The following is a 115,343-nucleotide window of genomic DNA, read 5'->3' as shown; positions in this document are numbered from 1 at the left end:
GGTATATCCTGAGGAATTTCAACCTTCAGATAGCCGCCTTCTATTTCGTTTAATTCTAAGTTCGGTTCGTAGCCTGCGAATTTCTCAACTGAATTGACAAAATTAATGGCGAGCGTCGAAACGGACGCACATACGACATCAAAGCCGTATTCACCACTCGCGGCGTGACCTGTGATTTCTGCACGCCTCAGTTCGCCATCTTCGGCTCTTTCAAAGACTGCTTGTATCATTTAATCTCCTTAAAATTAAGCGTTGATAGCGTTGATGACAACTTTTGTATATGGTTGACGGTGACCTTGTTTACGATGGCTGCCTTTTTTAGGTTTGTACTTGTAAGTAACAACCTTCTTTTGCTTGCCTTGTTTTTCAACAGTTCCGACAACAGAAGCTCCAGCAACAAGCGGAGTTCCGACAACAGTGTTTTCACCACCAACAAGAACAACTTCGTCAAAAGTAACGTCTTGACCAGCTTCAGCGTTCAACTTTTCAACGTAGATTGCTTGACCAACTTCAACTTTAACTTGTTTTCCGCCAGTTTTAATGATTGCGTATGTGCTCATTATGCACCTCCTATGATTTTTAGGGTTTCCCCGAATTTTGTGAAGACTCGCCTAGCATCGTGGGACGAACCACTTAAGAGAAGAGCTCTAAGTATAACAAAGAATAAACTAGGAATTGAGCCGAAGGCATAACTTGTGTTAGGCAAGGCGATAATGACGAAGTTTAAATTTGTTATACGACGAGCAACGATGATCGTGCGGTTGCACAGGAATGTGCATAGTCAACTCTATAAGTATAGCACTTCTGCAGCTCTTTAGCAAGCTTTTTCATCTCATGAAAACGGATTTTCAAGGATTATCTTTAAATTTTATCTACTAATGAACAAAGACTATTTCACCCTTACTATTTACATGAACGGAAATATTTGTTGGCGTTTCAAGATTTTCTTTTAAAAATTCTGCCTCATACTGTGTGGCATCGGAAATGTTCACTTTACGAGTCCCTTCTTTTGTTTCAACTATGAAGATAAGATTACTAAATATCTTTCTTCCATACCTACCAGTCGTAGTATGTATATCTATATCAATTAAGCGAACAATATCAGCGTGCACGTTTTGTTCTTTGAAATATTTATAAACATGTAGAGCTTCTATAGGTCTATGAACTTCATGAAAAACAAGAACAAGAATCGTAATTGGTAAACCAAAACCAAGAACTAATACAGATTTAACTGGGTTCTTTTGATATTCTTTGCTAATAAGAGCTTTCCAAGAACCTGCTTTTAATTTAGCAATATTTAAACCATAAAAAACAAGAAAAGTAATCAATACGGCTAACAAAGAATGCGAGAAGACACCTAACAAATATGATTCCCCTGGCACGTCTCTTAACAAAGCATTGTCATAGCCGTCTTTCCAAGAAAATGATTGAAGCAAGCCTCTCGAAAAATAATCCCAATATCCCATCTCAAACTCCATCTAGTATTAATTTTGTTACAAATCAGATAAATAGTATTTCTATTGTTATCCGCTAACCGCCTTGTTAAATAATGATTAGATAAAAAATTTCTAAATATAACGCCGCACCCTATCTTGATATTCTTGATAAGATTTCCCGAATTTTTCAAGACACCAGCGCTCCTCAGAGAGGATAATCCAGTGGGCCGCAGTCTGAAACATGACTAGAATCAAAATGAAAATCATTGACTTGGTCAAAAAAGCTATTCCCAAAAAACAAACAAGGTAAGCTACATACATGGGATTACGGGAATAGCGATAAAGCCCCTTTGTATTCATACCGTTTTCATCTGGTCTAGCGAAATCCCTCATACTGATAGCACACAAAACCAAACCAAGCAGGTAAATAGCTATACCAGCATAAAAGAAAACAGAAAAATCAAACTTAATTTCAAGCAAAAAAGGAGTTATGAACAAGGCTAGATTGCTCAATTGATAAATCATATAAGCTATCTTTTCTTTTCCTTGGACTGGTGCAAAATAAGCTGCGCGTGACAAAGCATTTTTGCCAAAATGACTTAATAAAGGAAAACGAATCAGCAGAAAAGGAATTAAGAGAAAAACAGCAAGCATAAACGTCACCTTCTCTAGCTTTTACAAGAGCTCCTCAATCAGCTCATCAACTTCGTCGGTCTCAGCTTCTGGTGTGATTTCTGTAATCATAATGCCTGCAACAGCGCGCTCAACCAAGCCTTCAACATCTAGGTAAGTTTCGTACTTCTCAGCATTCTTGATTTTTGGATTGGTCTTAGGACGGTCTGGAGCAAAAATAGTACAGCAGTCTTCAAATGGCTGAATAGAGATTTGGAAAGTATCGATTTTTTCAGCAATGTCAATGATTTCCAGCTTGTCCATGGTCACGACAGGACGTATAATCGGTGTATTGGTTACAGCGTTGATAGCCTGCATACTCTCAATCGTTTGACTTGCCACCTGACCAAGACTTTCTCCGTTGATAATGACTTGAGCGCTCCGCTCCTCTCGAATCCGGTCCGTAATACGCATCATAAAGCGACGGGTCAGTGTCATGAGATAGGCTTCTGGAGCCTTGGCCTTGATTTCCTCCTGAATCTCTGTAAAAGGCACTTCAATAAACTTGATATTGCCGCCAAACTTGGTTAATTTCCGAGTCAGATCCTGAGCTTTTTTCAACGCACCTGGACTGGTGTAAGGCGGACTTGCAAAGTGAACCGCCTCGATATCTACCCCCCGCTTGAGAGCCAGATAGCCCGCCACCGGTGAGTCAATGCCGCCAGACAGCATGAGCATACCCTTGCCCGAAGTACCAACTGGCAACCCACCAGCACCACGAATCGTCTCGTAAGAGATATAGGCCGCTTCTTCACGGATCTCGACACGAAGCTCAATATCAGGCGCTTTCATCTTGACCTGAACATTGGGAATGGCCTCAAAAACAGCATCCCCCAATGTCTGATTGAGCTCGCGGCTATCCAATTCAAAGCTGTGATCACTGCGTTTGCTGGAAATCTTAAAGGTCATGCCCTCTTGATAGACTTCCTTCATGATAGATTGGACAGCTTCGATTAGGGCCGGTACAGATTTTTCAATTTTGTAAGACGGCGAGAAATTCTGAATCCCGAAGATCTGCTTGAGTGACTCAGCGACTGGCTGATAGTCTGTACCGTGCAGATAAACATGGGTCCGATCACGGTCAGCCTTGACATGGACCTGCGGATAGACTGACAAGACAGCCTGGATATTGCGTTTAAGTTTGTTGATAAAGCGCATGCGGTTCTTCCCTTTGGTTGAGAGCTCACCATAGCGCACCATAATTTCTGAATATTGCATTGTTTACCTTACTTTTCTGGTTTTTTCGTAAATAATTTTAAAAGTTGTTAAAAACTGCTCCATCTGACTCATATCGTTGTCAAGATCCAAACTGATACGGAAAGCAGTTTGAGCCAGAGACTTTTCGACGCCCATAGCGATTAGGGTTCCCGCTGGCTTACCGGCCTTAGAAGAGCAAGCACTAGTAGTCGAGATATAGATCTCGTAGTCTTCAAATGCATGGACGACAACTTCACCCCGCACTCCCTTGATACCAAAGGTTAGTATATGGGGCGCAAAATTTTCCATGTCTGAGAAAATTACCACATCTGGATACTTCTGCAGCTCTTCAAGGAGAATTCTCTTCATCTGAGCCGTCCGCTGGGCAAATGATTCTTGCTTTTCCATGGACAAACGCAGTGCTTTGGCCGTCGCTGCAATGCCAGCTAAATTCTCCGTCGTTGAGCGCTTGTCTGACTCCTGACCACCGCCAGTTAAGAGGGGGCTGATTTTCTTGCCAGACTTGATATAGACAAATCCTACGCCCCGGACACCGTGAAATTTATGACTGGAAAATGTCGCAAAATCCACGCGATCCGTCAGATAAGAAGCTGTCGGAATCTTCGTAACAGCCTGTACAGCGTCCACATGAAAGGAAATAGTCGGCTTGTCTGCTAGTAGTTCGGATATTTTCTGAATGGGCTGAATACTGCCAATTTCATTATTGACAGCCATTACCGAGACCAGAGTGGTGTCTGGTCGAATCAGCTTCGCCAGCTTCTCTACATCAACAAAACCTACCTTGTCCACTGGCGCAAAATCTATTTCAAAGCCTTGATTCTGCAGCCAGAGGGCTGATTCTTTAACCGCGGGATGCTCAATGTTGGATACGATGATGTGTTTTCCAAAGGGAATCTTTTCAAAAGCAACTCCTTTAAGCACCCAGTTGTCTCCTTCGGTCCCTCCAGAAGTAAAAAAAATCTCCGACGAAGACTTACCTAAAAGCTCTGCTATTTGCCTGCGTGAAGCTTCTAAGAGCCGGGTTGCCTGACTGCCTAAACTGTGCAGACTGGATGGATTTCCCCAGATTTTAGAAGCTACTTCTGTGTAAGCGGCCAAAGCCTCGGGATAAGGCTTGGTTGTCGCTGAATTATCTAAATAAATCATGTTCTTTCCTCAAAATTTCAATACTCCTATTGTAACATGAAAGAGAAACTGGAACAAGAAAGAAAAAGCCCTAAATTCTGCTAAAACTTAGGGCTAAACTTCACCGGTCATAAAACTCATGTAATAAGCCAAAGAGTTCCTGTTGTTGAGCTAACAAGCTCTGACCGATGGTAGTAGATTTGATGAGGGTTCGTTCCTCTACATTTTCAATCACCTTTTTCAGGGAGGTTTGAGCAAACGGCGATTCAACGACTTTTTGAGCGTTTTGGAAAGGCTGATGGGTCACCAACTGGAAGCCATAGGAATTATTGAGCAGTGAATAGCCAGCCGTTCCAGTCTTCTTCTGATAGGCCTTGCAGAGGCCACCATCAATGACAAAGAGTAGACCGCCCCCACGGATAGGAGACTCTCCCTTGCTCGTCTTTACCGGAGTATGACCGTTGACCATCCTAGACTCTTGAGAAAAGAGGCCGAATTCTTCCAAAATCAGCTGGCAGACTTTTTCAGAATTACGATAAGAAAAATAAGAATTTTCTACTTCCTTGTGGGTGTCCTTATCTTCAATGAAATAGCGCTCCAAGGTGGTCATCTTTTCTTTGCCAAACAGGGGCGATAACTTACCTTTCCAGCAATACCAAATCAAATCAGTCGACAAATCATCGCCCACTTCCTTGTTCTTAGCCGACTGCCGGATATGATACTCAAAGAAATCCAGCAATTCCTTGCCTGCATAATGGGCTTGATTGAGAATGAAAGGCTGGAATTCTCCTGACGGCTCCAGAGGAATGCAGCCGTGAAAAAGCAAGTGCTGGTTGTAAATCTTATACATAGAGCCCTTGTTCATCAGAAGACTCATATGCTCCGCCATCTTAAGAGAACTTTGGAACGAGGCCAGCATACTGTCTACAGCTTGATTTTCTTCTGGTGTTAACGCTGACGGATTTTCTGGATTGATAGTTTGGAAACAGGTGCTGACTAGGGCATGCTTGGTATCGTCAATCGTAACACTTTCTTCCCAATAGTCAATCTTATCCAGCATCACATGGTCCTGCATCTGGAACTCAGGCCGTCGTTTGATGAGTTGATTTTCCAGCTTGAACTGCATAATGGCTAAGGCTTGGTGAACCTTTTCCAGCTGCAGAATTTCCTCATCTGAAAACTCCTGATCTCTGCCGCCTAGAATAGGCCTAAACTTAGGATTAGACTGGTAAGTCTTGTCCGCAAAAAGAGTCAAGGAGCGCAGGTTTAAACCATAATCTTTCTCGATATCCCAGAGATAGCCATAGCGAGCTGCGATGCGCAACACATTGAGCAAGCAGGCCTTAGAGCCAAAAAATGCTCCCATCCAGATAATGTCGTGATTGCCCCACTGAATATCGAGCGAGTGAAAATGCTGCAGTTCATCCATGACCTGAGCACTGCCAGCTCCTCGGTCAAAAATATCTCCAACAACATGCAGATGATCAATCAACAACTGCCGGATACTTCGGGCCAAGCCTAGGATAAAAGGCACAGCTTCCCGCAATTCAATCACATAAGTCAGGATATTCTCAAAATAGGACTTTTTATCAGCCAAAGCCCTGTCGCTATAGAGCAACTCCTCGATAATATAGGCATATTGAGGCGGCAAGGCCTTTCTGACCTTGGATCGACTGTATTTGGCACCCGCAAAAGCCAGCAAGTTCAAGAGCTGAGGAATGGTTTCCTGATACCAGTCTTTTCCCTTAGTTTCTTCCCCCAGCACAAGCTCAGGATAGGATACCAACGCTGACAGGCGGTCTTTGTGAGCTTCTGACAAGCAGTCCCCAAAACAGTCCTTGATCTTCTCATTGAGGATACCTGCACAGCTTCTCAAAATATAGTCAAAAGCAGCAAACTCCCCATGAATGTCACTGATATACAGCTCCGTTCCTTTGGGCAAGTTCAAAATTGCCTCTAGGTTGGTCAGCTCTGTAATGACCTTCTGCCGACTGTCAAATTCTTTCAGTAAAATACGCTTATATTGCTCCATCTTCAGCCCTCACTCTATAACCGCTTTCTCAATCTTCTCTCTTATCTCAATTTTTTCAAATGATCTTCAATCAAGAAAGCTGTCTCCTCAATTGATTTATCCGTGATATTGATGACATGTGCCCGATACTTTTTAAAGACTTCTTTTGAGTAGTCCAGTTCTTCGTATATTTTTTCCAGATCTGTATAGCTGGTTGACTGGGTCAATCCCAGAGAATTCAAACGATTACTGCGTATCTTAGACAGTTTTTCTGGCTCACATAAGAGGCCGATAATCCGCTCCGGATCAACCTTATCCAAGACCTGAGGCAGAGGGACTTCTGGAATCAAAGGCAGGTTAGAAACCTTGTAGCCTTTATTAGCCAGATAAATACTGAGGGGTGTTTTAGAAGTACGTGAGACGCCCAGGAGGACCAAGTCTGAATCTAAAAATCCTTGTGGTGCCTTGCCATCGTCGTATTTGACTGCAAACTCAATAGCGGAGATTTTATTAAAATACTCAGTGTCCAGCCGGTGCAAGGTACCCGGCACCTCTATAGGACTGGTGCCCGTCTTTTCTCTGATAATCTCAAAAAATGGATGCATCAAATCCAGATAAGCAAGGCCATTGGCCTGACTGAACTCTCTAGCTGCAGCTGCTAGCTTGCCATCAACCAGAGTACTAATAACAAGGGCATCGTCCTTGATGGCATCGCGCAGAATATCCAGCAATTCTTCTTCTTTGTTGATAAATGGAAAACGATAGCTGTTATTAAAAATAATATCTGGGTACTGGGCTGTCACCGCAGACAATAGCTTCTGCGAAGTCCCCCCTAAAGAATCTGAAATGCTGTAAACAATAATTTCTTTCTTCATGTTTATTCCTCTTATCTATTAACCTCAGCGCTTCTGGCCTCTTGAATAATATAATCCAGCAGGACTGACTTGGTCACAGTTCCTAAAATTTTACGCACATTATCCTCATCGACTACTGGCAGCGAATCAATTGCAAAATCCTGCAAAACTGCTGCCGCTTCCAAAATATTCATATCCTTGTAGCAAGTTTTAATATGGGGCATTCGGGTCATGCAAACCGCTACGGGTGTGCTGTCAATGTTGGTATTGAGCGAGGCCCGCAGCAGGTCCTTACGCGACAAAATCCCCAAGAGCAGCTTATGCTCATCAATGACATAGAGAACATCCGCATCATACATAAATAAGGTAATAATGGCATCTTGAATAAAGGAATCATGAGATACCAAAACAGGAGATGTCATAATTTCCGCCACTTCCTTTCGAAAGGTATCGAAAAAGAAAAGCGTCTCTAAATCTGAGCCCGAGTATGTGTAACCAACTTTAGGCGTAGCCTTCAAAATCCCAACCAAGGTCAGAAAAGACAAATCCGAACGCAAGGTCGCCCGAGAAATATCGAGTAATTCTGAAATTTTCTCACCGCTGAGTGGCTGGTGTTCTTTTACAATTTCTACAATTTTCTTTTGCCGTTCACTTAATTTCAAATAGGTCTGACTCCTTCTTTCTTTATGTAGATGATTGGCCTGATTTCGCTTAAAATTTAGGAATTATTACTCATATTTCATTTTCAGACGTTTAAATAATCATCATTTTGTAACACATTATAGCAAAAAAAGAAAAAATGTCAATAAAACAGGATACTTTTTTCTGTTGACAAATATATGTGATGTATATTAAAATGTAGTTGTCCTACAATATGACACATATTTCATAATTTTGGAGGTAAATATGGCGAAATGGATTTACTCCTTCGAGGAAGGATGTGCAGATGACAAGGCTTTGCTTGGCGGAAAAGGAGCCAATCTAGCTGAAATGACCAATTTGGGACTGCCTGTCCCTCCAGGTTTTACTATTACTACAGAAAGCTGTATCGAATATTTAAAAAGCCCTTATTTCTTTGAATCTTCTTTAAAAGAAGATGTTTTGAAAGCGGTTACTGAATTAGAAGAAAAAACAGGTAAATATTTCAGTGGCAACGACTCAGCCTTGCTCTTAGTGTCTGTTCGAAGCGGAGCCAAGTTTTCCATGCCCGGCATGATGGACACTATTCTCAATCTAGGTCTGAACGATTTAAGAACCCAGACTCTGGCTGAGCAGACCAATGCTGACTTTGCCTACAACTGCTACCGCCGGTTGCTGCAAATGTTTGCTGATGTGGTTTATGGCATTTCTAAGGATGAGTTCGATGACCTCTTGGGCTATTTTGAAAGGAATGCTGGCAAACAGGCCAAGGATTTCACATTGGAAGAACATCAAGCGTTGATTGACCAGTACAAGCAGCTTTATCGTGAGCATCATCAAACCTTCCCGCAAAGCTCAAAAGAACAGCTCTATGCAGCTATCAAGGCGGTCTTCAAGTCTTGGAATAACCCTCGAGCTAAGGTTTACCGCAACTTGAATGATATTCCTCATGACTTGGGAACTGCGGTGAATGTCCAAGCCATGGTTTTCGGAAATAGCGACCAAGCCAGTGGTACAGGAGTTGTCTTTACGAGAAACCCTGCCAGCGGTGAGCATCAGCTATTTGGCGAATTTTTGCTCAATGCTCAAGGAGAGGATGTCGTAGCCGGCATTCGAACTCCTGAGCCTATTGCTGCACTTGAGACGGCTCTCCCTCAGGCCTATGCAGCCTTCCAAGACTATGCTAAGATTCTCGAAAACCACTACAAGGACATGCAAGATATTGAATTTACCATCGAAAAGGGTAAACTCTATATTCTCCAAACTAGAAACGGTAAACGGACCGCCAAAGCATCTTTGAAAATCGCCTTAGATCTGGTAGACGAGGGCATTATCAGCAAAAAAGAAGCTCTCCAGCGCGTATCTCCTACTACGATTAGCCAGCTCATCCATCCTGTATTTGAAGAAAAAGCTCTGCAAGATGCTCCTTTCTTGGCTCAAGGACTGCCAGCCAGCCCTGGTGCTGCAACTGGCGAGATTGTCTTTACAGCTGAGCGCGCCAAAGACTGCCACTCATTGGGTAAAAAGGTCATTTTAGTCCGTCAGGAAACTTCACCTGAAGACATTGAAGGTATGGTCGTCAGCCAGGCCATCGTAACCAGTCAGGGCGGTATGACCTCTCACGCAGCTGTCGTAGCTCGGGGAATGGGAACTTGCTGTGTGGCTGGCTGCGGTGAGCTGACCATCAGCGAGGAAAGCAAGACTGTTTCCTGCGGAAATCTTGTCTTGACCGAAGGTGACGTCATTTCAGTTGATGGCAGCTCTGGGCGCATTTATAGCGGTGAGATTCCGACCGTCCTAGTCGAAAATGACCAAGAACTCCAACGACTGCTTTCATGGGCAGACGAAGTCGCACAGCTCAAAGTCCGTGCCAACGCAGAGACCGTTCAAGATCTAAAAACAGCTATTAAGTTTGGGGCAAAGGGCATTGGTCTGGCTCGTACCGAACACATGTTCTTTGGCCAGGAACGGATTCTAGAAATGCGGCGCCTAATTCTAGCCGACAACGAATTGGAAACCAGATCCGCCCTCAAAAAACTGCTGGAGTTCCAAGAAGAAGACTTCTATCAAATGTTCCAAGCAGTTCAGGACAAACCTATGATTATCCGTCTTTTGGATCCACCGATGCATGAATTTCTACCTAAAGATTCACAGGAAATCAAGGCTTTGGCTGACAAGCTGCACAAGTCACCAGAGAAACTGACTCGCCGTATTGAACAGCTGCAAGAAAGCAATCCAATGCTAGGCCACCGCGGCTGCCGTCTGGGGATTACGCAACCAGAGATCTATAAGATGCAGGTTGAAGCAGTTTTCAAGAGTGCTATCAAGCTGAGTCAGGAAGGATTGACCGTCAAGCCAGAAATCATGATTCCGCTGATTGCGGACAAGGCCGAGCTGGACTCTGTCAAAGCCTTTCTCACCCAACATATCACCAAGCTCTTTAGGCATCAAGGTCAGGAGCCTTTCCCTTATGAAATTGGCACCATGATTGAACTTCCGCGTGCCTGTCTGGTTGCAGACCAGCTGGCTCAAGAAGCGGACTTCTTTAGCTTTGGTACTAACGATCTGACCCAGATGACCTACGGTTTCTCACGAGACGATATTGGAAAATTCATCGGCCATTATAAGGAGAAAGAAATTCTTCCTTTTGATCCTTTCCAAAGTATTGACCAGGACGGCGTTGGTGAATTGATGCGGATAGCTATCAGCAAAGGGCGTCAAGTTAAGCCTGAACTTCCTATCGGCATTTGTGGCGAGGTCGGTGGTGATCCGGCTTCCATTCCTTTCTTCCAAGAAATTGGTGTCACCTACGTTTCCTGCTCTCCTTATCGAGTTCCAGCAGCTAGGCTGGCTGTCGCTCAAGCTGCACTCCAAGATGAGAAGGCATGATTACTTTGCTATTCTAGCTCAAGAAACTGCTCAATCCAAATTTGAGCAGTTTCTTTTCTTGACAGCAATCTTCTGTGTGCGTTTTCATAGATAAAAATTTGATTTTTTTAAGACATTTTCAGATAAAAAACGTATAATGAGAGATAAGAAATCATTGAAATTTTAAAAGGAGATTCTTGCAAGCATGGAAAACTATTCTCGCAGTAATAAAAACAAGACAAAATCATCTAAAAAACCTACTAAACAGCATATTAAAACAGGTCTTTCAGCCTTCCAAAAGACTATTGCAACGGTTGCCAGTATCTTGTCTATCATCATTGCCAGCATCACGATTATGAATCTGACTGGCCAAAAGGATGAAAAATCAAAAACTGATACCAGCAGCTCTACTGCAACGACTACCATTATCAAGGAAATCGAAAAAGAAACAAGCAGCCCTGCTTCAACAACTGCAACTGATACAACTGCTTCTAGCAGCGATACAGCAGCGGTTGAGACTAGTGTATCTAGCTCTGCGGCAGATACAGCAGCAGGCGACACTACCGCTTCTAGCCAGAGCCAAGACACGGCAACCAACACTCAGACAGAAGCTTCAAACTAAGCAAGTAGAAAACGCCTAGCTCATTGAGCCAGGCGTTTTTTGTATTCATCAAGTAATTATTTGACTATCATTTCCGATACATCTTGACTTGAAGATAGAGGTCATTGTAGGTTCCCAACCATTTAGGGCCCAACTGCTCATAAACTTCCAGATGTTTCATCGTTTCCTCAGTCGGATAAAAAGCCTCGTCTTCCTGAGTTTCCTTAGGCAACATGGCCTTGGCAGGAAGATTTGGTGTCGCATAACCAACATAAAGGGCATTTTTATAAGCATTTTCCGGTCTCAGCATAAAGTTAATAAACTGATAGGCTGCTTTTTTATTTTTGACCGTTTTGGGGATGACAATATTGTCAAACCAAAGATTGCTGGCTTCTGTTGGCACGACATAGCGCAGGTCTTCATTGGCCTCCAGCATCTGACGGGCCTCACCAGAAAAGGTTACACCAATAGCTGCATTGTTCTGAATCATGTATCCCTTCATCTCATCAGCTACAATAGCCTTGATATTTGGCGTCAGAGTATAGAGCTTGTCGACAGCTTCCTGCAGCTGATTAGCATCTTTGGAGTTGAGACTATGACCGTCTGAGTTCAGACCAATTCCCATGACTTCACGAGCTCCATCAATTATCATGATGGAGTTTTTGTATTCAGGACGCCAGAGGTCATTCCAATGCTCTGGAGCTTTATCAACCATTTTTTCATTATAGACAATACCCAGCGTTCCCCAAAAATAAGGAATCGAGTACTGATTTCCTGGATCGAAAGGCTGGTCTAAAAAGTCAGATCCGATATTTTCCAAACCTTTAATCTGGCTATGATCTAGCTTCTCCACCAAGCCTTCCTTCATCATCTTGGCAATCATATATTCACTGGGAATGGCAATGTCGTAGGTTGTGCCGCCTTGCTTCACTTTTGTATACATGGCTTCATTGGAGTCAAAGGTATCGTACTGGATTTGGACACCAGTTTCCTTAGTAAACTCAGTCAGCAACTCAGGGTCGATATAGTCACCCCAGTTGTAAATGACTAACTTATCGCTCTCCTTGCTCTGCGTCCGACTTTCAATCTGGTAACTGACACCCCACAAAACAAAGATAATCAGCAGAATCCCCGCTAAAAATGAATAGAGCTTTCTCATACAGTCTCCTCCTTCTCATGGGTGATAAAGTAATACCCAATTACCAAAGCAATGCTGAAGAGAAAGACCAAGGCTGACAGGGCATTGATTTCCAGAGAAATTCCCTGACGAGCGCGGGAGTATATCTCAACAGACAGAGTCGAGAAGCCATTGCCTGTAACGAAGAAGGTCACTGCAAAGTCATCTAGCGAGTAGGTAAAGGCCATGAAGTAGCCAGCGATGATGGCTGGAGTCAGATAAGGCAGCATGATTTCTTTCAGCATTTGCAATTGGCTGGCGCCTAAGTCATAGGCAGCCTTAATCATATCATCATTCATTTCCTTCAGACGCGGAAGAATCATCAGCACCACAATCGGAATGGAAAAGGCCACATGACTAGCCAGCACAGAAAGGAAGCCTAGCTGGAATTTAGCAGTAGTAAAGAGAATCAGAAAACTGGCCCCAATCATGACATCCGGTGCTACCATGAGGATATTGTTGATAGACAGAAAGGCATCCTGATACTTCTTGCGGGCTTGATAAATATAGATGGCTCCAAAAGTTCCAATCAGCGTCGCAATCAGTGATGACAGGAAAGCCAGAAAGAAAGTCTGAACCAAAATCAAAATCAGACGTGAATCCTCAAAGAGATTTTGAAAATGACTGAGACTGAATCCTGTAAAGCGATTCATGTCTTCCCCTGCATTAAAGGCATAAGCAATCAGGTAAAAGATGGGGATATAGAGCACCAAAAAGACAAAGGCCAGATAGAGATTTGCAATTTTTTTCATCGCCCTCTCCTTTCCTTGGTTGCCCACATGGTAAAGAGCATGGCAACAATCAGTACCACTCCGATAGTAGAGCCCATGCCCCAGTTTTGAGTAGTCAGGAAGTGCTGCTCAATGGCAGTTCCTAGAGTAATTACTCGATTACCACCGATTAAACGAGTCAGCATGAAGAGACTGAGACTAGGGATAAAGACTGACTGCACTCCACTTCTGACACCATTCAAGGACAAAGGGAAAACAACCCGACGGAAAGTCTCCCAGCGATTGGCTCCAAGGTCATAGCTAGCATTAATAAGATTAGGATCCAAATCATCCAGAACATTGAAAATGGGCAGAATCATAAAAGGCAACTCGATGTAGCTGGCTACAAAGATAAATGAAAAGTCCGTAAAGAGAATCTGCTGCGGTCCTACTCCGATAAAAGTCAGAAATTGATTGATTGAGCCATTCTGACCGAAAATACCAATGAAAGCATAAGCTTTGAGCAGGAGATTGATCCAGGTCGGCAAGACAATCAGCATCAGCCAGAGCTGCTTGTGCTTGAGCTGAGTCAAAAAGAATGCGGTCGGATAGGAAATTAGCAGGGTTACAACAGTAATAATCCCTGCATAAAGAACCGAATTCAGACTCATCTTGAGATAGGTCCAGTTCTGCGATGTGAAGTAGGTCTGGTAATTTTCCAGCGTAAACTGCCCTTCAATGTTAAAGAAGGATTTCCAGATAATCATGACAACAGGTGCTAGGACAAAAAGGAAAATCCAGAGCAGGTAGGGCAAGAGAAAAAGATTAGAGGTTGTTTTCTTCATCGCGTTCCTCCTCAATGGCATTGATCAGACCCGCTTCCTGCTCTTCTACTTCTACATATTCTTCGATACGGGCATCGAATTCTTCTTCAGTTTCATTGAGACGCATGATATGGATATCCTCAGGCTCGAAATGCAGGCCAATTTCTTCTCCGACAATGGCCTTGCGAGTTGAGTGAATCATCCATTCATTGCCCAGTTCATCATAAGCGATAATCTCATAGTGAACGCCACGGAAAAGCTGGGTATCAACTTTAACCTGCAGCTTGCCTTCTTCTGGCAGAGTAATCCGTAAGTCCTCCGGCCGAATCACCACTTCAACAGATTCATTTGGGCGCATCCCACCATCCACTGCTTCAAAGCGCTTGCCGTTAAACTCAACCAGATAGTCCTCAATCATCTTACCTGGCAGAATATTGGACTCGCCAATGAAGGTTGCAACAAAGTGGTTGATGGGCTCGTCATAAATATCAACAGGCGTCCCCGACTGAACAATCTCGCCGTCATTCATAACGAAAATCCAGTCGCTCATAGCTAGGGCTTCCTCTTGGTCGTGCGTGACAAAGACAAAGGTAATGCCCAGACGCTGCTGCAATTCCCGCAGCTCATACTGCATGTCTGTACGCAGCTTCAAATCCAGAGCAGACAGAGGCTCATCCAACAAAACAACCCGCGGCTGATTAATGATTGCCCGCGCAATGGCTACACGCTGGCGCTGACCGCCTGACAATTTACGAATAGAACGGCGCTCAAAACCTTCCAGCTGAACCATTTTCAGCACTTCTGCAACTCGCTCTTGAATTTCTTTTTTATCAACCTTGCGCAGACGCAACGGAAAGGCTACATTTTCAAAAACATTCATATGCGGAAACAGTGCATAGGACTGAAAAACCGTGTGAACATCTCTTTTATTAGTTGGAATATCATTGATGCGGACGCCATCAAGAAAAATATCCCCGTCCGTCGCGTCCAAAAGACCGGCAATAATGTTCAGAATCGTTGATTTTCCTGAACCAGAAGACCCCAGCAAAGTATAGAACTTTCCTTCTTCCAGCTCGAAATTAATATCTTTCAGAACGACAGTATTATTATCTTCAAAAACTTTTGAAACGTTTTTAAACTCGATGATTGGTTTTTTCAATTGTCATAAATTCCTTCTTTCTCGTATTAACAGATTAAGGGTTCTGTCAGACCGCTGCTACCTCGTGAGGGCTGTAAAGGCCCTTTATAAATTCCGTGTCGATAGGCTTTCACCCCCTTACTAAGTTGCAGCCAGCTGCAGTTCCTTATCCAGCATACTTCTACTGGAAATCATATCTGTCTTACAGAGATTCACCAATGATGCGGACTTCGCGCTCCAGAGTAATACCTGAATTTTCCCGCACCCTTTCAATCACATGAGCAATAAGATTTTCGTAATCTTGAGCCGTTCCTTTATCAACGTTAATCATAAAGCCAGCATGTTTCTCAGATACCTCTACACCGCCGATCCGATGCCCCTTTAGTCCTGCTTCGCTAATCAGCTGACCAGCAAAGTGACCCAAAGGACGCTTGAAAACAGATCCACAAGATGGATATTCCAAAGGCTGCTTGAGCTCCCGCAGATGGGTTAAGCGCTCCATTTCCTGACGAATCGTTCTGTGAACACCAGGAGAAAGAGCAAACTTAGCTGAAATAACGATATCGCCTGTTTCCTGAACCAGTGAGTGACGATAGCCGAACTTCATATCCCGAACATCCAGCGTTTTGACTTGACCCTGAGGAGTCAGTACCTTGCAAGATACCAAAACATGAGCAATTTCGCCGCCATAAGCCCCAGCGTTCATAAAGACAGCTCCACCGACGCTGCCTGGAATACCACAGGCAAACTCAAAGCCAGTCAGACTATTCTGCAGGGCGATATGAGTAGTCTGAATCAGATTAGCTCCAGCCTCTGCCTCAATCATATAGCCATCTACTGCTACATTGTTGAGCTTGTCAAACATAATCACGAAACCTCGGATACCGCCATCTCGCACAATGATATTACTGGCATTTCCCAGCACCATCCAAGGAATGTCTTCTTGATTAGCAAAATTGACAATACGAGCCAGCTCATAACGATTACGAGGGAAAACTAAGAAATCGGCTGCGCCCCCGACCTTTGTATAAGTGTATTGGCTCAAAGGCTCATTGAAGCGAATGTCGATTCCTTCTAATTCAGTTTTTAATTTCTCTAGTTTTTGCATGATTTTCTCTCTTTTATGTAAACAAAATACACTCTATTATATCAAAAATCTATAGCATTTACGATAGATTACAAAGAAAAAGCTGAGAAAGGTCAGCTTTTTAACGCTTATAATTGTCTAGTAGTGAAACGCTGTGTTTGGCTAGAAAGAGCATTCCTGATGGCACCGAAAGCTAGCTCAGTCGCCAGAGCCTGTAATTCTAAATGATCCATAAAGTGAATTATCCTCCTTTAAGCTAGACCCATTATAGCACAGTTAGGTATAAAAAGATAGGGATACCAAATCCTTATTTTACAAAAAGAAAAAAGAGGTTCATGAAAAACCTCTTGATGATTTATTTTTCTACTCGCACACCCTCAGTATCCACCTGAAGCCGGAAGATTTGTCCCTTGAAATTCTGTTTTTGCAGAAGCTGATAAATCTTCTCTGTCTTGTGCTTAGGCGATAAGACCATAACAGTCGGTCCCGCTCCTGAGATATAGGTTGCATAAGAGCCATTTTTTCTGGCTAAGAACTTAATATCTGAAAATTCCTTGATCAAAGGCTGACGGTATTTTTCGTGGAACAAATCTGACTCGATAGCCCGACCAGCGATTTTCATATCACCTTTTAAAAGAGCAGCAATCGCAACATTGGCAATGGAGCTGGCCGCAACAGCTTCCTTATAAGAAAGCCGATTTGGTAAGACTTGGCGGCTCTCGACTGTCCGAAGCTCATAGTCTGGGATATAGGCGATGAAGTCTGCGTCCGGAAAGTCCGCTACCACAGCAGACACCTGATTTCTAGATGAACTAGATACGACCAAATTACCATAAATAGCCGGCGCAACATTGTCAGGATGTCCTTCAATCTTGGTAGCGATTTTCAGTTTCTGATAATCCGACAAATTAAGATGAGCCAGCTGGTTGGCCAATTCAATCCCAGCCACAATGACCGAACTAGAAGACCCAAGTCCACGAGCTAATGGAATGTCACTGGTCATTTTCAAACGGCGTGGCTGAATATCTGGAGCCAACTGCAGGGCAATCTTAACCAGTAAATTGCGTCGGTCCTTAGGAATTCTAGGATTGAGGTCATGCTCAATCACCCACTCCTGACTTTCTTCCAAGACTTCAATTTCCAGATATTTTGAGAGGGCTACCCCAACAGAGTCAAAGCCAGGACCGATATTGGCACTGGTCGCTGGTACAATAATTTTCATCTTAATCTCCTAATACTTTGAAGGTATTGAGCAAGTCAAACTCAGCAACTTCTTTGAGCTTAGCAGTGACATTTTCCAGCTGTGTCTTGCTGACAGCATGGGTAATAATCACCACGCGAGCCTTCTCACCATCTGTACCTTCCTGCAGAATCTGCTTAAAGGAAATATCCTCAGCATTGAAAATCTCAGCCAAATGCAGAACTTGACCTTTAGAGTCAGGCGTCAAGATAGAGAAGTAATAGCTGCTCTTCACATCTTCTGGCTTAGCTAGCACAAGCTCACGGCTGAATTCATTAAAGGCCTTGCCAACTGTTCCATCATTCAAACGGCGGCTGATGCGGACAATATCTGCCACAACACTAGTTGCGGTTGGTTTTTGACCTGCTCCTGGTCCGTAGTACATGGATTCTCCGATGCCGATGGATTCGACAAAGACGGCGTTCATTACCCCATTGACACTAGCCAAAGGATGCGCTTTAGGCAAAAATGTTGGAGCTACTTCTGCTGCAATACCTGATGCTGTTTCTTCAATAGAACCAACCAGCTTGACTACATAGCCCAAATCTTGAGCAACAGCCACATCTTCTGGTGTGATATTTCGAATTCCCTGATGTCCCACATCTTCAAACTTAACATTCATACCAAAAGCGAACTGACTAAGAATGACCATCTTGTAAGCCGCATCAATGCCATCTACGTCATTGGTTGGGTCGCTTTCAGCAAAACCAAGACGCTGTGCTTCAGCAAGAGCATCTTCATAAGACCAACCCTCTTCCACCATCTTGGTCATCATAAAGTTAGAGGTTCCATTGACGACACCCAAGATACGGGTAATTTTGTCAGAAGCCAATGAATTAACCAAGGTACGGAGGATTGGAATTCCACCGGCAACAGCTGCTTCATAATAGAGAGCTACATTTTGCTTTTGAGCAATTTCCAGCAAATCTGCTCCGTGAACAGCCAGCAAGTCCTTATTAGCTGTTACCACATGTTTGCCAGCTTCAAGAGCACGAGTGATGAACGTTTTCGCTGGCTCGATTCGTCCCATCAATTCTACAACGATGGTAATTTCAGAATCCTTCAGAATTTCTTCAACATTTGTGACAAAGTTAAAGTCATTTCCAGCTGCTAAAAGACGATCTTTTTCGGCATCGTCCTTGACCAAGACTTTAGCAACCTCAATCTCTGAATGAGCCGCTTGAACGATTTTTTCTCCATTTTCTTTCAGCAAAAAAGGCACACCGCTTGCCACTGTTCCAAAACCAAGTAAAGCTATTTTAATAGACATGAAGCACTCCTTGAAAATTTCTTGTATAAAAAATATTATAACAAAATTATATAAAAATGCCTACAAAACTACTTCTTTATTTGTTATAATAGATGTAAATTTCCGCAAGGAATTGTAATTTTTTTTAAAAAGGAGATATTATGACAGGAAAACACAGAGGAAATCGCATGCAGCAACGCAAAGCTAGAAAAAGAGCTATTTTGCTTTCTCTGACAAGTTTATTACTTTTTCTCGTCCTGATTGTTGGTGGCTTTTCTTTACTAGCTCAGCTGCAAAACTCGCACAATCAAAAAGAAGCTAATAATGTGTCAACGAACCAGGTCAATACTTCATCTAAAACTTCGTCAGCACCGACTCGGGAAAAAAAGACAACTTCGGATGACAACAGTAAAGACAAAGTCAAATGGGTCAAGCAAGACCAGCCAGTTCAAGTCCCTATCTTGATGTATCATGCCATTCACGTCATGGACCCATCAGAAGCAGCTAATGCTGGTTTGATTGTAGATCCAGCTACATTTGAAAGCCATCTGAAAGCCTTGAAAGACGCAGGCTACTATCCACTAACACCGGCAGAAGCATACAAGGTACTGACGGAGAATGTCTTGCCAGAAAATAAAAAAGTCGTCTGGCTGACCTTCGATGATAGTTTAAGGGATTTCTATACTAATGCCTTTCCACTTCTCCAGAAATATGACATGAAAGCAACCAATAATGTCATTACTGGATTTGTTCAAGCGGGTCGTGAAGATATGCTGACGCTAGACGAGATAAAGGAAATGAAGGACAAAGGCATGTCCTTTGAAGATCACACCGTCAACCATCCCGACCTCTCAGCAACGACAGAAGACCAACAAAAAATTGAGTTAAAAGATTCTAAGTCTTACTTAGATAAAGAATTGTCTCAAACCACAACCACCGTTGCCTATCCATCTGGACGATACAGCGATGCAACCTTGCAGATTGCTGAAAGCCTTGGCTACAAGATGGGACTGACAACCAATAACGGTCTAGCCTCCCTATCCAATGGCTTGCTCACACTCAACCGAGTACGCGTTAATCCAACCACCACTGCAGAAGACCTGCTAAATGAAATCGCAACAAACTAATCTTAAAAAGCTTGCTTCACCTGAAGCAGGCTTTTTCTATTCCTATGATTATAGTTCTTTCAAACACCAAAAAACACCAGCTCCACAGAACTGGTGTAAAGGTTTATTTAGACTTGATATAGTTGATACCATCCGCTTTCGGAGCAACAGCTTTACCAAAGAATGCCGCAAGGACTACAATCGTCAAGACGTATGGCGCAATCTGCAGATAAACCGTTGGAACACTTGAAAGCAAAGGCAACTGGTTCCCGATAACCGCCAAACTTTGGGAAGCTCCAAAGAAGAGACTCGCCAACATGGCACCAATAGGACTCCATTTACCAAAAATCATAGCTGCCAAGGCGATAAATCCTGGACCTACAATAGTTGTCACAGCAAAGTTAACAGAGATAGACTGAGCATAAATAGCTCCACCAATACCACCGAGCAGACCAGAGATCATGACACCGCAATAACGCATGAGGTAAACATTGATCCCCAAGGTATCTGCCGCCTGCGGATGCTCCCCGACTGAGCGAAGACGCAGTCCGAATTTTGTCTTAAACATGACAAACCAAGCAAGGAAAGAGAAAGCAATGGCAAGATAACCAACCAAGCTTGTATGCTTGAAGAAAATGTCTCCCAAGACTGGAATATCAGACAGGACAGGGAAATTAAACTTCCCGAATGAACGCTGAATATTATCCGTTTGTCCCTTGTTATAAATAGCTTTAACAAGGAAAATCGCCAAGGCTGGCGCCAGCAAGTTCAGCACTGTACCACTCACAACGTGGTCCGCACGGAAAGTAATAGTTGCCACAGCATGGATAAGAGAGAAGACAACACCAACTAAACCAGCAGCAATCAATGAAAGCCACGGAGTCGCACTACCAAAACTCTTCTCGAAAGTCAGGTTAAAGAGAACGCCTGTAAAAGCTCCCATAACCATGATTCCTTCCAAGCCGACATTAACCACACCAGCGTGCTCAGAGTAAGCCCCGCCAATACTTGTGAAAATCAAGGGAGCCGCATAAATCAGCATAGATGATACTAATAAACTTAATACCGTTACAATATTCATCCTAGTTTCCCTCCTTCACTTTTTTAGCTTCTTGGCGACGATTTTTAAGGAAATCAAAGATTGTCATACCTGTCATACGCTCAATCAGATAGTGGGCGCTGACAAAGAAGATAATAGAAGCTGTTACGATGTTTACAAGTTCTGTTGGAATCTGAGCCACGTTCATACCTGGAGCACCCACACTCAGGACCGCAAATAGGAAGGCTGCAAAGAGAATTCCAATTGGAGAATTGGCTGCCAAAAGACTTACCGCCATACCATTGAAACCAACACTCAGGGAACTTCCTTGAACAAAGACATTCTGATAAGTCCCAAGTCCTTCTACTACTCCTCCAAGTCCTGCAAGAGCACCTGAAATAATCATAGATACGATAATAGTACGCTTAGATGACATCCCTGCATATTCAGATGCATTTGGATTAAGCCCTACAGCACGAATTTCAAAACCAAGTGTTGTTTTCTTAAGCAAATACCAAATAACCACTACTGCAATCAAGGCAAAGAAGATACCGATATTCATACGAGAGTTAGATGTAAGACTTCTCAACCACTCTGTTTGATAAATCGCATTTGCACTGACACGTTTACTAGAGTCAACACTCTGCATCACAGATTCTGGGAAACTATGAATAAGGGCATTTCCAACAAAAAGAACAATATAGTTCATCATAATGGTTACGATGACTTCACTCGTTCCCAGATAAGCACGCAGAATTCCTGGAATAGATCCGATAATACCACCAGCTACTGCTGCAATGACTACAGTCGCCAATAACATCAGTGGACGAGGTAAATTTGGGAAGGAAAGTGCAAACCAGCCAGCCATAATCCAGCCAGCTAAGGCTTGACCAGGAAGTCCAACATTAAAGAATCCAGCACGGCTAGCTACAGCAAAGCCCAAACCAATGAGAATCAGAGGTCCCATCGCACGAGAAATCTCACCCAAACTTCTCAAAGAACCAAAAGCTGTTTTAAAGAGGGATTCATACCCCCAGATAGCATCATAACCAAAGATGGCCATGACAACCGCTCCCAATAAAATCCCTAGAAGAACTGAGATTAAAGGAACTGCAATCTGTTGTGTTTTTTTAGACATTTGAAGCTCCCTTCTGAATCTTACCACCAGCCATGAGAATACCAAGCTCTTGCTTATTAGTTTCCTCTGGAGTTACAATTCCCTGAATCTTACCATCGTGGATAACGGCGATTCTATCAGAAACATTGAGGATTTCGTCTAGCTCAAAGCTAACAACTAGGACAGCCTTGCCTTGAGTCCGTGCTTCAATCAAACGTTTATGAATGTATTCAATAGCTCCCACGTCAAGTCCGCGAGTTGGCTGACTGACAATCAGAAGATCTGGATCACGGTCCACTTCCCGAGCAATGATAGCTTTCTGTTGGTTTCCTCCTGAAAGAGCTGAAGCAGGTACATATTCACTAGCCGCCCGAACATCAAATTCATCCATCAACTTGCGTGCGTAAGAATAAATGTTACCGTAGTTCAAGATTCCATTTTTACTGAGCGGTTCTTTATAGTAAGTCTGCAGAGCAATATTTTCAGAAATGGACATTGCCAGGACCAAACCATCACGGTGACGGTCTTCAGGAACATGGCTGACTTTCATTTCAGTTATCTGCCGCGGCTGCTTACCAATAATAGACTGGTTCTTAATTGTAATCTCGCCAGAGCTAGCCTTTCTAAGACCTGTAATAGCCTGAATCAGCTCAGTTTGACCATTGCCATCAATCCCAGCAATACCAACAATCTCACCAGCACGGACATCAAGAGAAAGGCCCTTAACAGCCGGAACACCACGGTTTTCTTCAACAACAAGATCTTTAATTGATAAGACAGTTTCTTGAGGATTAGCAGGCTCTTTCGCAGTCTTGAAGGAAACAGCACGTCCCACCATCATTTCGGCCAAATCTTGGTTAGTTGCACCAGCGATTTCAACTGTTTCAATGGATTTTCCGCGGCGAATAACCGTTACGCGGTCAGAAACTGCCCGAATCTCATCCAACTTGTGAGTAATAAGAATGATAGACTTTCCTTCTTTGACGAGATTCTTCATGATTTTCATCAATTCATCAATCTCAGCTGGCGTCAGAACGGCTGTCGGCTCGTCAAAGATGAGAATGTCCGCCCCACGATAAAGTGTTTTCAGAATCTCAACCCGCTGCTGAGCGCCGACAGAGATATCTTCAACCTTAGCAGATGGATCAACTGCCAAGCCGTATTTCTCAGACAGTTCCTTAATTTCTTTAGTGGCACTTTTCAAGTCCAACACACCATTTTTGGTGATTTCACTTCCAAGGATGATATTTTCAGCGACAGTAAATGCTTCAACAAGCATAAAGTGCTGGTGCACCATCCCGATACCAATTGAGGCCGCCTTTGATGGAGAATCCAGTTTAACTGACTTTCCATTCACTACAATCTCACCGCTGGTCGGCTCAAGCAGGCCAGCCAGCATATTCATCAAGGTTGACTTGCCGGCACCATTTTCTCCCAAAAGAGCGTGAATTTCACCTTTTCTGAGTTCCAAATTGATTTTATCATTGGCTACAAATTCACCAAAAATCTTGGTAATTTCTCGCATTTCAATGACATTTCCATGTGTCATGGCTCTTTCCTTTCCAGAATTTCATTTTATTTCAATAAAATTTACTAGCACAGCCAGTGCTAATAAATTCTATTGACACAAAGGCGTCTCAATTTCAAAAAGAAGCGACCCTACACGGTCGGATCGCTCTTAAATTGTTTTATTTGTCAGGAACAGTGATGCTGCCGTCAAGGATTTTTGCTTTCGCTTCTTCAACGGCTTTTTTCGCATCTTCTGACAGGTTTGTAGTTGTCAAGTCAACTCCACCGTCTTTCAGACCGAAGGTTGTAGTTTTACCGCCTGGGAATTTACCTTTAGCAGTTTGGTTAGCAATGTCTTGGACAGTCTTACCAACTTGTTTCAAGCTTGATGCCAAAACAAAGTTAGATTCTTTACCATCTTTAGACTTGTATTTACCTTCTTCAGTTTGATCACGGTCAACACCGAGTACCCAAACTTTTTCATCTTCATTTCTTGTTTCGTTGATTGACTTAGCTTCGTTAAATACTCCAGCACCAGTTCCACCAGCAACTTGGTAAACCACGTCTGCACCTGCAGCATATTGAGCAGCAGCAATTGTTTTACCTTTAGCAGCATCACCAAATGAGCCAGCATAGTCTACTTGAATCTTGATAGACGGGTCAACTGATTTCACGCCAGCTTCGAAACCTTTTTCAAAACGTGTGATAACAGCGCCTTCTATACCACCTATAAAACCAACTTGTTTTGTCTTAGTAGTTTTTGCAGCAGCAACACCAGCAAGGTAAGCAGCTTCATTGTCAGCAAAAATAGCTGAAGCAACATTCTCTTTTCCTTCGATAACATCATCAACAATAACATAATTGATGTCTGTGTTATCTTGGGCAGCAGATTCAACCGCATCACGAAGGGCAAATCCGATACCATATACTAAATTATAACCATCCGTAGCAGCTTGGTTTAGGTTATTAGCATATTGAGACTCATCATTAGACTGATAGTAAGTAAAACCATTATCTTTAGAAAGACCGTTTTCTTTACCCCAAGCTTGCAAACCTTCCCATGCAGACTGGTTAAATGACTTATCATCAACACCGCCAGTATCAGTTACGATAGCAGCCTTCAAATCAGTTTTCGCGTTTGAAGAATCTGAGCGAGAAGCACGGTTTCCACATGCAGCAAGTCCGAATGCTGCGACAGTTACTAGACCAAGACCTAGCCATTGTTTTTTGTTCATTTCTGAACCTCCTAAATAAGATGTGCAACACAGTTGCAAGTTTGAGTTTGGTCAGATGACCGATAACAGACTTATGTTAAATCTGTAAAAGAATATGGAAGTAATTCCTTGACCGTCATCACGACCGTCGATTTATCTTTAGCGACCAAGGTCACTTTTAGATCCTCAGAAAAAAATTCTGCCATTACCTGGCGGCAGGCACCACAAGGTGATATGGGTTTTTCCGTCTCACCATAGACAATCAGCTCCTCGAAGTCTAAAGCTCCTTCTGAAACCGCCTTAAATATAGCTGTCCGCTCTCCGCAGTTGGTCAGACCAAAACTGGCATTTTCAACATTAACGCCGGTAAATACCCGTCCGTCTTTAGCGACTAAAACCGCTCCGATAGGGAAATGAGAATAGGGAACATAAGCATTTTTGCTTGCTTGGACAGCCAAGTCAATCAACTCAGTAGTCGCCACTAGCTTCTTCTCCCTTCATAATCGCCACTCCGGCCGAAGTTCCGATACGAGTCGCACCTGCTTCAATAAAGGCCAGCGCGTCTTCATAAGAACGAGCACCGCCAGAAGCCTTGACGCCCATGTCAGGACCAACCGTTTTTCTCATGAGGGCGACATCTTCAACTGTCGCACCGCCAGTTGAAAACCCTGTAGAGATCTTAACAAAATCAGCTCCAGCTTTCTGAGCCAGTTGGCAGGCCTTAACCTTCTCCTCATCTGTCAGCAGGCAAGTTTCCAGAATTACCTTGACCAAGGTACCGTTAGCAGCTTCTACAACCGAACGGATGTCTCGCTCTACCAAATCGTAATTTTTAGACTTCAGAGCGCCGACATTGATGACCATATCCACTTCGCCCGCACCCTTTTGGATTGCGTCCTTGGTTTCAAAAGCTTTCACATCGGAAGCGTTGGCTCCTAAAGGAAAACCAATTGGCACACAAACCTTGACATCTGAGCCTTTTAGCTGCTCCGCAGCAAACTCTATCCAGGTTGGATTGACACAGATACTGGCAAAATCATAAACTTTTGCTTCTTCAATTAACTTCAGAATTTGCTCTTCTGACGCTTCTGGTTTTAAAAGCGTATGGTCTATGTATTTGTTTAATTTCATGTTGGCTTCTCCTAGAATTAAGCAATAACCTCAATAATTTCGCTTACTGCAACGCTTTCATCACCTATTTTAACATTTTTTTGAAAATCTGTAACTAGTTCTTGAGAAATTTTTTCATTTGAATAAATTTTTGCGAAAACTTCTCCAATTTCGACCTTGTCTCCGACTTTCTTTTCGAAAACAATTCCAGTTTCATAATCCAAGTCGTCAGATTTAACTGCCCGTCCTGCTCCAAGTCTCATGGCAAAGAGTCCGAATTCCATAGCAGGCAGTTCAGTGATATAACCTGCCTGTTCTGCTTTCACATCTACAATATGAGCTGCACTTGATGGACGATAGAGGTCTTCCAAGTCACCAACTTGAGCTACAACCATAGCTTCAAATTTCTTCAAAGCAGCACCGTTGGTCAGCTGTTCTCTTACTTCTTCCACCGTTTTCTCAACATCTGCCAGTCCGAGCATAATCTGAGCCAACTCACAGATGAAAGTTGTGATGTCTTCACGACCCCTGCCCTGCAAGATATCCAAAGCTTCTAAGATTTCCAGACGATTGCCAATGCTGGTTCCCAAAGGCTGACTCATATCTGTCAGAACAGCTACTGTTTTTCTGCCGACAGCCTTGCCCAAATCTACCATAGTACGTGCTAGTACACGAGCGTCATCAATATTTTTCATAAAGGCGCCTTCACCGACCGTCACATCCAGAAGGATACTGTCTGCACCAGCAGCAATTTTCTTACTCATGACAGAGCTCGCTATCAGCGGAATGGTATCAACAGTTGCTGTTACATCTCGCAAGGCATAGAGTAACTTATCCGCTAGCACCAACTGATCAGACTGACCGATAACGGACAAGCCGATTTCCTGCACCTGCTTGATAAAGTCTTCCTGACTGCGCTCTACCTGAAATCCTTTAATGGATTCCAATTTATCAATGGTTCCTCCAGTATGGCCCAGCCCGCGGCCGCTCATTTTAGCAACGGGAACACCGAAGCTAGCCACCAAAGGAACCAAGACCAGAGTTACTTTATCACCAACTCCGCCAGTAGAATGTTTATCTACTTTTATTCCCGCGATTTCTGACAAGTCAAACTGTTCACCAGTTCCAACCATGGTCATGGTTAAATCTGAAATTTCCCGAGTCGTCATGCCTTTAAAATAGACAGCCATCGCAAAGGCTGCCATCTGATAGTCTGGCACAGTCCCATCCACATAGCCCTCAATCAGCCACTGGATTTCCTGACTGGTCAGCTCAAGACCATCTCTTTTCTTTTGGATAATATCTACAGCACGCATCCTATTTTTCGCTCCTTAGTATATAGTAGCCTTTGTCTTTCTTAACAATCTCACAATTACCGAAGACAGCTTCCATCTTCGACTTGGCACTGGGTGCTCCCTGCTTTTTCTGAATCACAAGGGTCAAATCACCGCCTTCTATCAAATGCTCATAGCTTCCGCTGATGACTTCGTGCACGACTTGCTTACCAGCACGAATAGGCGGATTACTGATAATATGGTCGAAAATGCCACTGACCTTTTCATAAACATTTGACTGGAAGATATGAGCAGATACCTGATTCCTCTCAGCATTCTTCTGAGCCAAGTCCAAGGCCCGCTGGTTGATATCTACCATGGTCGCAGCCACTCCGTACGCTTTGGCTAAGGTCAAACCTAATGGGCCATAGCCACAGCCAACATCCAGCACCCGTTCTTCAGCTTCAAAGTCTAAGACAGACAAAAGAACCCGACTGCCATAATCAATCATCTTTTTACTGAAGACACCAGCATCTGTCAAAAAAGTTAGCCGCTGTCCTAACAGTTCTACATTTAATTCATGAATATCATGTTTGGCATCAGGATTTTCTGCAAAATACATTTTAGTCATACAACCATTTTATCATAATTTTCCTAGATTTGTAAATCGTTTTCATTTCTCCTAAAAGTATGTTATACTAAAGTCCATCATACAGGAGTAACTTATGACTAACGAATTTCTTCATTTTGAAAAAATCAGCCGCCATACATGGCAAAACCTGCACCGCAAAACAACTCCGCCTCTGACCCAGGCCGAGCTTAATTCTATCAAGAGTTTCAATGACAAAATTAGCCTGCAGGACGTGACGGACATTTACCTCCCCTTGACCAATCTCATTCAGATTTATAAACGTTCTAAGGAAGACTTGGCTTTTTCCAAGGGGATTTTTCTACAAAAAGAGAGCCGGAAACAGCCCTTTATCATCGGAGTTTCTGGCAGTGTGGCTGTTGGAAAATCCACCACTAGCCGTTTGCTGCAGATTCTACTTTCTCGAACCTTTTCAAATGCGACAGTCGAACTAGTTACCACAGACGGTTTTCTATTTCCCAATCAAATTTTAGAAGCTAATGGCATTTTAAACCGCAAGGGTTTCCCAGAAAGCTATAATATGGAGCTGCTTCTTTCCTTTCTAGACAGCATTAAAAACGGTCAGGATTTCCAAATTCCAGTCTACTCGCATGAGACTTACGATATCGTCCCTCAGGAAATGCAAGAGGTAAAGGCTGCTGACTTTGTTATCGTCGAAGGCATCAATGTTTTCCAGAATCCTCAGAACGAGCGCCTATATATGACAGACTTTTTTGACTTTTCAATTTATGTCGATGCAGAAGTCGAAAATATTGAAAACTGGTATCTAGATCGCTTTAAAAAAATGCTGACGTTGGCTGAAAACGACCCAAAAAACTACTACCACCGCTTCACCACGCAATCAGAAGAGGAAGTAGTAACCTTCGCCCATAATGTATGGAAAAACATTAACCTTGTCAACCTGCTAGACTACATTGAGCCAACCCGCAATCGGGCAGAAATTATCCTGCATAAAGCTGGAAATCATGAAATTGATGAAATTTACTTAAAAAAATAAAAAAGCTTGTCAAATCCTAACTTTTCATATATAATTAGATAGTTAGTATTTTCAATGGAGGTGAAACAACTTGGCAAACATTAAATCAGCTATCAAACGCGCTGAATTGAACGTGAAACATAACGAAAAAAACTCAGCTCAAAAGTCAGCTATGCGTACTGCAATCAAAGCATTTGAAGCAAACCCATCTGAAGAACTTTTCCGTGCTGCTAGCTCAGCTATCGATAAAGCAGAAACAAAAGGTTTGATCCACAAAAACAAAGCAAGCCGCGATAAAGCACGCCTTTCAGCTAAACTTGCTAAATAATGCATACAAAGGGAGCTCTCAGGAGCTTTTTTTGTTTCTCACTCAAAGGAGAAAGAGATGAAAATAGCAATTATTGGTTATTCCGGTTCTGGCAAATCCACTTTAGCAGCACAACTGTCCCACCACTACTCCATTCCCAAACTTCACATGGATACATTGCAGTTCCAACCTGGTTGGAAGGATAGTGACCATGATTGGATGAGTGAACAGATGGATAATTTTTTATCAAAAAATACCGACTGGATTATTGATGGCAACTACTCTTGGTGTTTTTACGAACGTCGGATGGCAGAAGCCGACCAAATCATCTATCTCAACTTCTCTCGCTGGAACTGCCTCTATCGAGCTTTCAAACGCTATCTAAAATACCGCAATCGGACCAGAGAAAGCATGGCTCCAGGCTGCCCCGAAAAGTTTGACTGGGAGTTTATCTGCTGGGTTCTTTGGAAAGGACGACGTCAAACAGCACTGACAAGATATAAGAGAATCCGTCAAACCTTTCCTCAGAAATTCTACGAATTAAGGAACCAAAAAGAACTAACCGACTTCTTACAGAAGCTAAAAACAAGTGAGCCGTTGTGACTCACTTGTTTTTATTTGATTTTCTTTTTCTGTGGGAAAAGAGGCAGGCCTAAAGAAGCTATTTTTTCAGCTGGAACCTTCATGCCGTCCTTAATCCACTTGGAAAGAACGGAAACAACTGCTGAACTCCAGAAGGAATTCATGTAAGAGTTAGTCGTTTTCTTAGCATTGCGATTGCGCTTTTCCAAAAAGTCAAACACGGCCTGAGTCAGCAGCTTTTCAAAATTATAGTCAATGGCTAGACTGATAACCCGAGCTTCTTTCTTGGCTTCCTTAAAAAGAAAAAGCCAAATCTGGTACATCTCCGTTTTAAAGTTAAACTCTTCCAATTTATCCGTAATACCTTGAACAGTGTTTTTAAAAATCTCTTCCAGAATCTGCTCTTTAGAGCTATAATTGCGGTAAAATGCAGCGCGGGAAACCCCTGCTCGCTCAACCAGCTCTGAAATCGTAATTTTTTTGAGTTCTTTCTTCTCCAGCAGCTGCATGAGAGAAATTTCCAGAGACTCTCTCGTGATTTGATTGGATTCCTGATTGTATTTCTTTAAATTCGCGAGTGATTTTTCCGATATTTTCTTTTCCGACATAACAATTTCTTCCCTCTTGTCTCAGCTGACAGTTTCCGCTTTCTAGTAAGCATCCTTCATGTTATAATTTTAAAAAAAGACAGGTTTTTTGTCAATTTTTTTATTGTACATACTTGACAAAAAAGGAGAAAAATATGACTTGGAAAATTATAGCTGACTCTGGCTGTGACTTTCGTGAAATGGCAAACTTGGCTAAAGATACCCAGTTTGAAAGTGTTCCCTTAACCATTCAAGTGGAAAATGAGATTTTTGTAGATGATAAGCAGCTTGATATTGACCTGATGATGGAGAAGATGTATGCTTCTTCTGCTGCTTCAAAGTCTGCCTGCCCTAGTCCAGATGACTATCTCAAAAGCTTTGAGGGAGCTGACAAGATCTTTGTGGTGACTATCACTGGAACTCTATCTGGCAGCAATAATAGTGCACAGGTTGCTAAGAAAATCTTTTTGGAAGAACATCCTGATGCCCAGATTTATGTCATTGATAGTCTTTCTGCTGGCGGAGAGGTGGACTTGCTTGTGACTAAACTCAATGAACTCATCCAGCAAGATCTCAGCTTTGATGAAGTTGTTGAAGTCATTAGTCGCTATCAGGAGAAAACCAAGCTTCTCTTCGTTTTGGCAAAGGTAGATAACTTGGTCAAAAACGGCCGACTTAGCAAACTTCTGGGAACCGTTGTCGGCTTGCTTAATATACGTATGGTCGGTGAAGCTAGCCAGACTGGCACGCTAGAGCTTCTGCAAAAGGCACGCGGTCCGAAAAAAGCACTTGCTTCTGCAATTGAAGAGTTACTCAAAGCCGGTTACAAGGGTGGCCGACTCATCATCGCTCATCGCAATAACGAAAAGTTCTGCCAGCAATTTAGTCAGCTGATACAAGAAAAGTATCCCCAATCTCAAATCGAAACGGTTCCAACTTCAGGACTCTGCAGCTTCTACGCTGAGGAAGGCGGAATTTTAATGGGCTACGAAATTTAATACAAGTATCTAAAAAAGTAAAGGATTAGGCTAAGATAATTGACCTAATCCTTTACTTTTTCGATTTAATTCGCTATAATTGAAACAAGTAAAGGAGTTGATATTATGGCCAGAGGAAGAGGCGCCGCAAGCCCCCAAGATAAAGAAGCAAGTCTTCTCATTTCTAAAAAGCTCAAAGAACTTCTCAAGGAAACAGGTAAAAAACAAGTCGAGCTATCTCGTGAAACAGGCATTCCTGCTAGTACGCTGACTGGCTATATCAAAGGGACATCTCTGCCTATCGCAGCCAATCTAGAAAAGATTGCAAGATTTTTTGAGGTAGAGGTCGAAGAAATCGACCCTCGTTACCGACTAATTGCAGATATCCCTCAACAATTTCCCGATTTAAATCGTATTTATCAGCAACTTGACCAAAACAGACAGGAGCAAGGATTAAAGCTACTGGAAGCTAGCCTGACTGAGCAAGAAACACAAGCCAGCTTAAAGGATGACTACTTCCCCTACTTGGTCTATGAGAATTACTATCTCTCTCAGCATAAGCCTGAACAAGCTGATTTAGTCTGGCTGGACAGAGAAATTGACTACGATATTGCCCTTTGGGTACGAACTGACTCGTTAGAGCCCAAATATCCAAGAGATTCCGTAGCGCTAATCGAGCAGACTCATTTCGAGCTTGCCGGCGCTATCTATGCTATCGACTATGACGGCCAAACCATTATAAAAAGGGTCTTCAACGATCCATCCGGTATTCGTCTAATTTCCCTTAATAAAAAATACAGTGATAAGTTTATCCCGCATGAGGAAGAACCTAAACTAATCGGTCGAGTTATGGCGACTTTCATGCCACTGGATGTAGAAAAAATAAAGAAAAACAAATAACAGTTCTGCAAATGTACAGAGCTGTTATTTTGATGATTTTCAGTCAAAAAATCAGAAAGTCTTTCGACTTCCTGATGCTTGTTTAATAAAATACTGCTAAATCTTCATTCAGCTTCTTCATGTAGTGTTTGTGGACTATGTAAGACAGCACAGCTAAGCCTGCTAAAACTAGAGCGACTATCATATAAATTACCAGAGGCGCAAGAACATTGGATATAAAGAAGAGAAGAGTAATGACAATCAACATTCCTAAAATCAGGGCGATAGCTAGAAGAGTTTTCACCATACTGTTATCTCGGCTCATCAATTCTGTGACATTGGACCAATTGGTCACGAGATGCTTGTAGTCTCGGTAGTACCCCCAAGAACTCCACATTAGGCTAATTAAGGCCCAAACAATCACCATGCCCAAGAAAGTCACTGGATGCATACCGGAAATAAGGCTAGTTATCAAAAGCAAGGTCAGAGGCAGGATAGACTGGACGGCAAAGAGCTGCCAAAACTTCAGACGAATATATTGCTTCAAATCAAAGGGGAGAACCTTGAGATAATCAAAATTTTCCCTTTCCAGAGAAATCCCAATAGCCGTAAGGTTGCTGCCGCCTGAGTTTAGCGTTGCAATCAAAACAGCCAGAGCCATCATTGGCAAGAGGAAACGTGGTCCCAGATAAGAAGTCAAAGACAGGCCACCTTGTATCATGCCCATTCCCATACTGAAAATGACAATGTAAGGGAGAAAGGCCGACATAAAGATAGCTTGCATAATGACAGAACCCTCGCTCAAGAGCCTGATATTGTAATGCCAGACAAACTTTTTGAGATTTTTTGCTTCCGCAATATTGATGTCATGCACGCGCTCCCGCTTTCCTACTGAAGAGCCCGTCATGAGAGCTGCCTCATAAAATTCTGGAATCACCTTGGTCTTTACGATGAAAAATAGAAGAGCCGCAACTGCCACCCATCCCAAAAATCCCAGCAAGGACGCTGTATGAAAAGGATGAAGAATAAAATCATAAAAGGCTTGAACTGGCGGGAAGAAGGCTTTAACCTCTGTACGATTTACAACGCTTCTGCTGTTCATTTGATTAATCATAAAATAGAGGAAAAAGGATCCGACGGAAACAAGAGCCAGAATGACATTGGACAAGATGGTCTTGTACTTTCTGAAAAAGGCTGTCTTGGTAATAAAGTGGACGGCAATCAAAATCAGAAAGGTGATAACTGAACTTAAAATCAGAATGGCAAGCAGAGCCAAGGGAAGCCCAAAGAAAGGATTGCCACCTTGAAAAGCCAAAACCAAGAAATAACTGAACATAGGCAAAATGGCAATCAGCAAGGTCAGAATAACCGAAATGCTTTTGCCGACGATGATTTCTGCTTCACTAAAAGCGTAGGGGCGATAAGACTGCAAGTCCTTGCTTTCATAAAAGACATTGTAAAAAACCAGAAAGCCCTGAGACATAGAAAAGAGAGCAAAAGCAGAAACCAAATTGGCAAAGAGACCTGGATTGCCAACCAGTTGGTTCAGGGAGCCCATAAAACCGAAAAGAATGAGATAGACCAGTCCTAAGATCAGATACATGCGGATAGCCTTCAGCGATACATTGACCTTGCGCTCAGGATTCTTAGCTTGCATCTTGCGGTACTGCTGCAGCTGAGACGGCTGAATGGCGTAGAGGATGTTGATATCAACGAGTTTTTTTATAGCTTTAATGCGCATCAGGACTCACCTCTTCTCTACGGCCTGCCAGACCAAGATAAATGGTTTCAAGAGACTGTTCTGGATGTTGGCCTTTTAGTTCTTCAATCGTTCCGTAGAAAATCAATTTCCCTTTTTTGAGAATGGCCACCTTATCACAGAGCTGCTCTGCCACTTCCAAGACATGTGTTGAAAAGAGAACAGTATTTCCTTTATCTGCATGCTGGCGCATCATCTGCTTGAGGTCAAAAGCTGCCTGCGGATCAAGACCCGTCAGCGGCTCATCCAGCACCCAAATATCCGGGTCAGACAAAAGCGCTGCTATGACGAAGACTTTTTGTCTCATACCGTGAGAGAATGAATCAATAACCTCATACCGATGAGAACCAAAGTCAAAAATATGTAGCAGATTTCCCAGTCGCTCTTCGACTTCAGCATTCGTCATATCATAAGAAGTCGCTACCAATTCCCAGAACTCATTGGCAGTTAGCCGCAAAAATAAATCTGGTGAATCAGCTACATAGCCGATTTTTTTCTTGATTACCAAGCGATTAGCTGATAATTCTTTCCCATCCACAAAAATCTGTCCACTGCTTGGATTGATGACGCTGACCAATGACTTAATGGTAGTAGATTTTCCGGCGCCATTGTGACCAATCAGCCCGACGATTTCTCCACTTTGCAAGGTCAGATTCAGCTGATTGAGAGCTACCGTTCCTTCATAAACTTTAGTGACATCTTTAAATTCAATCATAAGAGAGCTCCTTTACCGATTTCTATACAGATTAGTATACTCTTTTTGCGGCTTTTTGTCTCGTCTCTGCCTAACGACTGCTACAAGATAAAGCTAAAAGCAGCTGAACTTCATCTAACTATGAAATTCCAGCTGCTTTTTTAAACAGAACGACTACGGTTGTTTGTATTTCTTTGCTAAACTAGATAAGCCTAGTGTGCTGACCAGCAGAGTCAGGCCAAGATGTAGGATTCCCTTATCTGAATTGCTGCCAGTTTCAGGTAAGGCAGCTAGAGCTTGCTGCTTGCTTATCTTCTGAACTTTTCCTACTGCCCGATCATAATGTTCTGCATAGTGAACCGCCAACTGAACTGACGGAACTTCTCCGCCTTCCTCGCTATCTAAGATATACTCAGGAACTTCTAAAATTGCTGGTGCGACTAATTTTGCACCAATAATCTCTGGTAGAGCTGCATAAGCTGTATCAAGAGCATTCGGTATATAGTTTGCCTTTTGCAAACGACTAGCTTCCAAAGTAGGTATTAGCGCACTGATGGAGTCCGTCTTGAAAGTTACTTCATATTGACGATCAATCGTGAGGTCGCTTGGGTCGTACGTGTTGAAAACAAGAGCCAGCTTATGACCTTTTTTCACCGTATAGAGATTAGGCTGCAAATAGACTGTATAGTCTTGGAATTGACCAATTTGAGGATCAATACTATTTTGCGAGCTAGACGGTGTATAGCCCGATTCTGGATTAGCCAGATTGACCCATCCTTTTGCAATGACTTTGTATTTGGTTTTGATAGTCGCAAAATTTTTGATATCCATATTGTTGAGATTGCTGCCCATCCAAAAGCCGTCTTTCTGACTTTCATCACTGGCTGCGCCGTTTCCAACCACATCAAACTCTTGGTCTGATACATCTACTAGGAGGGCATTGACCTGCAGATTACTGCCGCCCCACTTTGCCAGAGCTGCCTTGAAATGGACTGGGATATGTCCTTTAATGGTCATATCCTCTTTGACATCTGTCATAAAGGTCAAATTAGCTTTAGAAGAAGCTTTGCTAACCGCTTCATCACGCTTGCTGGTATCAATTCCCGCTCCCGCGTAGTCACTGGAAATCGTTTCTTCTAAGCGCTTGGACTGAGCTGTCAGAATCAAGCGATTACTGCTTTTCCAATCATCATAACTGGTCCATTTATTTGGATCATAGTTATTTTGCGCTAAAACAGCTGGAAGTTTGCTGACATCATTTTCTACATCATAGAGGTAATGAGAGAACCAGGTATTGAGTAAGTCATAAAAATCTTGCTTGTTAGCTGTAATACCAAAGCCTCTAGATACGGCAGCTGGATTGATATGATTTCCTTGGTGAAGATAAAGTTTCACATCTTGACCGGCTTTTTTTAGCGCATCATACATGAGCTCAAAGTGTTTGGTTTTGACATTGTCATCATTCAAACCATGAACTAGCAGGGCACTGGTCTTTATCTTTTCTGGATGTAGCGTGTAATCCCGCTCCTGCCATACCGGACTATAGTTACGGCCGTGCGCATTCTGGTCCTTATTTAACTGATTAATGTAGTCAGCATACTTGTTACTAATAGCAGACCAGTCTTTTTGATCCAGCAACCGTGTAGCGACATAGAGCGACAGCCAAGATAAATCACTGTAGGGCGGATTGGTGTAAGCCGACCCTTGACTATTGAAATAATCATACCAGCTGGCAATTCCAGCTGCTGGAACAATGGTTTTCAAGCCTTCAACGCCAGTCGTTGCCACACCGAAAGTTGTCGTACCAGCCCAAGACAGACCAGTCATGCCGACCTTGCCATTAGCCCAGTCGGCCTTGATTTCGATATTGTTAGTTCTGTCTGTGTAGGCCGTTCGTTTACCATTGATCCATTCGACAATATTTTTAAATGCTTCAATTTCTAAATCAGAGCCAGTTGTATTAAAACCTTCAGAACCTTTGGTTCCTAGACCAGCGCTAGAAACAAAGGCATAGCCCCGGACGAGGAAATAATCATACCAGTTCAAGTTTTCATAGTCATAAATCCCCTCATATGGACTGTAGTAATACCAAGCCGATGACATTGCTCTTTTTGCTGCATCAATACTGCTCATGCTAGAAACTGGCTGGCGCTTAGCTGGCTGATTGCGCAGGCTCTTCATGTCATAAGAACCGTTTGTCGGCAGATTGAGACTTTCTAGCGTCACATGGTCTTCGTCCAAGGTTCCAGCGACATAGGGACGAGCTTCCAAGATTGTCGCAGCCTTATAATCACCCTTAGCAGCTGCTTTAGGAAGCTGCACAATAGCCTTGACTAAATCTCGCTTACCGTCACCATCCGTATCGTAGTCAGTCTCTACATAGACTGAGAAACGAACAATCTCACTGCCTTCATAAGTATACTCCTCATATCTGTCTTCACCACTACTATATGGAAAAATTGGCTGTGAACGTCCATTCAAAAAGAGGGGCTCTTTCTTTTCGGAGCGATAAGCATCATGCAGTCGCTTGGCAACCGAATACATAGATTGCAGATTAGCACCCTGGACACTGGCTGTCAAATCAGCCTCTTTTTCAATCATCCCCAAACTCTTTGCTAGATTTGCTCTATCCTCGGCACTGCTCCCCAACTGAGAATCACTGACTGCTGCCCACTTGAGCAATTCATCTACAGCCTCCTGCAGGGTTATTTCCTTATCTGAGAGTGAAGGATTTGAAAGACCGCCGGTATAGGCAGATAAATCTTGACCTTTCACAGCAGTTGAGGCAGCGGAAGGTGCTGAGCTGACATCTTTAGCCAAAGCAACAAGCTCCTGCTCCTGCGCTGGGCTAAGACTAGGTACCGTTCCCTCAGCTGCAAGCGGTGGCTTGTCTTGCTTTTCCTGCACCGAATCTTCTGAAGAAGTCTGATTTGAAGTTTCTACTGTCGTTGACTCTTGGTCCTTGGAGCCAGTTTCAGAAGCCTTTGCAACTGTTTCTGTCTTGAGATTGTCCGTGCGCTCGCTGCTAGCTTGAGTCGCCTCATCCGCCTGAACAGCTTGCGCCAATACCAAAGGTGCAAGTAACAAACTTGGTAGGAGTAATGTAACTAGTCTTTTCTTTCTCATAAAGACACCTTTCTTTAGATAAAGTCTTTTATAATAAGTCCATTATACTATGTAAGCGCTTTTATTTCAATCTATTCTATCTTTTATCTATGAAAGATGTCAAAATATCTATAGAAGCAGAAAGACGCAAACGATTGCGCCTTTCTGCTTCTTTTGGTACAATAAAGCCAATCAGTGAGAATGAAGAGGAAAATTTATATGGAAAACCAAACCTTAATGCAGTATTTTGAATGGTATCTGCCAGATGACGGTCAGCATTGGAATCGATTAGCGGAAGATGCACCAAACTTAGCAGCGAAAGGAATTCGCAAGGTCTGGATGCCGCCAGCTTTCAAAGGAACGGGCTCTAATGACGTCGGCTATGGTGTATACGACCTTTTTGATTTGGGTGAATTTGATCAAAAAGGGACCGTCCGCACCAAGTATGGATTGAAAGAAGAATACCTCCGAGCGATTGAAGCACTTAGCCAGAACGGTATCGAAGCTATTGCTGATGTGGTTCTCAATCACAAGGCCGCAGCAGACTATAAAGAGCGCTTTACCGTTGTTGAAGTTGATCCTAACGACCGCACAAAGGTCTTGTCAGAACCTTTCGAAATCAAAGGCTGGACTAAGTTTGTCTTCCCGGGCCGCAAAAAAGCCTATAATGACTTCGAATGGCACTGGTACCACTTCACCGGCACTGACTATGATGCCAAAAACAACAAGTCTGGCATTTTCCTCATTCAAGGGGACAATAAAGGTTGGGCAGATGATGAGTTAGTAGACAATGAGAACGGCAACTACGACTATCTGATGTATGCGGATATTGATTTCAAACATCCCGAAGTCATCCAAAATCTCTACGACTGGGCTCATTGGTTCATTGAAAGCACTGGTGTACATGGCTTTCGCTTAGATGCTGTCAAGCACATCGATTCTTTCTTTATGAAAAATTTCATCCGCGATATTACTGAAAAATACGGTGAAGATTTCTATGTTTTTGGGGAATTTTGGAATAGCGACGAAAAGGCCAATAATGATTATCTAGAAAATATTGACTACCGCTTTGACCTAGTCGATGTTAAACTTCATCATAATTTATTTGATGCCAGCAAATCTAGAGCAGACTATGACTTGCGAACTATTTTTGACCAAACACTAGCGAAAAATCACCCCGAATCGGCTGTAACCTTTGTAGACAATCACGATACTCAGAGAGGTCAGGCTCTGGAGTCTACAGTTGAAGAATGGTTCAAGCCTGCGGCCTATGCTCTCATACTTCTAAGAGAAGCTGGGTTACCATGTGTCTTTTATGGAGACTACTATGGCATTAGCGGAGAATTTGCTCAAGAAAGTTTTCAGGATGTGCTAGATAAACTCCTAGACATCCGCCTCAATCTTGCCTATGGTGAGCAGACCGACTACTTTGACGATGCCAACTGTATTGGCTGGACCCGCCAAGGTAAGGACGATGGTCAGCCAATCGCTGTCCTTATCAGTAATGACCAAGCAACCAGCAAATCCATGCTTGTCGGTCCAGAATGGGCTGGCAGAGAATTTAGCGACTATCTAGGCAACAGCTCCCAAATCGTAATCATTGACGACCAAGGCTGGGGAGAATTTCCTGTGGAGAAAAAATCAGTTAGTGTCTGGAGTGTTAGGTAATCAATTTTCTTACATATAACAAACTAAAAACCGATTCGCAGTACACTGACGAATCGGTTTTTAAGTTTCTAGCCTTTGAGATAGCTGAGGAAGAGCTCCTGTTTTCTATAGAATTGACATTACATAAAAATCCCCGCCAATAAGATAGAATGAAGTTCACTTACTCCACCAAGCCACTCCTTAGATATGCATCCACCATACGCTCTGTCGCGACAACTGAATCAATATGGGTACGTTCATAAGAGTGGCTGGATTCGATGCCGGCACCTAGCAGAGCATGCTTGACTTCTGCTCCTGCGCTCATAGCTGCAGAGGCGTCTGATCCGTAAAATGGATAGATGTCCAGTTTGTAAGGAATGTCCTGCTCCTTAGCCAAATTTACCAAATGCTGGCGGAAGCCGTAGTGATAAGGTCCTGAAGCATCCTTGACACAGATGGAAACCGTATACTCATCTGTCTGCTGGTCGTCACCCATAGCCCCCATATCAACCGCCAGATACTCCACTGCTTGCTCCGGCAGGCTGGAATTAGCCCCGTGCCCAACCTCTTCAAAGACACTGAAAGCAAAATGAGTCGTCACCGGCAGCTGAATATTTTCCTCTTTATAAACTCGCAAAAGATTGAGCAAAATAGCTGCGCTGACCTTGTCATCCAAAAAGCGAGACTTGATAAAGCCTGACTCGGTAACTGTGGTACGAGGATCAAAGGAAATAAAATCACCGACTTCGATTCCTAAATCCCGCGTTTCTTTCTCATTTCTCACCTTTTCATCCAAACGAACTTCCATATTGTCCTGAGTACGTTCAACCGTCCCAGCATCTTTATAGACATGGCAGGAAGTCTGGTGAACTAAGATAGTCCCACTGATAGTCTTACCACTGCTAGCCACGTGGACTAGGCAGTTTTCTCCTTCAATCATGTTCCAAGGGAAACCGCCAATCCGATCCAGCTTGAGACGACCATCTGGCTTAACCGCCCGAACAATAGCCCCCAGTGTATCCACATGGGCAGTCACTACCCGATGCTGGGCATCATTTTCACCCTTAACCACAACATGAACGCCGCCTTTATTGGTCCGGACAGGCTCATAGCCCATTTTCCCCAGCGTTTTCACCAGATAATCTGCCACCTCAGCCGTAAAGCCTGTTGGGGAAGGAATAGCCGTTAATTCTTGTAAATATTGAACAGTTTGATTCATGAATGTCTCCTCATCGTTTTTCTTTATTATAGCACAAAGAAAGCCTGAGCAAATAGATTTTCAGCAGGCTTTTAATGATTAAATGCAAGAAAAACTCCTCAATTACTATCGCTGTACTGCTGCTCTTTATCCTCCTGGACTTCATTCTTTTTCAACCCCCAAAAGAATAGATTGCCCAACAATCCTAAGAGAAAAAGCAAGAGAGGAATGGCATAAGCTGCTAGGGGATTATAAGCTTCTCCAGCACTAATTTTCATCTGAGAGCCATATGGAGCTATCAACTGATAATAATTAAGACCGSAAAACAAAATCGAAAAGAAAAAGATAGAAAAAAAAAGCCGATAGAGATGCCCTAGCAGCTGTCCTTTGAATAAATAAGTAATTTCCCCCATCAGTGTTGCAAAATTCATAACAGCAATTACAAAATAAGCAATGACAACAGGAACTAAAAATAGAAAAAGGTAAAGATAACCATAAGCAACCCCCGGCTCTGGCTCAATTCCCCAATAACCGTACTGAAAAACCAGCAGATACAAAAATAGGGGCAAAAAAGGAATCACCCTAAACTTCTTATTTTTCATCAACATCTCCCTTTAAATAAAGAAACTTTTTCTTATCTTATTATAACAAATCTTCTTTATAAAACAAGAATTCACTTTTATTTTAAAGTATTCATTGACTGTAAAATCAAGCTTAGCAAATATCAGCCAATGTAAAAACAGCCATTTAGATGATGACAAATACAAGAAAAAATCATCTCAGCTAGCTGAGATGATTTGTCTGGCTAATATTAATTAGCTTTTTTGAAACGATAGACAAGAGCTGATAAAAGAATCAGTGCAAATCCTGCTGCTATCGCAAAGATAGATGTTTCACTGCCAGTTTTCGGCAAAACTTTTTTGCCAGTTGCTGATCCACGAACATCTTTTCCATCTTTATCTGTCGAATTACCTGGGGTTCCATCCGTCGAACCGCTTGGTTTATCACCAGATGATGACGGTGGTGGTGTCGAATCTGAAGAAGATGGTGGTGGTGTTGGTCCTTGTGGACGTCTAGCTTCAAATGTCCATGTGCCTGTAAATTTGACATCTGAGCCTGCAATAGTTTTACTATCCGCGTCATATTTAAGGAATTTCCAAGTACCTCCAGTTACTTCAATAGAATCCTTAGCTGGCTGAACCGCTTGAACTGCAGTACCATCTGTGTATTCATTGGCATCGGTCGGCAACAATTCTGTTACCTCTGCTGGTAAGGCGCGATTCGGATCTGCGCTTACAAATTCATACGTCACCTTATATTTCGGCGCTAGAGTGAAATTCCATTTACCAGTAAATTTAAGGTCCTTATCCGCAGCAGTCTGTGCATTCGTTTCTGCATAGCCTTCAAAAGTCCATGTGCCTTCAGTAACTGTAACACTTGTTTTAGCAGGCTGCCTAGCGTCTACATTAGTACCACTAGTGTAGCGATTAGTATCTGCTGGAAGCAAATCAGTTACTTCTTTTGGCAGGTTTGGATAGGCTGGGTTAGAGCTGAGAAACTCATAGCTGACACCATAGTCTTTATAACTATTGGTGAATGTTGGATTGTTGTCTGTAACAGCAGCTTCCAATTTAGCGTTGTTTTCAGTCACTGTGACAGTCACAGTATGTTCTTTACTGTCGTATGTCACTCCAGCTTCACTTCCAGCTACTTCTTTCAGCTTGTAGGTATAAGTCCCCTCTTTATCATAGGTGATTTCAGGAAACTTGATATTACCATTGGCGTCATTTGTTGCCTGATGTTCCACGTTATTTCCGCCAACCTCAGTCAGCTTGAAAGTGTACTTACCAGCTTCAAGTGCTTTACCATCCAGAAGTTTCTTAGCGGTAATTGCTGCACTTGTTGGCTCTAACTTGTATGTATTGGTGAAAGCATCACGGTCATAGGTAACCGCTGCTGTCTTAACGCCGTTGTTGTCTGTTACAGTAACAGTAACATTGATGTCTGAATTGGCATCGTTTGTCACACCTGGCAGATTGCTCGCTCGCTCACGAATGACATAGTTAAAGGTTCCCTCATTTTTGAAACGAAGTTTCTTAAAGGTTACGGCACCGTCTTTGTTTGTTACCGTTTGAACAACTTTGTCGTTGTCATCCTTATTGATCAAATCAAAAGTAAATTCACCATCTGCCAAATTGCGGCCAGTCAATTCCTTTTTGACTTTGAAGATAACTTCATCAGAACGGGTACCTTCCCCGACACCGTCAAGAGTTGTCAAAGGTGCAAATGGACGTGATACTAAATCTGGCATCTTTTGTCCATTAGCCGTAACGGTTACATCGTTAAAGGCTTTTTTGGTCACCTTATCAACTGGCTCTGTCAAACGTGTCCTATAGATAACATAAATACCTCTTCCACTCAAATCCCCAGCATTAACTGTGAAATGATTGGAGTCAGTGATTGTCACAATCTGGCTCGGATTAAAGGATTGACGTGTGCCAGAAGCACCTTCCCACTCAGTAAAGTAGTAACCTGTAATCCCTGTATCTTCATCTAGCTCTTGGCCTTCTGGAATAGTGTCCTCAATGACAACTTGACCAAGATTTTGGACATCACGATTGACACGGATACGCCAGTTGACGTAGTTAGGATCCTTAGAATCCTGAACACCCCACTTGGAATACCCCTGAGGTTCTTCATCAACCTTGATACGCTTCAGCCTATAGGTTCTAGCACCTGGGAAATTAACTTCTTGCTCTTGATCATAAGGCATATTATCAGCCCAAACCACTGTGAAAGAAGATTGAATACGCTTGGTATCTGGCATTTTCGCAAAATACTCAGCATTTGTGACAGTAATGGTCGCTGTATTGGTAACAGGATCTGTCACCAACTTGGCAACAACAGTACCATCCGGTGCACTTATGTTTTCCTCCAACGTTCGCTCAATTTTGAACTGTGATGGAACACGATAAACCATGGTATCACCATTATTTAATACTTTGCTATCTGCAAATGTATAGGTCGGAGCAATGTAAAATTTACCTTCACCGTAGCCTGTATCCTTTAAAGGATTAGTATTAATAGTGACATCTGTAGTTAGCTGATAATCACTTTCACCTAACTCTGCAGCAGAAACCCTAGGACTTGAGCTTAACAAGGGAAGAAAGGTTGATACCAAAAGCAGCAAAGTCATCAGAGCATGAGACACTTTATGATAAGTTTGTTTCACCTTGAATGCGGTCCTCCTTCTTTTTATATTTTATTTTAGACAAATGCTGGCAGGCACACCATCACCTGTCTACCCCCTCATTTTCAGCCGATTTTAAATCAAGATTTATTACCAAACTAAAAATGATAGTACTCGTATATGATAAGCAAATATGACATATACATATCAATTATAACATAAAAATTATAATTTACGCCTTGTAAACTATAATTTTTATTATCATTTTTCTATTCTTTGTCTACTTTCGTTACAAAAAAGTCACAAAAAATGGATTTATTCAGACTTGGATGGATTATTATTGATATATTAGAAATAAATGGCAGAAAAAATACCTAGACTTTTTTAGTCTAGATATTTTTAAATGTATTTCTGAAAAACATTTTGCCGCTTACTTATTAAAGATTGACTGTCTGAAGTCGTCTGTCTCACGAATATAAGCATTGTAAATCTTTTTCTTAAGCAGATTGACCCAGCTAGCATCTACACGGCTAGTTGCATTGGTAATGTTTCGTACATCCTCTGCCACTGCTTCGTCCATTAGCTTCTGCATCTCTTCATAAGAATGAATGGTTACTTTCTTAGTACTGTTTGGATTTTTAAGCTCGTACTCAATAGTGATTGGTTTAAGCTTGGTCAGCTGATCAATCCGCTCTTGGTACATAGCTTTCTTGAAGGCTACCCATGAATCATATTCGCCTTTGAATACATTTTCCAAGACTTTCTGGTCAGTTACGAGACCAACATCTCTTCCGGACCATCCATCCCACGTTTTCTTACCTTCATCAAAGGCTTCCTTAGAGTACTTACCAGAAACATAAGGGATAAATCCTTCATGGTAACCCTTGGCAGCTAGTAACTCATAGGCTGTACGGCGGAACATGACGTCACCCGGCGCTCCATTTGGATTGCTTAAAGCTGAGTAGATTGGTGAGAAGAGGCTGAGACTGAGGTAGCCATTTCGACCATATTTTCCACTATCCTTGTTCTCCCGACGAGTGATAACATCATTTTCAATCAGGGAGTCAAAAGTCTTCAGCTGCTTGATTTCCTCAGCAGTAAAGCTTCGCGTCTGGTTACCGGCATGGGTTTCCTTACCATACTTATCTGTAATATAGTAATTCTCCATCTTCCTGAACCACTGAAGCTTAGCGTCATCACTCTGCTTAAGCATAGAGGTACCTTCTAGGTAATCTAGCGTGTATATCATGTCAAACATACCATGGACATAGTGTTGTAGGTCTTCTGCATTTTGAACGCGTTCCTTGAAGTTATATGTGTGTAGACGCGTCTTAGAGTCCTTGTCCACCTTGAAGAGGGTATTGAGAGTAATGGTAGCTTCGTCTGCACTTGGAGTGGACTGCAAGAGACCGCGAGCATAAAGCTCAGCTCCCAGACCTTCGCGGCGGCCATTGCCCTCAAAGTAGATACCACCGTCAGAATTATGGGTCATCTCATGCGTATAGACAGAGTTACCATAGTCTTCTAACAATTTAGCTGCATCAAAGTGGGTTACACTTCCTGTAGCATAGGCATTATAGCCCTTGCTAGGATACCACTTGCCGGCTGGTCCAAAGAATTCCTGCATAGCCAGTGATTTTTTGTCATTAGCTGGAGCCCAATATTTTTGACCATTCTTGTCAACCAATGAGAATCCATCGTAAACCAGAACAGAACGGAAGAGCTTGTCCTTGCTTTCATCGCTTAGAATCTTATACCAGAAGTCATAGTGATCGCGCTGGTATTCAGCTGTTTTTCTCACTCGGTCTTCAACAAATTCAGCTAGCTCTGCATCTGTCCGAACCCTGCCATTGACATCAAGGCGATAACGGTCATAAGCCCCCATGGAGATGGTAGACATATTGGAGATAGCATAGACGCCCTTCTCAGTCATGGTCAAGAGCGGCAGAAGCATGCCCTTGTGTTCCCAGTTATCTGCAGTAATCTTGTCATAAACGCCGACAGAATACTTGCTCTTGTCCTCGGCTCCATCCTGAAGCTGTCTAGCTTCTGGCACATCCGACTTAGCCTCAACGATATAGGCTTTTGTATTGGTCTTGAGCCATTCATTGTTGCTCTTGTCCGGAAGGAAGAGCTGACGATAACCTTCTAGATAGTTAAAGAGTCCACGCTTACCAGTCGCTTCAGAAAGCGAGGCATCATAAGCCATATAGTTGTTCTTAGCTTTAAGATTGTTCATGCCTGACTTACCAAGTGAAATAATGGTATCTAAGGTTGAAGCATTATGATTTCCAAAGAAGTCAAACTTATAGGCCGACAAATCCTTAACATTGATATTGTCATAGTTGATATTATACCAACGGTTGAGATAAGTTAGACCCAGTAGGAAGGCTTCCTTATTGGCTGTAATCTTCTGAGCTACATAGTCAGCCACGACATCGCCTTCAGTATTGATGGACTTGTCCATAGCCAGAACTTTGCGCAACTCTTCTGACAGCTTGGTCTTGACTTGGTCAAAGGCTGTATCCAGATAGAGATCATCCAGAGAAGTGTCAGCATTCACGCCTAAAACAGTTCGCATAGCCGGTGAGTCAAGGACAACCTTGTTCAACTCTGGCAGCACTTGATTGAGAACCCTGCTGTAGTCTGATAGGAAAGCCTCTGGAGTATAAAGGAGATCTAAGCCATTTACACTGTATTCTGCAATTGCCTTATATTTGAAATCTCCCTTATAGGTCAGATCCAGATATTCAACCGTATTATCCTCAAAGTGCAGCATCAAGCGGTTAATTCCGGTCTTGTTGCTATTGATATCAGTGATAATCTGGTCACCCTTCATTGGAACAACATCCAGCAAGTACTCCGTATTAAGCTTTTGATTATCTGGAAGTTTATTTCCATAGGCAACAATGGTCTCCTTATTGTAGAATGGAAGGAGTTTTTCCATGTTAGCATAAGCTATCAGACGGTCTTCTCGAGCATTCTTTTCCTGGGCATAGTTGACAGAATAAATATTGAGATTCGTGTCTTCTAGAGTGGTCGTAATGTCTAAACTAGCTAGCTTCTCTTCTGCCTCGTTCAGAGTCAGTGTTGAAGTGACAAACTTGTCATTTTCCAGTGTTTTATTTCCTTCAACGGCATAAGCTTCTGTGATACGGTTGTTTTCATATCCCTGGTCGCCTGAAATACTGTAGACATTTGTACCGCTGACATTGCTGATGACATTATCAATCAAGCCATTGAAGTAATTGGAACCTACTACCCCGCCAATCTGACCGTTCTTAGTAGAGTTTTTAATTTTTCCAGCTACATAAGAACGGCTGATGCGGGCATTGTTTTCTAAACGGCCAACCAGACCACCGAAGCGTTGGTTGTTGGCTCTAGCACCTGCTAGAATGGTCACATCTGCCCTGCTTTGACTAATCAAGGAGTTTCCTCCCTTAAGATTGGCAACCAAACCACCGACATTGTATTCTTTGCCCTGTTTATCATTTGACACGATAGTTCCAGTAAAGGAGCTATTGGTAATTTGCGTATTGTTAGCAATAACGACCAAACCTGCTACCTGTGAAGCATTTTCTTTTACTTCTACTCTACCTTGGACTGAAACATCTGTGATTCGAGCATTTTCTGCATTGCGAGCCAGGGCAGCTGAGTCATAGGTGCCTACAATATTGACCTCTTTCAGGTCCAGATTAGAAACAGAAGAACCACTCTTGAGGTTTTCAAATAAAGGCTTGGCTAGATTATAAATCGCGTACTGCTTGCCATTATGGTTACCTGTCAGACTGCCTGTGAAGTTCCCTTTGAGGTAGACATAGTCCGCAGGTGCCAGACTAACTTCGCTAGCATCCAAATCTGCTCCCAGAACATAGTTACCAGCCATATTTTGCTTCATGGCGTCTATCAAACCAGCAAAGCTGGTGTAGACATTTTGCTGGCTAGGGACTGCCTTACTGATATAGAAGTCATAGCCAGACTTATAGCCTGCCTCACCTTCTTGTACCAGCTCAGGCAGAGAGACTGTCACCTTATAGACATCCCTGCCATCCTTATGACTTTCCGCTATGCTGTGAACTGGCAGGAGCATTTCCTTAGATTCACTTGATTTGACTTTGACGAAGTAGTTTGACAGATCCGTAGGCATAGAGTTCATGGACACGACGCGCTTAAACTGGTCGTTTTCTTTTCTGTAAAACTCTGCCGAATCAATATCTCGGAAGGCAATCTTCTTGTATTCCAATTCAAAATTGCGGCTGTCCGTTTCAAGGCCTGTGAAGCTGCCATTATCCAGTTCATAAGTCAGCTTGGTTTTCAGGCTATAGCCTGTGTAGTAGTCTAAGTCGCCAATCTTCAGACTTCCTGCGAAATTGGTAATCGGAAGAGTGCGGACAAGCTGATCACCCTGGTACAATTCTGCAGTTGCTGAACGGAAGGACTGGGTCTGGTCTTCTAATCTATATTGGACTGTAACCGACTTATCGTCCGCATTTTCTGTCAGACTTAGAATGGAAACCGTAGGCTTGACTTTAGGCACTCCATTTAGAGCTTCTTTGGCTGCTGTCAGACTAGCAAAAGCTTGGTTAACCTGCACTTGTGTAGCAGTTTGATTATTCAGAACTCCTTCTGCCTTTGTCAATTCGTCAGTATAAGCTGTCTGCTTATCTGAATCCGCATTTTTATATTTAGCAGTTGTTTTAACAGTTGGATTTAAATCGTACTCGTTTTGAAGAGCCGTTTTGACAACCTCAAGACCGCTTAACTGAGCCTTGGCTTGGTTGATTTGTTCCACCAGTTGGTTAACTTCTGCTTGGCTAGCGTTTGATTGACTTAGAAGCGCTTGACCTGCTGTCAAAGCAGCATCATAGCTAGATTGATGGCTCTGACTATCGTTGAAATAACGTGCCTGAGCTTTAATCTGATCCGCTTCTGCTAATAGATTATGCAGTGGAATTAAATCGAACTCTTCTAAAACCTCTGCTTTTGGCGCATCGTTCGGTACCATATGCGGCTTAGCTGTACCAACTTTAACAACTTGCGTTACTGGAGCTAGAGTTTCCTCATTCGAAAGCTCTTGGCGGTCGATTTCTTGGCCGTTGGAGCTGTAGACACGAGTCTTGATGGTGCGCTCGCCCTGAACGCCAGGAGTCACAATCTGACGGACATCACGAACAAGTTCGTCTGTCTCTTCTTCACGAATGGTGAAGTTAATTTTCTCCACTCGGGTTTCGTCCGTGTAAGTCAACGGATATTCTGGCAGAGCTTCTACTTTCGGAGCTTCACTTGGTACCATGGTTGGCTTAGCCGTACCAACTTTGACAACTTGCGTTACCGGAGCCAAGGTTTCTTCATTGGATAGCTCTTGACGATCAATTTCTTGACCGTTAGAGCTGTAGACGCGGGTCTTGATGGTTCGCTCGCCTTGCACACCCGGAGCGGCAATTTGACGGGCATCACGAACCAATTCGTCCGTTTCTTCTTCACGAATTGTGAAGTTGATTTTCTCTACACGCGTTTCGTCCGTGTAAGTCAGTGGATACTCCGGCAAAGCATCTGCTTTTGGTGCATCACCTGGTACCATGTTCGGCTTAGCGGTACCAACTTTAACAATTTGTGTTACTGGCGCTAGAGTCTCTTCATTAGATAGTTCTTGACGATCAATTTCTTGACCGTTGGAGCTGTAGACACGAGTCTTGATAGTGCGTTCACCTTGAACACCTGGAATAGCGATTTGACGAGCATCTTGTGGTAATTCATCCGTATATTGCTCTTCAATATTGAAGGCGATTTTCTCTACGCGAGTTTCATCGGCATAAGTCAACTGGTACTCTGGCAAAGCGTCTGCTTTTGGTGCATCACTCGGTACCATATTTGGCTTAGCAGTTCCGACTTTGACGACTTGCGTTACTGGAGCTAGAGTTTCTTCATTGGAAAGCTCTTGACGATCAATTTCTTGACCGTTGGAACTATAGACGCGGGTCTTGATAGTGCGTTCACCTTGAACTCCCGGAGTTGCGATTTGACGGGCTTCTCGAACAAGTTCGTCCGTTTCTTCTTCACGAATGGTGAAATTAATTTTCTCCACTCGGGTTTCGTCGGTGTAAGTCAGCGGGTACTCTGGTAAAGTATCTACTTTTGGTGCATTACCTGGTACCATGTGCGGCTTAGCCGTGCCAACTTTGACGACTTGCGTTACTGGAGCCAATGTTTCCTCGTTAGAAAGCTCTTGGCGGTCGATTTCTTGACCGTTAGAACTGTAGACACGGGTCTTGATTGTTCGCTCACCTTGCACACCTGGAGTTGTGATTTGACGGGCATCTCGAACAAGTTCGTCCGTTTCTTCTTCACGAATAATGAAATTGATTTTTTCAACTCTAGTTTCGTCGGCGTATGTCAGCTGATATTCTGGTAAAGCCTCTGCTTTTGGTGCATCACCTGGTACCATGGTTGGCTTAGCAGTTCCGACTTTAACAACTTGCGTTACTGGAGCCAAGGTTTCTTCATTGGACAGCTCTTGGCGGTCAACTTCTTGACCGTTGGAGCTGTAGACACGAGTCTTAATCGTCCGCTCACCCTCAACACCTGGAGTCGCAATTTGACGGGCGTCCTGTGGCAATTCATCAGTGTATTGTTCTTCAATATTGAAAGGAATTTTCTCAACACGCGTTTCGTCGGTGTAAGTTAGCGGGTATTCTGGTAGTTCTTCAACCTTTTGTGCGTCAGCCGGAATCAGGCTTGACTTACTTGTACCGACCTTAATAATCTGAGTGACTGCTGCAAGAATTTCTTCATCCGATAAAACTTGGCGGTCAACCTCTTGGCCATTCGAGGTATAGATACGAGTGGTAATCGCCCGCTCGCCCTGAACACCTGGTGTGACAATTTGGCGACTGCCTTCTGGAATCTCATCAGTATACTGTTCTTCAACAGAAAAATCTATCTTTTCTCTTCTTGTTTCATCTGTCGCAGTCAGTTCTAATTCTTGGGCTTGATGAACGGGTGCGTCATCTGGTGCTGTACCATAAGTTGTTAGTTCCGGAACTTCTTGTACTGGAGCGGTGTCTGGTGCAGTGCCATAAGTCGTTAGCTCAGGCACTTCTTGAACCGGTGCAGTATCTGGCGTTGTGCCATAGGTCGTCAATTCTGGGACTTCATTTACAGGAGCGGTGTCTGGTGCAGTGCCATAAGTCGTTAGCTCAGGCACTTCTTGAACCGGTGCAGTATCTGGTGTTGTGCCATAGGTCGTCAATTCTGGGACTTCATTTACAGGTGCGGTATCTGGTGCAGTGCCATAGGTTGTCAACTCTGGGACTTCTTGTACTGGCGCTGTATCGGGCGTCGTGCCATAGGTCGTCAATTTTGGAACTTCATTTACGGGTCCTGTATCGGGCGTCGTGCCATAGGTCGTCAATTCTGGGACTTGATGCACTGGTGCTTCATTTGGTACAGATTTTACTGCAGCAGTTCCGACCAACACAATTTCCGAAACTGGCTCTGCAGTTACCTGATCTGAAATCACTTCGCTTTTTACAATTTCTTTACCTGCAATATAATTGCGAGTGACAACAGTACGTGTACCAGCGACGCCTGCGCGAATGACCTGAGATTGCCCCTCTGCGAGCTCATTTGAATATTGGTATTCTGTTTGATAAGGCAGAACTTGGGTTTGGCTGCTTTCCTGGCTCTTGAATTCGAGTTCTGGTACTTCAGTGACTGGAGAAAGCCGAGCAAATTCTCGTTCTTTGGCAGCAATAATCTCTTTTTCTTGCTCTGTCAGTTTCTCTGTTTCAGTAGATACCGGATTGTTGGCAGTATCCTGATTCCCAGAAAGACTAGCAGATTTACCTGCCTGTTGATCGACTTCGACAGCTGACAAGTCCTTTTGTGCCGTAGGAAGCTGATGACTTCCTGCTGTGTTTTCCTTGCCTTGTTCACCGCTTTTCAGATAGCCGACATACTCAAAACCAGCAATCTCTAAAGGTTCAGGCAGCTTATCTCCCACTGTCAAATTCAGCCTTTGATTGTAGGCGGCTAATTCAATATTGGTCACTGCAAATACAGAAGGAGCTAGGAGAATAGAGCCTAGACCCGTCACCAGCAAAATAGAAGACAGGTATCGCTTGCCATTTCTACCTCGTGCAATTACTAAGACTGCTAAAGTCAGTCCAGCAGCTGCAAAAGTTGCTTCCCACAGACTTGAGTAGCCCGTCTTTGGCAGATTTTTTGCCGAAAGCCCCTGAGTCTTTGGACGATAAACCAAGTAATAAGCATCAGAGTTTTCTTCCACAAACTTTGGAAGCTCCTTAACAACTGCATTCTTCTCAGCTTCAGTCAGTTCAGACTCTACTACGTAGTGATACTGAACTGGAACGGTTTTGCCGGCTGAGACTTCTGCAGCCTCAACCGTACTTATATTTCCCCCTATTGCGGTACTCAAAAAGAAGCTTCCGATAGTGGCGGAAACCAATCCTACTGATAACTTTCTAAAAGAATAGCGCTGGAGCGTATCACCAGTGATTCTTTTTTCCATAATAATTCCCTTTTCTCCATATAATAATCTCTTAAAATTTTACAGAATTTCCTACAAAAATTCAATGCTTTTGCTTAAAAATATATCTTTGAAGACTGAAATCTTTTGATTTCTGAACAACCTGAAAATAGTGTTCATTTTTAACTAAAAAAATAAAAAAACAAATCTTCGGATAGAAAATCTGTTTTTTAAAGTGTGATTTATTTTGTTGGTCAGGAGTTCAAATCCAACTCAAAGAGGCCGTACTCATGCTTGTCCCCTTGCAATTCTGCCGCATAGTGGCGCGTGACGGTTTTTTGATGAATCAAGGCACCGATAGCTGAAGCCTGTCGCTTCTGTGCTTCTTTAAAAATCGGATAGGCCAAGGCAGAGCCCAACCCCAAGAATTGCTCATCTACTCCTAGATACATAATCGTATAACGTTTGGTAAAACGCTTGGTCCAAAAAAGCTTGGCTAGGTTGAAAGGAGTCAGTTTTTGATAAACCAGAGAGCCGTAGTCCGGCATGGCAATCAGAAAACCAGCAAGCTTGTCCTCCTTATAGGCCAGCTTAACCATGGAAAAATCAAGAATATACTGGTATTTTTGAAAAATCTGACTGAACTGCTGACTGGAAATAGACCGATAAATCGGAAAATCTTGATAGAGGCGATTGAGAAGCTCAAAAACCTGCAGCGAGGCTTTTTCCCACTCCTGCTTCTTTGGAGAGCAAATGGTGAAACCTGCTTTTTCAAAAGAATCAAAGCGATGAGCCAGCTTATCCTGATGAGTTTGATTGCTGACCTTGGGATAAAAATTGGACAGATAGCGCTCCTTGAGCTCAAAACCTGCAGCCTGCCACAGCTGGGGATAATAGGCTGGATTATGAGGTTCTCCAGTAAAAGGAAGCTCCTCTGTTCCAGTCAGCTGCATTCGATAGCCCAGCCAAAAACTTGCCTGTACGGGACCTATAATCCTGCTAGCTCCGAGACTGCGAGCAAAACCTGCTAAATGCTCGATAAAAGCAGATGCAATCTGTTGCTCATTGATCGACTCGAAAAATCCCAAGTAAGCAGCCTCATCACCTGGATAGAAGGTCAGAAGTCCTCGAATACAAGGCCGACTGTCCACATAGCCAATAAAGGCATAGGTTTCTAAGTCCGAACTCAGCGGGTGACTGCCCTCAATCAAGGCCAGCTCTTCCTCCTCCGACTGCATGAGATGGTCTGGCTGGTAAATCCGCTTGGGCAGGGCTAGAAAATCGTCCAGCTCTGCAGTATTAGGTTTGACTGGTTTAATTTCCAGCATGGTCTTCCTCCTTGATCAGTCGAATCTTGCCAGTAAGGCCATCCATCTCAATCCAATCACCGTTTTGTAGCTGGCTGCAGGCACCTCTGACATTGACAATCGAAGGAATACCCAACTCGCGGGAAATAATGGCCGTGTGCGAGAGCAAAGACCCCTGCTCAGCAATGACACCCTTGGCTTGGGTCAGAAGATAGACCCAGCCCGGATCGGTCATCTTGGTCACGATAATCCGGTCTTGAGCAGACTCAATCTCCTGCACATCTTCCACGACCAAAACCTGAGCCTTAACGTAGCCAGGTGAACAGCCAATCCCTTGTAAGGCTTGATTGCCCGTATTATGACTGCTGGTACGGTTTTGCGATTTCAGGTATTTCTCAAAGACCTGCCCAGCAAAAACATAGCGACTAAAGGTTGGTAGTTCTTTATCAGCCTCCAACTTCTCCCGACGATCGGCTATCAAGCCACTAACATCTCTGGGCTTGCTGGTAAGCTCAAACAACTCTTCCTTTGTCAGGTAAAAAACATCGTCAGGCGTAGCCAGCAGCCCTTGCTCGGCTAATTGCTGACCAAGCGTTCTGAAAATCTGCCGCATCATGCCATAGATCCGTGTGCGGTTTAAGCGGGAGCTTTCCCGATATTTAACACCAGTCATGGCTCGCTTGCGGAGAAAATTCGTCCACCAGCTTGATTTTTGCTCCTCTTCTTCAAGTTTCTGAGGAGCCAGCCTCTTCTCCTCTTGCTGGCACATTTGCAGCAGGAGCTTGAGCAGACGCTCTGGGTGCGTTCGAAAGGTTGGGGTTTCTAACTTCAACTCTTCCGGAGCCCGATCACCAAATTCATGGATAAAATGGACTATTTCTTGAACCAAAGGATGCTGGCGACTTAGAAAGACTGCTGGACTCTCACTTGCCATAGCCTGTCTAATCGCTGCATTTTCTTCTGCTTTGAGCTGAGCTGTTAAATCCTGCAGTGCCAAAGCCGGCCTCATACTTTCAATCTGCTCAATTCCCGCAATCTCAGCCTGAACAGCCCCGCCACGACGCGACTTCTTCAGGAGTCCAGTATAGACAAAAGCATAGAGGTCATTGACTAGCGTAATGTCCCAGTGAGCCAGAATGTCCTCTTTTAGCTTGCTGACCAAGGTAATCAATGTCTCCGCATCTGCATGGGGAGAAAAGCTCGCTTCATATTCGCGCTGAATCTGGGCAAACTGTTCTTCTAATTGCCGCATTTGCCTGGGCGCTGTCCAAAACTCTCGGATGATACGAAGCATGATTTGCAGGCGTTTGAAAGCAGACAGGTGCACCGGCATCTGAGGCACCTCTGTCTCTCGTACTCCCAGCATATCCTGCCAGATAGGGATGATTTTCTTAGAAAAAGGCAGAAGCTGCAAGAGCTGATACCAGCTCTGAATTTGGTAATAGACTCGGCTGTTGACCGGCTGCAGCATATTTTGAAAAGTGGCTTCATAGGAAGCCAACTCAGGGGCATCCTTGCCAACCAAGCGCTGGGCCAGACTTCGGAAAATGCTGGCATAAGCCTCTTGAATAAAGCTAATGGTCAGAGGACTGGAAACACCCGGATAGCTCTCGACAATGTTGCTGTTATCCAGAATAATCCGCTGTCCCTCTGGCAAGGTGGTAATAGGTCGAGCCTGCAAGAGATAGAGCTGGCCATTTGCGAAGGTGAACTCCATATCCATATAAGGTCCGAAAAGCTGACTCACCTGACTAGCCAAGGCCTGTAACTCCTCGAGTTGTTCCTGTGATAAGTCTGGTGAGTCCTTCGTCTGCTCTGTATAAAAGAGCTGGTCCTTGGGATGGAGGGTCACCATGGTTGTAGGAATCCTATCCTCAACAACCTTATTGCCCAAGCCCCGACCGATGACAATGATGTGCTCGTTCAGAATGCCCTTGGGATTAGCTGTGAAATAAATCCCTGACAAGTCTCCCTCCTGCATGACCTGGATAATACAAATCATCTGTGCCTGCTTCAAGGATAGTCCCTGCTCAAATAGATAACTAAGAGCTGACTCCTGATAAAGAGAAAGCAAGGTCGCTTGGATGGCTTCTTTAAGCCCTTCTGGACTGACATTGAGCTGGCTCTCAAACTGACCGGCAAAGGAGGAGGCCTTCCCATCCTCAATGGTTGCTGATGAGCGAACCGCAAAACGACAGTCTGTCTGAGAAAACTCCTGCCGAATCCAGTTTTCTGCTGCTGTCAGATCTTCCTGCGCAAACCGCTCTTTAGCCCAGTCCTTCAGTTGCTGACTGAGTTGGGACAAGTCCAACTCTCCAGACCGATAGGCTGCTTCCATCCGCTCCAAGTCAGCAGAGCTAGCAGGTTTTTGAAAAAAGTCAAAAGCAAACACTGCAAAGTCAGGAACAGGCAAACCAGCAGCCTGCATTTTCAGCAAATGATAGGCCTTGCCTCCGACCTGGTCAAGCCCTGTCTGCTTGATCCTTTTCATCAAAGTACTCCCATCAAGAGATAAACAGCAACGGAAAGAACCATGGTCGTCTCCGTGATATAGGTATAGCGCTCCACCCGCTCCCTGATATTAAAACGAGTTGGATCCTTGATAAACTGCTCAAACTGGACAGTCATCCAGATGACATTCAGCACCAAGACCACCACTCCGACATGGGAAATATTCCAGAGGAGGGCGAAATTGGTCAAGATATCCAGCAGAGTCACCACCTCGATAAAGCGAGTGGCTTTTTTGTAGCCAAAAAGCATAGAATAAGTCACATACTCTGTCTCGTCTTTTGGCGCCCGAATCTTGCGGCAGACTTCCCAGATCAGACTTGGGAAATACATGGTAAAGGCCAGCAAAACGGTCGGCAAGGACAAGAGAGGCAGATTGTACTTGTAGCAAACAAAAGAGATAGTATAGAGATTCAAAATCATCATGACCGGATTATGGGTCACTAGAGCCAGAGGCAGAGAATTTTGAATCTTGTCTCTCTTGAAGAACCAGAAGGACATGAGGGTTCCGTAGATATAGAGAAAGAGAAACCAGCCGATATTGTTCATAAAGAGGATGTTGAGAAGCACAGACACAGCTACGATAAAGCTGAGGGCAATAGCCAGGTCCTTCTTTTTCACTCGGCCAGATGGCAGAGCCCGATGAGGAAAGAGCCGTCTGTCGGTCTCGTAGTCCTTGAAATCATCCGCAATCCGCAGAATCATCAGAAAGACAAAAATCGTAAAAATTCCGATTAACTCCTGATGGTCAAAGTGAAAGGTGGTTACTCCGTCATTAAGAAGAAGAACAAAATAAATCTCAAAAAACATGATGGCAGCCACAAAAAAGCGCGGCAGCAGAGGAAACATTTCCTTATAATAAACAGCTAATCGTTTAAACATAGCTTTTCTCCAATCTTTTCACCCATTTGAATCTGGGTTTCTATTCCGAGGTCTGAGTAAGTCAGGATATCCCGATCCATGCGAATCGTGCCTGCTGGATAGAGGACAAGAATGGTTGAGCCACCCAGACCAAAGCAGCCCTTCTCCTGTCCCCTGACCAAATGGTCCTGACTGTGATTGTATATTCTTCCGACCAAGAGAGCCCCTACTTCCATCTGCAGCACAGGTCCTAGGTCGGTATCTAAAAGATAGTATTCTCTTTTATTTTCCTTGTAAATCAAGCGCCACTTCTGGGCTACCTGCCGGACCGTATGCAGGCGGCCCTTGATTTTTCGTCTTTGGGTAATTCTGCCGGATTCAGCAGCCAAATAGCGGTGCAGGTCTTCCACTCCCAAACGATAAACTAGCGCTGTTCCGCCAGTGAACAGCTGAGCTAAGTCATCATCCAACAGTAACTCAGCTAGCCTGTATGTCTGCCCCTTAATTGTCAGCTGCAAGTCCTGACTGATGGTAAAAGCCTCCAGCTTAGCATCCGCCACAGCCAGTACTTGACCGTCAGGACAGACCGGACGCAGAGCGGGCTTGATTCTCCGCTGAAAGAAAGCCGCGAAGCTAGAATAGGGGCCATCTTCATAGTCAGCTAGATCCAGCTGATAACTTTCAACAAAAGCTGCTATTTTCTTTCGAGAAAATGCAGTATAGTCTTTCAAAGTCAGAAGATAAGACATGCTAGGTCGGGTCAAGAAAGGCAACAAGATGCGGCCCCAAGCAGTACCATAAAGCTTGTCTAACAGACCCGCCTTGTATTCTGTCGGTTCCAGTACTTGACCAGTCCTTCTCTGATAGACCTTAACCATATGAGAGAAACCCCAGACCAATCAAGCTAGCAACAGCTAAAATCGCAAAGACTAGGTAGGCCAGCTTATTGGGCTTGGGAATTCGGCAGTTGTAGACAAATAGGAAGGGCAACAAAAGAGACAAGCCCAGCCACGCCCAAGCAAAGAAACCAGGCGCCAGCCATTGACAGACCAGATAGGTCAGAGGAAAAAATAGGGCGCTGTAAGTCACGGGCAAGCCGATAAAATAAGAGCCAGATCCTTCATCATGCTTGGCCAAGCGATTAAAATGAGCCAAGCGCGTAACTGCAGCTAAGACATAGAGAACAGCCAAGATGATATTGGCCGCTCCCAAGGGCAGCTGAGTCATGAGAAGCACCGCAGGAAGAGCCGCAAAGCTAATCATGTCGCAGAGCGAATCAATCTCAATGCCGAAGCGCTTCTGACTTTCAGTCCGCTTCATCCGTCGAGCCACCACACCGTCAAAGAGGTCACAGATACCGCTAACGATAAAGGCCATCATGGCTAGCCGCAGCTGGGACTGAATGATGGCATAGACTGCCAAAAGTGCAAAAGCAGCGCCCATATAGGTTAGGATTACAGATTTGTCGTATTCACCGATAAACAAAGGTTCATTCTTCTTCATGGATTCTTATTTCCCCTCTTCTTCCATCTAAAGTAACCAACATGCCAGTTTTTAGCAGCTGAGTTGCATTCTTAGCGCAGACCAGAGCTGGAATCCCGCATTCCCGAGCGACAATGGAGGCATGGCAGAGAACTCCACCGTACTCTGTCACAAGACCGCCTAGAATACCGAAAACATAGCTCCAACCCGTATCTGTATAGCGAGTGACAAGAATTTCTCCCGGTTCAATCGTCTCAATATCAGCCAAATCCAAGAGAACTCGAACCCGACCGGTTACCTGACCGCTGCTGGCTGGCATCCCCGTCAGCAGGGTCCGACTGTCACGAGTCACCTCTTTCAAGCTCATCTCTTTGTCGGTCAAATCACCCACTGGCTCAAAATTCCTATAAGCCTGGCAATAATGCTGATTATCTGCCGCCTCTTCTTGAAGCTGGTCTGCAGTCTTTTGCCCTTTCATAAAGTCAGTCAGGCTTTCTTTCTTAATGTAAAAAACATCTTGAGAATCTTTCAGAAAGCCTCGCTTTTCATAGGCTCGGCCGAGTTTGAGGCTAATCTGACGAATGAGGTGGTAATAGCGCGTGGAAATATCCTTGAACTCCTCCCGCCACCAGAGCAAGTTCCGCAAGTCTTGACTGATTTTTTCTATCTTTTTCTGCTTAGCTCGAGATAGATAGGCAAGATCCAGCTCAGACTCAGAGACAGGATTGAGCGAAGCTTTGGCCGCCTGGTAGTAAGCTGAATCAGCAACCAACTGCTGGATTGCTGACATAACCTGATGAGCATCTTCTTCGTAACTCGCTACTCGCAAGTCCAGCTCTCGAGCCGAGTGATAGCCAAAGTCCTTTTGGAAATCCTGAACCTTGATGAAATCTGCTCGCTCAGGATATTGTGCTGCCAGTCCCTGCAACTCTTCCACCGATAGCTTCAACCAATCGTCTGTCAGTTTCTCATCTTCCAAAACAAAATCCGCAGCTTCCAGCATTCGAGCCAAAGGCTTGGTATGCGAAACATTTCCTAACTTAGCTATCAATTGGAAAAATTCATCGACCGTCAGCCATTTGAGGAGACTGGTCTTTTTCATGGACAGCTGGACCGTATTGATGTAGGCCTGCCAGAAATAAGTTCCCTCACTGTCTAAATAAACCTGATTTAGCACTAACTGCCAAAGACTCTCGACCTGCTGCAGCGGGCTTTGGTCGTTCAGTTCTCGTATTTCTTGATTCAAGCGGTTAAATTGCTGGCGCAGCTCTTGCAGCTTGTCTGGCGCCTGATGCAGAAAAGTCTTAGTTACTTTTTGCGTTTTCAAAGCGACCCGCAGGAAATTTAAGAGCAAGGCTGGACTTAATTTACTAGTAAAACCTTGTCCTTGGTAGTCTTTATTGACTCCCAGCTCATCATCAAAGTCTCGCTCAATGTAGCCCGGAATCTGCTCCATACCTTGCTTGACTAAGCCTAAGTTCCAGAAAGGCCGAGCATAATGCAGGTGCATCAGCGGCGGCATCACACCTTCAGGCTCTAAGCCAATTGTCAGCAAAAAGCTAGAAAGGGCCTCTTGCCAAGAATGGCGGTAAAGGCTCCACATCAGGTTGGGACAGGGCTGAGCCGCCACGCCTCCATCCCGAAAATTCGCCGTCGTCCAGCGACCAATGTCGATTTTAGTTGGTACTGTCGTGATGGGCCGAGCCTGAAGCAGATAGACCTGCTCTTGTACGGCACACCACTCAATATCCATCGGCCGACCAAAATACGCCACAATCTGCAAAACCTGCGCATGCAGCTTCTGCAAGACTGCCAGAGAGATTTCAGCCTTTTCAAACTGGAGCCAGTCCGGCTTGTACCAAGCAAGAGTCAGCTGCTCAGGATTGACTTGACCGCTAACCAAGCTCTCAGCCGAGCCTTTTACGTACTCCAACAGCATGGTCTGGTCCTGATTAGTCGCTACGTCTAAGGAAAAGCAGACACCGCTGAAGTCAGGCTCAATCTGCTCCTGAATCAGCACTGCCATGGCAAAATTCTGCTCAGGCAAACTCTGGCGCTGCCAGTAAGCCAAGGCTTCTGGATTAAAGAGGGAAAGCAGACATGAACGAATACCCTGCTCAATTTCTGACAGTGTCCGGCAATTGCCAATCGAGTCATATTGACCAGCAAATGACATGTTCAGTCCATCTTCTAAAAGGGCACTACTGCGAACAATATAAGCTTGATTTTCCTGACAAAAGGCTGCTAACTGCTGTAGCCAAGCTGGCTCCAAGGGATACTGCTGCAAACGCTCCGCAATTTCCTCCTTACCCAGTTCGATTAATTCTTTAAGTCCCTCTTTTGAGTATTCTGGCAGAGCTGCGCTTAGCCAATCCATTACTTGGTCCGCAGACAAAATCAAACCATTAGGAACCGAAAGCCCCAGCTGACAGAGGTTGATTAACTGATTGATTTTACCGCCATAGACGACCGAAGGCTCTTTTTCCAGCCATAGTTCTTTCATCAAATACTCCCATCTCACATACGATTTTTTCTAAGCTTAGCCCAGTAGAGCAGACGATTGACTCCTAGATGCGTGCCCGCCCCGAGAATAAGTATGCCCAGCATCTGCTGCCAAGACAGAGGGATATAGAAAAGCAAGAAAATAATACAGCCAATCAAGGAATCAATCTGGTCTATCCAGATAAAGGTCCATTTCCAGCCATTCTCCGCCGTCTTGCCCTCTCTGATTTCCAAACGGCGCTTGATAAAGCTATTGGGTAGCTCAAACAAAACATAAGCCAGCCCCAAAAGAGCCCCAAGCACCAGATTAAAGAGCACGGTATTTTCGTATAAGGCATAAACCAAGTGCAGCTTCTCTAGGGTAGGAATACTCTTCAAGAGCAATCCCCAAAGAATCTGCGCCAAAGCTCCCCAGATAATCATGCCCAAGAAACCTTTCCAGGTCTTGTTAGCTCCAAAAAGCCTCTTCCCATCCTTTAAAATCAACCCAGCATCCATTGGTCGATAAGCCGCCTCTAGCAGTGAAGACTTGCAAAAAATCATATTCAGAATCCCAGCCAGAATGACCGGCATCAAAGTGACATACAAGGCAAGAATCGAATGCATACTTATTTCCTATTCTCTTTATGAAAATCTGCTTGAAAAGATTAAGAGACTTCTCAAACTTTTATGACTTCATTATATCATAAGTCTCTAAAGCCCTTACACAACAAACTGTCAACAACTGTCACATCTGATTGTGGTACAAAAATTCGTTATTCTAAAATGTTGCTTCCCGTCGCATTTGTAACTGCCTGATTTTTTAAGACATACTAAGAGTTAGTAACAACTAAACAAGATTATAGATAATATGTCAATCAATCTTCCTTTTATTATAAAAGGCTTTTAAAAAATTGTAAAGAAGTGCTCTTTATGATTCAAAGTAAAAAACCAGCTTTTCTAGCTGGTTTGTCAGTTTACTCTCTATCATCATAGCCATTTGGATGACTTGAATGCCATTTCCAAGCGGTTTCGATAATGGTTTCAATATTGTCGAATTTCGGCTGCCAACCCAGAACATTTCTTGCTTTCTCAGAGGAAGCAATCAGCGTATCCGGATCGCCTGGGCGCCGCTCTGCTATTTCCAAAGGAATAGGATGGCCGGTCACCTTGCGGGCTGCTTCTACAATCTGCAGGTTGGAAAAACCAGTCGAAGAGCCAAGGTTAAAGGCATCTGAAGGATGTCCGGCTCGCAGGTGCTCGACAGCCAGAATATGGGCGTCAGCCAAGTCGAAAGGATGGACATAATCGCGTACATTGGTCCCGTCCGGAGTATCGTAATCATCACCAAAAACAGCAATCTTCTCACGTTTGCCCTGAGCCACTTGAAGCACAATGGGCAGGAGATGGGTTTCAGGTCCGTGGTCCTCGCCGATTGAGCCGTCGGGCTTGGCACCGGCCACATTGAAATAACGCAGGGCTACAAACTTGATGCCGTAGGCCTGGTCTGCCCAGCGCATAATAGTCTCCATCATAAGCTTGCTCTCACCATAAGGATTAATCGGCTTTTGAGGAGTCGTTTCCAGAATCGGCACTTCCTCAGGAATGCCATAAGTCGCCGCAGTCGAAGAAAAGACGATGTTTTTAACGCCGCATTCCTGCATGACCTCCAAAAGTGAAACCATACCGGCTGTGTTATTGTCAAAATACTTGAGCGGATCTAACATGGACTCTGCGACCAGTGAAAAGGCAGCAAAGTGAATGACTGCATCAATAGATGGATTATTGGCAAATACACTACGCATAAAATCCTTATCAGCTAAATCGCCCTCATAAAAGACAGCTTGAGGATGTACGGCTGCCCTATGGCCAGTCACTAAATTATCAACGACGACTACTTCTTCCTTACCTGCTGCCACCAAACGGTCTACCATGTGCGAGCCGATGTAGCCAGCTCCTCCTAATACTAAAATTGCCATAAAACTTCCTTTCCCTGTTACACTAGTTTCATTATAACACATTTCCTAGAGCTGGATGCCGACGAATTGGACGAAGCGCATGAAAGCCTCCTGGCCTTCCTCAGTTCGCTTGTAAACTCCCGCATCTTCCAGTACTCGGCTGAAAATTTGTCCAACCGATGCCTGAACTACTCCTTCCACCGTCTCAGCGGTAACATCTGGATTCTGGTCTTTGAGTTGATTGGCCCACTTCTGATGATAGGCAGCAACCTGACAGTCTTCTCCTAGCAGAAACAATTCCACCTGCTTGAGTTCTTCCTTGAGCCGAGGCGGCAGAATAGCCAGCCCCATAACCTCAATCAGGCCGATATTTTCTTTCTTAATATGCTGCACATCCTTATGAGGGTGGTAAATGCCGTCTGGATGTTCTGAGGAAGTTTGATTGTCCCGCAAAACCAAGTCTAGCTCAAAACATCCATCTTTCCTGCGGGCAATCGGTGTGATGGTATGGTGGGGCTCACCCTCAGACTCAGCCAAAATCTGCACACTTGGGTCAGAATAAGTCCGCCAAGCTTGCAAGATCTTGTCAGCCAACTTGATTAACTGTTCCTTCTTCTCAGATCTCAGCCGAATGACGGACATGGGCCACTTGACAATGCCCGCCTCTACCTCTTCAAATCCGCTAAAAGTAAAGCTGCAATCCAGCTCTGCTATTTCCATAGGAAAAGTATGCCGTCCACCCTGATAGTGGTCGTGGGTCAGGATGGAGCCACCGACAATAGGCAGGTCGGCGTTGGATCCTGCGAAATAGCCTGGAAAGGTCTCAACGATGTCCAACAAGCGCTCAAAGGTCAGCCGACTGATAGCCATGGGAAGGTGCTGGCTGTGCAGAAAGATGCAATGCTCATTAAAATAGGCATAGGGCGAATACTGAAAACCCCACCCCTGTCCAGCCAAGTCAAAGCGGATAATCCGATGATTGGCGCGAGCTGGGTGGTCCAAGCGGCCTTGATATCCTTCATTTTCCATACAGAGCTGGCAGGCTGGATAATTACTATTCTTGGCCTTTTTAGCTGCCGCAATCTCCTTGGGATCCTTTTCTGGCTTAGAGAGATTGATGGTGATTTCCAAATCTCCATAAGTGGTAGGTGCTTTGAAAGCAATGTTTTTAGCAATGGCCTTGACCTTGATGTAGTCATTCTTTTGACTAAGCTGGTAAAAATCAGCTACAGCTTGCTCGGGACTTGAGGCATAGGTCGTCCAGAAGTCCCGATTGAGCTGGCTAGGGGCTGGCGTGATTAAGTCCATGAGCTCTGCTCCTAGTATATCCTGCTCAGCCAGAGTATCACCAATCTTCCCATTCTTGACAGCCACAGCTACCAAGTCATCCTTCAGATCAATTAGCTGCTCAGCTTCTGTATCCTGCTCTGCAACTGTCTCTCCGACTAAAGCCATGACACGATTGCTCAGATAGATGGTGTCCATTTCTTCAAAAGTGCTATTGTCAATCACTGCTGACACAAAAGCATCCAGTAACTTCTTGGACATAGATCTTCCTTTCTTTTGCTAGTAAAGAGAGTGGGACAGAAATTGGTAATTCGTTAGAATTCGATTTCGTCGTCCCACCTCCGCACAGTTGAGTAGGGCTGTAAAAGCTGATGAAATCAGCGTAATAGAGCCCACTCAACCACTGCGTCTTGCTCGACAATCCAAAGACAATTGAGAGGCTAGGACTTTTGTCCCAGACCCAAGTTCCTTTTCTCTGATTTAGTCCAGCAATCGGCTTCCGCCAGCAACTTCTGCAATGTAAAAGCTAGGGGCATAGCCGACGACTTCTTGATACTTGCGACCGACATTTTCTTTGAAAGATTCCACCGCATCCTTAGCAACTAAAGCAATGGCACAGCCACCAAAACCTGCCCCTGTCATACGAGCACCCAGAACGCCTTCTTGCTCCCAGGCCGTATGGACCAAGGTGTTCAGCTCTAGACCAGTCACTTCATAGTCATGTTCTAAAGAAACATGAGACGCATTCATGAGGCGGCCGAATTTGTCAAGATCGCCTGCCTGCAAAGCCGCCCGCGCTTGCAAAGTCCGTTGATTTTCTAAAACAGCATGGCGAGCCCGTTTGAGGCGATTTTCGTCCTCTATCAGATAGCTATACTCGTCAAAGGACCACTCATCCAACTCGCCCAAGGTTGCGATAGACAGTTTACGGTTCAGTTCTTCAACAGCTTTTTCGCACTCCGCCCGACGCTCATTGTACTTAGAATCAGCCAACTCACGACGCTTGTTGGTATTCATAATCACTACGACATTATCTTTGAGATCAAGCGGCACCAAATCATACTCAAGAGTATTGGTATCTAGGTAAATAGCTCGCTGGTCAGCACCCATTCCGATAGCAAACTGGTCCATAATGCCAGAATTAACCCCGATAAATTCATTCTCAGTTAATTTACCGATTTTCACTAGGTCCAAACGTTCCAACTGCAAATCAAAGAGTTTCTCAGCAATGACACCCGTCAAAAGCTCTAGAGATGCAGAAGAAGACAAGCCCGATCCGTTGGGAATATTTCCATAAACATAGACATCCATGCCTCGGTCAATCTTATGACCTGCCTCCTGCAGAAAATGCAGAACTCCTTTTGGATAGTTGGTCCAGTTATGCTCAGGCTCAAAGTGCAGGTTTTCCAGCGACACTTCAATAATCCCTTTTTCTTCAAAATTTCCTGAGAAGAATCTCAAGAGCTGATCGTCCCGCTTGCGAGCCGCTCCATAAGTTCCTAGAGAAATCGCAGCAGGAAAAACATGGCCGCCGTTATAGTCCGTATGCTCACCAATCAGATTGATCCGACCAGGTGAAAAGAAAGTGTGATCCGCTTCTACTCCAAAAACCTTAGCAAAATCTGCGCGGACTTGATCTACTGAAATGACATTTGACATAAGCTAAACTCCTTTAAAATGATTGTTCGACATTGTAATCGTTTTCTTATCTTTATTATAACTATTTTTGAGTAAAACTTCAATAAATTTAGTAAAATTTTACTAATTTTATAGATAGTTTTTTGTAAAAATCCAAACAGTAATCTGTCTGGATTATTTTATAAGGAGCAATAGATTAGAAAATATTGTCTTCCGTCTCAGCATCAAAGTAATGCGCCTTGTTTAGGTCGAAGCCAAGTTTAATACTGCTTCCGGTATTCATATGATCGCGTGCATCAACTTTGGCAACAAACTCACTGCCACCAACCGCACAGTAGAGGTGAGACTCCGCTCCAAGCAACTCAGAAACAGAAATCTTCGCAGTTAGAACTGACTCAGGGAAGGTTTCCAGAAAAGCTGGTTCCATGTTGATATCTTCCGGACGAATACCAAAAATCAACTTGTTGCCCTCATAGCCCTTTTCCCGCAACCCTTTAAGATTACCCTCTGGGACTTGGAGACTGAAGTCTCTGTTTGGTCCGACAAGACGGCCATCTTCCAGTGTCACTTCAAAGAAGTTCATAGCTGGGCTGCCGATGAAACCGGCAACGAACTTATTAACTGGGTTGTTATAGACTTCTTGAGGTGTACCAATCTGCTCCACTCGTCCAATCGTTCCAGTTCCAGCAGGATTCTTGGTCGCTGACATGATAACAATCCGGTCAGCCAGAGTCATAGCTTCAGTCTGGTCGTGGGTAACATAAATAGTTGTTGCCCCGATACGACGGTGAATCTTGGCAATCTCCGCCCGCATAGAAACACGCAGCTTAGCATCCAAGTTAGACAAAGGCTCATCCATAAGGAAAACCTTTGCATCCCGAACGATAGCGCGTCCCATTGCTACCCGCTGACGCTGACCACCAGATAAATCAGCTGGCTTACGCTGCAAAAATTCCTTCAAGCCCAGAATTTCTGCTGCTTCATTGACCCGTTTTTCAATATCTTCCTTGCTGTACTTGCGCAGCTTGAGACCAAAAGCCATGTTGTCGTAGACAGTCATGTGCGGATAAAGGGCATAGTTCTGGAAGACCATGGCGATGTCGCGGTCTTTTGGAGCTACATCATTGACCACTGTACCGTCAATAGAGGCAGTTCCTTCAGTGATGTCTTCAAGACCTGCAATCATACGCAGAGTAGTTGATTTTCCACAACCGGACGGACCGACAAAGACGATAAATTCTTTGTCCTTGATATCTAGATTGAAGTCTTCCACTGAATAGTGGTCGCTGTTGGGATATTTTTTATAGATATTTTTCAGATTTAATTCTACCATTCTTCTTCTCTTTTCTTATCTCTATTCAAAAGTGATAGCTTGGCCATTTTCACTAGCGCTATATGTCAATTCTTTGAGGTTGATAACTACTTGAGCAGTGACTGACTTATCTGCATTGCTACGGACAATCCGGAGGCTGTTTTCATCCAATAGATTCACTTCAATAGTGCCATCTAGATCAAAGGCAGCAGACTGGTTGCGGTAACTGAAAAGCTTGAGCAAGGCTTGCACAACTGGACGCTTGATTTCTTCAGCAATCTCCTCATTACTGTAATAATGACGGTTGATATTGCGGCCTTCCTTAGTGTTTTCTAGCAGTTCAAGGTCATTTTTCCCAGCTAAGAAACCAACATAATAGACCTGTGGAATCCCTGGAGCAAAAGCCTGAATCAGACGGCTAATGAAGTACTTCTTGTCGTCATCGCCCAAGGCTGAGTAGTAAGTCGAGTTAATCTGGTAAATGTCCAGATTATTGTACTCAGCTGAGGAATACTTACGCTTGACATTAGCCCCAACCTTATATAGTTCATTGGTTGCAAAGTCAATTTCTTCATCAGTCAGAATATCCTTAACATCAACAACCCCAATACCATCGTGGGTGTCCAGTGTTGTGAATTGCTTCATAGGACTCATTTCAAGCCACTTGACTAGACGCTCAGCTTTACCACTGTATAGAGAATAAAGAGTTACCATCGGCAGCGCAAAATCATAGACAAAGTAGCCATGCTCTGCAATCTTGAACTGTATAGAATAATGCTCATGAATTTCTGGTAAAATATCCGTCCCAAACTCAGCCACTTGCTGCTGGACTTTTTCTAAGAGATCCCAGATTTCTGGCTCAACAAAGAAATCATTGGTATCTAACTTTTTGACCGCATAGGCAAATGCATCTAAACGAATCAGATCACAGCCATGCTCTGACAGTTGACGCAATGTTTTCTTGATGAAATCATTAGTTACCTGACTGCGAACATCTAGATCAATCTGCTCTTCACCAAAGGTGTTCCACAGATACTCAGTGCTTCCATCTGCAAAGACGATTTCCTGCTTAGGCGCCCGATCCTTACGCTTATAAATTAAATCAACATCAGCTTGCGTCGGACGATTTTCTGGCCAAAACTTATCCCAGCTGAGAAAGAGGTCACGATACTCACTCTGATCCTTCTTTTCCTGAAAATCCTTATAATACTTGGACTGGCGTGAGATGTGGTTGATCATAAAGTCAAACATGAGATAATATTTCTCGCCCAGCTTTTCTACATCCTCCCAGTCACCAAAGGCTGAATCAACCTCTTCATAGTCTACTGGGGCGAATCCCCGGTCACCAGTTGATGGGAAGAAAGGAAGCAAATGCACTCCTCCAACAGCATCGCCAAAATGCTTTTCTAAATTGTCATATAAATCTTTTAAATTCTCCCCCAGGCTGTCTGAGTAAGTAATCAGCATGGTCTTATTTTGAATAGCCATAGTCTTCTCCTCTAAAATCTTGTCTTATATACTCTTTCCCATGCGCCTAATAGAACACGCCCTAAGCTCTGTGCGAAAAAGATGAATCTTCTACAGCCGTTACTAATTCAGTAGTTTACGGGCTTTGTATCTTGAGCTTACTTCACTGCCCCATTGCTCATTCCAGCAATAATGTTGCGCTGGAAGATGAGATAGACGATAGTAATGGTAATAATCCCAACAACATAAGAAGCAAAGCTCGGTCCATAATCATTAAAGTATTGACCTGTGTAGTTATATTGGAAGAGTGGCAGAGTCCACATCTTGGAGTCTTTATTGAGTACCAAGAGAGGAAGCATGAAATCATTCCAGAACCAGAGGGCATTGATAATCATGGTTGTCGCATGCATGGGTTTCATCATAGGAAAGATAATCTTGAAATAAGTTGTAAACTTTCCAGCACCGTCAATTTCTGCTGCCTCATCCAGACTGTCTGGAATGGAAATCTTAATGTAGCCTACATAGAGAAAGAGAGTCTGTGGAACAGCGTAAGCCAGATAGAGGATAATTAATCCCCAAGTGTTGGCTAGTCCTAGCTTACTCATCATAACTGTAATAGGAATCATGATAACTTGAAAAGGAACGAAAATCCCTAAAATCAAAAGCGTATACATAATACCAAAAGCTTTTTTCTTAGACATATTACGAGCGATAGAGTAAGCAGCCATAGGAATAAAAATCATGACAACAGCCAAAGATAGAACCGTGATTACAATTGAATTCCAATAGTAGCCTCCGATACCATCAGCCAAAAGGCGTTGAAAATTCTCTAAGTTCGGTTGAGTCGGAAATCCGAAAAAATTATTAACAATGTCTTTGGTAGACTTAAAGGAACTGAATATCGTTGCTAAGAGTGGAATTAAAATGATAATAGATCCCAGTGTTAGAAAGATATATTTACTAAAATTAGCTTTTCTTTCTGCATTTTTCATCGGGCTTCTCCTCTTAGATTTCAAATTTCTTAGATACTCTCAACTGGATAATAGAAATAATCGCAATCAAGAGAAACAAGATAACAGCAATGGCATTGGCATAACCAAATTGATTGCTCTTAAAAGCATAGTTGTATACCAGAAGTCCTAGAGAGGTGGTCGCATTATTCGGACCGCCGCCTGTCATGGCAAAGACCTGGTCAAATGCTGTCAAACCGCCTTTTAGAGCCAATATAAAGACCATGGAAACACTTGGTAGGAGATAAGGAAGTTCCACCTTCCAAAAAATTTGTTTGCTGCTAGCTCCATCAATTCGAGCTGCTTCTGTAATCTCAGTCGGGATAGACTGAAGGCCAGCTAAGAAGATGATAATAGGCATGGCTACCCCTTGCCAAAGCAAGACGAAGATTGCTGCAAAGATTGCACCGCCATTCGTTCCTAGAAGGCTGGTTTTAAGAAATTCAATTCCTAAGGAATTCCCTAAAGCTGGCAATCCGTAGTTGAAAAGTTGCTTAAAGATAAGAGCCACAGTCAATCCAGATAGAACAGCAGGGAAGAAAAACCAAGCTCGGAAGAAAGTTTTCCCCTTTATCTTCGAGTTGAGAGCTCGGGCTATCCAGATCCCCAGCATAATCTCACCAACCACCATACAAATAGTAATAATCAATGTAAAGCCTATCGCGTTCATAAACTTAGGATCGCTCATGAGGAGCATAAAGTTATTGAGTCCAACAAACTTATAATTATAGGTCAAACCAGTCCAGTTTGTCAGGCTGTAGAAGGCACCTTGAAACATGGGCACATAGAAGAATACAGCCTGTAGTACAAGGGGAACAAGGACAAAGAGCCAGCCCCAATATTTCTCAATCAATTTTTTCATAGTGGATCTACTCCTACTCTACGTCTGCTTTCATCGGATTGAAGAAGGCATTTAGTGCTTTCGCCATATCCTCTTTGTCTCCAGTTGTAATATAATTTCCAGTCAAGGTATAAAAATCACTTTCACTGGTCCAGTCTTGAGCTAGCCAAACGAGGTGTCGGTCTGTAAATGCTAGTTCAGCAAGACCGGCTAGCGGTGCATCTGACCCAGCTTCCTTGACACCTTCAATAGCTGTTGGTGAGCCGTCCACATCATAATATTTCTGCATAACTTCTGGACGTGACATATATTCAACAAAAGCATTGGCTTCTTTCTTGTGCTTACTACTTGAAGAGATAGACCAAGCTAGGTCTCCTGCTCCAATGGTCAAGCTTTGTCCTTTTTGCTTTCCAGGGAAAGGGAACGTTCCAACATTAAACTTAGGATCTTGCGCATTGATTGCTGTGATAGCCCAAGAGCCATTTGGAGTCATCAGGGCATCGCCTCTAGCGAAGGCACCGACAACATCAGTATAGCCTGCTCCCTGCCAGTTGGTTTGCATGGCACCTTTTTTGCGGAATAAATCTAACAACCTGAAATCATCTTTAAGCACTGAATCTGAAGACTTGATGGCATTTGGCTTGGAAAAACGTAGGTAATCATTCGCTTCCTTACCGCCACCCGTAGAAGTAGCAAGAGCTAACTGATGATAACCATTCAAGGTCCAAGTATCTGCTCCTGCAATGGCAAAAGGCGTTTCCCCTTTTGCTATAATCGTATCAACTAATTCTTCAAATTCTTCCCAAGTCTCTGGAACTTTCAATCCCAGTTCTTTAAATTTATCTTTGTTGTAATAGATACCATAAGCATTAGCAGTATAAGGGATATTGTAAATCTTTCCATCTATCGCATATTTATCTGCGTAATGATTCTTAACTCGCTTGAGATAATCTTTATTAGATAAATCTTCAAAGTACCCAGCTTTAGCCCATTCTTGCAATTCAATAGACTGGGGATAGATATTGACAACATCAGGAATATCTCCAGCCAGAACTCGAGTTTTGAGTACTTCCCCAGCGTTAGGGACATTCACCACTTTCACATGCACATTCGGATTTTCTTTTTCAAAGTCTTTTGCAATCTCACGAAGGGTATCAACCATTTCACCCTTCTGATTGAAATACTCAATCGTTACCTTACCATCTGTTGACTCCCCTTGGCTGCTGCAAGCTGACAGCCCCAAAAGGGACAGTCCTGTAATAGCAGCTAAGCTCATCTTTTTATACCATTTCATGGTCTAGCCTCCTTATTTTTTAATAAAATGCAACTGTCTGCTAAGATAATCTCCTTGCGGAAGATTCATAGTGATACCAGCATACATGAGTTCTGCACCTGAGTAAACTGCGCCATTTGCCTGCAGCTCATAAAGTCCTTCTTCCTCTAAGGCTTTTAGTTTCAAAGTTGTTTCTATTGTTTCCACAACTGATAAGACTCGGACATAGGTTACAATCGTTTGATCTTCATAGTTAAATTGAACTGCTGCTTCATTGGAGCCAACATCTGGATTGATTAGCCTATACTGACACCCTAGCTGGACCACTGGCCGTAATTCTTTATACAACTTCACCTGGTCAGCAATCGCAGCTTTCTCTTCATCTGATAGACTAGTCAAATCAAGCTCATACCCCAGATTTCCCATCATAGCCACATGACCACGTGTTGCCAGTGGAGTAATCCGACCCATCTGATGATTGGGTACTGCTGACACATGGGCACCCATTGAAATAGTCGGATAAAGATAAGAAGACCCATATTGGATTGGCAAACGAGCTATGGCATCGGTATTGTCACTAGCCCAGACTTGAGGGAAATACCGCATCATACCAAGGTCATTTCGGCCACCGCCACCTGAGCAGGACTCAAAGAGAATATTCTCATATTTCTCTGTCAAATATTTTACAATTTCATAAAGCCCCAAGATATACTTATGTGACTGCATTTTGGTCGCCAGATAGTTAGTGCCATTCCCAAGATTGGTAATATTACGATTCATATCCCATTTTATGTAGTCAATATCGTGCTGACTTAACAGCTGATCTAGTGTTTCTTTGATATATGCTACCACATCTGGATTAGCATAATCCAATACGAGTTGATTGCGAGAGTAGGTATGGTCCCGATCAGGCACTTGAATAGCCCAGTCTGGATGTGCCCGATAAAGCTGACTGTCTACGGAAATCATTTCTGGCTCAACCCATAAACCAAATTGCAATCCTCTGCTATGAACTTCTGCTATGAGCTCTGTCAAACTGCCACCTAGCTTATCTTCATTGACAAACCAGTCACCCAGAGCCCGATTGTCATCAAAACGGTTGCCAAACCAGCCATCATCGAGAACAAAGAGCTCAATACCAACTTTCTGTGCCTCATCTGCTAACTCTAGCAACTTCTCTTTTTTGAAATCAAAGTAAGTTGCTTCCCAGTTATTGATTAGAATTGGCCGCTCTCGCTTCGCAAAAGCTTTAGGAATGATATGCTCTTGAACAAAAGCTTGGCTCTCATGACTAAGACCAGTCAAACCTTGAGCCGAATAATTCAACAGAGCAACAGGACTATAGAAAGTCTGCCCCGCTTCCAGTTTCCAAGCAAAGTTATCTTCATTGATACCGATACCTAGCCGAACTTCATTCAACTGATTTTGCTGAATCGAAGCTTCAAAGTTTCCGCTATAAAGGAGCTGAATTGCCCAAACTTGACCAGCCTCTTCCGTCGTTTCACTATCACAAAGGATAAGGCTTGGAGTCTGCGCGTGACCAGAAGCTCCTCGGTTGGAAGCTATTTTGAAAATTCCCTGTTCTAGCTTGTGACGACGAACTGTTTTTTCCCTAGCATAAGCTCCCTGTAAACTAATCACATCATAAGTACCTGCCGGCAAATCTGCCATTAAGCTCAAGTTCTTATGTATGACTGCTGTCTCTCTACCGATATTTTCCAGCTTAGTAAAGGTTGCAATGGTATTGCTATCCTCAAAAGCTGTGTAATAAAGAGTGAGGCGTAAGTGAGCTACTGTATCCTCTAAAATAAAGGCCAGTGTTTCTGCATCTTCTGTACTGTGAGGGCTAGGCAATCCTGGAACTTCCAAACCTCCCTTAATCAGCTGACTCTCAACAAACCGAAAATCTGTTACTTCATTATTAGCATGTTGGACTTGCAGAGAAGGTTGCCGAAAGTCTCCTAAACCATGCTGACCCAAAACCTGCCGCTGGGTATCTAAGCTAAAACTTCGCTCATTCGATCTCGGATTACCAGAAAAAGCATGATCTCGCTCAAATACTGTATTGGAAAAATGATAGGATTCGATTTTTCTGCCTAAGTGTTTAAGCAAAAGGTAGCCATCCCTTTCCTCAATGATAAGACTGGAATTTTTTGTATTGATGTAGAATAGATGTTTGTCTATTTTGATAGCCATTTCTGAACCTCCATATTTACTAATATTTTACCTTATGAAATCGCTTCCTAAAATAGAATTATGTTAGGGAAATATGGTAAAATGTTAGGTAGGAGGCAGAATATGCTTGTTTTTTCAGAATACCAAACAGGAACAATTGATCTTGCACTTAGCTTCTACGGATACGAAGAGTGCACTCCTAACTACTCTTTTGGGCCAGCAATTAGAGATACCTATGTACTTCATTACGTTAACAAGGGAAAAGGTCAATTTCATTACAAAGGTAAAATTGTCGATTTAAAAGCTGGAGATCTCTTTCTGCTCAAGCCAAATGAACTTACCTTTTATCAGGCTGACAAAGAAGAACCTTGGTCTTACTACTGGCTGGGAATGACTGGCGGTAGGGTTTATGACTACTTCAATCACTCACAGATTTCCGAAGACTGCTACCTACTTGCTAACCAGGAACGAAAAACAGATAGGATTGGGAAAATTGTTGAGAACTTGGTTTACTTCGCCGAGCAGACCAAATCTAACCAACTAGCTCAACTCCACATTATGGGCCAACTTTATGAACTCATCTTTCACTTGGGCAGCGTTGCCTATAAACCCCAAGCAAATACCCTATCTGCAAGCCAGCAACTCTATCTAGCCTGCAAGCAGATAATTGACACTCAATATCCCAATCCTAACCTCAGCATTCAAGATATGGCAATTAAGTTGTCCGTTCATCGTAGCTACTTAACAACCATTTTCAAGGAAGAACACCAAAGCTCACCAAAAGAATATCTAGACTATGTCCGAATGCACCGAGCCAAACAACTCCTAGAAAGTACTCACGAACCTATCCAATTTATCGCCTATTCTGTCGGTTTCTCAGACCCCCTTTACTTTTCAAAGGCTTTTAAAAAATATTTTGGCTTTTCACCCAGTTCATTTCGAGAACAAAGTTAAGTTTTACTAAACATATCTTTGTTATTTACTAATTTTTGAGTTATAATTTATGTAGACAGTAAATTAAAAAGGACCAAATCAAATGGCTACTATCAAAGATATCGCCCAGGCTGCTGGTGTTTCTCCCGCAACTGTTTCGCGGGTTTTGAACTATGACAAGTCCATGTCTGTCAGCGATGAGACGCGTAAGAAGATTTTCGATATCGCTGAACAGCTCAATTACAAAAAAAGCAAAAGGCAGAAAAAGACTGCACCTCAGACCCATCGCATCGCTATCGTCGAATGGTACACCGAGCTGGAAGAGCTGGATGATCTTTACTACTACTCCATCCGCTTAGGCATCGAAAAGAAAGCCCAGGAACTGGGCTATGATATCGTACGGATTTTCAACAACGACTCTCTAAGCCAGCTAGAGCAGATTGACGGCATCATTGCCATCGGAAAATTTAGCAGCAAGCAAGTCAAGGAGCTGGAGCAATACAGTCCTGCTCTGGTTTTCGTGGATAGCGATACGCTCGACCAAGGCCACAGCTGTGTGACAACGGACTTTGAGCATGCCGTTACTCATGTTCTCGACCATTTTCTTCAGCAGGGCTTTCGAGAAATCGGTATGATTGCTGGACGTGAAGAGACCGCAGACGGAACGACAAGTCTTGACGATCCGCGCTTGGCCTGCTTCTGCCGTTACCTTAGTGACAAAGGTCTTTATCAGCCGACTTATGTCAAGACAGGCAAGTTCTCCTCAGAGTCGGGCTACCAGCTGATGAAAGACATGATTGACGAACAAAAAGAACAGATGCCCAAAGCATTTTTCATAGCCAGCGATGCTCTGGCAGTCGGTGCCCTCCGTGCTCTTCAGGAAGCGGGAATAGCTGTTCCCCAAGATGTCCAGATTATTTCCTTTAATGATACATCCATCGCCAAATACGTCTATCCGCCTCTCAGCACTGTGACAGTCTTTACAGAGGAAATGGGCAAGCAAGCTCTGCAGATGCTGGACCAGATGATTAAAACTGACGAAAGCCCCATCCCTTACATGATTAAGCTCTCAACCAAGCTGACACTAAGAGAAAGCAGCCATTAAGTTAGAAAGGCCGCCTATGAAAACCTACGAAAAAATCTTTGACATCCTCAGCCAGGCTGACGACTATGTCAACGGTGAAAAAATAGCCCAAGAATTGGGCATTTCACGAACTTCCATTTGGAAAGCCATCCAAAAACTGGAGAAAGAAGGCCTCCAAATCGAATCCGTCAAGAACCGGGGCTATCGATTGACAGCGGGTGACCTGCTGATTCCTGATTGGATTGAGGCAAACTCACCTGTTCAGGTCTCCTTTAATCCTGACTGCCAGTCCACTCAGATGGACGCCAAGGCTGGCATGGAGGCCGGACGCCCTGCCGACACTCTCTATCTGGCTGCTGCCCAATCTGCTGGCCGTGGCCGTTTCGGTCGTGCCTTCTTCTGCCCCAGCCAGGGCGGCTTTTACATGTCTCTCCACCTCAAGCCCAACCTCCCCTTCGACCAGCTCCCCTCCTATACTATCTTGACCGCAGGAGCTATTTACAAGGCAGTGAAAAATCTAACTCTTATGGAAGTTGATATCAAGTGGGTCAATGACATTTACTATCGAAACAAGAAAATTTCCGGCATCCTGACCGAGGCCACAACTTCTATCGAGACAGGTCTCGTCACCGATGTCATCATCGGTGTTGGCTTTAATTTTTTCATTAAAGATTTTCCAGCCGACATCAAAGAAAAAGCCGGCTCCCTCTTTGAAGAGAAACCAGCCATTAGTCGCAATGAGCTCATTGCCGAGATTTGGAAATGCTTCTACGAAAGCGACCCAGAAGAGCTCATCTACCTCTACAAGGAGCGCTCCTTGGTGCTGGGACGACAAGTGACCTTTAGTCAAAAAGGCGTAGACTACCAAGGTTTGGCCAAGGATATCTCAGACAGCGGGCAACTTTTAGTCCAGCTGACAGATGGTCAGGAAATCTGGCTCAATAGCGGCGAAGTCTCGCTGACCAGTTGGTAATCAAAATATTCATTTCAAAAGGACTGAGTCTCATAGCTCAGTCCTGTTTTCATTATTTCGGTCCTAAATGTTTATCGATTTCATCCACAATCCGCCCCATGACATAGGAAATCTGCAGATTGCGCAGCACTAAAACTGCCCAGAAAGCAGCCATAAAATAGCGCCCCGCCATGATAGATTCATTGAAAAAATAGGTTTCTAAGGCTGTAAAAACAGCCATCACAATAAATTGTCGTCTGTTCATAGATTTATTATAACACGAAAGCCTAGAAAAATCTTTTTTTAATCCTCTTGAATGGTAATTTTTTCTGCTAAAAAGTCAAATCCCTCTGGAATCAAGCTTTCCTCTTCCTTCTCTTCAACCTCTGCCTTGCCATTGCGGCTGCGAGCCGAAAAATCCGCCCGAATCTTGGTCCACTCTTCCAAGGAAATAGCCAAAATCTCTGGTGAAAATCCTGCCGCATTGCTGAGGATATTGCCAAACATGGTATTGAGATTATCCCGCTTCATGGTCTGCTCAGCGTTGAAATTAGACTCAAAAGCTAAGATAGCGTGGCTTTCGTTGGCCGCCACCGGCTGCGATCCTGCCAGCAAGGCCCTATCAGCTCCAGCCAGACTTTCGATAATCTCGCCCCAAGCATTCTGCAGCTTGGTCAGGTTGCTGCGAGCCAGACTAGGATTCTCAACAGCCTCTTCTAGGATGGCATTGACCTTATTGCGGTCTGCTCGATAGCCCTTAGACTTCTGCGGTCGAATATCCGAAGTTTTGACAGCTGCTGCAGGTTTCCCATTGCCATTAGCCAGCTGCTGCTTAAGACTATCAATCTCTTGTCTCAATCCCTTAAGCTCATCGGCTAGATTATCTGGAATAGCTGCTACCGTAGGAAGACTGCTGGTCTCTGCCAGTCGAATGGTCATCATTTCTGTATAAATCTTAGGCTGCAGGCTGTTCTTGATATCTGCCAAACTCTTGGTCGCCATATCAATCATGGCAAAAAGAGTGTCCTGCGGTGTCTTGAGATTTTCCAGAAAGAGCTCGCTGGCATGATGATTTTCCCCGCCAGTTTTGACAATAATCAAGTCACGCAGATATTGCAGGAGGTCCGTTACGAAACGGGCCATATTTTTGCCGCTATCAAAAATCAGATTGAGATTATCCAAGGCTGTAACTGCATCATGAGCAATCAAGGCTGCTACATAGGCATCCAAGGCTCCTAAGCTGATAGAGCCAGTGATTTCTTCGGCAATGTCTGTAGTCAAACGATTTTCCTGAGTTAAGCTAAGAGCCTGGTCAAGTATAGATAGGGCATCCCGCATACCGCCCTCAGCTCGGCGAGCAATAATCTGCACACCTTCCTGCTCAAAGTCAATGCCTTCCTGATCTAAAATCCACTCAATATGACCAATAATGTCCTGCGTCTTGATAGACTTAAACTCAAAACGCTGGACGCGGGAAAGAATGGTCGCCGGAATCTTATGCAGCTCTGTCGTCGCTAGGATAAAGACCACGTTTTCTGTCGGTTCTTCCAAGGTCTTGAGTAATGCGTTAAAAGCCCCAGTCGAGAGCATGTGGACCTCGTCAATGATATAGACCTTGTGCTTAGCAAGACTAGGCGCATAGGTTGACTTGTCCCGAATGTCACGAATCTCATCTACTCCATTATTAGAAGCTGCGTCGATTTCTATGACATCTTCAAGGCTTCCCTCAGTAATGGCCTTACAAATATAGCAGTCATTGCAAGGCTCGCCGTCCTTTTGATTCGGACAATTCATAGCCTTGGCAAAAATCTTAGCAACACTAGTTTTCCCTGTTCCACGTGGGCCAGAAAAGAGATAAGCATGGCTGATTTTCCCTTGCTCCACAGCCTGTCGCAGAGTAGTAGCCACTACCTGCTGACCCACCAGCTGACCAAAGGTCTGACTGCGGTACTTTCGATATAAAGCTTGATACATTAGGCTTTTTCTCCAAACATTTCAAAATTCCAAATCGTTTTTTCAAGCAAAATCTGAACAAACTTTTCCAGATATTCCTGATCTACCTTATCATAATCCCCCGTCAAGACCGAGTCCAAATCCAGCACTCCAAGAAGACGACCGTCTTTTACCATGGGCACCACAATTTCGCTCTTAGCCCGGCTATCACAGGAGATGTAGTTGGCATGCTGGCTCACATCATCTACGATAATGGTCTGCTCTTTCTCAGCAGACTCCCCACAGACCCCCTTGCCTAGCGCAATATGGACACAGGAAACACTACCCTGAAAAGGCCCTAAAATCAGCTCACTCCCATCAAAAAGATAGAAACCAGTAAAAACCGAATGAGGCAAAGCTTGATTGAGCAAGGCGCTAGCATTGGAAAGATTAGCCAAAGCATTGGTCTCCCCCTCCAACAAGGCTTCTAGCTGAGCCAGTAAAAGTTGATAATTTGAAATTTTTTCTTTTGTGTTCATAGCTTCTATTATATCAAAAAGCCGGTCTTTCAACCAAGCTTTTCTTTAATTTTGTTATTCAAAAATTCATTAATCAGTCTATTTACAATATCGGGTTGGTCGGTATTAGAATTGTGCCCCGCCTTATCAATCCATTGAACAGACTTCCCAGTATTTCTTTCATAGGCCTTCAAATATCGTATACAAGACCCTGCACGATCTTCTTTTCCACATATAACCAATTGTGGACATTTTACTTCAWAGGAAAGTTTCTTCTCCACTGCTTCTGAAAATATCTTATATCCGTATCCCACAAGACGAGCATACCTTTCTTGATCGACATCATAAATCATCATCATATCATACATCAGTTTTCTTCCATAGTCTGTTGTTGATACGCTTTTAGGGCCTGATTTCAAAAGAAATTTCCATGGATAGATTCTATAAATTGTCTCCATATTTTTTAAGAGCCACAATTCCATAGCTGTATAATACTTCCTTTGMAGGGAWGGTGAATCAATCGTAACAAGRCCTTTTAATTTCTCAGGAAAAAGTTGAGCATAAACCTGTCCTACATATCCTCCCATTGACTGACCAATTACTATTGGATTTTYTATTCTCTCTTTGAYAAATATTYYATCYAGCCAASTTGCTAAATCAAATAAAGTAAAATCGAGACGAAATGGATAAGATGAAGCGTGTCCAGGTGCGTCCCAAACCAAGGCTCTATATGTATCTTTAAAATATTCTATTTGTTTTTCAAATAACCTATAATCAGCAGTTAGCCCAGGTAAAAAGATAAGATCGCTTTGGGTTGATTCAACAGCATCATTTGTCCAATAATGAATTATTCCACTTGGTGTTTCATATGTTTTTTCAATCAAAGTTCAACACTCGCATTCTAATTTGTTTAATCTAGTTTATCGCAATTGCACTCATTCCTCTTATTAGAGTTTCTCGAGTAGGTCCACTAGAAAATATACCCTGCTTACTTATCCTCCTCCAAAACCTTCACTTCTTCACCCTCCACAAGCACAGCTTGGCGATTATTGAGGGGAAGCAGATTCAGCTGGTCGCTGTATGTATCCAGAGTGGCCTGGGCACTTTCAACAAAGGGTTCTTCGCCAACATGAGGAAGAACATAAAAATCCACCTCGTTTAGTGCCCCTGTATCGTGTAGTTCTGCTGCAACTCCTTTATCGTCCATGAGCTTATTGTAGTCAATGTCCTTGGCTGTGATGATAGCACCAGCAGATTCGCCCACATAAACCATGCCATCCGCAATCTGTTCTTTTATCAAGGACAGAAGCTGCTTTTTCTTTAGTTCTTGCAGAAGGTAAAAAGTATTGCCGCCAGAGACATAGAGGAGTTTGCTTTGGAAAATTTTGGCCTGAGCTGTCTCTCTATCACAAGCTGAAATATCTAAAATTTCTACTTGAAATCCCAAATCTGCAAATGTCTGCAGGGCTTCGTCAATATAACCTCTGTACTCTTCTACATTTCCAGCCGTCGGAATAAAAAGCACATGTTTGCCCAATTGCTTTTCAGATGCATATTGTCTGAACAAGTTCTTGACTCCCGCAAAATATGAACATAAAAATAATTGTTTCATAGGATACCTCCTTATTTTTTAACGATCTTATAAAGAATCCATTGATCCTTTCTTTGACTATCGATGAGATGCAGGTCCAAATCTGTCAAATAGTTTTCCAGTTTTTCTTGCTTTGTAAAGTCTGGTTGGTAATAAGCTAATTTGCTCCATTCACATGCCAGTAAGATGATTCCATCTGGCTTAAGTATCCGCTTAAGTTCTAGGAACGCTTGAGTTAGATTTGACCAATGAAAATGAGTCTGAAAGGCTGTAATCAAATCAAATTTCTCAACCGGAAGATTTGTATTCTCAACATTTTTCACCTCAAAAGATAGGCCAGGCTCAGCCAATTTTTCAGCTGCTCTGATGGCAGTAGAAGAAATATCAATCCCCAAAACTCGACTATTAGGAAAATGTTTTTTCAAATATTTCGAGGATTCCCCATTTCCAACTCCAACATCCAAAATAGCATGAAATAGCTTCTTATGACCCAGCTGACTGACCGCCCAAACAACCATGGGCATATAAACACGATTCCATAATTTCATCATCCATAGCCCTATAAAGCCAGACGGTCTCTTTGATTGGTAAATCAAGTAAAGAAAAGCAAGAATAATCAGAAAGCCAATAATTGGATAAATCATCTGTTTTCCCTCTCATATCTTCTGCCATAAAGCTTTTTAGCTTCCTCTGTATAGCTCTTGATAAAATCTGTTTTCGCCTCTGTATAGGCATCACGATTGTGCTCATATTGCTTCCACAAGGACAGTTTGTGCTTCTCATAGTCTTTAGCTACAGCAGGGTGCTCCTGTAAATAGTCTCTAAAGTAAAGTTCATCATGATCACCCTCATAGCGCAGATGCAGATGGAAAACCCGCTCGGCAAAACCACTCAGTGTGTAACCTTTATTGAATGACATCCGCCCTTGGCTTTCCGACATGAGCAGATAACCATTTTGCAGCAGCAAGTCTTTCATTACCGTCATATCTGTTTCTTTAGGAATTTCCAGTAAAATATCCACTATAGGCTTAGCCCAGATGGTCTTTACCGATGTTGAGCCAATATGGCTAAGACGAACGATCTGATGTTCTGGCAAAAAACTCAAGAGTTGAAGCCGTTCCTCCTCATACCAATCTTTCCACTCATCCTGATGCCCTCTTAAAAAAATCGGAAAAAGCTGCCACAGCTCCTCGAGCGACATTTCCTCTAAAGATGGACTCATAAGCACCTCCTTAGGTAATTTATACAAGCGTTTTCTCTAGTTATGATTATAGGAAAAATACACATCCTAGTCAAACCCTGCACTTATTGAACAGATATTTATTTTTGTAATATTTTTGAAAAGTTTTAGTTGTCAAACAATCTATTTTTTAGTAGAATGATGTCGGAGATATATTATTTAAAAGGAGTTCTTTATGAAAAAGTTTAGGTTTGGCACTTGGCTTGTCCTGTCAGCCGGCTCTTTGTTGTTACTTTCACAGGCTCTTCCTGCAGAAAATGTTGCTGCCAATCAGAAGAACCAGATTAAGGTCCAGCTGCTTAACCATAGCGATGAAACAGCTATCGGCACTCTGGAGTTGAATGGAGAGTATCAGCTAAAGCTTGGGAAAAAGGACAAATACGGTCGGGCTACTGCTGCTCATGTACAAATGCAGGAGCAACACAAAGCCAAAAAGAAAAAGGAGACCAAGGTCACTTACAATCCCATCGGTTGGCACAATTACAAATTTTACTACGGAAATGGAGATGATAGGGCTTGGCTCATGAATCGAGCTCATCTGATTGGCTTCACTTTCAGCGGCCTCAATAACGAAGGGAAAAACCTCGTTCCGATGACCGCTTGGCTCAACTCTGGCAGTTTCCAAGGACTGGATGACAATAACCCAGATAGCATGCTCTATTATGAACATCGCTTGGAGCGCTGGTTAGAGGAAAATCCAGATTATTGGCTGGATTACAAGGTTACTCCGATTTACACGGACAATGAGCTTCTTCCTCGCAAGATTGAGCTCCAGTATGTCGGGCTTGACGCAGAAGGCAATGTTGTCAGCATCCAGCTAGGAGGCAAGGAAACCATAGATGAAGACGGAATGTCTCATGTCCTCTTGGACAATGTTTCTCCAAATGCAGAGATTGACTACCAGACAGGCACTGCTGTCAATACCATGATTGAGTAGAGTTATAGATCAGAACATACAAACAGACCATCGCTATGATGATCTGTTTTTTTATTTTTTTACCAATACAGACAGCCATAAACCAACAAGACTGCAATCATACTGAAAAGCGAGCCAATCAGGTAGTATTCAGCAAAGGACTGGCTTTCTGAAATCTTATTATAGCGGGCAATAGACTTAGCCGTAAAGACTAGCCCAATGGCAGTAAACTGCCCGAAAATAAGAGAAAGTCCCATAATCAAGCGCTCTAAAATCCCAATCATGGCACCAGCCCCCGCAATAGTCTCCCCACTGTCTTCTCCTGCCTGATACTTACTGAAGAAGAGTTTAAAGAGGATATTAATTGGCTTACCAGTAAGTGCGAAGAAAAAGAGAGCCTGCAGCATGAGATAACGCTCAGACAGCCAATTAGGAACTGGAATTTGCTGCTGCCCTAAGAGAAAATAAAGAGCAAAAATACTAATCAGATGCAAGATCTGATCCAGTATAAAGGCAAGCTTTTGAGCATGATGCCGGACAATCAATGAATTCAGCCTATTCTTCAAGAAGTCAATAAGCGCATGACTGAACCAGACCAAGGCGAAATATAGCAGATAATTAGGTAAGATGAGTCCCAAGAGCAACAAGGGCAGCAGAACAATTCCCAAGTGGAGAATCAAAAAATTCATCCGCCGGCTTTTTAGGTCGGCCATTTTCTGACTTTGAAGCTGAAAATCAGCTAGTACATGAGCCAGCAAAGTCAATACAAGAATCGGATTCTGCATGAAAAATTCCGAAAATCCCATAAAATTTGTCATTGTTCAGCCTCCTTTGCTGCCTGTAGAATCATTCTCATAGCTAAACGGCGATTTCTCAGATAGATCTTCAGACCAGACGACTTAAGCCGCTTACTAAGCGCACTGGGACTAATCTGCAGCAGCTCTGCTATTTCTCCATGAGAAAAATTCTCGTCATAGATATATTCCATAAGCATCCGCTCCAGAACCTCTCTCTGACTGGTATTCCACTTACTCTGGATAAATGAAGTAGCTGCCAGCACCGTATTGACCGCCTGACTGAGCTCTTCATCTCCCAAGGATACAGCTATACGGCTGCTACCATAGTCGTTCTTCTCATGAATAACATCAATGGCCGCGCGTGCCCTCCAGTAGGCCGGACCGTCCGCACCAATACTCTGCTCTCGATTGATGTCCGTCACAATCTCCCCCAGACCAAGTCCAAAGCGAATCGGGTGAGGAAAGCCCAAGGCAATCTGATCAAGGAGCTGCATGATCTCTGGATTAGGCCGTAGCAAAGCCTGAAACTCATCTCCAGTCGTCACCGTGAAAGGTGACACCAGATAATCCCGATAATCCTGATTTAGCACCGCCATCATGTCCTGCAGGTCCTTCTGTGCCTGCTTGCGATTTTTCAGCTGTTTGGATTCTATTAAATCTCCAATAAGAGCAATATAAAGCATACCAAACCTCCTTTAAGTCCATTATAAAGGAAAATTTTAAAAATGTCTATTTGAATGGCAACTTTTTAGAATATCCATTGAAAAGGAAAAACTATTTTTTCTTTTTTGGTGCTGGTAAGGCAGGATAGGAAGCTTCAATCAAACTGCAGAGAAAGGAAGCGCCTTCTACTTCTTTTATACGAAGCATTGGCTTTGCGCCTGGATAAGGGGACTCATAAACTGGATTTTCAAAAAAATCCAGAGCTGGCTGGACCGGCTTGATCATCAGGCGATTGTCATAAATCCCGCCAAATAAGCGACCTCGATAATAGAGCAGATATTCCCCCATCATCTTGCGAAAGCTGATTTCTTGGCCTAAGCCCTCCAGCTGCTTCAGGATAAAATCCAAATATTCTTGACTAGATGCCATCGAAACACCTCCACGCATTGATACTTTATTATACCAAAAATGGATGAAGATTTCCTGACCAAGAGATTAACTCATCTCCTTCAATCCGTAGTTTGTCTATCCTCAAGTAAGCAAAAAAGCTAGACCTTACAAGTCTAACTTTTTTACTTCTTATTTTTTTAGAAGTCCTTCCTTGACCAGATAGTCACGCGCAACAGCTTCCGCTTTTTTGCCTTCAATGCCAACTTGATAATTCATCTGACTCATCTGGCTTTCCGTAATTTTACCAGCCAGCTTATTAAGAACACCTTCCAATTCAGGGTGTTTTTCTAACAATTCAGCCTTCAGGAGAGGTGCCCCTTGATAAGGAGGGAAAAGATGTTTATCGTCTTCTAAAACTTGTAAATCATAACGCGCAAGTTCTGCGTCAGTCGAATAGGCATCCGTGATTTGAATATCACCCGACTGGATAGCTTGGTAGCGAAGGGCTGGTTCCATGGTTGACACATTGAGATTCAGTCCATAGACAGATTGAAGTCCCTTGTTCCCATCTTCACGGTCGTTAAATTCCAAGGTGAACCCTGCCTTGAGCTTATCTTGGACTGCTTTAAGATCAGAGATGGTTTTAAGATTGTATTCTTTGGCGACACTCTTAGGTACTGCGATGGCATATGTATTTTGATAAGCCATGTGATTGAGCAAGACTAGATTGTCCTGTTTTTTGATTCCATCACGTGCTGCTTCAAAAACTTCTTCAGCATCATTGCTAACCTTTGGAGCAGGCTGCAAGAGAGTTCCAGTAATCGTACCTGTAAACTCAGGATAGATATCAATATCGCCTTTCTTTAAAGCCTGATAAAGGAAGTCGGTTTTTCCAAAGTTTGGTTTGACTGTCACAGTCATATCCGTATTTTCCTCGATGAGGAGTTTATACATATTCATGAGAATTTCTGGCTCTGGACCCAATTTCCCAGCAATAACCAGATGATCCTTCTCCTGTTTCGGTAGAAAACTTGGCGTATAAGAAGCGCCAAGCCCGAGTATTAAGACAGCAAAAGCTGTAAATACAGTCCGAAGCTTAGCCTTTTCCATCCATTTAAGGAGACTGTTGAAAAGAATAGCCAAAACTGCGGATGAAATAGCTCCAATCAAGATCAGACTGGCATTGCGACGGTCAATTCCTAGAAGGATAAAAGAACCTAGTCCACCAGCTCCGACAAGGGCTGCCAGAGTTGCTGTTCCGATAATCATAACCGTTGCCGTCCGAATTCCAGAAACGATGACGGACATAGCTAGAGGCAGTTCAAACTTTTTGAGTCGCTCCCACTTGGTCATCCCAAAGGCGATTCCGGCTTCTTCTAAACTAGGATCAATCCCATTCAAAGCCGTGACAGTATTTTCTAAAATCGGGAAAATAGCGTAAATCACCAGAGCAGTCAGTGCTGGCAGTGTACCAATCCCCATGAGAGGGATAAAGAGCCCCAGCAAAGCCATTGAAGGAATGGTTTGAAAAATTCCCGCAATTTGCAGCACCCAATTGGCTGCTTTTTTGTGACTATGAAGATAGATAGCGAGCGGAATGGTCAAGAAGATAGCCACTAGTAAGGTCAGAAGAGACAGCTGGAGATGTTGCCCTAAGGCTGCCAACCATTCGCCAAAGCGCTCCTGAAAGGTAGAAAACAAATTAGCCATGTTGAACACCTCCAAACAAATCTGCTACAAAGCTGGTCGCAGGTGCAGATAAGATTTCCTCAGGTGTCGCCACTTGACGAATCTCTCCTTCCTGCAGAACAGCAATCCGATTCCCCAATTTCAAGGCCTCGTCCGTATCATGAGTCACAAAGATTGTCGTCATCCCAAACTGGTCATGGATACTCTTGGTCAAGCTCTGCAATTGCTTACGCGAGATAGCATCAAGAGCAGAAAAAGGCTCGTCCATCAGCAGGATTTTGGGTTGGGCGATAATGGCACGGACAATGCCCACCCTTTGCTGCTCACCGCCTGACAGCTCACTCGGCATACGCTGAGCATAGTCTTCAGCAGGTAAGCCCACTAGCTCCAGCAATTCATTAGTCTTCCGCTGAATATCTGCCTTGCTCCATCCTTTCATCTCAGGAATGAGAGCGATATTTTCAGCCACCGTTAGATTGGGAAAGAGGGCAATAGCCTGTAAGACATAGCCTGTAGAAAGGCGCAGCTCACGCTCATCATAGTCCTTAATGCGCTTGCCATCCATGTAAACATCACCATCTGTAGGTTCCAAGAGACGGTTGATCATCTTGAGCATGGTCGTCTTACCTGAACCAGATGGCCCAACTAAAACCATGAATTCACCATCCTCAATCCGTAAGTTGACATCTCTCAAGACATCCTTTTCTGTGTAGCTTAGCGCTACATTTTTGTATTCAATCATTGTTTGTCCTCACTTTAAAACTTCCCTCTGTTCATCAAGTCTTCTACCTTAGGCATGACTTCTTTATTATCCCAATGCTCCACAATCAATCCATTCTCCAAACGGAAGATGTCATACTGGGCATAAGCCACCCCATCAATCTGAGTTTGACCATAGCTGACCACATAGTTTCCTTGTCCCAAAAGCTGGAAAACAAAGTCAAAAGTAACACTATGTTCAGCCACATAGTTTTTATAAGCATCACTTCCTTGGCCAATCTCATGATTATGTTGAATCAAATCTTCTGCCACATAATCACTCCACTGCTCTAGTTCGCCGTTTTGAAAGATTTCTGTCAAGAAACGACGAACGGTTTTTTTATTTGCTACTGTCTTGTCCAAATCCGTGATTTCAAAATCTCCAAAGATCTGATCTAACTGTCCATTTTCTGGAGCGCGATAGTAGTCAATGACATCCCAATGCTCCACAATACGACCATTCTCATCTGCACGGAAAGTATCCGTCGTCACCCATTGAGCTTCCCCACCATTGAGATATTGGTGAACATGGACGAAGACTAGATTACCATCCTCAATGGTGCGAACAATTTTCATCTCACGTTCGGGATGACGCTCAAAGAAATTTGCAAAGAAAGCCGCAAACCCTTCTTTCCCATCTGGCACGCCTGTAGAGTGTTGAATGTAGGTATCCCCTACAAACTGAGCTTGAGCCTCGGCAACGCGCCCATCTTGGATGGCATAAATATATAGATTTTGCGCATTTTCAACTTGTTTTGACATGATTTATGCCTCTTTTTCTTTTAAATTTGCTAAGATGCGTTCCTGATAACTTTCAAACTGGCGAATTTCTTCCTCTGAGAAACCTTTATAAAAAATAGCATCCAGTTTTTGACTGACACGATGGCCAACTTCTTTCTGAGACCAACCTTGCTCCGTCAACTTGACATATTTTTTTCGCTTGTCTGAACCACACTGACTAAAGGTCACCAAATCCTGCTCTTCCAACTTTTTCAGCATAGTCGTCAGCGTATTATTGGCCAATCCTGTCGCCAGTGCAATATCTGTCGCCGTAGCGCAACCCGTTTCACTATTCCATAAAACTGTGAGAATCTTGCCCTGTTCACTGCGATAAAGAGCTTCAGGATCCTGATTCAGTAACTTTTGAAAAATCCGCCCATTCAACAAACGAATATGATAGGCTGCTAAATGACTATCTTTCATACTTCCTCCCCAATTTATTTCTATATCGAATCGTTTATTAATTGTAACACCTGGAATTACATCTGTCAAGTTTTTTGTTCTATTTGGAAATAATTTTAAACTGAATAAAGATTTTAAACTAAAAACTTCAAACAAAAAAGCCCAGTGCAAAGAGGCAACTCTCACACTGAGCTTCTTTTTTATCTTAGTAATATTCACCCTGACGGTAATCCCATGAGTTGAAAGTATCGGACAGGTGCATCATGATTTTATCGATATCCAAGCCTTTGCGGATGACCACCGGCGCTGGTGAGATGGAACGTTGCCCACCTTGTTCTGGAATCAGTTTTCCATCCTTGTCCACCATAGAGACCATAACACCTTGCTCGTAGCGAGTTTCAATGGTCTTGTCTGGCTGGATAGAGGCTACATAGTCATCTGCTTCAATGACCAAATCAACAGCATTTTCGATGCGATCGCCAATTCCTTCTACCTTACCGCGGTTTCCTTTACCGGATGGGTTGGCTGAGGAAGCATAAACCATCTTGCCTTCTTCCCAAAGCTTAGCTGCCAGCTGCTCGCCCGCCTTACCAAACTTAATAACAAAACAGCTAGTGCCACGAACATCTGTCATCAGCTCTTCCCGACCGTCACCATAGGCTTTAAGCTTTTCAAATGCTTCTGGCTTCCATGGAAGGATACAGCCCAAGAGGATGTCTTCATCCCAATGCTTTTGATAAAAAGCTTCAATTTCCGGATTCAGCTGAGCCAAAGCACGGAGCTCATCCATACTGCCACAGAGGACAACACCTGGCTTATTACGGTTACGAGCCTTAGCTTCGAACTTACGCTCCAAACCTGCCTTATCGCTGGTCATGATGATGTAACCCACCTTGGTCGGGCAAACGATACAGCCGCCGTCGCCTTTCAAGATGTCATAACCTTCTTGTGAAAGCTGTCCGTTCCATTGAATGTGTTTTGTCATAAGTTTCTTCCTTTTCTATATAAATTAAGATTTATTTTACCATATATTTTTATCGGAGACAAGGTTTTTTCAGAATTTTCTCAATATAGCAAAAATAAGGTTATTGCCAATAAGATGGACGATTTTTTTCATATTCTGCAATCAAATCCTCATACTGCAACGTAATGCCAATGTCATCCAGACCGTTGAGGAGCTTGTGCTTCCATTCACCATCAATGTCAAAGGAGAATTCTCCAACCGGCGAAAAAATCTTCTGCTGCTCCAAATCCACCGTCACTTGATCCGTCGGCTTCAGATTAGCCAAGGCTTGCCGGACTTCCAGTGGCTGAACAATAGGCAGCATACCGTTGTTTAGCTCGTTGTTGTAGTGAATATCCCCGAAAGATCCGGCAATAACTACCTTAAAGCCATAGTCAGCCAAGGCCCAGGCAGCGTGCTCCCGAGAGGAACCAGCCCCGAAATTATCCCCTGTAATTAGAATAGTCGCCTTGCGATACTCCGGTCTGTTAAAGACGAAATCAGGATCTTCGGTGTACTGATTGTCCAGATAGCGCCATGCGTACATGAGATACTTGCCAAAGCCTTTTTTATCAATCAACTTGAGAAACTGCTTGGGCAAAATTTGGTCCGTATCGATATTATCGTTCATGAGGGGCACTGTTGTCCCCGTGTAGATTGTAAATTTTTCCATAAACCTTCCTTACTGGACCTCCGGTAGCTGGCGGACGTCTACAAATCGCCCGGCAATGGCTGCCGCTGCTGCCATGGCTGGACTGCAAAGATGTGTCTTAGCTCCAAATCCCTGACGATCCTCAAAGTTCCGATTGCTGGTCGAGGCACAGTGGACTCCGTCTGGCACCTTATCTGGATTCATTCCCAGACACATGGAGCAGCCCGGATCGCGCCACTCAAAGCCTGCATCCATGAAAATTTTATCCAGTCCCATCTTTTCAGCAGCCCGCTTGACTGGACGAGAGCCTGGTACAACGATAGCTGTCAGATTGGGAGCGATATGCTTGCCAGCGACAAACTTAGCTGCCAGCTGCAAATCGCTGAGTCTGGCATTGGTACAGGATCCGATAAAGATATAACCTAGGTCAATATCTTCCGCTTTCTTACCCGGAGAGAGGTCCATGTAATTGTAGGCCCGCTCGTCGTTCATATCGCGAATTTCTGGGAAAGCCGCACCGAACTCTACTCCCATAGAAGGATTGGTTCCCCAAGTCACCATAGGTGCCAGCTGAGAGACATCAATCTCAATGACCTTATCATAGACAGCATCAGGATCACTGACTAGAGTCTTCCAATCAGCTACTGCCGTCTCAAAGTCCTTGGGAGCGCCCGGCCGCCCTTGAACGTAATCATAAGTCTTCTGGTCGGGATTCATAATACCCATCTTGGATCCAAACTCAATAGACATATTGCAGATAGTCATGCGCTCTTCCATGGTCAGATGCTCAATCGCATCCCCAGCATACTCAACCACATGACCGACACCTGCAGCCACACCATATCGAGCAATCAGAGCGAGGATAAAGTCCTTGGAATAGACACCTTTAGGTGGCACTCCGGTAAATTTGACCAACATTTTCTTAGGCTTGACCTGCCAAATGGTCTGCGTGGCAAAAACGTGCTCCACTTCTGAAGTACCGATTCCAAAAGCAATGGCACCAAAAGCACCGTGAGTGGCCGTGTGACTGTCACCGCAGACGATAAATTTACCTGGCTGAGTCTTGCCCGTTTCCGGTCCAACCATGTGAACAATACCTTGCAACTCCGATCCGTGAGCCGCGTGTTCAATGCCAAAATCCATGACATTCTCGGAAAGTTTATCAATCTGAGCCTTGGAAATCACATCCCGAATATCATAGATATTGACCGTAGGAACATTATGATCAAAGGTTCCAAAGGTCAAATCCGGCCGTCTAACTTTGCGCCCTGCATCTCGAAGACCTTGAAAAGCCTGAGGGCTGGTTACTTCATGAATATAATGCTGATCCACATACATAAGCTGGGGCTGGCCTTCTTCACCTGTTATCAGATGCCTTTCCCACAGCTTATCAAAAATCGATTTTCCAGCCATACTAGCTTCTCCATATGTAATATAAGATTCCGATTTCCACTATTATTCCGCAAATCCAAGCCAACCAGAAATACCATTTTCTGGTCTTGTGGTGAAAGAGGCGGCCGCCTAATAAAGCGCCCAAACCTCCGGCTGCCAATGCTGACAAGAGCAAGGTTTTCTCTGGAATGCGGTAGTGATTTTTCTTAGCCTTACGCTTATCCCAGCCATAAAGCAGGAAAACGATAAGGTTCCAAAGCAGGCAAATACCTGTTAATATCCAATTCATAAGTTATTAATAATTGACTCCGTCATTTGAGTTGTTGTCGCCTGACCGCCCAGATCTCGCGTTAAAATCCCTTGAGCCAAAGTCTTTTCAACCGCTGCTTCAATCGCTTCTGCAGCTTCAAGCTCTGCAAAACTATCCCGCAGCATCATGGCTACAGAAAGGATCATACTGATAGGGTTGGCAATACCTTGCCCTGCAATATCAGGAGCTGAACCATGGATAGGCTCGTAAAGACTGGGGCCTGCAGCCGAATGACTGGCCGATGGCATAACTCCCAGCGTCCCTGACAAGACACTGGACTCGTCTGAGAGAATATCGCCGAAGAGATTTTCCGTTACCACAACGTCAAACTTAGCAGGATTGGTAATCATGAGCATCGCAGCGCTGTCCACCAGTTGGTGCTCCAAGGTCACATCTGGATAATCCTTGGCCACTTCATCTGCTACTCTGCGCCAGAGTTTAGATGTCGCTAGCACATTTTGCTTGTCAATACTGGTCACGCGCTTTCTGCGACCACGCGCAATGTCAAAGGCTTTACGGACAATTCGCTCCACCTCTTCATAGCTGTAGTCGTTAATATCACGCGCAGATCTGTCCTCCAAAATATGCTCACCAAAGTAAATCCCACCAGTCAGCTCACGCACGACCACGAAGTCCACGCCAGCAATTCTTTCAGCCTTCAAAGGCGACAAATGCTTCAAAGAATCGAAAATCTTAACTGGGCGGATATTGGCATAGAGTTCAAGCTCCTTGCGCAGAGCGAGCAAGCCTTGCTCTGGCCGAATCAGAGCATTATCATACTGGGGACTGCCGATAGCTGCTAGGAGAATAGCATCCGCCTCCTTGGCCGCTTCTAGAGTTGACTGAGGGAGAGGATGACCTTCCGCATCAATACCAGCACCCCCAAAAGCTTTCTCCGTGATATGATAAGTAAAACCGAACTTGCCCGCAACAGCAGCCAGTACTTGGAGACCGGCTTCCATGATTTCTGGGCCAATACCATCACCCGCCAGAGCTACAATTTCTTTTGTCATAGTCGCTTCCTTCTAATTATTTGCAGGCAGATCGCGATAAGATACCTGATGGCCGATTTCACCAGCATTTTCCTTTTGCACAAAGGTGTTGGCATGGATATAGGCAATGGCGCTGGCCTTAAGAACATCAAAGTCAATACCAGAGGAGTTGAAAATTGTATCTGTATCCGTATTTTCAACAGCTACCAAAACACGAGCCTGAGAGTCAATACCGTCCGTTACTGCCTCGATATTATAAGATAAAAGCTGAACAGACTGGTTAAAGAATTGGTCAATGGCATTAAAGATAGCTTCAACACTTCCTTTACCTTCTGCCACACAGCTGACCGTCTCGCCGTCACCATTAACCAGCTGCACATCCGCTGTGATGGTATGGTCGTCATTGGTCGTCAACTGCAGATCATCAAAGTGGAAGCCTTCAGGATTTTCGACCGTCGTTCCAGCAATCAGAGCCCGAATATCAGCATCCGTGACTTCATTTTTCTTATCAGCCAAGACCTTAAACTTAGCAAAGAGATCATTGATTTCAGATTCCGCAAAATCCAGAGCCAATTCTTTGAGTTTTTCGACAAAAGCATGACGGCCAGACAGTTTGCCAAGCGGCAGTGAATTGCTCTTGACTCCAACCAGCTCAGGTGTGATGATTTCATAGGTCAGTGGATTCTTAAGAACACCATCCTGATGGATACCGGACTCATGAGAGAAGGCATTGCCACCAACGACCGCCTTGTTCTTAGGCACTGGAATACCAGAGAAGCGGGATACCAGCTCAGAAGTGTTGATGGTTTCATTAAGGACAATGTCTGTCTCAACTTGGTAATAGTCCTGACGAATCTCTAAGGCAACTGCTACTTCTTCCAATGCTACATTTCCAGCCCGTTCACCGATTCCATTGATAGTTCCCTGAACACGACCAGCACCGTGCTTGATAGCTGTCAAACTATTAGCCGTTGCCATACCAAGATCATCATGGCAATGAACACCAAATACCACCTTATGATCAGAAGTCACATTTGCCACTAGGTAGTCGAAAATATTTGCAAACTCTTCCGGAGTAGTAAAGCCGACTGTATCTGGAATATTGATATAAGTCGCACCTGCATCAACTGCTGTTTGTACCACCTGAAAAAGGAAATCCAGCTCTGTTCGTGTCGCATCCTCTGGTGAAAACTCGACTATATCGAACTTGGAGCGCGCGTAGGAGACATGCTCTTTCACAGCTTCTAAAATCTCTTCCTTAGACTTTTTCAGCTTAAACTCTCTGTGAATAGGACTGGTCGCAATGAAGACATGAATCTGTGGATGCTTAGCATCCTTGAGCGCTTCATAGCAGGCATCAATATCGGACTTGACCGAACGCGCCAGCCCAGTAACAGAAGCTTTTGTGATGACTTTAGCAATCTCCTGCACCGCAGCAAAAGAATCTGGACTCGCAGCAGGAAAACCAGCTTCAATGACTGAAATCCCCCACTTCTCTAACTGCTTGGCAATTGCCACCTTCTCCTTGATAGAGAAATTCACTCCTGGTGTCTGCTCGCCATCCCGGAGGCTGGTATCAAAAAACTCAACTTTGCGTGTCATAGACAACTCCTTTTCTAAGATACATAGACCAATTAGGAAAAATTCTTTCCAAACTTCTAGGTCGTGTTCAATGACTGAGACGGTCTGAGACAAATCGATTTCAGAAAAATCAAGATGTAGCCCCACTCCCGTCGCTCCTTTAGAAACCATTTCTTCCTCATCAGAGCTTGAGGTAAGATAGGTGAAATAAAAAACATCTCACTTGAGGAACAAGCGAGATGTTGATTTACTCCCGCTTGGTAAGCCAAACAGGACTAATGCTTTTGCACTAGCCCGAGTAACGCAACAACAAAGCAAAGTTTGAAGATTGGGTTGACTTCATGTTTGACTAACTCCTTTTTGAGATGGTTTCTTATTGTTTAGTATTTTAACACAGTATCATAAACCTGTCAAGAAAAAGTCGATATTTTCTSAAAATTTTTAATATGCTGGATTATTTTGGGGATTTAAAACTGTAAATACGAGAAAAAAGAAGTAAGGTAACTTTGCTTCTTCTATTTTTTCAGGAATCGTAACATGATTCATTCTACTTTCTTCATCTCCTCATATACTGAATTCCTCGGAAAAGGAGAAAAGCTGTTAGAATCAGGGAAACAAGCCAGATGGTCTTCAGGAGGTAAAATTGAATCAGATAGGTAGAGATGATGGCTCCGACTACAAAGCTTGCCAATAGAGCAACAAAGAAAAGGCCTTCTTTCAAATCTTTCGCTTTCTTGTTTCGAGCATAGTTGCCAAAAGCTACCATGGTTTTCTTGATATTCCCCGTCATAAAGGAGTTGTTATAGACAATACCATCCACCTCGCCAAAAGCCGTCGCGACCAGACCCATGCAGAAAGCCAGTGGCGGCACGATATAGAGATGGGGGATATTTGCTGGCAAAAATCCTGCGACAGTTGTCGTCAATATCAAGGGAAAAACGCTGGATAGTCTGCGCCAAGAATGCTCAAAATGATGCTGAAAAACAGTCATCAGAAAAATACCCAGCATAAAGGCTAGCATAGTTGCCAATTTTACTTCGATTCCTCTTGTCTCTTGATTGATAAGCTCAACCGAAAGGAAAACGACATTTCCCGTCTGACCTGCCACCAAGGTACCACCCCTCTCAATGAAGGTATAGGCGTCAATAAATCCTGCACAAAAGGTCAAGAGGCAGGCAAAAAATTTTGAACGAGAGTGAAACTCTCTTTTTACAAATTGTTTCATAAACCACCTACAAAATAAGGGAGTGACCAGACTCCGAAAATCATAGATTTCAGTCCGTCCACTTCCCCCTGCTAGATTATATTTCAAAAATCTTGCAGCTACTGCGATCGCCAGATTGACAACTATTATTTCCTCAAATGACAGAGCAGAAAGCTACGTGTGCTAGCCTTCTCTGGCCTCCTTAAGGATTTTTTCAATCTTGGTCGTAATCAGGTCAATAGCCACCTTGTTAGAAGCTCCTTCTGGAATAATGACATCCGCATAGCGCTTGGTCGGCTCAATAAACTGATGGTACATAGGCTTAACGACACCCAAATACTGCTCAATAACGCTATCCAAACTGCGACCGCGCTCTTCCATGTCCCGCTTAATCCGGCGTATAATCCGAACGTCATCATCTGTGTCCACAAAGATCTTAATATCCATCAAATCTCTCAGGCGCTGGTCCTCTAAGACCAAAATCCCCTCAACGATGAACACATCCTGAGGATCCTGACGATAGGTCTTTTTACTGCGGGTATGCTCTGTATAGTCATAAGTGGGAATATCCACTGGCCGACCAGCCAAGAGCTCCTTAATCTGCTCAATCATCAAGTCCGTGTCAAAGGCAAAAGGATGGTCATAGTTGGTCTTCACCCGCTCCTCAAAAGTCAGATGCGTCTGATCCTTATAGTAGGAGTCATGCTCAATCATGGCAATATTTTCGTTTGGAAAATTAGCCAAAATTGCTCGAGAAACACTGGTTTTTCCGCCTCCGGAACCACCAGTTACACCAATAATAATAGGTCTATTTTGCATTATAAGCTCCATCTCTTGTTATCTTATCTATTTTACCGCAATTCATGTTATAATGAAAGAGCTAAAATAAAAAAAGTACATGCTTAAAAATAGAAAAAGGAGGTTTTTATGTTCAAACTTGGAATCATCGGAACAGGTTCTATTTCTCATGAGTTCATCAAGGCTGCTCACTCAACAGGCGACTATCAGCTGGTAGCTGTCTACTCTCGGACTCTGGCTTCTGCTGAGCGCTTTGTGCAAAACTATGAAAATACAGCAATTTTTACTGAAATGCTGGACTTTCTGTCGTCCGATATCGATGTTGTTTATATCGCTAGTCCCAACAGCCTGCATTTCAAGCATGCCAAGGTAGCTATTCTGGCTCGTAAACATGTCATTGTTGAAAAGCCTGCGGTTTCTCGTCCCAAAGAATGGCGGGAATTGGTCAAGCTGGCTGACGAGCATCAAGTCTATCTCTTTGAAGCTGCCCGCAACTATCATGAGCAGGCCTTTGATACGATTAGTGATTTCCTCAAGGACAAGACTGTCTTAGGAGCCAACTTCACCTATGCCAAGTATTCTTCAAAAATGCAGGCTCTGCTTGCGGGAGAGCAGCCTAATGTTTTCTCAGCTAAGTTTTCTGGCGGCGCTTTGATGGACTTGGGTGTCTATCCAGTCTATGCGGCTATCAGACTTTTCGGCCATCCCCGCTTCGCTCGCTACAGCGCCCAGCAGCTAGCTAATACGATTGATTTAAATGGAGCCGGCTGTCTTATCTATCCAGATTTTCAAGTTCAGATTCAGGCGGGTAAAAATATAAATAGCAATCTGCCTGCAGAGATTTACACAGATCAGGGAACACTGACTTTAGGCGGAATTGAATTTATCAGCTCTGCTATTTTCCAAAATCTGGACGGTCAAGAAGAGGTGCTGCCTATCAAGCGTGCTTCCCACACCATGCTGGAAGAAGCTCAGGCTTTCGCGCGAGTGCTCAAGGGCGGACAGGATGCGGTTTACGAGGAATGGTTAGATGCGGCAGCGGCTGTTCACGAAAGCTTATTTGCCATGCGCAAGGACGCTGGCATTAGATTTGAGGTTGATGATGATTAAGGAACAATTTCCCCCGAGCTGGCAAAATCAGCTGGCTCAGTTAGGCTTTGAAGATTTGACGGCTATTCAGGAGAAGATGTTTAAGCCTATTTCTGCAGGCGATACCGTGCTGGGAATCAGTCCGACTGGTACTGGTAAAACTCTGGCCTATCTCTTTCCCAGTCTGCTCAGGCTGACACCTAAAAAAGCCCAACAGCTCTTGATTTTAGCTCCAAACACCGAGTTGGCTGGACAAATCTTTGAAGTTTGCAAGACTTGGGCGGATCCTTTAGGGCTGACAGCTCAACTCCTGCTCTCCGGTTCCAGTCAGAAGCGACAAATCGAGCGCCTTAAGAAAGGGCCGGAAATTATCATCGGAACGCCTGGGCGGATTTTTGAGTTGGCCAAGCTCAAGAAAATCAAGATGATGAATGTCGAAACCATCATTTTGGACGAATTTGACCAGCTGCTCAGCGATTCTCAGTATCACTTTGTAGATAAAATCACCCACTATGCGCCTCGTGACCACCAGCTGGTATATATGAGCGCCACCGCTAAGTTCGACCACGATAAGATTGCTGAAAACACTCTAGAAATCAGCATTGACGACCAAGTTTTGGACAACATCCAGCACTTTTACATGCAAGTCGAAAAACGTGATAAGGTGGACTTGCTCCGCAAGTTATCCAATGTTGAAGAATTCCGTGGACTGGTCTTCTTCAACGCTCTGTCAGACCTTGGCAGTGCCGAAGAAAAACTCCAGTATCGTGAAGCCAACGCCGTTTCTCTGGCCAGCGATGTCAACGTTAAGTTCCGCAAGGTGATTTTGGATAAGTTCAAAGAACACCAGATTACTCTCTTGCTAGCCACTGACTTGGTTGCTCGTGGCATTGATATTGACTCGCTAGAATGTGTCGTCAATTATGAGCTTCCGCGCGATTTAGAAACCTATACCCATCGCTCTGGCCGAACCGGCCGCATGGGCAAGGAAGGCTACGCCATCACCCTCATCAGCCATCCTGAAGAACTGAAAACTTTGAAAAAATACGCCACCGTCCGAGAAATTGTATTAAAAAATCAAGAACTTTATGTAACGAGTTAAACTGAAAAAGCTTTGGAAATCTAATGTTTCCAAAGCTTTTTGCTTTTACTCATTGCCAACAACGATTTCAAACATCTAACCCCAAGGACCGTCTTAGTCTCTGCCGTAATAAATACGATGAGGCTCTATTTGGCCTTCCAGCAGCTCATCGACCGTTACCAAAGTATAGCCGTTACTCTTCAGATATTCGAGGACACTTGGCAGAGCGTCAATACTGGTCTGGTGAATATCATGCATGAGGATAATTGAACCTGGCTGGGTTTTAGCAATCTCTTGCATAATAGATTTAGTATTGCGTGTCTTCCAGTCTAGACTGTCCACATTCCACATGATAAAGGACTGGTCAACCGAATTTTGGATTGTAGCATTAATAGCTCCATAAGGAGGCCGCGTAATCGTTGGCTTGATGCCTATGACATTGTTAATAGCGGTCTGGGTATCAAGGATTTCTTTTTGGGCCGATTCCAGAGGAAGTTTGGTTAAGACTGGATGGTCCCATGTATGAATCCCAATCTGATGACCTTCATTGTGCACGCGCTTGACAATCGCTTCATTACCAGCAATGTTTTGCCCAACCATAAAGAAGGTCGCCTTGGCACCGTATTTCTTGAGGATATCCAGAGCCTGCGGTGTTGTCTTAGGATCTGGACCGTCATCAAAGGTCAGAGCAACCATTTTCACATGCTTCTTAGCCTCGAAACTCTGATAAGCCGCCAAGTCATCTCCGGTCAGATAGTCCGCATTGATCTGGTCATAAAAGCTGGACAAAGGAATGTCAATGCTGGTTAAGCCTTGCACTTCCTTGCTCAATTTAATAGAAAAATGGCTGTACTCATAACGGAAGGACCACTGACTCAACTCAGTTCCATTAAGGTTATTGAGAATTTCCGTCTGCACCGCCTCATCGACCTGTCTAAAGGTCAGCTGGCTGGATATCTCGTTGATGAAGATTTCCTTAGCTGCATCAGGATCCTGAAAGAGCTTATCCAGAGTGAAAGGGCTGCCGTCTGCACCGAGATAGCTGTCAGCAATTTCCCGCTCTTCTCCTTTACTGATTTTCATCTCTTTGACATGATAGTCCTTGCGATGCACCAGTACTTCTTTGACATCCTTCAGGCTCGTTTCTTTTTCCTCAGCATAGTAGAAAGTCAATTCCTCAATCTTATCGCCCTTCTTCTGATTATCCTTAATCGTCTGGCTATCAGCGTCCATCTGCTCCTTGACACTTGCCATAACCTGACCATCCAGCAGAGGATAAAAGGCCTCTACATAGTGGCTGCCAATCATCTTGCTCTGCTTTTCAGTATTTTCAGCGTGGAAGGTCTCTTCTTGGGCAATCAGCACACTAACCTTCTCTTGCAGTTCCTTTTCTTGGAAAATAGCGTAAATTTTTACAGCACCGAGAAATAGAGCAGCAACAAAAGCTAAACCGAGCAAGCTGAGAACAATGAGTGTTTTCTTACCGTGTTTCTTGTTATTTTGTCTTTTCATACACCTGTCCTAAATGAATAAAAATCATCATTTATCTTGCAAAATTAACTTCAGCTAGATGTTAAAGACTCTTCTCACGAATGACTTCCACCTTGTAGCCATCAGGATCTTTTACAAAATAATAATTAGGCGGGTTACCAGGAAGACCCTTTGGATCTGTCACTTCATAGCCTTTGGCCTTGTGCTCAGCATGCAGACCTTCCAAGTCTGGCGTGCTAAGTGCCACGTGAGCAAAACCGTCCCCAATCACATAAGGGCCATGATCATAGTTATAGGTCAGTTCAAGCTCATAATCATCGCCTTCCAAACCTAGATAAACGATAGTAAACTGATAATCTGGAAAATCCTTGCGGCGCAGCTCCTTAAAGCCAAAAGCCTCTGCATAAAAAGCGATAGACGCTTCCAAATTCTCAACACGCAAACAAGTATGTAACATTTTTGATGCCATAATTTCACCTCATTCTTTCTTGTCTATTATTATACCCTATTTTGGGCAAAACTTATATTAAATTTTAAAAAAAGTAAATAAAAGCAGCTAAAAAGCAAACCAATAAGGCTTGCTAAGAATTGTTTTTCAAAAACTGTTCGATGAAGTCGCTATACGAATTCCATTGAGGCATGGGAATGCTTTCTTTCTCAGCACTTCTTTTGATTTCAAAATATTGATCAACCCATTCGGCATAGCCTGAATGCATATGATTTGTGACCATTTCGGCAACCAAAGGCTGACTCAAAATGAACTTCATTACTGGAACCAAGAGAAATAGGGGCAGGGATAGATATTTAGTAGGTTTATAACGATGTTTAGGAATGCCATATCGCTGACAGAGTTCTAAACCTTCTCGCCAAGCGCAAATCATCTTTCGAATTGCTTTTTTATCTTTCAAGAGTGCATCAAAAGTCCCCGTTTCTGCAACTGCACCTGCCATTACCGCCTCCTGAAGGCAGTGAACCTTCATCCAAGAAGCCAAGTCAGGCATAGCATCAATGTCTATCCCACTAGCTGTGAAGATAGGAGACAACTCTGATGTGTAAGAATCATCATCAAGTAACGTAGCTTCTTTGAAAATGATAGCTTGGATCCGACCATCACTCTTTCGCCCTCCTCCAACAGAAGAAGGAAAAGCTAACGACACTTGCTTTCTGTCCAAATAAGAAGGAATCTTGGAGTTGATATTCCAGTTATTCTGTAAGATAAGTATATGAGATTTTTCCTTTATAGCCGCCAAATGATTCAATGCCTGCTCTAGTTGCAAACTATTTACCGTTAAGAGAATCAGGTCATAGTCTTGAGCAATGCTCGTCACCAATGGTGGCTGGAAATGATGTTCTTTATAGACCTGTTCGTCTTTCCTTAAATCTTTAATAGAAAGTGTGAAGCCTTGCTCTAAAGTAGACAGCTTATGCTCTCTAACTAAGACAGTAACTTGATGTTGATTAGACAGTAACCAAGCGTATGTCAAACCGATTGTGCCAGCACCATAAACCAAAATGTTCATATTAGGCCTCTCCTGCTATTTAACAGAGCGCTTTTTCGTTTCTTTCAATAGCAGTTTAACTTCAAAGACCGTACCTCTTGGTTTGTTGTCCTTGACATAAATAGAGCCCTTGAAAGCATCGACAATCTGCTTGGCCAGAGAAAGTCCTAGACCAAAGCCACCTTTCTGACGGGTCCGAGCCTTATCCACCCGATAAAAGCGATCAAAAATCTTCTTCTTATCTTCATCTCTGATACCAGGACCATTGTCCGCCACTCGGAAAATAAGGTGACGATCTGTCGAAGTAGCCATGACACTGATTACGCCATCATCATCTGTGTACTTGATAGCATTGTCAAATAGGATGGTCATCAGCTGCTTGAGGAAAATTTGATCTGTCACAATGGGGTGCTTGATCATATTTTCTGAATGAAAGGCTTTTTTATTCTCCCTTGCGATAATGCAGTAATTAGCAAAGGTCGTATCAAAAAATTCCGGTTCGACTTCACCATATTGTGGCTTAATGCCATCATCGCGACGGGCCAGGTTGAGCAGATTGGTTGTCAGCAAGCGCATATTCCGTACTTCATCCAAGCTAGAAGCAATATTTTCACTGCTCTGCATAATTGTAGCTTCAGGCTTACGAAAAAGCGTCTCTAAGCGGCTCTGCAATACTGCCAGAGGAGTCCGTAGCTCGTGACTGGCATTTTCCACGAAAGCCTTCTGCTTCTGGATACTTTCCAGCAGAGGCTTGACACTCATACGAGCCAGATAAATACTGGCAATCAGAGAAATTCCCCAGAAGCTGACCATGACCATGGCAATCAACTGCTCATGCTTGCTGCTGGTCTGCTCCAGCTGGCTGATACTAGTCATGACCACAGCATACTTGATATCAGGATACTCATTTTTAGGATCAATATCAAAGAGATAAGCCCGATAGCTTTCTGTCTGACCAAAGCTGTTGCCAATCACAATTTCCTTGATTTGATTCAGATAGGACTTGTTAAACTCTAATGAATTAAAGTCCAGAAAGCCATCGCTCTTGCTGGTGGAAATATTTTTATAATTATCATCCAAAAGCAGAGCGAAAGTATTAGAACTGAAATTTGGCGTCGTCAAATTGTCAGGCTTAGGTTCTTCGTTTGGATCGCCATCTGGATCTTTACTGCTCTTAGGACTTTTAGTGTTGACCTTATTGCTAGGATTAGACTGCTGACCTGTCGTCCGATAGGCCAAATCTGCTACCGAACTAGGATCATTGCTCAGGTTTTTAAGATTTTCATCAACAGACGTATAAAGGCTGGAGCGCATAACCTGAATAATAATCAAGGTCATGGCTGAGAAGATTAATGTAAAGAGCCCAAAATAGCGAATGAAATAAGAGAAATCATCCGCATAAAAGGTCTTCTTGATTTTATTCAGCATCTTTTAAAATGTAGCCGACACTACGAAGAGTATGTAGGTTTTTCGCAAATGTCGTTCCTTTCAGTTTTTTACGAATTTTGGAAACGTACACTTCGACAACGGAAACAGTGGTATCACTGTCAAAGCCCCAGAGACGATCAAAAATTTGAGTCTTAGGCAAGATTACATTTTGATTTTGCAAGAAATAAACCAAGAGGTCGAACTCTTTACCAAGCAACTCTACGTCTTTACCTGCCTTCGTGGTTGAATTTGTGGATAGATTGACCGTCACATCACCGTAAGAAAGAGTATTCTCGTTGAATTTACCAGCGCGTTTCAAGAGCGCTTGGATCCGCATTTTCAGTTCTTCCAAATAGAAAGGTTTTGTCAGATAGTCGTCAGCTCCGAGCTCAAAGCCATGTCCTTTGTCATCCAAGCTTTCCTTAGCTGTCATTATGAGAACAGGTGTTGTGACTCCTTTTGCTCGGAGATCTTTCAGCACTTGGAAACCGTCCTTTTCAGGCAGCATGAGATCCAGTAAGATGAGGTCATAAACACCGCTTTCTGCTTCATATAGACCTTCTTCGCCATCAAAAACCTGCATTACATCTGCAAAATCATCTAAAAAATCAAAAACTGAGTTTGACAGTCCAAGGTCATCTTCTACCAATAGAATTTTAATCATTTTTCTTTCCTCCAATAAAACTTTCCAAGATTATGTCTTTTGGTTTTTGTTTTATTTGCTATTCTTATTATATCATGACTCGGGTCAAAATCAGTAAGTTTTTTCTACGACTGCGACGTTTTATTTTCTTTTGTCGACTTATTATTGTTCTTGTCCGATTGTTCATTTGTGTTCGTTGAAGACTTTTTATTGTTTTTCTTCCCGTTGTCATTTTGCTGAGTAGGAGAATCCTTGCTCTTGTCATTGTCAGACTGCCGGCCGTCTTGAGGCTGCATTCCTTGGTCTTGACCGTTTTGTCCTGAACCACTATCCTGCGGCGGCATTCCATTACCCGGTCCACCATTTTGACCATTCTGACCTGGTTGTGGTGGCAATCCATTTCCTGCACTCTGACCATTCTGTCCCTGCTCCGGTGCTCCAGGCATAGTAGCTGGCTGTTGAATAGCTGATTGCTGATTGTTTGTACCGTGAATAACTGTCGCAAGACCATAGCCACCCAGAAGTCCGACTGCTAGAGCACCACCCGTCGCAACCGTCAGCCACCATTTGATACTTTTTTCTACAACAATCATTTTTTCCATATCCATTAAATCTATTACCTTCTTTCTTTTGTAAATTTTTCTGACTCTTTCTTTCAAGCAAGAAGCTAATGCAGCTTACAAGTCATCCCATACACATCCTTTCACTAGAATAGCATTATCATATAGTTTTTTACTTAAACAGGACTGAATTTTTTCTTAAAAAAGGCTGAAAAATAGGGAAAATGGATTATGCAAAGTGCTTTTTCAATATACGGCTATATTTATCTAATAAAAGAAAATCAGCTAATCTTGAAGACAAAAGATTGAGTTTAGCAAACGAAAATGCCCCTCGCCCCATCAGGATGACTCTTTGATGAGACTTAATACCTTTTAGCAAAGCTAGGCAAACTTCGTCTGTAGTTGAAATCATAATCCCCATTTCTTTCCAAACAGGATGGTAAGGCTTTTCTGAGGGTGTATCCGCAGCATTGGGACAAAAATAGGTTAAATACACCTTTTTCTGCTCCTGCTTTAATTCGCGATTCATTGATTCAATAAAAGAAAAAATCCCTGCGCGACTAGCCACATCTACGCTATAGTAAGGGAAAGCGAGCCGCCCATCTGCAAAACCGCCAGAATGCACAATTGTAGCACCTTTTTCATTTGCTAATAAGGGCAGAAAAATCTTGCTAATCAGAATGGCGCCAGATAAATTGATTAACAGTGTCTGCTCTATGTCCTCAAGGGAATGCGCTGACAAAGACTTTCTTACATCAAAACCAGTTGCATTGATAACAATATCTATACATTCCGACCACTCTTGTATCTCTGATACTGCATTTTTTAGAGACTCTTCACTTGTAATATCCACTGAGCTTATTGGAATAAAAGACGAAAATTCTTGCACCAACATCTTTAACTTCTCTATATCTCTTCCTAAGAGATATAACCTACCACCTGCTTGATGAAAAGCTCGTGTATAGACTCTTCCCAAACTGCCACTTGCACCAATAATTACAACCTTTTTATTTTTAAAATAATTATCAAACATATCATTCTCCATTCTCTAGTGAGTCTTTTGTGATAAATTCAATAAAACAAGTCCGACAATAACTAGACTTATCCCTAAAAGACTTACAGCTGTTACTTTTTCGTGCCACAGCAGAATAGATAATATCGTTGTCCCTACTAGACCTATTCCAGACCAAATAGCATAAGCTAGATTTAACTGAATGCCCTTTAAAGATAGAGATAAAAAGAAAAAGCACAAGCCATAAAACGTCAAAGCAAGGCAACCGAAAAATAGTTTCGAAAAACCTTGAGATAGTTTTAAAAGACTTGTGGCGGAAATTTCAAATAGAATTGCGAGAGATAAATAAAAATAGTAAAACATTGTTTTCCTCCTAATATTCTAAATAACTAAAAAGTTAGCAGGAAAATCAATAGAACTATCCGAGAGATGAAACAAAGCAAGTCCAAAGTGTACAGGCATTTGTCAAAATCATTGATTTTATGCTCGAATCTTTGGAGATAGATAAAGCTTTTCGACCACATAGCTCATCTAATGAAATCTGGTAAAAATCGGCTAGACGAATAAGACTTGCACTATCTAGAATCGTCTTATTATTTTCCCAGTTCGAGATGGTCTGCCGAGTCGTTCCTAGTGATTCTGCAATCTGAGCTTGACTATAGCCTTTTTGCTCCCGTATAAACTTCAATTGTTTTCCTAACATTATCTTTTCCTCCTCATCATACTTATTTTTTAGTTGTTTGGCTAGATGAAATTCTTTAACATTACTGATTATTGTAGGTAAAAATTCTTTGACATGCCTATTATAACACGATTTACATTCATCTTAAAATACTTGCCTATCTAAAACACTTGATACATCTATCAAACATTTGCCCCAAAAATTCTCAGTAAAAAAGACTGCGACAAAATTGTCTCAGTCTAAATTTATCATGTTCAAAAGCGCTGGATGCAGGAGCTGCTTATTTTTTTATGAGTGTTTCTTAGAAAGACGGAAGCCGGCTGAAGCTAGCAAGGCCGCAAAGCCAAAATAAGTGAGAAGAGAGCTCGAACTGCTACCAGTTTTAGGCAATTGACCTTGTGTGGTTTGGTAGCTGACAGATAGCTGAAAGTTACTTGCTTGCTTGCTTTCAGATCTTGGATGCTGCCAAGTTCGGTTTGAAAGAGGCTCAAATTTCTGCGCTGTTTGAATAGTAATTTCTGCAGGAGGTGTCCAAACACTAACCTGATTGGACTCTATCCGGTATTGATTATTAATCAGTAAGCTGAAATGATTGGTATAGGTTCTGCCTGGATACAAGAGTCGACCGACTGCTGCCGGAGCTAGAGGCTCGGTCGCAGTATTCAAATCAACATTGTAGCGTTCAAGCAAACCTGGTGCAGCAACAAAAGTCAAAACTCTGCTGCTCGGATCATAAGAAACCTCATAACCAGGACTTTTCGCTCTAGTAGCTTCTAGATCTAATTCAAAACCTTCTGGCAGACGATTTTCCAATACGAAAGAGCGAATTGGCAAGCGATAAGCAGGCAAAGCATCCGTTACCAGATTAAGGACAGCAAAACTTCCCTGGCTAACCTCTTGTTGATGAATATTCTTCTTGGACTCATCCTCCAACTCTTCTCTGACTTTTAACTGGATAAAGAGCTGGTTATAGTGATAAGTTTGAGTCGGCGCTTGCGGACGGCTTGGCAAAGCTTGATAGCTAGGCTCAGCCGGCTTTTGAGGAAGCTCTTTATAGTTCGGCTTGTCAGACTCCTCCATCAAAGGCAGGTCACTTTCTCTGACAGGTGACTGGGGCTCAGGCTGAAGAACAGGTTCTTGAGGGAGCTGTGGTTCCTGCAGATAGCTTGGCTCCTCAGGCAGGTCCTCTAAAGCAATTTCTTCTTCATAAACAGGTGGTTTCGGGCCTTCTCCCGCGCTTGCTTCAGGATCTTTTTGAGGTTTTTCTGGTTCCTTCAAATAAGTTGGGAGCTGAGGTGCCTGTGGCAGTGGTTTTTCAATCGGTGCTTGCGGAAGAGTCAGCAAGGGCTGCTCCTTCTCATAGGTAGGCTCTTCAACTGTAGTCGGCTCTGTCAACAGAGAAGGGGAGCTAGGTTCTTCTGGCACTTCCTGATAAACTGGCTTTTGAGGTTGTAGAGGCTCAGCCAGATAAGTTGGCTCTTTCGGTAGAATTTCCAGATCTCTTTCTGGTAGAACTGCTGGCTCCTCAGGCCGATTTGGAAGAGGAAGAGGCTGAGTTTCTGTCGGCTGGTTAGGAAGTTCTTGATAGGCCGGCTGGGCTGGCTCCTCTGGCAAAGGTTGATAGACTGGCTGACTTGGAAGAGGCTGCAAGGCCTTGACATCATCATAAGCCGGTTCCTGAGGTTGAGCAACTTCTGTCGGAGCAACAGGCTTCATTGGAACACCTTTGGCTTTAATATCAGAGTTAAATACAAACCAAGCAGAACCCCGGTTTCGTGAACCAATGTCAAAGGAAATGACATCGCCTTGCGCCTTACCGACAATAGCGCCATACCAGTTATAAGGACTAGTAGGTGTATCCCACTTGTTGTGCTCAAAGCGAGAACCTTCCCGCTCAAAGTTAATTGAAATATCAGCGTGAACACTAGTATCTGGGTGAATATTAATGGCAGAACCTGTAATAGGAATATATTCACCATTAAAATTCTTAATGTATTCAATCGCAACTTTATTCGTATTTAAAGATGAGAAGCTGACAAGCGAGCCTGTCATATCAAGCCTTTCTCCAGCCTCATCGAAAAACTCCGCTTGGACATTGACCCGAGAATGGCCATAAAAATCCAAGGTCCAGACAGTCAAGGTCGGATCCTTAACTAAGAAAACTGGAAGCTTATCCTGACTCTTCGTTGATTCTTTCAGAGTATAAGTGTAGACAACTTTAGCGATTTTCTTGCCCTGAATACTGGAATTTTTGATATTAGTATAAGTAGCTACCAGAGGCACATCTTTTTGTAAAATGACTTTAGTCTGATGTTCTTTCCCTTTTAAAACACTGGTCAAAGCAGTTATTCCTTGTTGATCCATTCCCCAAGAACGAACCTCATCAGTCAGCTCATCATTCGTATAGGTTCTAATAGAGGGATCAAGCGTCAAGACAGCCTGGGGCTCAGATTTGAAAACAAAAGGCTGGCTTTCAACCTTACTGAGATAGCCTTCTTCATATTTCTTAGCTTCAGCTTCCTGCAACTCTCTCTCAAAAGTTACAAGAGCTGCATCATACTTAGTTTTGGCTGTATCATAGGCAGCTTTTGCCTTCATATATTCTTCCAACAGCTTATCATAGTCAGCTTTCAAGCGGGCATTTTTTTCCTTAATGCTTGCATTTTCCTGCTCAATCACTACGTTCTGCGCTGAAATAGCCGCAAGGTTTGCATCATAATCTTCTTTTAGTCTTTGATTTTCTGCTTCAATTCTTGCAAGATTTGCTTGGTAGGTCGCTAAGTCAGCCTGATAAGCAGCTAGTTTATTCTTATTTTCCGTCTCAATCCGAGCAGTCGCCTCCTGGTAGGTAAGCAAGGCTTTCTCATATGCTTCCCGACTTTTCTGGTTGCTTTCAGTGATTCGAGCTATATCCTGCTCATATTGAGCTAATTGATTTTTATAAAGCTCTTGTTTTTCCTGATTTTGCTGACGAATCTGGGCGTTTTCAGCTTCAATGGCAGCATTACGGGCTGTTACTTCTGCTTTTTCTGTCTCATAGGCAGTTTGCCGCTTCTTATTTTCAGCTTGGACACGCTCAAGTTCAGATTGATAGGCAGTCAAAGCTGCTTGATGATCTCTCGCTTTGGCATCATTGGCCGCCTCGATTTCAGAGCGATTCTTTTGATAAGCAGCTAATTTGCTCTCATAGTCTTTCTCTGCTGCTTGATTTTTTTGACGAATCTCAGCCAATCGCTCTTGATAAGCAGCTAAATCAGCCTGATACTGCTCCTTTAAGGCTAGATTTTTCTTCTGAATAGCTAGATTTTGCGCCTCAATCTCTTTATTCTGCTCTTGGATTTTAGCCAAGACCGTCTCATAAGATTGTTTTGCTGCTTGATTGGCTCTTTGAATGCGTTCTACTTCCTGTTGGTAAGTCGTCAATTCTGACTGATACTGCTGTTCTAGCTCGGCATTATCTTTATGAACTCTAGCCAACTCTTTCTCATAATCAGCCAAGGCAGCTTGATAAACGGCTTCTTTTTCTGCCTTAACCTGAGCCAGTCTGGATACTTCAGCTTCATACTGCTTGACTGCTTCCTGATAGCCTTTTTCAGCTGCCTGATTTCGTTCTGCAATGGCTGCATTTTCAGCTTGAGCAGCTTCATTGTGATCTGAGACCTGAGCAAGCTTTGCTTCATAGCGACGCTTTGCTTCTGCATTCTTCTCCTGAGTAGCTTTCAGCTCTGTAGCATAGCTCTCCATAGCAGTTTGGTAGGCTGTTTTTGCTTGAGCATTTTCTTGTAAAATCCGTGAACGCTCCTCTTGATAGGTTGCTAAAGCTGCTTTATAGGAGGCTTCTTTCTCTTGATTGATTTTTACTATACGGCTCAATTCTGCCTGATAAGCCGTTCGTTTCTGCTCATATTCCGCCTGAAGCTGAGCATTTTCAGCTTGAATACGGCTGGACTCTTGTTCATAGGAAGCTAAAGCCTTGTCATATTGGTCTTTCAAGGCTTGATTGGCAGACTCTTTCTGACTGAGTTCTTTCTCATAAGTCTTCAGTTGCTCTTGATAAGCTGCTGTGGTTTCACGTATTTCCTTGACTTGGGTCGCATAATCTGATTGCGCTTTCTCCCGTTTACTAGCAGCTTCTTCTGGATTTCTAGCTGTTCCTAAATCAACAGTTGGCTCCTGCTTTAGCTGAACTCCCGCTTTCTCGGCCTCTGCCACAGCTTGGTCCAAGTCTGCATGGGAAACCTCCAAGGGAAGCTTGTCTTGATTAACTGGCTCTGACTGAGCAGGGGCAGCAGTTGTCTGGGATGCTTCGGTTGGCGAAAGAGTAGCTTCAGAAAGGGCAGACTGATCTGCTGCTGAAGATACCTTTTCCTCTGCTTGAACTGATCCGGCAGCTACCAACAAAGCCGCACCCAAAACAGCTCCGCACAAGCCCTTAGAAAGGCGGCTCTTGCGGAAGCCATATACTATTTTCTTTTCCATATAAACTCCATTTCTCCTTTAAACAGTTGCCTGTTTATTTCACATACTTTTCTATTTTATCAAAGCAAAGGCATATTAGCAATGTTTAAATACTCAAAATGATAAAGAAAAAGCCTGAGATATTATCCTATCTCAGACTTTCTAGTTATTTTAATTAAATCCATTAGATTGCGGCTCGAATTGCTTTTTCCACTGCTTCTTTCTCGCGCTTCACCAGTTCAACACGCGCGGCGATTTCTTTGATTCCCATGCTGATGTTTCGGCTAATCGCCATATCGTCCAACTGCGGCTCAAAGAAGGCTTTGTATTCTGCTAATCTCTTCTCTGTCTTGAAGACCACTGCTGGACTAATGACAAAGCTATCAAAGCTCATATCGCCACCTAGCGCTGCCTTGATCCAGTCCCAATTCTCACGCGCCCAAGTCCACACTGCTTCTTGAGTAAAATCTCGGCTGAGGAAACGGGCATACCAAGCTGACAAATCCTGCGGTTTTACAGTAAATTTATCCTTCCAAGTCGCTAACAGTTCATCCAAGGTTTCCTTGTTCTTCGTATAAGAAAGTGCTGTAGAAAGAGCATTTTTGAAGCTTCCATCATTTGAAGCGACATATAGGTTCAGATAAAGCTTAGTCAGCTCCTTGCTTTCATGATGCTTGATTTGGTTGACCAATACCTGCAAACGAATAGCGGCAGGGAGTTTTTCCAAATTATCACGATAGCGTTCAAAAATCTGACTTGCTTGAGCTTTAGCTATCTCATCATCAGCCTTAATCATATTACCCACAATCAGTTGACGAACCATCTCATCCTCATCGCTTTCTCCCTCTTGTTTTTCAAAACCAAGACGGTCGAAATTACTTTGACTGAGAATTTTCAGCAAGGCTTTGTAATCTTCTTCTGTCTGACTGTCTTCATCCACAAAACGATTCAACCCTTCCAGCACTTGGGAAACAGCTGAAACTACCATATAAGAAGTTTCGTTTGCCAACTTGCTGATGACTGGTAGCAGGTCCGCATAGGAAATCTTACCTGACTCTGCCAGAAGTCGGCGCTCCTGCACGATTTGCAGTTTACTGATATTGTCCAAAGAGCTGAGATTATTCAGAAGAGCATCCAGCAACTCACCTTGATAATCGGTGATATAGTGGGCAGTATTTTCTGTATTAAGACGCAGAGCTCCTTCATTTTGCGCTGCCAAGGCTGCATAATTAGGAATTTCCAGTCTTTCTGTCGTCAGAGTATCAGGAAGTCCTTGCCAGTTGCTATTGAGCGGTACTGGCCAGAGACGGCCCTTGTCTTCGTGCTCTCCAATGAAGAACTGCTTCTGGGTCAAAATCAAGCAGTCATTTTCAACCTTAGCAGTGACAACTGGATAACCCGGTTGTTCCAACCAAGCATCCATAAAGGCAGCTACATCACGGCCAGAAGCTTGAGAAAGAGCATCCCAAAGGTCACGACCGATGGTATTTCCATACTGATGCTTCTCAAAGTAGGCGCCTAGCCCCTTACGGAAGGCATCGTCTCCCAGCCAACGGCGCAGCATGTGCATGAGACGACTACCCTTGGCATAGACAATCGCTCCATCAAAAAGAGTATTGATTTCATCAGGATGCTTGACCTCTACATGGACCGACTGGACACCATCTGTCGCGTCACGCTTGAGGGCATAAGGAGCTCCACTGGTCTGGAAATCTTCAAAAATCTTCCAGCCAGGCTCAATCGCATCAACTGAGACATACTCCATCATATTGGCAAAGCTTTCATTGAGCCAGAGGTCATCCCACCACTTCATGGTCACTAGATTTCCGAACCATTGGTGGGCTAGTTCGTGTGCAACAACCAAGGCAACTGTCTGACGGCTCAGAGCTGTTGAATTTTCATCCACCAGCAGATAAATTTCCCGATAGGTCACCAAGCCCCAGTTTTCCATAGCCCCAGCAGAAAAGTCTGGCAGAGCCACATGAAGGGACTGAGGAATAGGATACTTGACTCCGTAGTATTCTTCGTAAAATTCAATACAGCGAACCGCAATGTCCAAAGCAAACTCTAGATTGCTGGCTGGGTGGGCCTTGGTCGCATAAACTCCTACTAAAGTTCCATTCTTGGTTTTAGCAGTAATTCCTTGCATATCACCTGCAGCAAAAGCCAAGAGATAGGAAGACATACGTGGAGTCGTTTCAAACTTCCAAACGCCAGTCGCTTTGCGGTTTTCAACATCAATTTCCGGCATATTAGACAGGGCCAACTCACCCTCAGCTTGGTCAAATTTCAAAGCCAAATCAAAAGTTGCCTTAGCCTCTGGCTCATCCACACTCGGAAAGGCTTCGCGGGCAAAGTGGCTCTCAAACTGCGTAGAAATAATCTCTTTTTTCACACCATCTACCGTGTAGTAAGATGGGTAAATTCCGGTCATATTGTCCGTAATCTTACCAGTATAAGTTATTGTCACCACTACAGGACCAGCTGCTTCCAGCTCGATATAAAGAGCTTCATTGTCCTTATCAAGAGTGAAAGGACGAGCTTGGCCAGCCACCTCTACAGCTTCAACTGTCAAATCTTTTTGATGTAGGGAAATCTTACTCGTCTTAGCTTCCCCAGTAATGGTCACCTTTCCTGAAAAAGTCTTGTCGGCACGATTCAGATCCAAAAAGAGATCATAGTGCTCAGGAACAAATGTTTCAATAAAATGTTTAACTGCTTGCATCAGCTTCTCCTCATCTAGCGAACAACATGGCAAGATTACTCCGCCACCCTTGTCCGCTTATAATCTGTTATTATTGTATCATATTTAGAAGATTTCGTTGCAGAATAAATGCAAACAAAAAGACAGGTAGGACCTGTCCATAAGGTTTATGAAAATGGAAGAAAGGTCAAGAGTTCTTCTTTTCTTTCTCAAGTTCCTCTAATTTTTTATTATAGATTCGATTTTCTTCATGATAAGTTTTGTTTAGCCGTTCTTCATAACGCTGAATTTTTCTCTCGAAATTTTCTCTATTTTCTTCTATTTGTCTTAATTCATATGAGGGCACGGTATCAGGACTATTACGACAAAAAGATAATATCCATTCGCTCATTTGCTCTGAAACATTTTTAGCCTCTCGTCTCATATCTTGGTAATCCCACTCATACTCACTAACTTTCTTACGAAAGGCTATGTGATCATCATCAAGACGATCAATCTTTTTTTGAATTTCCATAAAGCCTCCTATAAGATAGGGCTGGTCAAACTAGGCTTAGGAACAGCGCCTAGTACCTCCTTGATTGAATCTGCTGCTCCACCTGTGAATGCCGCAGATAAGTCAGCAGGTACTTGAGTAGAGGCAAAAGTTTTCATAGTATCTGCTTGACTATCTAGCCAACTCTGCAAAGCTTGACTTTCTTCAAGAAGGACAGCTATTTTAGCTGAAATTAAACCACGAATAGCAATACGTTCCTGAATCTTTAAATATTCTTTTTTTATACGTTCGGCTTCAGCTCGATCTTCTGTATTTGGTTCAATCATGCTCTTCCTCCTAGCTTTTCTCGAAAATCTGGGCGCCTTTTTGATCAATCGCTACGATATTATCAGCGGCCTTGTTTAAATTACCAGCGATTTCCGTCATTTTAGTCGTATATGCACTTGCTGAGGCGAGAGTAGAGGCTTCTGTTCCGCCATTCCAAGCTTTGGATAAGGTCAGTTCAGACAAGAGATCTTCTACTTCTCCAGATGAAAGGTTGTGAGCTAATGTAAAAGATGCGTTTCTTAGTTCTGAGATGTGCGCCTCAACTTTTGATTTTGCACTTGCTAACTTATCTTTAATCTCTTGCTCATAGACCTCAGCTTGAAGCTGAGCAGTTTGAGCACTTGTACGAACGAGTTCCTCTCTTAAACTAATTGTTTTGTCACCAGAACTGGTTCTTAACGAGGCATGCAATTCATCAATGTATTCTCTATTTATAGCGATTAAATCCTGCTTAGAAGGCTCAGGAGCGAAGTCTCCATATTCCTTTAAATACTCAAGGACATAATGATCAGGATTTTTTTTTGCATAGTCTAATCCATAATTTGCGGTTGCGGCATTTATTTCGTACATTTTTGCTTTAAGTTTTGCAATCTTTTTGACTTGCTTTTCGGTCATGCCAGAGCAGAAAAGACCATTTTTTTCATACCATTCAAAATCTGGCCTATTACCTTTAATCTTTGGTAACCCAGCATTATGATGTTTTCCCTCTACAGTAAATACTTTTCCATACGGAATGATCCCTCCATGACCATCCCAACTTGTTAAATCTTTCCCTTGATCACTGTATGAATGTAAGTGTTTATTAATATATGCTAATTCTTCATCACTAATACCTCTATAGTCGGCTGTATTTTTTGTCAACGAATTCCACGCACCCCAGTCCATGAAATTTGTAATCTTTTGGACTTTCATTTCCGCAGCTACTTTAGCAACTGCTGGTCCCGCTTGACTAAATCCCGACATATTACTGATATCAACTTCTTGTCCTTTGCCAGCCATTTTTTTAGCACTAGCTAATGATTGATTATAAAATTCTCGAACGTCCTTTGTCTGTTCTGTTAATTGATTTCTTGCTATTACCGCATTGAATACTGATTCTGTAACATGGTTATTATTTTCGTTATTAGGTGATTGAGTACCAGCAACAACAATAGTAGTTTGACTGAAATCTGGATTCCCTTCCTTATCAAGAGGCGCAACAGCAATAGCTTGGGTGGTTTCGTTGACTTCGTTAATCAGTTTATATTTCTTTCCGCTCTCATCAAGTGAGAACTCATTCCCATTTTTTTCTTCTTTTATTATATTAAGAACTTCAACTTGTAATTCCTGTATGCTCTCGTCTGTTAAGGCCATTCTAAAAAGTCTCCTTTCCTAATTTCTGTATTATAGACAACTTCTGCATCAGGACTACCGTTCTCGCTTTTTTTAACATCTACGAGCTG

99 protein-coding genes (1 of these 99 running past the window's edge) are annotated in these 115,343 nt (G+C 43.4%); 15 read left to right on the top strand and 84 right to left on the bottom strand.

Annotated features, from left to right (window positions below):
- The 9 genes from K4H96_RS05630 to K4H96_RS05590 form a co-directional block, all read right to left on the bottom strand.
- Positions 1–230: the 5' portion of a ribosomal-processing cysteine protease Prp gene (locus tag K4H96_RS05630; protein ID WP_002900460.1), read on the bottom strand. It extends 115 nt beyond the left edge of the window; the window shows 230 of its 345 coding nt (coding positions 1–230); it begins with the start codon at positions 228–230; the stop codon falls past the left edge of the window.
- A gap of 15 nt (positions 231–245) precedes the next feature.
- On the bottom strand, positions 246–560 hold the full coding sequence (rplU, locus tag K4H96_RS05625) for a 50S ribosomal protein L21 (protein WP_002904398.1): 315 nt from the start codon (positions 558–560) through the stop codon (positions 246–248).
- A gap of 315 nt (positions 561–875) precedes the next feature.
- Positions 876–1,466, bottom strand: a complete 591-nt coding sequence (locus K4H96_RS05620; protein WP_223331328.1) for a hypothetical protein — start codon at positions 1,464–1,466, stop codon at positions 876–878.
- A gap of 102 nt (positions 1,467–1,568) precedes the next feature.
- Entirely contained in the window at positions 1,569–2,090 is a 522-nt protein-coding gene (locus K4H96_RS05615; RefSeq protein WP_002897666.1) for a methyltransferase family protein, read from the bottom strand.
- Positions 2,091–2,111: 21 nt separating this feature from the next.
- Entirely contained in the window at positions 2,112–3,326 is a 1,215-nt protein-coding gene (gene thiI / locus K4H96_RS05610) for a tRNA uracil 4-sulfurtransferase ThiI (RefSeq protein ID WP_002906666.1), read from the bottom strand.
- A gap of 3 nt (positions 3,327–3,329) precedes the next feature.
- A complete protein-coding gene (locus tag K4H96_RS05605) occupies positions 3,330–4,472 on the bottom strand; it encodes a cysteine desulfurase family protein (RefSeq protein WP_002906667.1) in 1,143 nt (380 codons plus the stop codon).
- Between the two features lie 100 nt (positions 4,473–4,572).
- Positions 4,573–6,483, bottom strand: a complete 1,911-nt coding sequence (locus K4H96_RS05600) for a fructose-1,6-bisphosphatase (RefSeq protein ID WP_223336798.1) — start codon at positions 6,481–6,483, stop codon at positions 4,573–4,575.
- A 41-nt stretch (positions 6,484–6,524) separates the two neighbouring features.
- A complete protein-coding gene (locus K4H96_RS05595) occupies positions 6,525–7,343 on the bottom strand; it encodes a pyruvate, water dikinase regulatory protein (protein WP_083842693.1) in 819 nt (272 codons plus the stop codon).
- A 5-nt stretch (positions 7,344–7,348) separates the two neighbouring features.
- The gene (locus K4H96_RS05590) at positions 7,349–7,978 is read right to left on the bottom strand and encodes a CBS domain-containing protein (RefSeq protein WP_223336797.1); all 630 of its coding nucleotides are present in this window, start codon (positions 7,976–7,978) and stop codon (positions 7,349–7,351) included.
- A 244-nt stretch (positions 7,979–8,222) separates the two neighbouring features.
- Here K4H96_RS05590 and ppdK point away from each other — a divergent pair, with 244 nt between their 5' ends.
- Both ppdK and K4H96_RS05580 read left to right on the top strand, forming a co-directional pair.
- Positions 8,223–10,844 carry a pyruvate, phosphate dikinase gene (gene ppdK / locus K4H96_RS05585; protein WP_223336796.1) on the top strand — a complete coding sequence of 874 codons (2,622 nt, stop codon included), beginning with the start codon at positions 8,223–8,225 and terminating at the stop codon, positions 10,842–10,844.
- 184 nt (positions 10,845–11,028) lie between these two features.
- Positions 11,029–11,445 (top strand): DUF6556 family protein, encoded by a 417-nt coding sequence (locus K4H96_RS05580; protein WP_002921437.1) that lies wholly within the window; start codon positions 11,029–11,031, stop codon positions 11,443–11,445.
- Positions 11,446–11,512: 67 nt separating this feature from the next.
- On the opposite strand, the gene K4H96_RS05575 is transcribed toward K4H96_RS05580, so the two are convergent.
- The 7 genes from K4H96_RS05575 to K4H96_RS05545 form a co-directional block, all read right to left on the bottom strand.
- The gene (locus K4H96_RS05575) at positions 11,513–12,583 is read right to left on the bottom strand and encodes an ABC transporter substrate-binding protein (protein ID WP_011836890.1); all 1,071 of its coding nucleotides are present in this window, start codon (positions 12,581–12,583) and stop codon (positions 11,513–11,515) included.
- Positions 12,580–13,353, bottom strand: coding sequence for an ABC transporter permease (locus tag K4H96_RS05570; RefSeq protein ID WP_002909868.1), 774 nt, complete (start codon positions 13,351–13,353; stop codon positions 12,580–12,582). Before K4H96_RS05570 ends, K4H96_RS05575 begins: the two co-directional genes overlap by 4 nt.
- Positions 13,350–14,156: an ABC transporter permease gene (locus K4H96_RS05565; RefSeq protein WP_002895634.1), complete on the bottom strand. Its 807-nt coding sequence runs from the start codon at positions 14,154–14,156 to the stop codon at positions 13,350–13,352. The genes K4H96_RS05570 and K4H96_RS05565 overlap by 4 nt, the downstream gene beginning before the upstream one ends.
- The gene (locus K4H96_RS05560; protein ID WP_002904388.1) at positions 14,137–15,294 is read right to left on the bottom strand and encodes an ABC transporter ATP-binding protein; all 1,158 of its coding nucleotides are present in this window, start codon (positions 15,292–15,294) and stop codon (positions 14,137–14,139) included. Before K4H96_RS05560 ends, K4H96_RS05565 begins: the two co-directional genes overlap by 20 nt.
- Before the next feature lie 181 nt (positions 15,295–15,475).
- Positions 15,476–16,381, bottom strand: coding sequence for a UDP-N-acetylmuramate dehydrogenase (gene murB, locus K4H96_RS05555; protein WP_002895636.1), 906 nt, complete (start codon positions 16,379–16,381; stop codon positions 15,476–15,478).
- A 334-nt stretch (positions 16,382–16,715) separates the two neighbouring features.
- Positions 16,716–17,582, bottom strand: a complete 867-nt coding sequence (thrB, locus tag K4H96_RS05550; protein WP_002909872.1) for a homoserine kinase — start codon at positions 17,580–17,582, stop codon at positions 16,716–16,718.
- A gap of 1 nt (position 17,583) precedes the next feature.
- Positions 17,584–18,870, bottom strand: a complete 1,287-nt coding sequence (locus K4H96_RS05545) for a homoserine dehydrogenase (protein ID WP_223336795.1) — start codon at positions 18,868–18,870, stop codon at positions 17,584–17,586.
- A gap of 140 nt (positions 18,871–19,010) precedes the next feature.
- Here K4H96_RS05545 and K4H96_RS05540 point away from each other — a divergent pair, with 140 nt between their 5' ends.
- Positions 19,011–19,976, top strand: a complete 966-nt coding sequence (locus tag K4H96_RS05540) for a polysaccharide deacetylase family protein (protein WP_223336794.1) — start codon at positions 19,011–19,013, stop codon at positions 19,974–19,976.
- A gap of 103 nt (positions 19,977–20,079) precedes the next feature.
- Here the strand turns inward: K4H96_RS05540 and K4H96_RS05535 are convergent, their stop codons facing one another.
- From K4H96_RS05535 to K4H96_RS05500, 8 genes are all read right to left on the bottom strand, one after another.
- Positions 20,080–21,036 carry an ABC transporter permease gene (locus tag K4H96_RS05535; RefSeq protein ID WP_002897685.1) on the bottom strand — a complete coding sequence of 319 codons (957 nt, stop codon included), beginning with the start codon at positions 21,034–21,036 and terminating at the stop codon, positions 20,080–20,082.
- A gap of 1 nt (position 21,037) precedes the next feature.
- Positions 21,038–22,132, bottom strand: a complete 1,095-nt coding sequence (locus tag K4H96_RS05530) for an ABC transporter permease (RefSeq protein WP_223312829.1) — start codon at positions 22,130–22,132, stop codon at positions 21,038–21,040.
- Entirely contained in the window at positions 22,125–23,660 is a 1,536-nt protein-coding gene (locus tag K4H96_RS05525) for an ABC transporter ATP-binding protein (protein WP_223336793.1), read from the bottom strand. The genes K4H96_RS05530 and K4H96_RS05525 overlap by 8 nt, the downstream gene beginning before the upstream one ends.
- Before the next feature lie 139 nt (positions 23,661–23,799).
- Positions 23,800–24,855, bottom strand: coding sequence for a BMP family lipoprotein (locus K4H96_RS05520; RefSeq protein WP_002897688.1), 1,056 nt, complete (start codon positions 24,853–24,855; stop codon positions 23,800–23,802).
- Between the two features lie 71 nt (positions 24,856–24,926).
- Positions 24,927–25,316 (bottom strand): cytidine deaminase, encoded by a 390-nt coding sequence (locus tag K4H96_RS05515; RefSeq protein ID WP_002897690.1) that lies wholly within the window; start codon positions 25,314–25,316, stop codon positions 24,927–24,929.
- Positions 25,303–25,965 (bottom strand): deoxyribose-phosphate aldolase, encoded by a 663-nt coding sequence (gene deoC / locus K4H96_RS05510; protein ID WP_223336792.1) that lies wholly within the window; start codon positions 25,963–25,965, stop codon positions 25,303–25,305. Before deoC ends, K4H96_RS05515 begins: the two co-directional genes overlap by 14 nt.
- Before the next feature lie 17 nt (positions 25,966–25,982).
- Positions 25,983–27,260: a pyrimidine-nucleoside phosphorylase gene (locus K4H96_RS05505; RefSeq protein ID WP_223336791.1), complete on the bottom strand. Its 1,278-nt coding sequence runs from the start codon at positions 27,258–27,260 to the stop codon at positions 25,983–25,985.
- Position 27,261: 1 nt separating this feature from the next.
- Positions 27,262–27,849 carry a class I SAM-dependent methyltransferase gene (locus K4H96_RS05500; RefSeq protein ID WP_223336790.1) on the bottom strand — a complete coding sequence of 196 codons (588 nt, stop codon included), beginning with the start codon at positions 27,847–27,849 and terminating at the stop codon, positions 27,262–27,264.
- A gap of 94 nt (positions 27,850–27,943) precedes the next feature.
- Between K4H96_RS05500 and coaA the strand changes: the two genes are divergently transcribed.
- From coaA to K4H96_RS05485, 3 genes are all read left to right on the top strand, one after another.
- Positions 27,944–28,864, top strand: a complete 921-nt coding sequence (coaA, locus tag K4H96_RS05495) for a type I pantothenate kinase (RefSeq protein WP_002924963.1) — start codon at positions 27,944–27,946, stop codon at positions 28,862–28,864.
- Between the two features lie 70 nt (positions 28,865–28,934).
- Positions 28,935–29,171 (top strand): 30S ribosomal protein S20, encoded by a 237-nt coding sequence (rpsT, locus tag K4H96_RS05490; RefSeq protein WP_002895661.1) that lies wholly within the window; start codon positions 28,935–28,937, stop codon positions 29,169–29,171.
- A 57-nt stretch (positions 29,172–29,228) separates the two neighbouring features.
- Positions 29,229–29,753, top strand: a complete 525-nt coding sequence (locus tag K4H96_RS05485; RefSeq protein ID WP_061591860.1) for a DNA topology modulation protein — start codon at positions 29,229–29,231, stop codon at positions 29,751–29,753.
- A gap of 11 nt (positions 29,754–29,764) precedes the next feature.
- Here the strand turns inward: K4H96_RS05485 and K4H96_RS05480 are convergent, their stop codons facing one another.
- On the bottom strand, positions 29,765–30,340 hold the full coding sequence (locus tag K4H96_RS05480) for a TetR/AcrR family transcriptional regulator (RefSeq protein ID WP_002895666.1): 576 nt from the start codon (positions 30,338–30,340) through the stop codon (positions 29,765–29,767).
- A gap of 134 nt (positions 30,341–30,474) precedes the next feature.
- Between K4H96_RS05480 and K4H96_RS05475 the strand changes: the two genes are divergently transcribed.
- Together K4H96_RS05475 and K4H96_RS05470 are read left to right on the top strand one after the other, a co-directional pair.
- A complete protein-coding gene (locus tag K4H96_RS05475; RefSeq protein WP_223336789.1) occupies positions 30,475–31,317 on the top strand; it encodes a DegV family protein in 843 nt (280 codons plus the stop codon).
- A 105-nt stretch (positions 31,318–31,422) separates the two neighbouring features.
- On the top strand, positions 31,423–32,196 hold the full coding sequence (locus K4H96_RS05470; protein WP_223336788.1) for an XRE family transcriptional regulator: 774 nt from the start codon (positions 31,423–31,425) through the stop codon (positions 32,194–32,196).
- An 82-nt stretch (positions 32,197–32,278) separates the two neighbouring features.
- On the opposite strand, the gene K4H96_RS05465 is transcribed toward K4H96_RS05470, so the two are convergent.
- The 3 genes from K4H96_RS05465 to K4H96_RS05455 all read right to left on the bottom strand — a co-directional run bounded on the left by K4H96_RS05465 (position 32,279) and on the right by K4H96_RS05455 (position 37,754).
- Positions 32,279–33,916, bottom strand: coding sequence for a hypothetical protein (locus K4H96_RS05465; RefSeq protein WP_223336787.1), 1,638 nt, complete (start codon positions 33,914–33,916; stop codon positions 32,279–32,281).
- Positions 33,906–34,649 carry an ABC transporter ATP-binding protein gene (locus K4H96_RS05460; protein ID WP_061592877.1) on the bottom strand — a complete coding sequence of 248 codons (744 nt, stop codon included), beginning with the start codon at positions 34,647–34,649 and terminating at the stop codon, positions 33,906–33,908. The genes K4H96_RS05465 and K4H96_RS05460 overlap by 11 nt, the downstream gene beginning before the upstream one ends.
- A gap of 153 nt (positions 34,650–34,802) precedes the next feature.
- Positions 34,803–37,754 carry a CocE/NonD family hydrolase gene (locus tag K4H96_RS05455; protein WP_223336786.1) on the bottom strand — a complete coding sequence of 984 codons (2,952 nt, stop codon included), beginning with the start codon at positions 37,752–37,754 and terminating at the stop codon, positions 34,803–34,805.
- Positions 37,755–37,934: 180 nt separating this feature from the next.
- Between K4H96_RS05455 and K4H96_RS05450 the strand changes: the two genes are divergently transcribed.
- On the top strand, positions 37,935–39,401 hold the full coding sequence (locus K4H96_RS05450; protein WP_223331330.1) for an alpha-amylase: 1,467 nt from the start codon (positions 37,935–37,937) through the stop codon (positions 39,399–39,401).
- Between the two features lie 160 nt (positions 39,402–39,561).
- Here the strand turns inward: K4H96_RS05450 and K4H96_RS05445 are convergent, their stop codons facing one another.
- From K4H96_RS05445 to K4H96_RS05350, 20 genes are all read right to left on the bottom strand, one after another.
- Positions 39,562–40,599, bottom strand: coding sequence for a M42 family metallopeptidase (locus K4H96_RS05445; RefSeq protein ID WP_223336785.1), 1,038 nt, complete (start codon positions 40,597–40,599; stop codon positions 39,562–39,564).
- Positions 40,600–40,697: 98 nt separating this feature from the next.
- On the bottom strand, positions 40,698–41,186 hold the full coding sequence (locus K4H96_RS05440; protein ID WP_227956404.1) for an ABC transporter permease: 489 nt from the start codon (positions 41,184–41,186) through the stop codon (positions 40,698–40,700).
- A gap of 203 nt (positions 41,187–41,389) precedes the next feature.
- A complete protein-coding gene (locus K4H96_RS05435) occupies positions 41,390–43,810 on the bottom strand; it encodes an SHIRT domain-containing protein (protein ID WP_223336783.1) in 2,421 nt (806 codons plus the stop codon).
- Positions 43,811–44,198: 388 nt separating this feature from the next.
- Positions 44,199–52,298, bottom strand: a complete 8,100-nt coding sequence (locus K4H96_RS05430) for an SIALI-17 repeat-containing surface protein (RefSeq protein WP_223336782.1) — start codon at positions 52,296–52,298, stop codon at positions 44,199–44,201.
- A 212-nt stretch (positions 52,299–52,510) separates the two neighbouring features.
- Complete coding sequence (locus K4H96_RS05425; RefSeq protein ID WP_223336781.1) at positions 52,511–53,584, bottom strand: hypothetical protein; 1,074 nt, start codon at positions 53,582–53,584, stop codon at positions 52,511–52,513.
- The gene (locus K4H96_RS05420; RefSeq protein ID WP_223336780.1) at positions 53,571–56,054 is read right to left on the bottom strand and encodes a phosphoenolpyruvate synthase; all 2,484 of its coding nucleotides are present in this window, start codon (positions 56,052–56,054) and stop codon (positions 53,571–53,573) included. Before K4H96_RS05420 ends, K4H96_RS05425 begins: the two co-directional genes overlap by 14 nt.
- On the bottom strand, positions 56,054–56,953 hold the full coding sequence (locus K4H96_RS05415) for a UbiA family prenyltransferase (protein WP_048779623.1): 900 nt from the start codon (positions 56,951–56,953) through the stop codon (positions 56,054–56,056). The genes K4H96_RS05420 and K4H96_RS05415 overlap by 1 nt, the downstream gene beginning before the upstream one ends.
- Positions 56,938–57,810: a phosphatidylserine decarboxylase gene (locus K4H96_RS05410; RefSeq protein WP_223336779.1), complete on the bottom strand. Its 873-nt coding sequence runs from the start codon at positions 57,808–57,810 to the stop codon at positions 56,938–56,940. The genes K4H96_RS05415 and K4H96_RS05410 overlap by 16 nt, the downstream gene beginning before the upstream one ends.
- Entirely contained in the window at positions 57,803–58,435 is a 633-nt protein-coding gene (locus K4H96_RS05405; protein WP_223336778.1) for a CDP-alcohol phosphatidyltransferase family protein, read from the bottom strand. The genes K4H96_RS05410 and K4H96_RS05405 overlap by 8 nt, the downstream gene beginning before the upstream one ends.
- On the bottom strand, positions 58,422–60,917 hold the full coding sequence (locus K4H96_RS05400; protein ID WP_223336777.1) for a PEP/pyruvate-binding domain-containing protein: 2,496 nt from the start codon (positions 60,915–60,917) through the stop codon (positions 58,422–58,424). The genes K4H96_RS05405 and K4H96_RS05400 overlap by 14 nt, the downstream gene beginning before the upstream one ends.
- A gap of 14 nt (positions 60,918–60,931) precedes the next feature.
- A complete protein-coding gene (locus K4H96_RS05395; RefSeq protein ID WP_223336776.1) occupies positions 60,932–61,522 on the bottom strand; it encodes a CDP-archaeol synthase in 591 nt (196 codons plus the stop codon).
- Positions 61,523–61,872: 350 nt separating this feature from the next.
- On the bottom strand, positions 61,873–62,874 hold the full coding sequence (gene galE, locus K4H96_RS05390; protein WP_223336775.1) for a UDP-glucose 4-epimerase GalE: 1,002 nt from the start codon (positions 62,872–62,874) through the stop codon (positions 61,873–61,875).
- A 45-nt stretch (positions 62,875–62,919) separates the two neighbouring features.
- Positions 62,920–64,401 (bottom strand): UDP-glucose--hexose-1-phosphate uridylyltransferase, encoded by a 1,482-nt coding sequence (gene galT / locus K4H96_RS05385; protein WP_223336774.1) that lies wholly within the window; start codon positions 64,399–64,401, stop codon positions 62,920–62,922.
- Positions 64,402–64,620: 219 nt separating this feature from the next.
- Positions 64,621–65,799: a galactokinase gene (locus tag K4H96_RS05380; protein WP_223336773.1), complete on the bottom strand. Its 1,179-nt coding sequence runs from the start codon at positions 65,797–65,799 to the stop codon at positions 64,621–64,623.
- Between the two features lie 175 nt (positions 65,800–65,974).
- A complete protein-coding gene (locus K4H96_RS05375; RefSeq protein WP_223336772.1) occupies positions 65,975–67,111 on the bottom strand; it encodes an ABC transporter ATP-binding protein in 1,137 nt (378 codons plus the stop codon).
- Between the two features lie 21 nt (positions 67,112–67,132).
- Positions 67,133–68,578 (bottom strand): sucrose phosphorylase, encoded by a 1,446-nt coding sequence (gene gtfA / locus K4H96_RS05370; protein WP_223336771.1) that lies wholly within the window; start codon positions 68,576–68,578, stop codon positions 67,133–67,135.
- A 137-nt stretch (positions 68,579–68,715) separates the two neighbouring features.
- Positions 68,716–69,549, bottom strand: a complete 834-nt coding sequence (locus tag K4H96_RS05365; protein WP_223336770.1) for a carbohydrate ABC transporter permease — start codon at positions 69,547–69,549, stop codon at positions 68,716–68,718.
- A gap of 13 nt (positions 69,550–69,562) precedes the next feature.
- Entirely contained in the window at positions 69,563–70,429 is an 867-nt protein-coding gene (locus tag K4H96_RS05360; protein ID WP_223336769.1) for a carbohydrate ABC transporter permease, read from the bottom strand.
- A gap of 13 nt (positions 70,430–70,442) precedes the next feature.
- Positions 70,443–71,702, bottom strand: a complete 1,260-nt coding sequence (locus K4H96_RS05355) for an extracellular solute-binding protein (RefSeq protein WP_223336768.1) — start codon at positions 71,700–71,702, stop codon at positions 70,443–70,445.
- Positions 71,703–71,714: 12 nt separating this feature from the next.
- A complete protein-coding gene (locus K4H96_RS05350) occupies positions 71,715–73,877 on the bottom strand; it encodes an alpha-galactosidase (RefSeq protein ID WP_223336767.1) in 2,163 nt (720 codons plus the stop codon).
- A 102-nt stretch (positions 73,878–73,979) separates the two neighbouring features.
- On the opposite strand from K4H96_RS05350, the gene K4H96_RS05345 reads away from it, so the two are divergent.
- From K4H96_RS05345 to birA, 3 genes are all read left to right on the top strand, one after another.
- Positions 73,980–74,810, top strand: coding sequence for an AraC family transcriptional regulator (locus tag K4H96_RS05345; protein WP_223336766.1), 831 nt, complete (start codon positions 73,980–73,982; stop codon positions 74,808–74,810).
- Between the two features lie 82 nt (positions 74,811–74,892).
- Complete coding sequence (locus K4H96_RS05340) at positions 74,893–75,894, top strand: LacI family DNA-binding transcriptional regulator (RefSeq protein WP_223336765.1); 1,002 nt, start codon at positions 74,893–74,895, stop codon at positions 75,892–75,894.
- Between the two features lie 16 nt (positions 75,895–75,910).
- Positions 75,911–76,846 carry a bifunctional biotin--[acetyl-CoA-carboxylase] ligase/biotin operon repressor BirA gene (gene birA / locus K4H96_RS05335; RefSeq protein ID WP_223336764.1) on the top strand — a complete coding sequence of 312 codons (936 nt, stop codon included), beginning with the start codon at positions 75,911–75,913 and terminating at the stop codon, positions 76,844–76,846.
- Positions 76,847–76,898: 52 nt separating this feature from the next.
- Here birA and K4H96_RS05330 read toward each other — a convergent pair whose 3' ends face one another.
- The 7 genes from K4H96_RS05330 to K4H96_RS05300 all read right to left on the bottom strand — a co-directional run bounded on the left by K4H96_RS05330 (position 76,899) and on the right by K4H96_RS05300 (position 82,088).
- On the bottom strand, positions 76,899–77,090 hold the full coding sequence (locus K4H96_RS05330) for a DUF3272 domain-containing protein (protein WP_002895701.1): 192 nt from the start codon (positions 77,088–77,090) through the stop codon (positions 76,899–76,901).
- Positions 77,091–77,128: 38 nt separating this feature from the next.
- Positions 77,129–78,799: a DNA polymerase III subunit gamma/tau gene (dnaX, locus tag K4H96_RS05325; protein ID WP_223336763.1), complete on the bottom strand. Its 1,671-nt coding sequence runs from the start codon at positions 78,797–78,799 to the stop codon at positions 77,129–77,131.
- Complete coding sequence (locus K4H96_RS05320; protein WP_223336762.1) at positions 78,799–79,296, bottom strand: GAF domain-containing protein; 498 nt, start codon at positions 79,294–79,296, stop codon at positions 78,799–78,801. Before K4H96_RS05320 ends, dnaX begins: the two co-directional genes overlap by 1 nt.
- A gap of 29 nt (positions 79,297–79,325) precedes the next feature.
- A complete protein-coding gene (locus K4H96_RS05315; protein ID WP_227956402.1) occupies positions 79,326–80,159 on the bottom strand; it encodes an alpha/beta fold hydrolase in 834 nt (277 codons plus the stop codon).
- Between the two features lie 104 nt (positions 80,160–80,263).
- Complete coding sequence (locus tag K4H96_RS05310; protein ID WP_223336760.1) at positions 80,264–80,887, bottom strand: Type 1 glutamine amidotransferase-like domain-containing protein; 624 nt, start codon at positions 80,885–80,887, stop codon at positions 80,264–80,266.
- Positions 80,888–80,898: 11 nt separating this feature from the next.
- A complete protein-coding gene (locus tag K4H96_RS05305; RefSeq protein WP_125401563.1) occupies positions 80,899–81,510 on the bottom strand; it encodes a class I SAM-dependent methyltransferase in 612 nt (203 codons plus the stop codon).
- Positions 81,507–82,088 (bottom strand): GrpB family protein, encoded by a 582-nt coding sequence (locus K4H96_RS05300; protein ID WP_223336759.1) that lies wholly within the window; start codon positions 82,086–82,088, stop codon positions 81,507–81,509. Before K4H96_RS05300 ends, K4H96_RS05305 begins: the two co-directional genes overlap by 4 nt.
- A 193-nt stretch (positions 82,089–82,281) precedes the next feature.
- On the opposite strand from K4H96_RS05300, the gene K4H96_RS05295 reads away from it, so the two are divergent.
- Positions 82,282–83,043: a DNA/RNA non-specific endonuclease gene (locus K4H96_RS05295; protein ID WP_002895710.1), complete on the top strand. Its 762-nt coding sequence runs from the start codon at positions 82,282–82,284 to the stop codon at positions 83,041–83,043.
- Between the two features lie 59 nt (positions 83,044–83,102).
- On the opposite strand, the gene K4H96_RS05290 is transcribed toward K4H96_RS05295, so the two are convergent.
- The 15 genes from K4H96_RS05290 to udk all read right to left on the bottom strand — a co-directional run bounded on the left by K4H96_RS05290 (position 83,103) and on the right by udk (position 96,455).
- On the bottom strand, positions 83,103–83,840 hold the full coding sequence (locus K4H96_RS05290; protein ID WP_125401561.1) for a DUF3307 domain-containing protein: 738 nt from the start codon (positions 83,838–83,840) through the stop codon (positions 83,103–83,105).
- The gene (locus tag K4H96_RS05285) at positions 83,837–84,502 is read right to left on the bottom strand and encodes a SatD family protein (protein ID WP_223336758.1); all 666 of its coding nucleotides are present in this window, start codon (positions 84,500–84,502) and stop codon (positions 83,837–83,839) included. The genes K4H96_RS05290 and K4H96_RS05285 overlap by 4 nt, the downstream gene beginning before the upstream one ends.
- Positions 84,503–84,593: 91 nt before the next feature.
- Positions 84,594–84,911, bottom strand: coding sequence for a TfoX/Sxy family protein (locus K4H96_RS05280; protein ID WP_032912004.1), 318 nt, complete (start codon positions 84,909–84,911; stop codon positions 84,594–84,596).
- A gap of 150 nt (positions 84,912–85,061) precedes the next feature.
- The gene (locus K4H96_RS05275) at positions 85,062–86,582 is read right to left on the bottom strand and encodes an ABC transporter permease/substrate-binding protein (RefSeq protein WP_223336757.1); all 1,521 of its coding nucleotides are present in this window, start codon (positions 86,580–86,582) and stop codon (positions 85,062–85,064) included.
- On the bottom strand, positions 86,575–87,303 hold the full coding sequence (locus tag K4H96_RS05270) for an ABC transporter ATP-binding protein (protein WP_223336756.1): 729 nt from the start codon (positions 87,301–87,303) through the stop codon (positions 86,575–86,577). The genes K4H96_RS05275 and K4H96_RS05270 overlap by 8 nt, the downstream gene beginning before the upstream one ends.
- A gap of 14 nt (positions 87,304–87,317) precedes the next feature.
- Positions 87,318–88,082, bottom strand: coding sequence for a nuclear transport factor 2 family protein (locus K4H96_RS05265; protein ID WP_223336755.1), 765 nt, complete (start codon positions 88,080–88,082; stop codon positions 87,318–87,320).
- A gap of 3 nt (positions 88,083–88,085) precedes the next feature.
- Positions 88,086–88,523: a MarR family winged helix-turn-helix transcriptional regulator gene (locus K4H96_RS05260; protein ID WP_223336754.1), complete on the bottom strand. Its 438-nt coding sequence runs from the start codon at positions 88,521–88,523 to the stop codon at positions 88,086–88,088.
- A 184-nt stretch (positions 88,524–88,707) separates the two neighbouring features.
- Entirely contained in the window at positions 88,708–89,487 is a 780-nt protein-coding gene (locus K4H96_RS05255) for an L-threonylcarbamoyladenylate synthase (RefSeq protein ID WP_049548065.1), read from the bottom strand.
- 100 nt (positions 89,488–89,587) lie between these two features.
- Positions 89,588–90,178: a 3-isopropylmalate dehydratase small subunit gene (leuD, locus tag K4H96_RS05250; protein WP_002897735.1), complete on the bottom strand. Its 591-nt coding sequence runs from the start codon at positions 90,176–90,178 to the stop codon at positions 89,588–89,590.
- Between the two features lie 9 nt (positions 90,179–90,187).
- The gene (gene leuC, locus K4H96_RS05245; protein WP_223336753.1) at positions 90,188–91,570 is read right to left on the bottom strand and encodes a 3-isopropylmalate dehydratase large subunit; all 1,383 of its coding nucleotides are present in this window, start codon (positions 91,568–91,570) and stop codon (positions 90,188–90,190) included.
- Position 91,571: 1 nt separating this feature from the next.
- Positions 91,572–91,838 (bottom strand): DUF1294 domain-containing protein, encoded by a 267-nt coding sequence (locus tag K4H96_RS05240; protein WP_223336752.1) that lies wholly within the window; start codon positions 91,836–91,838, stop codon positions 91,572–91,574.
- Positions 91,835–92,872 (bottom strand): 3-isopropylmalate dehydrogenase, encoded by a 1,038-nt coding sequence (leuB, locus tag K4H96_RS05235; RefSeq protein ID WP_223336751.1) that lies wholly within the window; start codon positions 92,870–92,872, stop codon positions 91,835–91,837. Before leuB ends, K4H96_RS05240 begins: the two co-directional genes overlap by 4 nt.
- A 12-nt stretch (positions 92,873–92,884) precedes the next feature.
- Positions 92,885–94,453 carry a 2-isopropylmalate synthase gene (locus K4H96_RS05230; protein ID WP_033179260.1) on the bottom strand — a complete coding sequence of 523 codons (1,569 nt, stop codon included), beginning with the start codon at positions 94,451–94,453 and terminating at the stop codon, positions 92,885–92,887.
- A gap of 535 nt (positions 94,454–94,988) precedes the next feature.
- Positions 94,989–95,657 (bottom strand): YoaK family protein, encoded by a 669-nt coding sequence (locus tag K4H96_RS05225; RefSeq protein ID WP_002904324.1) that lies wholly within the window; start codon positions 95,655–95,657, stop codon positions 94,989–94,991.
- 162 nt (positions 95,658–95,819) lie between these two features.
- Positions 95,820–96,455 carry a uridine kinase gene (udk, locus tag K4H96_RS05220; protein WP_032907433.1) on the bottom strand — a complete coding sequence of 212 codons (636 nt, stop codon included), beginning with the start codon at positions 96,453–96,455 and terminating at the stop codon, positions 95,820–95,822.
- Between the two features lie 108 nt (positions 96,456–96,563).
- On the opposite strand from udk, the gene K4H96_RS05215 reads away from it, so the two are divergent.
- Complete coding sequence (locus K4H96_RS05215; protein WP_223336750.1) at positions 96,564–97,544, top strand: Gfo/Idh/MocA family protein; 981 nt, start codon at positions 96,564–96,566, stop codon at positions 97,542–97,544.
- The gene (locus K4H96_RS05210) at positions 97,534–98,625 is read left to right on the top strand and encodes a DEAD/DEAH box helicase (RefSeq protein WP_223336749.1); all 1,092 of its coding nucleotides are present in this window, start codon (positions 97,534–97,536) and stop codon (positions 98,623–98,625) included. Before K4H96_RS05215 ends, K4H96_RS05210 begins: the two co-directional genes overlap by 11 nt.
- 93 nt (positions 98,626–98,718) lie before the next feature.
- On the opposite strand, the gene K4H96_RS05205 is transcribed toward K4H96_RS05210, so the two are convergent.
- The 14 genes from K4H96_RS05205 to K4H96_RS05140 form a co-directional block, all read right to left on the bottom strand.
- Positions 98,719–100,116: a polysaccharide deacetylase family protein gene (locus K4H96_RS05205; protein ID WP_223336748.1), complete on the bottom strand. Its 1,398-nt coding sequence runs from the start codon at positions 100,114–100,116 to the stop codon at positions 98,719–98,721.
- A gap of 61 nt (positions 100,117–100,177) precedes the next feature.
- A complete protein-coding gene (gene gloA, locus K4H96_RS05200; RefSeq protein ID WP_002895748.1) occupies positions 100,178–100,564 on the bottom strand; it encodes a lactoylglutathione lyase in 387 nt (128 codons plus the stop codon).
- A 112-nt stretch (positions 100,565–100,676) separates the two neighbouring features.
- Positions 100,677–101,615, bottom strand: a complete 939-nt coding sequence (locus tag K4H96_RS05195) for a ketopantoate reductase family protein (RefSeq protein ID WP_223336747.1) — start codon at positions 101,613–101,615, stop codon at positions 100,677–100,679.
- A 15-nt stretch (positions 101,616–101,630) separates the two neighbouring features.
- Entirely contained in the window at positions 101,631–103,022 is a 1,392-nt protein-coding gene (locus tag K4H96_RS05190; RefSeq protein WP_223336746.1) for a sensor histidine kinase, read from the bottom strand.
- Positions 103,012–103,686, bottom strand: coding sequence for a response regulator transcription factor (locus tag K4H96_RS05185; protein WP_002912240.1), 675 nt, complete (start codon positions 103,684–103,686; stop codon positions 103,012–103,014). The genes K4H96_RS05190 and K4H96_RS05185 overlap by 11 nt, the downstream gene beginning before the upstream one ends.
- Before the next feature lie 104 nt (positions 103,687–103,790).
- Positions 103,791–104,273 (bottom strand): hypothetical protein, encoded by a 483-nt coding sequence (locus tag K4H96_RS05180; protein ID WP_032912009.1) that lies wholly within the window; start codon positions 104,271–104,273, stop codon positions 103,791–103,793.
- A gap of 181 nt (positions 104,274–104,454) precedes the next feature.
- Positions 104,455–105,270 (bottom strand): SDR family NAD(P)-dependent oxidoreductase, encoded by an 816-nt coding sequence (locus K4H96_RS05175; protein WP_223336745.1) that lies wholly within the window; start codon positions 105,268–105,270, stop codon positions 104,455–104,457.
- 3 nt (positions 105,271–105,273) lie between these two features.
- A complete protein-coding gene (locus K4H96_RS05170) occupies positions 105,274–105,600 on the bottom strand; it encodes a DMT family transporter (protein WP_002906770.1) in 327 nt (108 codons plus the stop codon).
- A gap of 55 nt (positions 105,601–105,655) precedes the next feature.
- Positions 105,656–105,940 carry a helix-turn-helix domain-containing protein gene (locus K4H96_RS05165; protein WP_002904309.1) on the bottom strand — a complete coding sequence of 95 codons (285 nt, stop codon included), beginning with the start codon at positions 105,938–105,940 and terminating at the stop codon, positions 105,656–105,658.
- 267 nt (positions 105,941–106,207) lie between these two features.
- On the bottom strand, positions 106,208–110,398 hold the full coding sequence (locus K4H96_RS05160) for a GbpC/Spa domain-containing protein (protein WP_223336744.1): 4,191 nt from the start codon (positions 110,396–110,398) through the stop codon (positions 106,208–106,210).
- Between the two features lie 163 nt (positions 110,399–110,561).
- Positions 110,562–113,102 carry a M1 family metallopeptidase gene (locus K4H96_RS05155; protein WP_223336743.1) on the bottom strand — a complete coding sequence of 847 codons (2,541 nt, stop codon included), beginning with the start codon at positions 113,100–113,102 and terminating at the stop codon, positions 110,562–110,564.
- Between the two features lie 166 nt (positions 113,103–113,268).
- Positions 113,269–113,595, bottom strand: a complete 327-nt coding sequence (locus K4H96_RS05150) for a hypothetical protein (protein ID WP_061592827.1) — start codon at positions 113,593–113,595, stop codon at positions 113,269–113,271.
- Between the two features lie 8 nt (positions 113,596–113,603).
- On the bottom strand, positions 113,604–113,900 hold the full coding sequence (locus K4H96_RS05145; RefSeq protein WP_223336742.1) for a hypothetical protein: 297 nt from the start codon (positions 113,898–113,900) through the stop codon (positions 113,604–113,606).
- Between the two features lie 10 nt (positions 113,901–113,910).
- Positions 113,911–115,254 carry a hypothetical protein gene (locus tag K4H96_RS05140; RefSeq protein WP_227956401.1) on the bottom strand — a complete coding sequence of 448 codons (1,344 nt, stop codon included), beginning with the start codon at positions 115,252–115,254 and terminating at the stop codon, positions 113,911–113,913.
- Between the last annotated feature and the right edge of the window lie 89 nt (positions 115,255–115,343).

The sequence above is a fragment of the Streptococcus sanguinis genome (assembly GCF_020729765.1).
Lineage (GTDB): Bacteria > Bacillota > Bacilli > Lactobacillales > Streptococcaceae > Streptococcus > Streptococcus sanguinis_Q.
This window is presented reverse-complemented; position numbering and strand designations above follow the sequence as displayed.

Excerpts from the sequence above, each read along its gene's own strand:
- K4H96_RS05525 (WP_223336793.1), bottom strand. The coding sequence starts at position 23,660 with ATGACACATGGAAATGTCATTGAAATGCGAGAAATTACCAAGATTTTT.
- K4H96_RS05260 (WP_223336754.1), bottom strand. The coding sequence starts at position 88,523 with ATGAAAGATAGTCATTTAGCAGCCTATCATATTCGTTTGTTGAATGGG.
- thiI (WP_002906666.1), bottom strand. The coding sequence starts at position 3,326 with ATGCAATATTCAGAAATTATGGTGCGCTATGGTGAGCTCTCAACCAAA.
- K4H96_RS05395 (WP_223336776.1), bottom strand. The coding sequence starts at position 61,522 with ATGCATTCGATTCTTGCCTTGTATGTCACTTTGATGCCGGTCATTCTG.
- K4H96_RS05140 (WP_227956401.1), bottom strand. The coding sequence starts at position 115,254 with ATGGCCTTAACAGACGAGAGCATACAGGAATTACAAGTTGAAGTTCTT.
- K4H96_RS05275 (WP_223336757.1), bottom strand. The coding sequence starts at position 86,582 with ATGGCTAATTTGTTTTCTACCTTTCAGGAGCGCTTTGGCGAATGGTTG.
- dnaX (WP_223336763.1), bottom strand. The coding sequence starts at position 78,799 with ATGTATCAAGCTTTATATCGAAAGTACCGCAGTCAGACCTTTGGTCAG.
- K4H96_RS05360 (WP_223336769.1), bottom strand. The coding sequence starts at position 70,429 with ATGAAAAAATTGATTGAGAAATATTGGGGCTGGCTCTTTGTCCTTGTT.
- K4H96_RS05535 (WP_002897685.1), bottom strand. The coding sequence starts at position 21,036 with ATGAATATTGTAACGGTATTAAGTTTATTAGTATCATCTATGCTGATT.
- leuD (WP_002897735.1), bottom strand. The coding sequence starts at position 90,178 with ATGGAAAAATTTACAATCTACACGGGGACAACAGTGCCCCTCATGAAC.
- K4H96_RS05305 (WP_125401563.1), bottom strand. The coding sequence starts at position 81,510 with ATGATTTATCCAATTATTGGCTTTCTGATTATTCTTGCTTTTCTTTAC.
- K4H96_RS05420 (WP_223336780.1), bottom strand. The coding sequence starts at position 56,054 with ATGAAAAGGATCAAGCAGACAGGGCTTGACCAGGTCGGAGGCAAGGCC.
- birA (WP_223336764.1), top strand. The coding sequence starts at position 75,911 with ATGAAAACCTACGAAAAAATCTTTGACATCCTCAGCCAGGCTGACGAC.
- K4H96_RS05205 (WP_223336748.1), bottom strand. The coding sequence starts at position 100,116 with ATGAAAAGACAAAATAACAAGAAACACGGTAAGAAAACACTCATTGTT.
- K4H96_RS05500 (WP_223336790.1), bottom strand. The coding sequence starts at position 27,849 with ATGACTAAAATGTATTTTGCAGAAAATCCTGATGCCAAACATGATATT.
- K4H96_RS05565 (WP_002895634.1), bottom strand. The coding sequence starts at position 14,156 with ATGAAGAAAACAACCTCTAATCTTTTTCTCTTGCCCTACCTGCTCTGG.
- K4H96_RS05170 (WP_002906770.1), bottom strand. The coding sequence starts at position 105,600 with ATGTTTTACTATTTTTATTTATCTCTCGCAATTCTATTTGAAATTTCC.
- K4H96_RS05190 (WP_223336746.1), bottom strand. The coding sequence starts at position 103,022 with ATGCTGAATAAAATCAAGAAGACCTTTTATGCGGATGATTTCTCTTAT.
- K4H96_RS05340 (WP_223336765.1), top strand. The coding sequence starts at position 74,893 with ATGGCTACTATCAAAGATATCGCCCAGGCTGCTGGTGTTTCTCCCGCA.
- K4H96_RS05180 (WP_032912009.1), bottom strand. The coding sequence starts at position 104,273 with ATGGATATGGAAAAAATGATTGTTGTAGAAAAAAGTATCAAATGGTGG.
- K4H96_RS05255 (WP_049548065.1), bottom strand. The coding sequence starts at position 89,487 with ATGACAAAACACATTCAATGGAACGGACAGCTTTCACAAGAAGGTTAT.
- K4H96_RS05295 (WP_002895710.1), top strand. The coding sequence starts at position 82,282 with ATGAAAAAGTTTAGGTTTGGCACTTGGCTTGTCCTGTCAGCCGGCTCT.
- K4H96_RS05350 (WP_223336767.1), bottom strand. The coding sequence starts at position 73,877 with ATGGCTATCAAAATAGACAAACATCTATTCTACATCAATACAAAAAAT.
- K4H96_RS05215 (WP_223336750.1), top strand. The coding sequence starts at position 96,564 with ATGTTCAAACTTGGAATCATCGGAACAGGTTCTATTTCTCATGAGTTC.
- K4H96_RS05230 (WP_033179260.1), bottom strand. The coding sequence starts at position 94,453 with ATGACACGCAAAGTTGAGTTTTTTGATACCAGCCTCCGGGATGGCGAG.
- K4H96_RS05210 (WP_223336749.1), top strand. The coding sequence starts at position 97,534 with ATGATGATTAAGGAACAATTTCCCCCGAGCTGGCAAAATCAGCTGGCT.
- K4H96_RS05410 (WP_223336779.1), bottom strand. The coding sequence starts at position 57,810 with ATGGTTAAGGTCTATCAGAGAAGGACTGGTCAAGTACTGGAACCGACA.
- K4H96_RS05470 (WP_223336788.1), top strand. The coding sequence starts at position 31,423 with ATGGCCAGAGGAAGAGGCGCCGCAAGCCCCCAAGATAAAGAAGCAAGT.
- K4H96_RS05365 (WP_223336770.1), bottom strand. The coding sequence starts at position 69,549 with ATGAAAAATGCAGAAAGAAAAGCTAATTTTAGTAAATATATCTTTCTA.
- K4H96_RS05240 (WP_223336752.1), bottom strand. The coding sequence starts at position 91,838 with ATGAATTGGATATTAACAGGTATTTGCCTGCTTTGGAACCTTATCGTT.
- K4H96_RS05405 (WP_223336778.1), bottom strand. The coding sequence starts at position 58,435 with ATGAAGAAGAATGAACCTTTGTTTATCGGTGAATACGACAAATCTGTA.
- K4H96_RS05425 (WP_223336781.1), bottom strand. The coding sequence starts at position 53,584 with ATGCTGGAAATTAAACCAGTCAAACCTAATACTGCAGAGCTGGACGAT.
- K4H96_RS05580 (WP_002921437.1), top strand. The coding sequence starts at position 11,029 with ATGGAAAACTATTCTCGCAGTAATAAAAACAAGACAAAATCATCTAAA.
- K4H96_RS05605 (WP_002906667.1), bottom strand. The coding sequence starts at position 4,472 with ATGATTTATTTAGATAATTCAGCGACAACCAAGCCTTATCCCGAGGCT.
- K4H96_RS05225 (WP_002904324.1), bottom strand. The coding sequence starts at position 95,657 with ATGAAACAATTTGTAAAAAGAGAGTTTCACTCTCGTTCAAAATTTTTT.
- K4H96_RS05600 (WP_223336798.1), bottom strand. The coding sequence starts at position 6,483 with ATGGAGCAATATAAGCGTATTTTACTGAAAGAATTTGACAGTCGGCAG.
- K4H96_RS05310 (WP_223336760.1), bottom strand. The coding sequence starts at position 80,887 with ATGAAACAATTATTTTTATGTTCATATTTTGCGGGAGTCAAGAACTTG.
- K4H96_RS05290 (WP_125401561.1), bottom strand. The coding sequence starts at position 83,840 with ATGACAAATTTTATGGGATTTTCGGAATTTTTCATGCAGAATCCGATT.
- K4H96_RS05575 (WP_011836890.1), bottom strand. The coding sequence starts at position 12,583 with ATGAGAAAGCTCTATTCATTTTTAGCGGGGATTCTGCTGATTATCTTT.
- K4H96_RS05615 (WP_002897666.1), bottom strand. The coding sequence starts at position 2,090 with ATGCTTGCTGTTTTTCTCTTAATTCCTTTTCTGCTGATTCGTTTTCCT.
- K4H96_RS05155 (WP_223336743.1), bottom strand. The coding sequence starts at position 113,102 with ATGCAAGCAGTTAAACATTTTATTGAAACATTTGTTCCTGAGCACTAT.
- K4H96_RS05465 (WP_223336787.1), bottom strand. The coding sequence starts at position 33,916 with ATGCGCATTAAAGCTATAAAAAAACTCGTTGATATCAACATCCTCTAC.
- K4H96_RS05265 (WP_223336755.1), bottom strand. The coding sequence starts at position 88,082 with ATGTCAAAACAAGTTGAAAATGCGCAAAATCTATATATTTATGCCATC.
- rplU (WP_002904398.1), bottom strand. The coding sequence starts at position 560 with ATGAGCACATACGCAATCATTAAAACTGGCGGAAAACAAGTTAAAGTT.
- K4H96_RS05160 (WP_223336744.1), bottom strand. The coding sequence starts at position 110,398 with ATGGAAAAGAAAATAGTATATGGCTTCCGCAAGAGCCGCCTTTCTAAG.
- K4H96_RS05195 (WP_223336747.1), bottom strand. The coding sequence starts at position 101,615 with ATGAACATTTTGGTTTATGGTGCTGGCACAATCGGTTTGACATACGCT.
- coaA (WP_002924963.1), top strand. The coding sequence starts at position 27,944 with ATGACTAACGAATTTCTTCATTTTGAAAAAATCAGCCGCCATACATGG.
- gtfA (WP_223336771.1), bottom strand. The coding sequence starts at position 68,578 with ATGGCTATTCAAAATAAGACCATGCTGATTACTTACTCAGACAGCCTG.
- K4H96_RS05165 (WP_002904309.1), bottom strand. The coding sequence starts at position 105,940 with ATGTTAGGAAAACAATTGAAGTTTATACGGGAGCAAAAAGGCTATAGT.
- K4H96_RS05530 (WP_223312829.1), bottom strand. The coding sequence starts at position 22,132 with ATGTCTAAAAAAACACAACAGATTGCAGTTCCTTTAATCTCAGTTCTT.
- deoC (WP_223336792.1), bottom strand. The coding sequence starts at position 25,965 with ATGAAATTAAACAAATACATAGACCATACGCTTTTAAAACCAGAAGCG.
- leuC (WP_223336753.1), bottom strand. The coding sequence starts at position 91,570 with ATGGCTGGAAAATCGATTTTTGATAAGCTGTGGGAAAGGCATCTGATA.
- K4H96_RS05285 (WP_223336758.1), bottom strand. The coding sequence starts at position 84,502 with ATGCTTTATATTGCTCTTATTGGAGATTTAATAGAATCCAAACAGCTG.
- K4H96_RS05320 (WP_223336762.1), bottom strand. The coding sequence starts at position 79,296 with ATGAACACAAAAGAAAAAATTTCAAATTATCAACTTTTACTGGCTCAG.
- murB (WP_002895636.1), bottom strand. The coding sequence starts at position 16,381 with ATGCAAAAACTAGAGAAATTAAAAACTGAATTAGAAGGAATCGACATT.
- K4H96_RS05520 (WP_002897688.1), bottom strand. The coding sequence starts at position 24,855 with ATGAACAAAAAACAATGGCTAGGTCTTGGTCTAGTAACTGTCGCAGCA.
- K4H96_RS05480 (WP_002895666.1), bottom strand. The coding sequence starts at position 30,340 with ATGTCGGAAAAGAAAATATCGGAAAAATCACTCGCGAATTTAAAGAAA.
- K4H96_RS05400 (WP_223336777.1), bottom strand. The coding sequence starts at position 60,917 with ATGAAAGAACTATGGCTGGAAAAAGAGCCTTCGGTCGTCTATGGCGGT.
- K4H96_RS05375 (WP_223336772.1), bottom strand. The coding sequence starts at position 67,111 with ATGGTAGAATTAAATCTGAAAAATATCTATAAAAAATATCCCAACAGC.
- K4H96_RS05485 (WP_061591860.1), top strand. The coding sequence starts at position 29,229 with ATGAAAATAGCAATTATTGGTTATTCCGGTTCTGGCAAATCCACTTTA.
- leuB (WP_223336751.1), bottom strand. The coding sequence starts at position 92,872 with ATGACAAAAGAAATTGTAGCTCTGGCGGGTGATGGTATTGGCCCAGAA.
- K4H96_RS05345 (WP_223336766.1), top strand. The coding sequence starts at position 73,980 with ATGCTTGTTTTTTCAGAATACCAAACAGGAACAATTGATCTTGCACTT.
- K4H96_RS05540 (WP_223336794.1), top strand. The coding sequence starts at position 19,011 with ATGACAGGAAAACACAGAGGAAATCGCATGCAGCAACGCAAAGCTAGA.
- K4H96_RS05280 (WP_032912004.1), bottom strand. The coding sequence starts at position 84,911 with ATGGCATCTAGTCAAGAATATTTGGATTTTATCCTGAAGCAGCTGGAG.
- K4H96_RS05145 (WP_223336742.1), bottom strand. The coding sequence starts at position 113,900 with ATGATTGAACCAAATACAGAAGATCGAGCTGAAGCCGAACGTATAAAA.
- K4H96_RS05175 (WP_223336745.1), bottom strand. The coding sequence starts at position 105,270 with ATGGAGAATGATATGTTTGATAATTATTTTAAAAATAAAAAGGTTGTA.
- gloA (WP_002895748.1), bottom strand. The coding sequence starts at position 100,564 with ATGGCATCAAAAATGTTACATACTTGTTTGCGTGTTGAGAATTTGGAA.
- ppdK (WP_223336796.1), top strand. The coding sequence starts at position 8,223 with ATGGCGAAATGGATTTACTCCTTCGAGGAAGGATGTGCAGATGACAAG.
- K4H96_RS05505 (WP_223336791.1), bottom strand. The coding sequence starts at position 27,260 with ATGCGTGCTGTAGATATTATCCAAAAGAAAAGAGATGGTCTTGAGCTG.
- K4H96_RS05570 (WP_002909868.1), bottom strand. The coding sequence starts at position 13,353 with ATGAAAAAAATTGCAAATCTCTATCTGGCCTTTGTCTTTTTGGTGCTC.
- K4H96_RS05270 (WP_223336756.1), bottom strand. The coding sequence starts at position 87,303 with ATGATTGAATACAAAAATGTAGCGCTAAGCTACACAGAAAAGGATGTC.
- K4H96_RS05545 (WP_223336795.1), bottom strand. The coding sequence starts at position 18,870 with ATGTCTATTAAAATAGCTTTACTTGGTTTTGGAACAGTGGCAAGCGGT.
- K4H96_RS05445 (WP_223336785.1), bottom strand. The coding sequence starts at position 40,599 with ATGAATCAAACTGTTCAATATTTACAAGAATTAACGGCTATTCCTTCC.
- K4H96_RS05455 (WP_223336786.1), bottom strand. The coding sequence starts at position 37,754 with ATGAGAAAGAAAAGACTAGTTACATTACTCCTACCAAGTTTGTTACTT.
- K4H96_RS05620 (WP_223331328.1), bottom strand. The coding sequence starts at position 1,466 with ATGGGATATTGGGATTATTTTTCGAGAGGCTTGCTTCAATCATTTTCT.
- K4H96_RS05150 (WP_061592827.1), bottom strand. The coding sequence starts at position 113,595 with ATGGAAATTCAAAAAAAGATTGATCGTCTTGATGATGATCACATAGCC.
- K4H96_RS05475 (WP_223336789.1), top strand. The coding sequence starts at position 30,475 with ATGACTTGGAAAATTATAGCTGACTCTGGCTGTGACTTTCGTGAAATG.
- K4H96_RS05355 (WP_223336768.1), bottom strand. The coding sequence starts at position 71,702 with ATGAAATGGTATAAAAAGATGAGCTTAGCTGCTATTACAGGACTGTCC.
- K4H96_RS05380 (WP_223336773.1), bottom strand. The coding sequence starts at position 65,799 with ATGTCAAATGTCATTTCAGTAGATCAAGTCCGCGCAGATTTTGCTAAG.
- K4H96_RS05330 (WP_002895701.1), bottom strand. The coding sequence starts at position 77,090 with ATGAACAGACGACAATTTATTGTGATGGCTGTTTTTACAGCCTTAGAA.
- thrB (WP_002909872.1), bottom strand. The coding sequence starts at position 17,582 with ATGAAAATTATTGTACCAGCGACCAGTGCCAATATCGGTCCTGGCTTT.
- K4H96_RS05430 (WP_223336782.1), bottom strand. The coding sequence starts at position 52,298 with ATGGAAAAAAGAATCACTGGTGATACGCTCCAGCGCTATTCTTTTAGA.
- K4H96_RS05450 (WP_223331330.1), top strand. The coding sequence starts at position 37,935 with ATGAAGAGGAAAATTTATATGGAAAACCAAACCTTAATGCAGTATTTT.
- udk (WP_032907433.1), bottom strand. The coding sequence starts at position 96,455 with ATGCAAAATAGACCTATTATTATTGGTGTAACTGGTGGTTCCGGAGGC.
- galT (WP_223336774.1), bottom strand. The coding sequence starts at position 64,401 with ATGTCCAAGAAGTTACTGGATGCTTTTGTGTCAGCAGTGATTGACAAT.
- galE (WP_223336775.1), bottom strand. The coding sequence starts at position 62,874 with ATGGCAATTTTAGTATTAGGAGGAGCTGGCTACATCGGCTCGCACATG.
- K4H96_RS05185 (WP_002912240.1), bottom strand. The coding sequence starts at position 103,686 with ATGATTAAAATTCTATTGGTAGAAGATGACCTTGGACTGTCAAACTCA.
- K4H96_RS05300 (WP_223336759.1), bottom strand. The coding sequence starts at position 82,088 with ATGAGTCCATCTTTAGAGGAAATGTCGCTCGAGGAGCTGTGGCAGCTT.
- K4H96_RS05460 (WP_061592877.1), bottom strand. The coding sequence starts at position 34,649 with ATGATTGAATTTAAAGATGTCACTAAAGTTTATGAAGGAACGGTAGCT.
- K4H96_RS05415 (WP_048779623.1), bottom strand. The coding sequence starts at position 56,953 with ATGTTTAAACGATTAGCTGTTTATTATAAGGAAATGTTTCCTCTGCTG.